This is a genomic window from Ammoniphilus sp. YIM 78166 (genome assembly GCF_004522215.1).
In the GTDB taxonomy this organism is placed as follows: Bacteria; Bacillota; Bacilli; order Aneurinibacillales; family RAOX-1; genus YIM-78166.
Genome location: NZ_SDLR01000009.1, coordinates 279 through 115,621, shown reverse-complemented (window position 1 = coordinate 115,621; position 115,343 = coordinate 279). Strand labels below are relative to the sequence as shown.

Genomic DNA, 115,343 nt, shown 5'->3' with positions numbered 1-115,343 from the left:
AACCGGGGGAAGTCTCTGTTCTATCTCTCTCCGAGATGGCGCCAAATAAACCGGGTCTATCCTTACACCATTTGCACTTTCTATATCTATTACATACGTTAGACCTTCAAAAGAAGGGGGTATTAGTCGGGATCGAGCCATTTAACATAGATTTTTATTTCGGATTAAGTGAAGCTATGAAACTCAGGTTCGAATGTTTGTTACATGAAGTTCGCCTCATTGTATCTAATCAAGTGAAGAAATACTTTGAAACGCCATTTATTTAGGGATTTACATCAGACCTTTGAACTTAAAGGTCTTTTTCTATTCGAGATTGAATAACTCAAAGCTAACTGTTCCTAATTCAGCAGAACGGTTTTTACGACTGGCAACTTATCTAATTGGGATCTATAGTTTTTATTACCCAAGTATTAGGCGGTTATCAACCATAACTTGTATTTTTAATAACGGATAAAAATTCAGCACTTACTTCAATGAGTTTAAAACCTATTCGACTTTTATAGTAATTTACATCATTTGGTTAATTGAATAAAAATTTTGTTTTAGTCTTTAGTCCAAACTAAAAATGGAGGTGATATTATTTATGACTACGCAAGCAGCCATCAAAGCTAACAAAACTTTGGACGCTAAAGGTCTTGCCTGTCCTATGCCAATTGTAAAAACCAAAAAGGCGATAGAAGAAATTGAAGCGGGGCATGTTATTGAAATACTGGCGACAGATAAAGGTTCTACAGCCGATATTTCGAGCTGGGCTAAGAATACAGGGCACCAATATTTGGGAACAGTGGAGGAAGGCGACACACTCAAGCATTATCTCCGTAAAGCCGATCCCAATGAAATAAAAGAAGAAACCAAGTACCCTCACACGATCACGAATGAGGAACTACAAAAGAAATTGGAAGCCAATGAAACAATTACGGTATTAGATGTTCGTGAACCAGCCGAACACGCTTTTAGCAGGATTCCTGGAGCTAAATCGATTCCATTGGGACAGCTGGAAGAGCGATTAAATGAATTAAATCCGGATGATGAGATTCATGTCGTATGCCGTACAGGGAATCGCAGCGATATGGCTTCCCAGATGCTTGCCGAAAAAGGATTTACGAAGGTGAAAAATGTGCTACCAGGGATGTCCGGATGGACCGGTGCTGTTGAAAAGGATTAATTAGAGTGGAGGGGTTAGAATGGCAACAAAATTGGCGATTATCGCCAGCAATGGCGGTTTATTTGATGCTTATAAGGTCTTTAATATTGCTACAGCAGCGGCAGCTACCGATGCGGAAGTAGCCATTTTTTTTACGTTTGAAGGCTTGAATTTAATTCATAAACAAGCTTATCAACAATTGCCCATGCCTGCTGGTAAAGAACATTATGCGGAAGGATTTAAGGCAGCCAATGTTCCTGCCATTCCTGAATTAGTTGGAATGGCACAAGAAATGAATGTCAAAATTATTGCCTGTCAAATGACCATGGATGTCATGAACTTAAAGAAAGAGGATTTCATCGAGGGTATAGATGTTGGTGGAGCGGTTACCTTTTTGGACTTCGCCAAAGATGCGAATGCTACTTTAACCTTTTAAAGGGGGGATAGAAATGGAAAGTGTAAGAGTTGTAGACGCCTCTGGACTTGCTTGTCCTATGCCTATTGTAAAGACCAAAAAAGCTATCGAAGAATTACAGACTGGTGATGTACTTGAAGTGCATGCAACCGATAAAGGGGCAAAAAATGACCTAACAGCTTGGGCGAAATCAACCGGTCATGAATTAGTCAAGGATACAGAAGAAAATGGGACATTTAAGTTTTGGATCAAGAAGCAATAAAAAAGTCCCACAGGACAACAACCCTTTGCCAGCAAGATGACTATTCCGACGTAGTTGGCAAAGAACGGAAGAAGGGGGATTTAAATGGCAACAGCTGTAGCAACCCAGTTAAAACCCATGACGGCAGCTGAAGTAACCAAGATGGTGCTCAATAAAGAAGAACTTTTTATTCTGGATGTTCGTGAACAAACTCAGTTCAGTGATTGGCGGATTGAGGGAGAGAGCATTGATATCATCAACATTCCGTACTTTGATCTACTGGATGGGGTTGACCCAGCGCTTGATAAAATTCCAAACGGAAAGAAAATCTTGGTGGTTTGTGCCAAAGAAGGTTCTTCGGTGTTTATCGGGGAGCAAATCGTGGAATCAGGTCGAGACAACATTCATTACCTTGTTGGTGGAATGAAGGCATGGAGTGAATATCTGGAACCCGTGAAAGTGGAGGGTTTAAAATCAGGCGGATCTCTATATCAATTTGTCCGCATTGGAAAAGGATGTCTTTCCTATATGGTTGTTTCCAACGGGGAAGCCGCTGTGATTGACACCCTCAGAATGACGGATCAATATGAGAATTTTGCCAAGGAAAATAATTTGCAAATCAAACACACTTTGGATACCCATCTTCATGCAGACCATATTTCTGGCGGAAGACAATTAGCAGAAAAAGTGGGTGCAACCTATTGGTTACCTCCAAAAGATGCGGGTGAGGTGACATTTGAATATCAAGCTCTTGAAGAAGGGAATAATATTGCGGTTGGAAACATTACCATTAAACCGATTTATTCTCCCGGGCACACCATTGGAAGTACATCGTTTATTGTTGATGATCAATTTTTGCTTTCCGGTGATATCTTATTTGTGGAATCCATCGGTCGTCCGGATTTAGCCGGAAAAGCAGAAGATTGGGTCGGTGATTTGAGAGAAACCCTGTATCAATGTTATAAGGGGCTATCTGAAGACTTGATCGTTTTGCCTGCCCATTTCGGTAAAATGACTGAATTGGGAGCCGGTGGATTAGTCTCTGGAAGATTAGGTGACCTTTATCAAAACAATCCAGGGTTAAACATTCATGATGAAAATGAATTCAGGAAGACCGTTTCTGAGAATTTACCACCGCAACCTAATGCGTATCAGGAAATCCGCCAAACCAATATGGGGAAAATACAACCCGATGAAGAAGAACAACGAGAAATGGAGATTGGTCCTAACCGTTGTGCTGTTCATGATAAATAAAAAATCAACGAACTCCTTTTTATTGGAGTTCGCTGATTTTTACATATCATATTTATCATAAACGATGGAAACCCCAAGACTACAGTAGGTTTCTTCTTTGTAGTGACCATGTGGACACATCTTTGTACAGCATACACCATTTTCATCACAAGTTAACGGGGCTTCACATTCAGGACAGACATTGCTAAATAGCTTTTTAAACCAGGACATGGTGCATTTCCTCCATTTATCCGATGTTTTTACTTGGTTTTATTATAACGTATGATTCACATTTAGTATAGCGGTATTCTTTGTTATTTATGTGGGAAAATCGTTGATGTTTTAGGGTTTTCCTTAGGGGGCTCTTGAATGGACATTTTGCTTTATACCGTGATGCTGATTTTAGGGTTAATTGGTTCTTTTTTCTCTGGTCTTTTGGGGATTGGTGGTGCCATTATAAATTATCCTCTTTTATTGTATGTGCCCGATTGGCTTGGAGTTGCTGAATTTAATGCCCAAGAAGTATCTTCTATCAGTATGTTTCAAGTCTTATTTGCGTCCTTAACCGGGGTATTGGCATTCCGAAAACAAAATGATGCCAATGTGATCCATAAAAGTCTTGTGTTGTACATGGGAATTAGTATATTAATCGGGAGTTTACTTGGCGGTCTTGCGTCCAGATATTTACCAAGTTCCACGATCAATTTGGTTTATGGGATTTTGGCTGTGATTGCGGTTATTTTAATGTTAATTCCCTCAAAAGGAAAAACGGAGCGTGAAAGCCAGACGGATATTCCGTTCAATAAAATGATAGCTGTTGCTTCTTCCTTTTTAGTCGGGGTCGTTTCAGGAATCGTCGGAGCAGGCGGAGCCTTTATTTTAATTCCCATTATGTTGACGGTATTAAAAATCCCTACGCGGGTCACCATTGCTTCATCCTTAGCCATTGTCTTTATCTCCGCGATTGGGGGCACGATTGGGAAGATTGTAGCTGGACATACTCCTTTCTTGCCTACATTCTTCACGGTTATTGGGAGTATATTAGGTGCACCCATTGGATCGAGAATCAGTAAAGGGATGAATGTGAAGGTCTTACGTTATGGATTAGTCGTTCTTATCTCCATTACAGCAGTTAAAATCTGGAGTTCAATTTTATAAACCAGTATAACAAACAATAAACCCTCAATTGAGAAATATGTTGAGGGCTTCTTTTTGCTTCGCTCTTCACACTCCTCTACAACAAATGCTCTGCCCGTGGGCATGACTATCCTAGGAATAATCCTTCATTGGTCTATCCTATTGACGTATATCAAAATATCGTATAATATACATGTACAGGTATAAGTAATAACTAGATAAAGGAGGGGGATGAATGATCCACTTTTCAAATGATGTCAGAATATCTTTACTGAAGGAGTTAAATCATTCCCATAAAAAATATGTGCGCCTATCCTATAGTGACACCTGAGTTGGGGGGCAATACCACTTAACCCTGGAAGGGTTTAAGGATGAACAAGATGTAATGAATGTCGTTGATGAGATTCCTTTTATATTTAAAAGATGGGAAGAGCCCTATATGAGGAATCTGTCTATAGTAAAATGGCAGACTTCAACAGGAGACTATTATGAAATCAAGTAATAAGCAGGGGTTGACAGACAGAACTATAACGTTTATTATACCCCTATAGGTATTATTAGAAACTGAAAAACAGCGCGTAAGTAAATTATTTTTTTACCTAATTAGATACCCATACAGGTATATGTAAATAAAAAGAAAAGAGGGATTTATGATGAATGTTTTGGTCAATAAGATGATTGATGCTAAAGGTCTTGCGTGTCCTATGCCGATTGTAAAAACCAAAAAGGGGATCGAGGAAATACAACCGGGTCAAGTGCTTGAAGTTCAAGCTACTGACAAAGGGTCTGTTGCGGACATTCAAGGATGGGCAAAAAATACGGGTCATCAATACCTTGGAACAGTGGAAGAGAACGGTGTTTTTAGACACTATCTTCGTAAAGCGGATCCTCATGAGGTAAAAGAGGAAACCAAGTATCCGCATACCATTACAAATGCAGAATTGCAAACAAGAATAGAGAATGGGAACGATCTCGTCATCTTGGATGTGCGTGAACCAGCAGAGTATGCGTTTGGTCACATTCCTAGTGCCATCTCAATTTCTATGGGAGAATTAGACTCTCGATTGAGCGAACTAAAACCTACTGATGAGATTTATGTCATATGTCGTACAGGAAATCGCAGCGATTTAGCCTGCCAGCTACTCAATGAGAAAGGGTTTAAAAACGTAAAAAATGTTTTGCCGGGAATGACGCAATGGATGGGTTCTATTGAAAAAATCCAATAAACAAGGAGGAAGTGAACATGAAAACCAAAGTAGCAATTATTGCAAGTAATGGTGGTTTATTTGATGCTTATAAAGTCTTTAATATCGCAACAGCAGCGGCTGCAACAGATGCGGAGGTCGCCATCTTCTTTACCTTTGAAGGTCTCAACCTAATTCATAAACAAGCGTTTCAACAGTTGCCAATGCCAGCTGGAAAAGAACATTATGCGGAAGGATTTCGGTCAGCCAATGTTCCAGCGATTCCCGAACTTGCCGAAATGGCACAAGAAATGGGAGTGAAAATGATTGCCTGCCAAATGACCATGGATGTCATGCATATTCCTAAGGAACAACTGATAGATGGAATAGATGTTGGTGGTGCCGTCACATTCTTGGACTTTTCCAAAGATGCAAATACAACACTTACTTTTTAGGAGGAGAAAATGATGTCAACCAATTTTCAAGCACAACTCATGAAAGCAAAAGAAGTAGCAAAAATCATCGTGATTAAAGAAGATCTGTTTATCTTGGATGTCCGTAACGAATCAGATTTTAATGACTGGAAAATAGAGGGCACGAGTATTGAGATCATAAACATTCCGTATTTCGATCTTCTAGATGGAGTAGATCCTGCTCTTGAAAGAATCCCAGATGGGAAAGATGTGCTTGTGGTTTGCGCAAAAGAAGGATCTTCACAATTTATTGCTGAGCAACTTGCCGAATCAGGTAGAAGCAACGTCTTTTATCTGGAGGGTGGAATGAAGTCATGGAGTGAGTACCTGGAGCCTGTAAAGGTAGCTGATCTTTCCCATGGTGGGGAGCTGTACCAATTTGTTAGATTGGGGAAAGGATGTCTATCCTATATGGTGCTCTCAAACGGAGAAGCCGCTATTATCGATACCAATCGCATGATAGATCAGTACGAAAGCTTCATGAAAGAAAAAGGGGTAAAGCTTGCCCACACGATTGATACGCATCTTCACGCGGACCACATCTCAGGAGGGAGAGCTCTTGCGGAGAAATACGGAGCAATGTATCACTTGCCACCGAAAGATGCGACCGAAGTAACGTTTGAGTACCAAAAACTCGAAGAAGGCAATGATATTTTAGTAGGGAATGAAACCATTCTAGTTCAGCCCATTTATTCACCTGGACACACCATTGGATCTACTTCCTTTATCATAGATAATCAATACCTTCTTTCAGGTGATATTTTATTTGTAGAATCCATTGGTCGCCCAGATTTAGCGGGTCTTGCGGAAGATTGGGTAGGTGATTTGCGTGAAACCCTATATAGCCGTTACAAGGATTTATCTGATGAGCTTGTGGTACTTCCGGCACACTTTGGAAAAATTTCCGAGCTAGGAACAGGAGGGCTGGTTTCTGGACGACTGGGTGAACTCTATAAAGAAAACCCAGGATTGAACATTCAGGATGAGGAGGAATTCCGTCGCACGGTAACTGAAAATCTACCACCTCAGCCCAATGCATACCAAGAGATACGTCAAACCAATATGGGAAAAATCAAGCCAAATGATGAAGAGCAACGTGAGATGGAAATTGGTCCAAATCGCTGCGCTGTTCACGATAATTAGGGGGGAGGAATGAATCATGAAAAGTGTAAAAATTGTTGATGCGAAAGGACTTGCTTGCCCTATGCCAATCGTACGGACTAAAAAAGGGATGGGTGAACTCCGATCTGGAGAAGTATTAGAAGTACATGCCACCGACAAAGGTGCAAAAAACGATTTAGTCGCTTGGGCTAATTCAACCGGTCATCAACTGTTAGCCGATGAAGAAGTAGATGGTGTATTTAAATTCTGGATTAAAAAAGGGTAAAAAAATAAGGATCTAAAATAAGGAGGAATGAATCATGAAAAGTGTAAAAATTGTTGATGCAAAAGGACTTGCTTGCCCAATGCCCATTGTACGGACAAAAAAAGGAATGGATGATATTCAATCCGGAGAAGTATTAGAAGTGCATGCCACCGACAAAGGTGCAAAAAATGATTTGGTTGCTTGGGCAAATTCAACCGGTCACCAATTGTTAGCGGATGAAGAAGTAAATGGTGTGTTTAAGTTTTGGATTCAAAAAGGGTAGTTGCAGGGATACTCATAGGGGTAACTAAAGTGTGTTACCCCTTCATACCCTAATAATTCCTCGGAAGGAGGAGAAGAAATGGATATAGCCTATCTTGTTGTCCTATTTGCCATCGGTTTTTTCGGATCGGTTATTTCGGGTATGGTTGGGATTGGTGGTTCCATCATCAAGTATCCCATGCTTTTATATATCCCACCAGCTTTAGGGTTTATTGCCTTTAGTGCACAAGAAGTTTCAGCAATCAGTGCCGTGCAAGTGTTTTTTGCTACGCTAGCTGGAATGTTTGCTTTTCGAAAAGGCGGATATATAAACAAGCCATTGGTGTTTACGATGGGGCTTGCCATCATCATAGGAAGCTTTATCGGTGGTTACGGTTCTCAATTCTTATCCAACTCTATTATTAATTTGGTATATGCCATTTTAGCTCTGATTGCTGCCATTATGATGTTCTTACCTAAAAAAGCAAATGAAGACATGGATTATACACAACTTACCTTTAATAAACCGCTTGCGTCTGTTTTAGCTGCCATCATTGGCGTATTATCCGGAATTGTCGGAGCAGCAGGTGCCTTTATCACAGTTCCTGTCATGCTGGTGATTCTAAAAATTCCGACTCGTGTAGCGATTGCTTCATCTCTTGCTATTACGTTTATTTCATCCATTGGATCAACGGTTGGGAAATTTATGGGCGGTCATATGCTCCTTGTGCCCTCTTTAGTTATGGTGGTAGCCAGTACATTAGCTTCACCACTTGGGGCAAAAATAAGCAAGAGAATGAACACCAAGGTACTACAATGGATTTTGGCTGCACTTATCGTGGTGACTGTTGTTAAAATTTGGTTTGAAATCTTAACATCTTAGTTAAAGCCCCACAGGGACAACAATTCCTTGCCAGCGGGATGCTCATTCGGCGTAGCTGGCAAGAAGTAGAGGATGGTGGTAGATATCATGGAAAAAGTAGCTTTTAAAGAGCATAGTACAGAGGAAGTGTTGCAACGTTTGAAAAACAAGGATGACATTGAAATCGTAGATGTACGCGAACCGGAGGAATGGGAGGCAGGGCGAATCCCTGGGGTTAAGCATATCCCGTTAGGAGAAATTCCAATTCGATTGAATGAAATTGACCCCAAAAAAGAAACCATATTGGTTTGCAGAAGCGGAAATAGAAGCGGGAAAGCTGCGGAATTTTTAACGCAAAAAGGGTATAACGTGGTCAATATGCGAGGCGGTATGCTGGATTGGACAGGAGATGTAGAAAGAGATTGATCGGTACTATTACGACCATATCAATGGTCGTTTTTTATGGAGAGAACGATGAATGAAATAATTAACATTGACGTAGGGGAACTTGGTCCTTTAATATACTAATAGGGGTATATCTATATAAAACATTAAAGGGAGAGATTAAAAATGGAAAACAAAAAAGAAAAAACAACGATTGTTCTCTTTAGCGGAGATTTAGATAAAGCAATTGCTGCGTTTATTATTGCCAATGGAGCAGCCGCATACGATCATGAAGTCACCATCTTTACGACGTTCTGGGGATTGAATGTACTGAGAAAGGATCAACAGGTTCCTGTGAAAAAAGGGTTATTAGAAAAAGCGTTTGGTTGGATGATGCCTCGAGGACCGGAAAAGCTGTCTCTTTCCAACATGAATATGATGGGGATGGGACCTAAAATGATCAAGCATGTGATGAAGAAGCATAATGCCTTGTCCTTGCCTCAATTGATTGAAATGGCACAAGATCAAGGAGTAAAGCTAGTTGCATGTACTATGACCATGGATCTTCTTGGAATCCAACAAGAAGAGCTCATTGATGGTGCCCAATTAGCAGGGGTTGCCGCTTACCTGGGGGACGCAGCGGATGCAAAGGTGAATTTGTTTATCTAGTCAGCAGAGGCTTCTATTTTGATAGGAGTTATTTATTTGGTTTATAATATACCTATAGGTGTATAGGGAGGAGGTTTAAATATGAAATACTCAGATGAGACCAAGAAACGTTTAAGACGCTTAGAGGGACAAGTAAGAGGGGTCCTTCGCATGATGGAGGAAGAACAGCATTGTAAGGATGTGGTTAGTCAGTTATCCGCAGTGAGAAATGCAGCGGATAAGGCAATTGCTTTTATTGTTGCCTCCAATTTAGAGCAATGTATTTTGGAAGAGCAAGAGAGTGGAGGAGATACCTCCAAATTGGTCAAACAAGCCGTTGAACTTTTGGTGAAAAGTCGATAAAGAGATTGAGGGGGAGGGGATAGAACATGGATACATCAATGGTCATAAATGTACTGATGTACGCCCTGCTTGGCTGGTTTATTTACACTCGTTTTGCTCCCATCAAGGGGTTGCGAAATTTAAAGGGTACCGAGTTCGCTGCCGGATTGAATCAAGGGACTACGAAGTTAATCGATGTTCGTGAGCCTCATGAATTTAAATCCGGATATATTCCAGGTGCCGTCAATATCCCTTTATCTCAATTAAAGAACAGGCTAGGGGAAATCCCAAAAGATCGGTCCATTTTCTTATATTGCCGAAGCGGGGTGCGAAGTAAACAAGCGGCGAAAATTCTATCGAAAAACGGGTTTGCCAATCTGGCTCACTTACAAGGTGGAATCACGGCGTGGACCGGTAAAACCAAGAAATGATGCTGGGAGATTACGATGAAAAAAATCTTAGGAATCCTATTCTTGTTTGTTTTTCTTATTGGATGTCAAAACCCGGAAGTCTACAAGAACGTTTCGGTTGAGGAAGCACAGCAAATCATACTAGATCAAAACGTAACGGTCCTAGATGTTCGAACACTCGAGGAAGTAAAGGAGGGGCATATTCCAAACGCCACGTTTATTCCCCTTCAGGAACTTTCCCAGAGAGTGAACGAGCTAGACCCCCAAAAAGCTTATATGGTGGTTTGTCGTAGCGGGAAACGATCTGCCAAGGCAAGTGAATGGTTAGCACAAAATGGCTTTACCCAAATCTACAACATGAACGGCGGAATGATGAGCTGGGATGGAGATATTACAAAATAAAGGGGAAATGAGAATGATCACCATAACACCTGCCGCTATAGAAGAAATTAACCGGGCTCTAGCTAAATACGATAACGAAAAGTATGTTCGTTTGAACATGGGAGTCGGCTGAGGCGGTCCAAGATTAGAACTGACTCTGGAGGAGTCAGCTGCAACCGAGGATAGCCTTTATGAGTTAGAGGGCATTAAATTCCTTATTCATGATAAGAAAAAGCCTTATTTTGATCAAACCAAATTGGATTATGTAAAAGGCTGGTTTGGCGGAGAATTTAAATTATTACGCGTTTAAAAGGATGGAAATTGATATTCCATCCTTTTGTACATAATAAAGGATATCAAAGCTAACCGAGGATCCTTATGAAAAAGCAGATCTATGTGGTTTTGTTTATGAATACGGTTTTTTCGAGTGTTGTATCCTTTTCTAACATCTTCATTAATATCTTCCTGTGGAACCAGGGAAAAAGTCTAAGGACTATTGGAATATATAATCTGACCGTATTTACCTTCTTGTTTATCGGGTATCTGTTCGGTTCCTATGTTATGAAATGGACAAATAGTCGCATGGCATTGTTTTTGTCCGCTTTGGTACTAGCCACTGTTTTCGTGTTTCTGTTATTACAACAAGAGAATATTGTCCAATATGTGGTGCCGTTAGGTGCTTTATATGGTCTTGCAACGGGAATGTACTTTTCTGGTTTCAATCTTTTTTCTGTCTTGTTGACGAACGCGGAAAACAGACAGTTTTTCGTCGGAATGGAGCAACTGACGGAGCGATTGAGCGCCTTGGTTACTCCGATCCTGTTTTCTTATCTCATCATGTGGTTCAGTTATACCGACACGTTTCGCATGATATTAGTCTTGTTGGTCATACAAACTCTGGTTAGTTTATTTACCCCTTTATATCATAGTGATTTTCGTCTGCGTTCATTTAACTACAGGGAAACCTGGCGGCAATATAAGCTCATTCTGATTTCCATCCTAGCTTTCGGGTTCCTGCAGAGCGTCATTCAGTTAGCAGGGAGTGTTTTATTGTTTAGTTTCATTCAGCAGGAAACAGTTATAGGTTGGCTCAATACCTTATTTGCTTTAGTAGGAATAATGACTGTTATATTCTTAAGCCGTACGTTCCCCGTGAAAAGGAAATTACGGATTGCTTATATTGGGGCTATAACCACCACCTTGACCGTACCTCTTCTATTGATAGAGGATAAATGGTTTCTCATTGTCTTTAATCTGCTGGTGTCCATAGCGCTTCCTTTGTTATGGGTTCCTGTTAGTGTAACGCATTTTGGGAAAATCAAACAGATAGCTTGTCAATCGGATGTGGTCTGCGAACCGAGTTCAACGATCCATTATTTAATGATTAGAGAAGGTATGCTGAGTATCGGGCGCGCTTCATTTTACCTTTTGCTTATCCTTGGATTTGATTTTAAGCATGGGTTACACCTTATTCCGATCATATTGGTATCCATGATGATTCCAGTGTTTATCTTTATTTTCAATCGTAGAATGTTCCTCGAACAGGGATGATTAAACTCGTTTGTTAATTTTTTTGACGTCGTGAAATAATAAATATTGGATAAACCTAATAATCGAAAAAGGTATTGAAAACATAAGTAAAACCATATATTATACATATAGGGGTATATGCATAATTAATAATTTATAGGGGGAATTAATCAGATGGAATTTCATTACACGGTAACGACGGATAAGACCATTGATGAAGCCGTTTCTGCAGTAGAAGCTAACCTGAAAGAGCATAAATTTGGCGTGCTCTGGCAGTTAGATCTGCCGGCTAAGCTTCAAGAGAAGGGTGTAAATAGCTATACTACCCCTTATCGTATTTTGGAGGTCTGTAATCCAGTAGAAGCAGCTAGAGTGTTAAACCAAAATGAACTCGTTGGGTACTTCTTGCCATGTAAAATTACAGTGTATGAAAGTGAAGGAAAAACGAAGATCGGATTGCCAAAACCAACAGCCATGATTGGATTATTAGATGACAATCAATTAAAGAGTATTGCTAAAGATATTGAAGATGTATTAGTTGATGTCTTGGAGCAGAGCAAATAAAGCCTACAGAGACAAAAATCCCTGGCGGGCAAGGAGAAGGAGGAATCATCAAAATGTCAGAACGCCGATTTGATCCTGCAAAGATGGCAAAGTTAGATAATCCGGAACGGCGTAAAGCCTTACCTCCAGAACAGTTATTGTCAATGCTAAACATTAAAGAAACGGATGATATTTTGGATCTAGGTGCAGGAACCGGTTACTTCACCATCCCGGCTGCTCGGATGACCCAAGGGCAGGTTTATGCTTTGGATGTGGAACCTAAAATGCTTGATGTTCTAAAGGAAAAAGTGAATGACCAGGCGCTAGGGAATGTTGAGTACGTAGAAGGGGTTATCGAGGATATTCCCTTGAAGGATTCGATTGCCGATCATGTCATCGCATCTTTTGTACTACATGAAGTTGAGCCGTTATCCAAAGGATTGCAAGAAATTTATCGATCCTTGAAAGGGAATGGGACATGTTTTTGTCTGGAGTGGGAAAAAAAGGAGTCTGATCAAGGACCACCTCTGCACCACCGCATCCATTCAACAGACATGGAAGAAGCCATGATAAAAGAAGGGTTTCAAATAATAAACAAGTTTTTTCCGACGGATCAGCACTACATTTTAATCGCACAGAAGTAGCCACTGTGTTTCCAACCCTTCCTTTTTTGGAAGGGTACATTTATATCGTAGAGGAGAGAAAAGGATGAAAAAAAACGTCGTATTGGGAACTGGACCAGCTGGTTTAACGGCTGCCATTTACTTAGCCCGCGCCAATATGAACCCATTCGTAATAGAAGGTCCGGAACCTGGAGGACAATTAACAACGACTACTGATGTTGAAAATTTCCCTGGGTTTCCGGATGGTATTATGGGACCTGAACTCATGGACAATATGAGAAAACAAGCCGAACGTTTTGGTACAGAATTTAAGCGAGGGTGGGTAACGGGTGTGGACCTATCTAAACGTCCATTTAAAATAAAGATGGAGGGAATGGAAGACATAGAAACAGAGTCGCTCATCATTTCAACGGGAGCATCTGCCAAACTCCTTCAAATTCCAGGAGAAAAAGAAAATATTGGTCGGGGTGTAAGTACCTGTGCTACTTGTGATGGTTTCTTCTTTAGAGGGAAAAAGATTATTGTCGTGGGGGGTGGTGATTCCGCGATGGAGGAAGCTCACTTTCTAACGAAATTTGCAGCAGAAGTGAGAGTGGTTCATCGAAGAAATGAATTACGTGCTTCAAAGATTATGCAGGATCGTGCGCAAAATAATCCGAAGATTACCTGGAGCCTTAATCATACACCAGTGGAAGTGGTTGCAGGTGATAAAGGTGTTACAGGATTAAAAGTGAGAAATAATCAAACCGGGCAAGAGGAGATTTTTGAAACAGATGGTATTTTTGTAGCCATTGGTCATACACCTAATACAAGCTTTTTGAACGGTCAAATTAATACCGATGATTTGGGATACGTTAAAGTGACCCCAGGGTCCACAGTAACCAATATTCCGGGAGTTTTCGCTTGCGGAGACGTTCAGGATCACAAATACAGACAAGCGATTACGGCAGCAGGAAGCGGATGCATGGCTGCTCTAGACTGTGAACGTTTTTTGGAAGGTGAAGCGGTACATGACTGGAGTGAGTCACTGTAGTAATTGAATAATTTTAAAAGCACCCTTGCATACTCTTAAGTGGGAGGTGACTGCTATGTCCAATGTACTTCAAGCTTTGTTTCACACCATTAAATCTTTTATGGATGATGAAGAAAAAACACCCTTACATATTGGAGAAGCCATGAGTTGCTGGACTTATCTTGCCGGATTAAAGGAAGCAGTTGGATATGAGGAAGCTGCGATTAACGTCACTACAGATCTGGAGTTGAGGGATGCACTTGAAGACGGATTGAAAATATGTCGTTCGCAGATCAAGAGAGTACAAGAGTTTATGATAGCAGAAGGGATTCCAATCCCTTCTGCTCCTGACCCTAAACCTCTTTCGGACCCTCAAGCAGTCCCGATGGGTGCAAGAATGAGCGAGAAGGAACTTGCCAATGGAGTCTCTGTTAAAGTGATTGCTTCCATTCTAGCTTGTGCTACGGGCATGTCCCAGTCCATTCGAAATGATTTAGGATTGATGTGGATTGAATTACAATCTGAACAACTGACATTTGGTGCTACTCTAAAAGCTTTAATGAAAAAGCGGGTTGGTTGGAAGTTCCTCCGACTTATGTTCCACCGGGGTTGCCTAAACAATAAGCCCAAAATGAAAAAACACCATCATACGTTTAGATGGTGTTTTTATTTTGGATGGTCCCTCGAATTAGATTTAATACTTCTTGGGCATCTTTTGATTCTGTAAAATCCCCTCTTAACATTCTTAGGGCAATGATCTCATCATCAATTTCTCTTGCCGTTCTAACGCCAAGCCTTCGATTGAATTTGATACATGTTTCAGGACCTCCAGGTTGTATAAGATTTTGTCTAAAGTTAGTATTTCCCAGAGTGGACAACTGAAGTACTTATAGAAATTCATCTTGATTCTTAATCGAATCTTAACAGTGGAATTATATGATTTGTGAAAGAAGCAAGCAGGAGGAGAGTAAATGCTAGAAGTCATAAGATTGGGTCCGCTTTTAGTAAGGGTTGATTTGATTATTTTAATTTTATCCGGAGCATGCAGTTTACTATGGATGAAGTTCCAGATAAAAAAAGAATTAAAAAATGGTGAAGGGATGTTAAACGCGATCGGAAACGCCGTGTTTATTGTTTTTGCCGTCTGGAAATGTAGCTATCTACTTTTTGAACCGTTTACTGTATTAGATAATCCTTTTGTTTTGATTTATTTTTCAGGAGGTTACCGAGGATGGATCTTGGGACTATTCACTGCATTTCTTTATTTGTCATGGGAATCTAAAAAACAACACATTCCTTTAGCAAGTTATTTTAGATGGCTAGGATTAGGTTTTTTAATTGCAAATGGAATTTACCACTTCATTTTTCTAATGAAGGAACCCAGCACCCTTCTTCATGCAGCTGATTTTTTATTATCCGCGATCCTATTTTTGTGGATCTATATGGAGAAATCCAATGATCGTGCTTTTCAGGGCTGGATATGGTTTGGTATTCTACAAATTTTTATACTTTTCTTTCATGGGCAATATCCTATCTTGCTAGGTTTGTCGAGGGAGCAATGGATTTATATTTCAGTTTCTATACTAGGGTTTCTAGGTCAATTCAAATTCATCAACTTTAAAGAATCTTAACAAATCGTGTTTAAACTAAAACAGGAGGTGTAGCAATTGGAGAGCGTATCTATATTTTTTGCCTTTACAGCAGGAATTTTATCCTTCCTATCACCCTGTATATTTCCACTTCTTCCAGCCTATATTGCCAATTTAACGGGGGCACATGTTCAGGGCAATAAGGTTGAGGTTTCAAAACAGATCCTTATATTGAGATCGCTCTACTTCATTCTAGGGTTCAGTCTGATCTTTATGGTGATGGGGGCCTCTGCGAGTGTACTGGGTCAGCTACTCTCTGAATATCGTGATGTTCTTGAAAAAGTGAGCGGCTTCTTGATTATTGTCTTTGGATTGCAAATGGCAAGAATTTTGAACCTTGACTTTCTGTCATTTGACAAACGATGGCAGGTAAAACATCCGGAGAATAAAAGCAATTGGAGCTCATTTGTACTTGGCTTAGCTTTTGGGACAGGATGGACGCCATGTGTGGGTTTGGCATTATCATCCATTCTTTTATTAGCGGGTTCGACAGAAACCATGTACAGCGGTATTTTTCTTTTAATGATTTATTCCGTTGGGTTAGGTGTCCCTTTTCTCATCCTTTCATGGGCAATCACTTATTCATTAAATGTGATGAAGAAAATGAACAGACTTCTTCCGCGCTTGTCGCTGATTAATGGATGGATTTTGGTAGGAATGGGACTATTGCTATTTACTGGACAGCTTCAGAAAATGAGCGCTTGGTTGGCAACGTTTACGCCATTTATTTATTAGGGAGGATATGAAAAGATGATAAAAAACATGATTGCCATTGCAGCTCTTATTGGATTGGTTATTTGGGGAGTATATGATACAGGAAAAAAGGATCTAGGGCTTGAGTCTGGACAATCGGATGCACAGGGGGAAATAAAACAGGAAAAAGTGAATGCACCCGTTGGAATTCAAAAAGGAAATCTCGCCCCGGACTTTGAGTTGAAAGCGCTAGATGGAGAAAGTATAAAGCTTTCCGATTATAGAGGAAAACGAATCGTTTTAAATATGTGGGCAACGTGGTGTCCGCCATGCCGTGCAGAAATGCCGGATATGCAAGATTTTTATGAAGCGAACCAGGACAAGGGGTTTATCATTTTAGGAGTTAACTTAACATCTTCCGAAAAACAGCCCGAAAATATTGCTAAATTTATCGACGAATTTGGGCTAACGTTTCCTGTGGTTCTTGATGAAGAGAATTCTGTGGCGGACCGATACCAGGTTGTCTCCATTCCGACGAGCTATATGATCGATTCACGAGGAGTCATTCAACAAAAAATCATTGGTCCCATGAATAAGGAAATGATGGAGGAGCTTGTATTCGGTATGGAATAAAATAGGGGGACTTTTAGCATGAATACAAAGGGAAAATCCATTCTTATTGTAGAAGATGATTATAAAATTCGCCAACTCGTAAAGCTCTATCTAGAAAAAGAAGGTTATGAGGTATTCGAAGCTGGGGATGGTGAAGAGGCACTAACTTCATTTAATTCATTCGATCCATGCTTTGTTATCTTAGATCTCATGCTTCCCAAGATGAGCGGGGAGGACGTTTGTCAAATACTCCGGGCGGATTTAAAGGCAGAGGTTCCTCTGATTATGTTGACTGCAAAAGTGGATGAGGAGGAGAGGATTAAAGGGCTGAAAATGGGCGCTGATGATTATGTTACAAAACCTTTTAGTCCAGCTGAACTGGTGGCGCGGGTAGAATCCGTGCTGAGAAGAACAGGGCATCGATGCAGTAAAATTACGTTCAGAGGACTTACTGTCAAACCGCTGCGGGGAGAAGTTCATTATCGAGGGGAAACGATTCAACTCACTAAGCATGAATTTAAGCTTCTTTATTTCTTCATGAGACATCCCAATCAAATTTTGTCACGAGAACAAATTATTGAAGAGCTTTATCCCAATCACGAAAAAATGGTAACGGAAAGAACCATAGATGTACATGTGGGAAAGCTGAGGGAAAAATTAAAATTCGATGGAACACAAGAATTGATTGAAACGGTTAGAGGAATGGGGTATCGATTTGCTGCCTTTGAAAGTTAAACCCTGGTTAAGACTTTGGAAACAAAGTGTATTGTGGAAGCTGATTTTTATCAATGGATTGGTCATTGGGATTGCGATCTGGCTCGCGGGCGTTTCAGTGAAAGAATATGCATGCTTACTGGTTCAGCAGTACCCGTTTGTTGGAAGTGAGGAAAGCAAACTGTTCAATGAGACCATGCAGTCTTTTCTTATCAAAGCAAGTTTTTTAGCCGTATTGGTAGCAGGTTTCCTCCATTACTTTTTTGCGAAAAGATTATTGTCCCCGTTAAAGAAGTTAAGTCTTGCTGCAAGGGAAATGGCAAGAGGAAAATATCCAGCGCCACTCCCCATTTCCACAGTAGATGAAATAGGGCGGCTGACAGCTGATTTTAATAATTTAAGTCAAAAGTTGCAGCAAACCGAGGAATTGAGGAAAAAGATGGTTGGTGACATTGCTCATGAATTACGAACTCCTCTAACCAATATTAACGGTTACTTGGAGGCATTAAAAAGTGGAATGATGGAAGGGAATCCGGAACTCTTCGAATCTTTGCATGAAGAATCTCTTCGAATCACAAGATTAGTAGAACAGATACATCAGTTAAATGTTTGGGAATCCAGGAAATTGTCCGATAAAACGATGAGCAAGGTAGCGATGGTGCAGGTCATTGAATCGACATTAGAAAGCTTTGATCTAGAATTGAAGAATAAAGGAATACTGTTGGATTGCTATATTCAAGTTGGAAAAGTGATGGGGCATGAGGATGGATTAAAACAGGTATTGATGAACCTCTTGAAGAATGTGCTTCAATATGATCAGGGAGGATGGGTACGACTGGAGGGCGAAATCGTTGATGGTTACTATCAGGTAAAGGTAACGAACGAAGGGCAGCCGATACCGCAAGAAAAATCCGAACAAATTTTTGACCGTTTTTATCGGTTAGATCCCTCAAGAAATCGTGAAACAGGAGGATCTGGACTAGGACTAGCATTGGTGAAAGAAATTGTGGAGCAGCATAACGGAGAGGTAGGAGTCATTTCAAGTAACAATCGACATTCCTTTTGGTTTAAAGTACCAATTATTTGAGGAGAAGGGACTGGGAGAGTCATGCCAATTAATAAAATCTTACTTTTCACTGTATCTGCTTGCCCACTGGGGAGATCGATGAGGACAGTATTAGTGGAACTCAAAGAGCATTGTCCAGACATCATGTTTCAAACTTTTTATGTGGATGTTGACATTGCGCAAACCAATCATTATAGAATTAAGAAGAATCCTACAACCCTCTTGGTAGGGGAGGATGATCAGGAGCTATTCCGCCTAGAAGGATTTAAGGAGACAGAAGAAATCTTGAACATCATAGATGGAATTGGTAATCAAGTAAGGAATCCTATTGTTCCGCTAGAAGAAAACAAAGAAACGAATGAAAAATATATGATTTACTTACTTGACAAGGATTCACTCGCACCTGTTCAAACGAATTATAAAAATATGACTTCGGTGAAGACTCCTCGAATTACTTTAATTAACCTTTTGCTAAAGGCAAATGTTGAAGGATTAGAAAATCCATTTCCGTCAAACACGATATTAGAGCTTGTTCAATTCGAAGGGAGTAAGGGGCATATCGAATTTAGATTCCCTAGAAAAATAAAAGAAGCAGAAATAATAAAAATGAAACTTGCACTTGAAAAATCACTTTTAGCATATGGAATTACTGAAGTTGAAATTATTGAATCTTATTAATTTTTTTTCGTCTACATTACAACAAGAAAATTGCATTTAACATTTTAACACTAATCTTTTCACCACTTCCTAAGCACCTGCCGTTCATATCAATATGAGTTCATGGATATCAACGGGGAAGTCGCCGTCGAGCGTTCTTGGAATTCGTTTTACACAAATATTGAATGGTTAAAATGATGGTTGGTGCTCTCCTAAAAAGCGTAAAAAAAATTTCATAGCAACATCCAAAGCAAGGCTTCTTCACTAACATTTTCGTTGGGAAGAGCCTTTTTTCTTTATTGATGGGAATCAATGATTGGGAGCAAACCAAAGTTAATCCTACCTAAATAGGAATGAAATAACCGCCTTAGGAATATAGTAAACGTATTTCGGACTGTTTGTATTTATTATGGGTAATTTTCTTATTCAACTAAAGGGCAGCATTCCTGTAATAAAAGTATCCTTTTTATGGAAATGCTAATGTAAGGAAGCTGTTGTTGTTTGACTAAAATAGTCGATGAAAAATAAAAATAATACTCGTTATACTAAAGCAGTCTTATCTCCAATCAACATTAGCTTGATAGCGGTTCGAAATCCATAATTGGTTGTTACAACGATATATTTCGCCAATATACTCCCTGCTGTCCATTTCACTCTTCTAGGGCAATTTGACGAAGCAACCGTCCTCAACCCACAGTGATTATTGGGGGGAACGGGATCAGTACATACCCCTGCTTTAGTTCCGTCCGCTTGTAGGATACTTGAATATGACCTATCAAGGTATGAGCTTACATACAGTGGATGTATTATTAGGGAGAGGAGTTTGATGAAAAAGGGATATTGGGAATGTCAATTTGTTGAACTTTATCAACCACCAGTTAAATGGTGTTATTTGTATTTACGAGGATTCATCAGATGGAATTTCATTATACGGTAACTACGGATAAGAGCATTGATGAAACGGTTACTGCAGTAGAAGCCAACCTGAAAGAGCACAAATTTGGGGTGCTTTGGCAGTTAGATCTACCGGCTAAGCTTCAAGAGAAGGGTGTAGATAGTTATACTACACCATACCGTATCTTGGAGGTTTGTAATCCAGTGGAAGCGGCAAGAGTGTTAAATCAAAATGAATTGGTGGGATACTTCTTACCATGCAAGATTACGGTTTATGAAAGTGAAGGAACAACCAAAATAGGTTTGCCAAAACCAACAGCAATGATTGGATTATTAGATGACGAACAGTTAAAGGCTATTGCTAAAGATATTGAGGGCGTATTAATTGATGTCTTGGAAAAGAGCAAATAAAGCATTCAAGGGCAAAAATTTGCCCTTTTTGCAAGTTGATATCCATTCATGTAATTTGATTAACCGGGGGTCGTTCAAGTTGACTAGACACGTTCTATTTCTTCTCAGTATTCTTCTTCTAATCTCGGGTTGTAACGGCGATAATACACCTTCCGAGCCAGCCTCTTCTTCAGCCTACTCCACCCCAACGAATCCGTCTGTTCCAAAAAAATCAGACTCCATCATTGGGGATATATTGAGAGATCAATCGTTCCAAGTCCATTTCGAGAATTTCGGGGAGTCTGAGTTTATAACTTCCGAAGAAAAAATAAATGGTAAGAATCGGCCGCATTTTTACTATAAGAGCGGAGATACGGTGACGGAGCTAAAATATGAACCTGAATCACCTGATTCTGTCTATACTGTCTCTGCCGTCTCTTTCCGGGATGTAAGTGGTGACGGAAAGAAGGACATTATCGTCATCGCCAACTATACAACAGGTTTTGGGTATATGGGTACCATCCCTATTTCACAATTATTAATCTTCAAGCAGATAGATTCGGGGTTTATAGAGGATCACTCCATTGAAGATAGGGCACGATCCGGGGTTCCATACCGAATCCTTACTGTCCAAGATGTAATGGTCGGCCTGAAAACGGACCCGAAAGACAGCATTTCTAACGCATGGCAACGCTTGCGTCTTGGAACATATAAATTGAATGGCTCTAATGAGCTCGCTAGTTCTACGATAACGATTAAAAAAGCCTCTGGTGATGGCCTATTATTTAGTCTCGATGCCTTTTATGCAGCGAATAAAGAAGCAATGATGAATGGGGGAGTCAATATCGGCACCATTGATTCAGGAAAAGCTACTCCCTCATCTGCGGAAATGATTTTCAAGGATGGAAAGTATGAATTATCCTTATCCATGATATCCAGTACGGATCTTTATGTCCGGGACAATGGAGAGCCATATTTCGGACATCACGTGTATGTAAATGGAATCTACAGTCCGTAGGTAGAAGAAAGGGTAAAAGCTTTGGAACGATATAACGGAACTAGTTTGTTAAGGATCAGTGGAAGATGATCGTTCGTTAAAAGAACATTTGCGTGAAAGCTGTTTTTCATTTCTCAACAAACGGGGAGATTAATTTAACAAGTAAAAGTCTTTAATGGTAAATTTATGTTGTAGTTATCTATTGAAGGAGGAAAAAACAATGGCTAACAAACAACAAACAAGAAAAATAATTTTAGATTTAGCAGTTACCTTAGATGGTTTTATTGAAGGACCGAAAGGGGAAGTAGACTGGTGCATTATGGACCCTGATATGGACTTCAATAATTTCTTAAATCGTATAGACACTATTTTATATGGAAGAAAAAGTTATGATTTATGGGGTCAGTATAAACCTGATATTAAGGTATCTGATACTGAAAAAGAGATTTGGGAATTGGTTCATAGTAAAGAGAAATATGTGTTCTCAAAAACACAAAATAAGTCCGAAAATAACGTTACATTTATAAATGAAAATATTGAGGAAGAAATATTCAAATTAAAGAATAAGCCGGGTAAAGACATTTGGCTTTATGGTGGGGCAAGTCTAATTACCACCTTTATAAACTTAGGTCTTGTAGATGAATACAGATTATCTGTTCACCCTGTTGTATTGGGTGAAGGGAAACCCCTGTTTACTGATATAAAGCAGAGGGTGAATCTAAAACTGGTTGAAACCAATAGGTTTTCATCGGGTGTTGTACAATTATGTTATCACCTTCATGAAAAGTGACCAAATTATTTTAGCTACGACGGGATTCGATTGTTCGATAAGTTGGGCTGCATCTGGCAGTCCTTTTTGCTCCGTTAAAGGGGAGTAATCCTAAGTGGTATAAATTCCTTTGTTTTGAAAATATTAACTATTAAATTATAGAAAGGGGCATTAGTTTAATGGAACGATTAACCATATGGTCTCTTTTTCTCATTCCTTGGTTTTCATTGTACTTTTTAGACCGTTCAGCTATTCGTAAATATATGCCTGTTGCCTTATTTGCAACTGTAATAAATACATTATTAGGTCAAATAGCTTGGACATACAATTGGTGGAAATTCAAAGAAACACTTTTTGCGTGGGATAAAGTGATACCGCTATTTACTGTATATGGAGTGTTCCTAGTTGGGACGATATGGATATTCGTTTTTACCTTCCGTAAATTTTGGATATATATGCTTGTTAATTTAGTGACGGACCTTTTTTATGGTTTTGGTTTAGCCACTTGGTTAAACCAACTAGGTATTAGGTCTGGTGGTGGAAATATTTCACCTATCCAAAACCTTTTTTTAATGCTATTCATAGCTATTATTCTTTATGTTTATCAATTGTGGCAGGAAGGAATAATTGGTGGGGGAAACGAAAACAAGGAAAAGCTAGCAGAAAAAGAACCAGTAAAAACATTTAAAATTAGATCACGAGTGAAGGCGAAATAAAATAACCGATAGGAAGGATTAAGTTTTTGTTCAAATATCGGAGATCTATAGTGAAGTAAGAAAAGTAAAAAAGCTTTTTGATATATGTATGGTGGATCTGAACGGGATCGAACCGATGACCTCTTGCTTGCAAGGCAGGCGCTCTCCCAACTGAGCTATAGCCCCATACAAATGGTGCACCCTTCGGGTACAACAATTGAGATCCAGCAATGTTCTTCTCCACCCATAAACATTGAAAAAGCACCTACTATCTAGGTGCTTTTTATACACTATACTGTTTTATCCAGAATAGCTATGCAACGTTTCCTTCTCTCTGTTCAGCAACCTTAGAAGCTCAAGAAAATCATCATCTCGTTTGCGGATTTTTTCTGCAGCTTGATTATCTGCATACGTGTAGAATCCTTTTCCAGTTCGGATCCCTAGCTGATTATTCTCTACCATTTCAGTCAAGAAGGCAGGGGGTTCTTTAACATCGGAAAGTTCAGGCAGGAGATTTTCAACCATATATTTCGTAGTTTGCAGGCCGGCTAAATCTTGACTTTCCATGGGACCGCAGAAGGCCCACTTGAAGCCCATGCTGCCTTTCATCACGATATCGATATCTTCTGCCGTAGCCACTCCCATTTCCATGAGGTGAAACGCTTCTCTAAGCATGGCGACTTGGATGCGGTTTACGATAAAGCCAGGCACTTCTTTTTGTAGAATGACGGGGGATCTCCCGATTTCTTTCATTAAATGATAGGTTGCTTGGATGACTTTTTCTTCTGTGACAGCGACTTTCACGATTTCCACGAGCGGCACGAGTTGTGGCGGGTTAAAAAAGTGAGTGATAATAAATCGTTCCGGATGTTTAGCTCTTTGCGTTAAATCTTTTAACGGAAAAGTAGACGTATTCGATGAGATGATCGTTTTCTCTGAGACGACGCTTTCCACGATTTCATAGGTGTCCAATTTTAATTCTAGTACTTCAGGAATGGATTCAAGAACAAAATCCGCATCTTGTAGGGCTTCATATAAATTGGTGGTATAGGTGATGCGAGCCTGGGTCGCTTTCATCTCGCTTGTTGTCAACATGTCTTTTTCTACCATAATCTTCAGGCTGTTCGTAATGAGTTCTCGTGCTTGATCCAGGGACTCCTGGCGTCTGGCTTGAATGCGTACATTCTTTCCTGCTTGGGCAAATAATTGAGCCACACCATGCCCCATAATACCGGCTCCAAGTACGGTCATATTCTTCATGTTAAATTCCTCATTTCTTTTCCATGTTTATTTTGCGATAGCGTTCGTTTCTGGATAAATTTCGTCCATCTGTTTTGCTTGATTGCTTGTCTTGCTAATCTGCACGAACGAAATGGCGAATGCTGCGATCAGGCCAGGAATGGCAAACGCAAGGAAGTTTTGTTGCAACGGTAAATTCAGAGTAAGGAGAAAGCCACCTAAGATGGGACCCGCGACGGCACCGAATCGGCCGATTCCAGAGGCCCAGCCAATGCCAGTCGAGCGCATTTGCAAAGGATAATACTGGGAGGCAAAGGAATAAGCAATAATTTGCGTTCCAATCGTAGTGGCTCCAGCCAGAGCCACAAGAAAATACAAGATCAAGACATGGGCTTTAAAGCCGAGTAGAGTCAAGGACAGAGCAGCTACGATAAAGAAGGACATCAAGACTTTTTTTCCATTCCAGCGGTCAGACGCCCAGCCGCCGAATATCGCGCCAAAAATCGCACCGAAGTTCAGAATCAGAAGGAACATCAAGCTAGAGCCTAACTCATAGCCTGCCCCGGCCATCAGTTTGGGCAACCAAGTATTTAATCCATAGACCATAAGAAGACACATGAAAAAGGTAATCCATAGCATCAGCGTACTTCGGGCCCGACCTTGGGTAAATAATTGGGCGATGGGGATGCCGCCTTTTTCAGGAAGGACCATTTCATATTGGTCGCCTTTCTTAGGCGTATACGAAGGATCGATCTGGGATAAAATTTGGCCTACTTCGTCGTACTTCTTTTTAGCTAATAAGAATCCAATCGAATCAGGGAGATACTTATACATCCAAGGAAGGGCAAGGATGGGCAGGGCCCCTACTAAGAAGAGAGATTCCCAGCCAAGCAGGGGAATGAGGACGATGCCCAATCCCGCAGATAGAACTCCACCTATGGAATATCCGCTAAACATCAGCGCAACTAAGGTGTTCTTCATCGATTTCGGGGAATACTCCGTCATTAAGGCTACTGTGTTCGGCATGACGCCGCCTAATCCCAAGCCAGCAATGAAACGGTAGATTCCGAATTCTGTTGGGGTCGTAGCAAAGGCAATCAAGGCGGTGAACACGCTGAACAAGGCGACGCAGATTAAGATGACATTTTTGCGTCCCATCTTGTCCGCTAACGGTCCGAAGATCAGGGCCCCAAACATCATGCCAAAGAGTGCATAACTGCCGAGCGTTCCTGCTTCGACGGGGGTGAGCTGCCACTCGTTCATGAGGACGGGCACAACGGAGCCGTAGATCACCAGATCAAAGCCGTCAAAGATGATGATAAACGCACACCAGAAAAGGACCAAACCATGAAAGCGATTAAACTTTGCCTCATTAAGGATCTGATTAACATCGATAGAGCGCATATGTACCTCCTCAAATTATTTGATTCTATGAAAACTATAGTGCATATGGTGAAAATGGTAAAATCAGAATTATTTTTAGATATACACGATTCTAATAAATAGTTTTTTGGGGAGGGTAGAATAAAAAACTGAAAAAAACTCCAGGTATTCTCGTAGAGCCGAGATTTACCTGGAGTTTTTACGCCTACAAAGGCTTACAAAATATAGGCTTCCGAATGTTTAGTGATCTGATTAGAAAAGGTAGACACAAAGGCTTTGATCCATTCTGTACGTGAGGAACCGTTTACATAGACCGCCATGATATCCTTTGGCATATGGTTGAGCAAATCATAATCCAATAGTTTCAATTCCCCTTTTTCCACTTCTTCAATTAGCCCAAATCGAGGGAGGATGCTGAACCCTATCCCTTCCTTTACAAACCGCTTCAGCATTTCGAGGTTATGAACTTCGAGGCATTTGAGATCTTTGACTCCCACTAACGATTCTTCAATCCTTCTCCACATCTCGATATTTCGGCAGTAATGAATCATGGTTTGACCGTTCAGGTCTTTCTTCGTCACAGAAGTCTTGGACGCGAGCGGGTGGCTAGGGGATACAAACACCACCATTTTATCTTTATAAAGATAGTCTAGGGTGAGGGTTGGGTCGTATACAGGAATACGAATAAAGGCTAGATCGATCTTTTGATTCTTCACTTGGTCCCCTAGGCTGATCGAATCATGTCCTTCGATAATCTGGATATAAACGTTATGTTTGTTCGTAAATTCCTGGACCGCTTTGCAAATGACCTCATAGGGAAAGCTTGGCCCAAAGCCAATAATGAGTTGTTCTTGGTTAATGGATTGAATCGCTTCTTTGGCTTCTTCCGAGTAAAAGATGATTCTCTCTGCATAGTCTAGCAGCAATTTTCCTTCTTTCGTCAGAGAAAGTTGTTTGCCTTGCTTATCAAATAACTGACAGGAAAGTTCTGTCTCCAGATTGCGGATTCGAGCCGTAATAGCTGGTTGTGTCAGGTTGAGAATTTCACTAGCTTTCGTAAAATTCATGACCTTAGAAACATAATAAAAGGCATGCAACTGATCGTAATTCATTCCAAATCCTCCTCTGCTTACATCGATTGAGAGAGCGTATTGAATAAAAGTTTTCTTCGAAAATATTCAAATTACAAAAAATATTGTGATTAGACCTTACAGCTCTTAGGGTGATACGATAATCACCAGAAACGGAACGAAAACAAGGAGGTGTAAGCGTTTAATTATGAGAATCAAAATTAATTTTAGTAAATTATGAATAAGAGGTCAACCAAGTGAAAAGATCTTTATGGTAACCGGTGATTTCCAGTAAAAACATTGATTGGACATGTTCACAAATTCAAGCAAAAATAAAATTATTCAATTCTACTAAAAATTGGGGAGGTACATATTCATGGTTGATGTGAAGCAATTGGTTATTGATAACCAACAAGAAAACAAGTTTAAAGTTCATCGAAGCACCTTTGTGGATCCGGAAATCTTCAAAATGGAAAAAGAAAATATTTTCTCAAAATGCTGGATCTATGTGGGTCATGAATCCGAAATTCCGAACGCTGGAGATTTTGTCACACGCAAGGTAGCAGGTCGCGCCCTTATTTTTTCTCGGGATGCCAAAGGTCAATATCATGTTCTTTTAAATACATGTACGCACCGCGGCGCGTTGGTTTGCCGAGAAGAAAAAGGGAACGCTAAAACCTTTGTCTGCTGTTACCATGCCTGGTCCTTCAAGAATGATGGCGAGCTGATCGGCGTACCGCATCGGGATGCGTATGGGGAAAATTTCGACCGTTCGGAATTCAACTTGCACGAGCCGAAAACGGAAAGCTATAAAGGTTTTGTGTTTGTAAACTTTAACCCCCAAGCTGAATCACTAGAGGAGTATCTCGGGGCTGCTAAGGAATATTTGGATCTAGTGGCTGACCAATCGCCTAGTGGCATGGAAGTCATTGGAGGAACTCATAAATATAGTATAAGAGCGAACTGGAAGCTGTTAGGCGAAAACAGCATTGATGGCTATCACGCGGCCCACAACCATAAAACCTACTTCACGTTTTTAAAAGATTTGGACCTGGATGTTTCTGCCGGTTTAACCGATGGAGTCGGTAAATCGTTGGGGAATGGACATACCTTGATGCAATACAATGCCCCTTGGGGACGGCCGGTAGCGAAGTGGACGCCGATCTGGGGAGAGGAAGCCAAATCCGAGATTGAAGAAATCAGAAAAGAGCTAGAAGAACGCTGTGGTCCGGAAAAAGCGAAGAAGATGGCGGAGAGCAATCGGAATTTATGGATCTTCCCGAACTTAGTTATCAACGACATCATGTCCTTAACCATTCGAACGTTTGACCCGATCGCCCCTGATTACATGGAAGTAACGGCCTGGGCTATGGGACCTAAAGGGGAAGCGGAAAACTTGAGAGCAAGAAGATTGGATTACTTCTTAACCTTCTTAGGTCCTGCTGGCTTTGCGACACCGGATGATGTGGAATCCTTAGAGGTTTGCCAATTAGGCTTCAGCACAATGAAGGAAGTGCAATGGCAGGATATATCCCGAGGAATGCACCGAGAACAGCCGCTTTCCACCGATGAATTGCAAATGAGAGGATTCTGGAGACAATGGGTGAAGGTCATGGCTGGACAGGAAGAAGATGCTAGAGTGCTTATTAATCAATAAGGAGATGAAGAAGATGAACTTTTCCCGTGAACAAATTGAAGATTTCTTGTATCTGGAAGCTGAATTGTTAGATCAAGCTCGGTTTGATGAATGGCTAGACCTGTTGACGGAGGATGCGACCTATAGCATCCCTTCTACGGATGTTCCTGACGCTTCCCCTCGGCACACCTTATTTTTAGTATCGGATGATCGCATACGTATTGACTCCCGTGTGAAGCGATTAAAAAGCGATGATGCCCATGTGGAGTATCCCAGATCAAGAACGAACCGTAATATCAACAACGTACGGGTGGTTGAGCGTTCGGAAGATTCGTTGCTGGTTCGTTCAAACTTTATCGTTTATCGCATGAGATACGGGAACATGGATGCGTATGTAGGGAAGTATGAGCATCGTTTGGTAGAACGCGATGGCCAGCTTAAGATTGCGGACCGCAAGTGCATCCTTGATCTGGAAGCGCTTAGACCACATGGCAAAGTCAGTATTATTTTATAGTCTGAAGGGAGATGAGGAGACATGTTACGATATAAAAAACTCGGGTATGTAGCCCTGAATGTAACGGATCTTAAGCGTTCGAAGGATTTTTATCGAGACCTCGTAGGGATTCAACCAGTGGACGAAAGTCGTGAAGATATCGCTTATTACCGCACAAGCAGTGATCACCATAACGTCATTCTATGTCAAGATAAGGAGCCGGGTTTACGTCGGATTGCTTTGGAAATGGAAGATGCGGATATGTTGGAGACCGCCTTCGAACAATTTACGAAAGCAGGCCTGAATCCAACCGAAGTGTCGAATGAAGAAGCGAAGCAGCTGAACCAAGGGAAAACGTTCCGTATTCAGGATCCTTTCGGTATCACGTTTGAATTTTACTCGGATATTGTGTACTTGCCTACGGAATTCCAGCCTACTCACACGAATATCCTTCGCTTGGGACATGTGGTCTTAAAGTCGAAGACGATTCATGAATCGGTAAAGTTCTATAATCAAGTCATGAATTTTAAAATCTCGGATGTGGTGGATGATGGCATCGGCGCGTTTATGCGATGCTTCCCGATTTCGTATCATCACTCCTTCGCGGTCTTCAGGGGAGAAGAGCATGGCCTGCATCATGTGAATTTTATGGTCAATGATATCGATGACATCGGAAAAGCGAGAAACCGCTTTATCCGACATGATGTTCCGATCGTCTTTGGACCTGGTCGACACACGCCGTCCGGCGCGATCTTCCTCTACTATTTGGATCCAGATGGCATGACGGTCGAGTACAGCTTCGGCATGGAGGAATTCCCTGAAGTAGGAGCCAGAAAGCCTCGTTTGCTAGAAGCTAGCCTAGAAACGATTGATATGTGGGGTGGGGTCGCAGATCCTCGATTGGCTTCGATGGGCAGTGTCGGAGGGAAGTAACGGGAGAACGGAATAGCAAAGAGAGGAGGAGACCATTGAGCGGTCTCTCTCTCTATTCAAGGAGAAAAAATGCCTATCTTAAAGGAAAGAGAGCTCGACCAAGGGAATATCAAGTTGGATTTACGACAGTACTTTACGATCCCGAACGTATCCAATGGATTCGTGGCATGGCTTTTCGGTGCGACAGGCCCGTTGTTAATTGTCTTGCAAGCGGCGGAAAAAGGCGGACTGAGCGCTGATCAAATCTCGTCGTGGATTTTCTCAATCTACGGCATGGCCGGGATTCTATCGGTGATCCTATCCATCTATTATCGGCAACCGATTGCCATGGCTTTTTCCATTCCAGGCGCCGTTTTGGTTGGTACCGCTCTTGCCCAGCACTCCTTCGAAGAGGTGATTGGGGCCTATATGGTGACAGGGATGTTGATCCTTGTTTTAGGGATGTCGGGAATTATTCATCGCATGATGATGTTTTTGCCTGTACCGATCATGATGGGCATGGTTTCCGGCGTTTTGCTGCCGTTTGGTATCGATATTTTCCGATCAGTTTCCGAGAATGTTTGGCTGAATGGGATCGTCTTGGCGGTCTTTCTACTCATTCTTAGCATGAAAAGCTTGGCCACCAAGTTTCCACCTATTTTGGGTGCGATCGTGGCGGCCGTGATTCTTCTTCCCATGCAGGGTTCCGTTGATAGGCAAGAGTTGTCTGTCTCGCTGGTTAAGCCGCTCTGGTTTACCCCTGAGTTTAGCTTGGCAGCGATAGGGGAGCTCGTGATTCCCTTAGCTTTGACCGTGATTGCCATTCAAAATGCCCAAGGATTTGGATTGATGAAAGAGTTGGGGTATCAGCCTCCTGTGAATGCGTTGACCAATTGGACGGGGATTACTTCCATTATTAACGGCTTTTTTGGCGGGCATTCGGCCTGTATTGCCGGACCGATGACGGCAATTATTGCATCCGAGGAGGGAGGACCCAAAGAAGGGCGTTTTGCGGCAGGAGTGATGCTCGGCTTCTTTATGATTCTATTTGGTCTTTTTGCCCCTATGGCCGCAGTCATTACGCAATGGATTCCTTCCTCCCTCATCAAGCTCTTAGGTGGTTTGGCGATGCTGGCCGTCCTTATGAATAGCCTGCAAGTCTCGTTTTCGGGACGATTTAAGCTGGGCGCCATCACGTCGTTTTTGATTACCATTTCAGGATTTCAGTTGCTCCATATTGGGGCGCCATTTTGGGGGTTGGTCGGGGGGCTGCTGGCTTCCTGGATGGTAGAGCGAGAGGAGTTTCGCAAGGGAACTTATAGATAAAGAGAAGAAAAAAAGAAGAGGTTAGGAGAAAACCACGATGCCAAAAACGATCAAACGAATTGATTTTCATACACATATTCTTCCACCCGAGCTTCCGGACCTGGGTAAACGCTATGGAGGAGAACGCTGGCCCAGTATCGTGAGAGTGAACGAACAAACCGCTCATATTATGGTTCAAGGAAACGTCTTTCGAAAAATAGGTAGCGACACCTGGGATCCGGCCAAAAAAATAGAAAGAATGCAGCTAGACGGGGTGGACATGCAGGTCCTGTCACCGATTCCAATTGGCCTTTGTTATTGGGCACCTGTTGAAGGGGCAAGAGAAATGGCCCGTTTGCAAAATGAGTATAACGCAGATCTGGTGAGGCAACATCCTACTCGCTTTATTGGATTGGGAACGGTCCCGCTACAGAATGCCGAAGCGGCCATTGAAGAAATGGACTACTGTATGCACAAGCTGGGTCTCAAAGGAATCGAGATCGGCTCGAATGTGAATGGTCTGGGATTAGAAGACCCAGCACTCTCTCCTTTCTTTGAGATGGCTGAGCGCTGGAATGTTCCGCTCTTTATCCATCCGTACGACATGGTAGCCAAAGAAAGAACTGCCAAGGCGGGTCTGACCTATACCGTAGCCATGCCATTGGAATTAGGCTTGTCGGCGGCTAATTTTATCATGAGCGGAATGTTTGAGAAGTTTCCAAAGCTGAAAGTCTGTTTGGCCCATGGAGGAGGGGCGCTTCCTTTTATCCTGCCTCGGATGGAACAAGGCTGGCATGTATTCCCTGACACCAGAAAGACCCCTTATCCGCCTAGCCATTATGCCAAGCATTTCTATTACGATGTTCTGGTCTATGACTCGATGAACGTAGACTACTTGAATCGACTTGTAGGCCATGAACGCTTGCTGATGGGTACCGATTATCCTTTTGCCATCCAAGAAACGCCACCGGGTAAATCGGTTTTGGAAACGGAGAGTTTAACGGAGGAACAAAAAACGGCCATCATGGGCGGAAATGCGATGGAGTTCCTGCAAATCTCTTAAATCGATGGAAAGGGGATGAGGACCATATTAAAGGTTTGTAAAAATCACGTGACTGAAGGAATAAAAGTACTTTCGGCACCTCATGTTGCCTTCTTGCCCCAGCATACGACTAAAACATGCTTTTATTGCAATCAGCCAGCGACGATCAAGTTATTTCTTCCGTTTAAAAAGACTGCGAAAACAGTGTAAGTGTTTCAATTGCCGCTATCTCTTGCTTCCCTGTTCTAGCAGGTAGGCGAGAGTATGGGGGAATTGATTCTCCACAAAGAAATGAACCCCACAACTCCATCCCTATCAGGGAAGAATGAACAGTCTTCCCGTTTTTTTTTGCTATACGATATCTACAACTTAATGACTTGGAAGAAAAATGGTAAAATATGTGTAAGAAAGAGGGGCACTTATGCGTATCCCAGATGATTCAAAAAAGTTAGACCGACGATCCAGCAGGATAAAAACCAAGTCCACTATGAGGTGCACATCTTTGACTTTGATGAAATGATCTGTGGAGAAAGCCTTGATGTAGAGGTTTGCTTTTTTGTAAGAGAGGAAATGTCCTTTTCTGGTTTGGAAGGGTTGGTATCGCAGATTAACAAGTGGATGTATTCGAAAAAGAACCCCTTCCCTTGGATCATCCCTTTTTTAACCATAAAAAACGTTGTTACCTTACCGCATGTAGGGTCTGCAACGTTAGAAACTCGCTATAAGATGGATGATCTTGCAGGCAAGAATTTGATCGCTGCGGTTAATCAGTCAGCAGCCAATGGATAGGGATTAGAGAAATTCATGGATTGGGCATCTATCGGGACCAGAACCGCGGTGCAGTGTGGGATTAAGCATTAATTTAGATGGACACGGTGAGTCATTGAGGCTCATCGTTTTTTTGGGAATGGGTAGAACGATTTGTCGACAGATGGATTCGATAGTTGTTGTTTATGGAATAAAATTACAGTATATGGTATAATGGCTTCAACTTATTACTAAGGAGATGTCCCTCTTTGCAAAAGTTGAGTTTGGATGATCTCAATCAATGGATAGGTAAACGTCAGAAAGAAGTAGAGCGAACCCTAATAAGAAACCGTGGTACGGAAAGACCCATTCGTACAAGGGAAAGAGATAGCGATGAAGTGAAAATTCTTGACCATCTTTGTAAACAAAAATGGGAAAAGGCAGAAAAAGAAGGAAAGATAAAATATATAACCGAGCGAGTGTGGTTCTATGATTTCGATTGAGGAAGCCAAGCTTAGTCTTTCTCACTTAAAGGGGAAAAGTAAGTTTGAAAAAATGGTCCAAGTAAGTGCCATTCTGACGAAGCTCCTTGAACCACATAACATTAATCCGGTTATCGTGGGTGGACTGGCTGTTGAAATTTACACTCGCAGCGAATACACCACAGCCGATATCGACATGGTATTAAGTCGCCGTGATCTAGCTAATGATATTTTACTTCAGCTTGGATTTAAACGTGAGGGTCGTCATTGGTACCACGATGATCTTCTCGTTAGTATTGAAATTCCCGGCGATATGCTGGATGATGCTGATCTGAGTAAAGTAGTTGAATTACAGCTGAAAGATAATTTAAAGGTGTATGTCATTGGAATTGAAGACATCATCTTAGATCGCTTAAGAGCTTGTATCCATTGGAAATCGACTTCCGATTGTGAATGGGGAAAACGACTTTTGCTTCTTCATTATCAAAGAATCGATTTGAAATACCTAATGGAGACCTCGAGAAAGGACTCCACCCAAGAGCGGCTGCAGTCGTGGCTAGATCAGATATGAGAAGTGTGTGTTTACTTAAAGTATAGTTAAATTCTTTTTTATTAAAATTAATCTAACAATCGTAATTGAATGCTTGTGTGCGGATTCAAAGTGAAGAAGGAAAAGGAACTCTTGTTGAAATACCGAGCCTATGCGTATGTTGGCTTGGTTTTTTTGCTGTGTAGATGACCGAAAGAAGGAAAACCATCGCTATAAGCGATAGCTCTGTCTTACAGTTTAAGGGCGAAGATGTACTTTTGTTTAGCTTGATCTTCGTTTGAAGTGATCCAAAATTCGGTGGTGTAATTGTTGTAACCGCTACCATGTCTACTTTCCCATACGTAAAAGGCGAGTGGCTAAAAGAAGGGGGCCTTCCATTCGGAAATTTCATTTTGGGATACGGATCCGCAAGAGCTAGTCTATTACGATAAGGTGGTTGTCGACGATTTCGAACATGTAAGTCATCACGGAGTTGATGTCAGTTATCGAGCAGTTCGGAAAGGAAGATGTCCATGAATTGGGGAAAATTATCGTTGGCAAACTGGCAGGCAGAGAATCCAACCAACAACGGATTTTATTTAACCCTATCGGAATGTCCATCCATGATGTTTCGGAAGCCTATCGTGTGTATCTTAACGTTGTGAAATTAGTACGTCAAGACCTTGCCCTATGGGAACACCCACATTGGATATAAAAGAATAGAAAAGAAGCGGGGGATAAAAAATGACTCATTCTATCACGGCAATCTCCTTGTTTTGGCTATTTGTTCCTATGGTTCTATTGATGATTCTATTAATCCTATCCCTATAATTGCATCTGTTACATCGATGCTAAAAGTGAACTATGGGAGTGTTCACCACGTCATTTGGATGGATCGAGTTCGTCTTCTAGTCTATAAGGATTAGAAGACAATCCCTTTTGTTATTTGGAACTATTAATTATAATAATCAGACTATATCCTCCTTTTCAAATAATAAAATATTGACACAACTTAATTAATGGTTTAAATTTAAGATACTAACTTGCATGGTACATGCAACATGGTACTGAAGGACAAGAAATAAGCATTGAGGCCCAATAACCACTTTGTATTTTTAGGAGGGGATATGATTTAACCAGCTTATAAGGCGATGAACTCTAGTTTCAATACCAAGTAATAAAATAAGGGAGGAAATATCAAAATGAGAGAGAAATGGGAAACCGTGAGTAAGAAGATTGACTGGCCTGTTTTTAATATCAGCGGCGGATTGTTGTTGCTTTTTGTCATTCTTTCAATCGTCAATGTGGAAGCGGTTTCTAAATTTGTGAGCACAGGTTTTGATCTTTCCATCCGATATTTTGGAGCTTACTGGCAATTGCTATTATTGGCGACGTTCGCGGTAGGGTTAGGTTTATCTTGCTCGAGGTATGGAAGAGTCAAGCTGGGGAACTTGGCTAAGCCAGAGATGAGCAGGTTTAAATGGGTTTCTATTATTGTGGTTTCAGGGTTGGGAGCTGGCGGTGTGTTTTGGGCGGCAGCGGAACCAATGTATTATTTCATGGATGTTCCTCCGATGCACCAGGGGATTGAATCGGGTACCCAACAAGCCATCGCACCGGCATTGGCTCAGACGTTTATGGATTGGGGCTTCACGGCCTGGGCAGTATACGGAGCGATCAGTGCGGTAATTTTCATGTACGCTCATTATCATAAGGGGATGCCTTTAAAACCAAGAACTTTACTATATCCTATATTGGGAGATAAGATTCTTACGAGTAAATGGGGTACAGTTGCGGATTCAGTTTGCATCATTGGAGCGGCAGCCGGAACCATCGGACCGATTGGATTTCTTGGATTGCAAGTCAGCTATGGTCTCAATTCCTTATTTGGAATTCCGGATAATGGGATCACTCAAGCCCTAATCATTATTGGCTTAATTAGTGTCACTGTCTTCTCCACCGTAACAGGGATTGATAAAGGAATCCAGTGGTTCAGTAAATTAAACGTCATTATGGCCGTCATTATCGCCTTTTTCATCTTACTATTTGGACCCGGTGGTTTTATTATTGACTCGTTTGTATCTTCATTTGGGTTTTATGTAAGCGAGTTCATTAACATCAGTACGTATCGCCAAGATCAAGGCTGGCTGGGCTGGTGGATGCTGTTTTTCTTTGGCTGGTTTATCGGCTTCGGTCCGATGGTGGCCATGCTGGTTGCGAGAATCTCCAGAGGGCGCACCGTAAGAGAAATTTTCCTGGCTGTTGCCGTGATTTCATCCTTAACAACAAACTTTTGGTTTACCGTAGTAGGGGGTTCCGGAATCTTCTATGAAATGAACAAGGCGGGATCCGTCAGCGGACCTTTAAATGAGAATGGGCTCCCGGCTGCGATCATTGCCATTGCCCAGCAGATGCCGCTTTCCGCGATCATGCCGATCATTTTCCTCATCTTAACCATTCTCTTTGTAGTTACCACGGCGGATTCCATGTCGTACACCCTAGCGATGGGGGTAACGGGAGAAGGGGACCCACCAGCATTTACGCGTGTCTTTTGGGCCGTGCTGATGGGCTTTATCGCCATCATTCTAATCAACATTGGGTCAGGGGGTATTAATGCGCTTCAATCCTTTGTGGTTATAGCAGCTGTGCCGGTATCCATATTACTGCTTCCTTCCTTGTGGCATGCCCCGCAGCTGGCGAGGAAATTGGCCATCGAACAGGGAATCGTCGAAGCAGAACATTTAGATGTAAAAGATAAGGAAATCGTATTATAAATTCAACTTTAAGGAGTGGGGAGAATGACTTCCAAAAGATTTGAAGAAGGTTTAGAAGTCCGCCGTGCGGTTTTGGGCTCGGAGTATGTGGATCAATCATTGAAAAATGCAACCGATTTCAATCGGCCGATGCAGGAACTGGTTACCGAATATTGTTGGGGGGAGGTCTGGACCCGACCAGATCTTTCGAGAAAAACCCGCAGCATGATTAATTTGGCTATGCTAACCGCCCTCAACCGACCGCATGAGATTAAGCTGCATGTTCGTGGAGCCCTCAATAATGGTGTGACAAAGGAAGAGATCCGAGAGGTCTTTTTACAAACGGCTATTTACTGCGGTGTTCCTGCGGCGCTAGATAGCTTCAGAGTGGCCCAAGAAGTCTTTTTGGCCATGGAAAAAGAAAAGGAGGAATAACGATTGACTCCAGGTTGGAATGAAAATATCATGAATAATATAACTTTATTTTGGTATGGTACATGGTGTATGGCAGAGAAGGCAGAGAGGCAGGTGGTATCATGAATCTTTCCGTTTCCACCGAAAGTATTCATACGCAAGTAACAAACGTACTCCGCAATGCAATCGTATCCGGAGAGTTTGAATTGGGAGAAAAGCTTTCTGAAACTGCTCTGGCGCAGAGGCTAGGGGTAAGCAGAACTCCGGTCCGAGAGGCTCTCAAACAGCTTCAGCAAGAGGGGTTAGTGGAGATTATTCCACGTGTTGGAACGTGCGTGACGAAGCCAACGGAAAAGGAAATTGTGGAATTGTTTAAGTTGAAGGAGTCGTTGGAAGGTCTTGCGGCCGGTTTGATGGCGGAAAGAGGCGACATTCCGGAGAGGACGGAGCTTATCCGTGCGTTCAAAAGCATGGAAGAAGCGGTAGGTAAGGGGAATATTGATGGTTATGTAGAAGCCAATGACCGCTTTCATGAAGCGATACTCAAAGGATCGGGAAACAGCAAGCTCCTTTACCATTTTAATTTACTGATTAATCAGCTTCCGTATAAGCGATTTGTTTATCTAACATTAGGGCAGCCCGAACGCTTGCAAAAATCGGTCGAAGAACACCGAAAAATTGTGGAGGTGATCCAAAATCAGGATATCCAAGGGGCGGAACAGTTGATGAGAGAGCATGTGAAGGCAAGCGGGGTTAAACTCATCCAAATCATGAAGGCAGAGCTGTATAACAAGTAAGGTGCCTATAAATAAGGCTCTTGGCAGGGGAATCGACAGTCAGCACTCTGCCAAGGGAAGTATTTTCAATTAAAGTTTTTTGATAATAACAAAGATATTGACAGATGGAATTGAGACCGTTATCATAGACCTATAAACGTTCCTTGTATGGTACATGGTACATGCAACGTGCAAGGGATACGGTAGGGATTAAATTCAGAAAAGGGGTATAAAGATGAAATTTGGAATATTTGCAAACTTGGCGGGTCCTGGCAGACATGAAGAATTCGCTCAGGTGCTAGATGAAGCGAGAGAGCAAGCGGTGTATTGCGATCAGGCCGGTTTTGATTCGATATGGTATACGGAGCATCATTTCGGCCATGAGGGTTACGAGCTGGTGCCGAATCCGATCATGATGGGTGCCGATATCGCGGCCCGTACGAAGAATATCCGCATTGGCCAGGCGGCCAACATCATTACCTTCTGGCACCCGCTGCGTTTGGCGGAAGATATCGCCTTTCTTGACCAAATGAGCAAAGGGCGCGTAGAGGTAGGGATCGGACGTGGACTGTATGGCCGCGAAGCGATGAATCTTAATCAGCACGCGGATCCTCGAGATCAGGAAAAAAACCGCGCCTTATTTGAAGAAACGTATGAAATCTTAAAGAAGGCTTTATCGGAGCGGTTCTTTTCCCACCAAGGAGAATTCTATCAGTTTCCAGCTGCCGGATTGAAATGGAATCACCCCTTAAGCCCTCAAACTCCGGACTACATGGATATGGAGAATGGCGTGATTCAAAAGATGTCGATCATGCCTCCGCCTTACCAGAAGTCTCATCCTCCACTCTGGCAGGTAATCGATACGCCAAGGTCGATTCAATGGGCTGCGGAGCATCAAGTAAACGGCATGTTCTGGATGCCAACGGTGAAGGAATTGAAGCCTCGTTTTGAACTCTACCGCGAGACGCTTTCGAAGGCGAGAGGCTCGCAAGCTGAGCTGGGTGAAGGGCTTGCCTTAGTCCGCGATTGCTATGTAGCCGAAACGATGGAAGAAGCCCGCCGAGATGCAGAGGAGGCGGTTATGCATACCTACCGCTGGATTTGCCACTGGAGAGGGTTAGGTAATTTGCTCGACCCGGGTGAAGAGTTAAAGCCAGGAACGGAATTAAGCTACGATTTCTTGCACCCTCGGAATCTATTGTTCGGTACACCGGATTATGTTGCCGAAAAGATTCAGGAACTGAAGGAAGAGTTAAACATCAAGAATCTATTGCTTTGGACTAATCATGGAAGTTTGTCCCATGAAAAGATCATGCGCAGCACCAAATTGTTTGCCGAAGAGGTTATGCCAAGATTTAAGTCCTAAGAAAACATCACACATATATGAGAGGAGACAGGAATATGTTGAACATTCGCAAGGTGTATACGTTTGTAGAGGAAACTTGGTCTGAGGGAGGAAGAGAACTAGAGGTCCCGATTCGCAATATCGCCACTGTTGCGGTCTTACAAAATCCTTGGCACGGACGAGGCTTCGTGGAAGACCTGAAGCCGGAAATTCTAGCTTGCGCTCCGGATTTAGGCGATGTGCTAGTCAAGAAGCTTTTTGAGGTCATCGATTCTCCGGACGAGGTGGAGGCATTTGGAAAGGCGGCTGTCGTTGGGGTGGATGGAGAGATCGAGCACGCTTCCGCTCTGATCCATACCTTCCGATTTGGAAATAAGTTCCGCGATTCTGTACAAGGAACAAGCATTCTTACCTTTACGAATAAGCGAGGAGGCCCTGGTACTTATGTAACGCTTCCGCTGGTTCACAAAAATGATGAATCCAAGCGTTCTCATTATATTACCTTCGATGTGAATATCCCAGATGCCCCGCGTGCAGACGAAATCGTCGTCGCGATTGGTGCCTCTACAGGAGCGAGACCTTTCCCACGCATCGGCGATCGCCATCAGGATATGGCAGAAATGGGTCTGAAATAATATGGAGAAAACCACTCACTATCTTGAAGCAGGGAAAGGCGAACCCCTTATCCTGATCCATGGTGTCGGGTTAGACTCCACCATTTGGGCTCAGCAGATGGAAGCATTGTCCAAGGAATACCGGGTAATCTCTTATGACATGATGGGGCATGGCCTGTCGGCCAGCCCTCCCGGTCCCTATCACATCCATCAATTTGTGAAGCAATTGGATCATCTGCTAGCGGATTTAGCCATTGAGAAAGCCCATATCGTAGGCTTTTCCATGGGAGGGTTGGTAGCTCAAGCCTTTGCGGCACAGGTTCCGGAAAAGGTAATCTCGCTCGTGATTGTCAGTTCCGTGACCAATCGAACGGGCGAACAGCGCCAGGCGGTTCTCTCTCGAGTGCAAGAAGTAGAACAAAAAGGTCACCTCACCACCATTGATGCCGCCATTCAACGATGGTTTACTACCGACTTTATGGATGAATATCCAGAAGTGATTCAAAGGATTCGCCACCGCTTGCAGTCTAATCAGCCTGATGCTTACTTGGCGGCCTATCGCGTGTTCGCAACAGCGGATGAGGAGCTTTATCCGCAGCTTCCCCAGATTTTATGTCCCACTTTAGTCGTTACAGGGGAGTTGGATGGAGGATCCACCCCTGAGATGGCAAGGATCATGGCGGAGAAAATTCCCCATGCCCAGGTCAAGGTATTGGAAGGCATACGGCACATGCTTCCGATTGAGGCGGTTTCGCAGCTGAATCAGATCTTGCTTGATCATTTACAAACATGTAAAGGAAGAAGGGAGTCAACATGGCTGAGCTGAAAAAGTATCGAATGTATATCAATGGGGAATGGGTCGAATCGAGTAGTGGAGAATATTTTGAAAGCTATAATCCCGCAACCGCAGAGCCCTGGTGTCTTGTAGCCAAGGGAACGGAAGCGGATGTGGATCGGGCAGTCCAAGCCGCACAAGATGCTTTCGAGCATGCTTCCTGGCGTTCCCTCACCTACACCCAGCGAGGAAAATTATTAAGGCGATTGGGCGATCTGATTGCCGCCCGAGTAGAGGATTTGGCCGTATATGAAACGCTGGACAATGGGAAATTGATCCGGGAAATGCGCGGACAGCTGCAGTATCTGCCGGAATTCTTCTATTATTACGCGGGATTGGCGGACAAGATCCATGGGGAAACGCTCCCCATCGATAAACCCGATATGTTTGCCTTTACGACGCGGGAACCATTAGGCGTTGTAGCCGCGATTACCCCTTGGAATTCCCCGCTATATCTCACAACCTTAAAGCTGGCACCTGCCTTAGCGGCTGGAAATACGATGGTCATTAAGCCTTCTGAGGTCACCTCGGCTTCGCTCCTGGAATTGGTTCCGCTGATTGAAGAAGCCGGATTTCCGCCTGGGGTCGTAAATGTGGTGACGGGATTCGGTGATCCCGTGGGAAGCGCGCTGACCAGTCATCCTCTGGTTCGACGAATCGCGTTTACGGGGGGAACCGAGTCGGCGCGGCACGTGGTCCGCAATTCCGCTCAGAACTTTGCCCGTGTGACGTTAGAGCTTGGGGGAAAGTCTCCGAATATCGTATTCGATGATGCCGATGCGGATAGTGCGGCCATGGGGATTATCGCAGGGATTTTCGGTGCCGCAGGACAGAGTTGCGTCGCGGGCTCCAGGGCTTTTCTCCAGAAAGGCATATATGACCGGGTTTTGGAAAAAGTTGTGGATCGCGCCTCCAAGATTGTCATTGGCGATCCCCTAGCTCCTGAAACGGAAGTGGGACCTCTGGCCACCGAGGGTCAGGTGAAGCGGATGGAATATTATGTGCAAGCTGGCCATGAACATGGGGCGCGCTTGGTTTACGGAGGGAAGAGGCCTGAGGCGCTGAACAAAGGCTGGTATTTCCAGCCCACGATCTTTGAGCATACCGATACGAAGATTCGCATTGCCCAGGAAGAAATATTTGGCCCCGTCCTGACCGTGATTCCTTTTGAGACCGAAGAAGAAGTGGTTCGGATGGCTAACAGCACCAACTATGGTTTAGCCGCTGGAATTTGGACCAATCACTTAGCGAAAGCTCACCGCGTAGCGAAAGGTGTTCGGGCAGGAATCGTCTGGGTGAATACGTATCGCAGCATTTCTCCTATTGCCCCGATCGGAGGCTCTCACTGGAGCGGCTATGGAAGGGAAAGCGGTTACGATGCTATTTATGAATACACGGAAGATAAAGTGGTTTGGATCAACACGTCGTCGGAACCGATGCCAGATCCGTTCATTATGAGATAAAGAAGGGGAGGAAGGAATATGAAAGTATTGGGGATTTCCGGTACGATCACCGGCTCGAAAACACGGGTGGTAGTTCAAAACTTATTAGAAGAAATCAAGAAGGACAACGCGGATATCGAGGTGCAATTTCTTGATCTGAAGGAGTATGACGTCCAGTTTTGCGATGGGCGGGATCCAGCTACCTATACGGGGGATACAAAGAAAGTGATAGATTTGGTATCTTCTGCTGATTTCTATGTGATCGGGACCCCGATTTTCCAAGGATCGATGACGGGAGCATTGAAGAATCTGTTTGATTTAATCCCGCCGCAGGTGTTTCGCAACAAGGTCATGGGGTTCGTGGCGACGGGGGGAACCTATCAGCATTATCTGGTCATTGAGAACCAGCTAAAGCCGATTGCCGGATATTTCCGCGCTTTTGTGGCACCCGGTTATGTTTATGCTCATAATGACCATTTTAACAAGCAAAATGAATTGACAGACCCGGATGTGGTAGAACGTGTCAAGCAACTTGCGCAGGAAGTCGTGCATATGCAGCGAGCCTTAAAATAAGTCGAAGAGGAAGGGGGAAGGAGTAGCATGATCACCAAAACAGCGGGACGGGCACTTCACGTCATGAAGGAGGGAGAATTGGTCCTTCTCATTGACGACGTAAATACAGGGGAGGGTAAATTGGTGGGAGCTGCCAGCCAGGTCACTCCCCAGCAGGTCAATCTCATGACGAAAATCGGAAAAGGATTGGTTTCGGTCTGCCTGACGGAAGACAAGGCCAGGAAACTAGAGCTTCCTCTGATGGTTGTTCCTTCAGGAACGAATGCCTATGCGAAGCCTTTTACCCTTTCTATCGACTATAAGACCAACACAACAGGGATTTCCGCATTTGAACGGGCGGATACCATTTCGGCTCTTACACAGGAGGAAGCCCTAGCAGAGGACTTTCGCAGACCCGGACATCTTTTTCCCTTGTTAGGGAAAAATAACGGATTATTAGAAAGAGTCGGCGTGGTGGAAGCGGTGATTGATCTGGCAAGAATGGCTTCTTCTTTGCCTATCGGCTACTGTTGTGAGGTCTTGAATGCAAAGGGTGAAATGGCGTCTGTTGCCGAGCTCCAAAAGTTATCGGCGGAATGCGGCATTCCTATTCTACATGTAAGCGAAGTGGTGGAGATGAGAAAGCAGGATACATTTGGTACATTGAAAGGTCAGGTCATCTATGGAAATCAATTGGGGCGGAGGATCGGCTTTCCTACGGCAAATTTGGATATCCAATCCGAACAACTCCCTCTGTCAAACGGTGTCTACGGTGTAAAAGTGACTTACGGTGAGCGGTCATTTGCCGGGATCATGAACGTCGGGGTGCGTCCGACCATCCAACAAGATGGAACGCAGGTTCATTATGAAGTACACATATTTGACTTTAATGAAATGATATACGGCGAATGGCTTGTTGTAGAGGTGTGTTGCTATGTCCGAGAGGAGATGTCCTTTGCCGGTTTGGAAAACTTGATCTCGCAGATCCAGAGAGATGTGGAATACGTAAAAGGCTCTCTATTAATCGGAGCAGCGGTATGAATATAGAGATAGATGTTCAAATGCCGGACCTCTCGTTCATCCGCTTATGTGAGTCCCGGTATGGTGTTAATCGAGGGGTGTATAACGCCATCGATCAGTGGTTTTATGAGCAGGGATGGATCGACATCGTAAATCGTCGCAAGACGATTCTTTCTTTTTTGGCTCGACAGGCTCGTCAGCCCTTTGGACATGGTGGTTTATCTAGCAAACTGCAGGAATACTGTAATTTAAAAGGGGAATGTTCATGAAGAAACACCTATTCATCAATGGCGAGTGGCGGGAAACCGAATCCTATAGCTCTTTGCGCTCACCTTATTCCGGGGAAGTGATTGCAGAAGTCGCGGTGGCCACGGAGAAAGAAACCCAAGAGGCGATCGAATCCGCCTACCAGGCACGAAACGAGATGGCGAAGCTGCCGGCACATCGTCGCGCTCAGATTCTCGAAACCCTATCCCGTTTGCTCGAGGAGCGAGCGGAGGAAGCCGCACAGCTGATTGCTCTAGAGGCAGCTAAACCGATTACCACCGCAAAAGCAGAGGTATCACGTACCATTGAAACCTATAAATTTGCCGCCGCGGAAGCGAAGCGCATTCATGGAGAAACCATTCCATTGGATGCTGCACGGGGAGGAGAAGGGCGAGTAGGCTATACAATCAGGGAGCCAATCGGCGTGATAGGCGCTATCACACCTTTCAATTTCCCTATGAATCTCGTTGCCCATAAAGTAGGACCTGCGATTGCTGCTGGGAATACCCTCGTATTGAAGCCTGCTTCTCAAACTCCGTTATCTTCCTTCTTTATTGCAGAACTGCTGCAGCAATCTGGCTTGCCTAAGGGGGCGTTGAACGTAATCACGGGGAGCGGTCGAGTGGTTGGTGATCAGATTGTAGTGGATGATCGGGTCAATATGATCACTTTTACCGGCAGTCCGGCGGTAGGCATAGGAATTCGGAACAAAGCGGGATTAAAGCGGGTAACCCTAGAGCTTGGTTCCAATGCCGCTGTGATCGTGGACAAGGGAGTAAACATCGATAGAATTATTTCCTGCTGTGTTACGGGGGCGTTTTCCAATCAAGGCCAGGTTTGCATTTCCTTGCAGCGCGTTTATGCTCATCGGGAGGTTTACGAGGAATTTGTAGAGAAGTTTATCGCAGCTACGAATCAGCTTAAATTGGGCAATCCGCTCGATCCGGAAACAGATGTATCGGCGCTGATCTCTCCAGGCGAAGTGGACAGAACGCTTCAATGGATTGAGGAAGCGAAGCAGGGCAGTGCCATCGTGGCAACTGGAGGAAAGGCAGAAGGCAATATCCTTTATCCAACGGTCATTTTGAACGCTGATCCATCGCTGAAGGTATCTTGCCAAGAAGTGTTTGCTCCGATTGTTCTCGTGAACAAGGTCGAAACCGTCGAAGAGGCGATGGATTTGGTTAACGATTCTCGCTATGGATTACAAGCCGGCATTTATACTGATAACGTGCATGTGGCTTTGGATGCAGCAGAAAAGCTACATGTAGGCGGCGTCATGATCAACGATATCCCGACGTTCCGTGTCGATCACATGCCATACGGAGGGGTAAAGGAAAGCGGATTTGGCCGAGAAGGGTTGAAATATGCCGTGGAGGAAATGACGGAAATGAAGCTTGTAGTCTGGAATCGTAACTAGTCTGATTCGAAGGAGGAACCCCCAATACCTTATTATACAGCCATGTTGCATATGCTTGATGCAGAAAAAAATAAGGAAGTTTTGCCGCGCCACATTGCTTATCTTGATCAATTGGATCAGCAAGGAAAAATCTTTGGCCGAGGGCCCTTCGCGGATGGCTCCGGTGGCCTAGTCATCTACATCGCCGACACACGGGAAGAAGCGCAGGAGATGGCTGAAAATGACCCGCATGTGCTCGAGGGAGTTCGCAGGTTAGAGCTGAAAGAATGGAACGTGCTAAGACCGCGATAAGTTTGACAAAAAGTAAAAACGACAAAACAGAGCATCCCTATGGAGGGGTGCTTTTGCTTTTTGGGGGATTCACCGAGCTACGGTAACATCTCCGTTGATGGCTTTCAAAATAGCAATCCATTATACTAATAGATAGGAGCAAATGATTCTGCAAGAAAGAAGGACAATACATGCTATTTTATGTAATTGCAATCCTCGTTATTGTGATGGACCAGCTTTCTAAATATCTTATTCGAGCTTACATTGATATCAATGAAACTTTTACATTATGGGGAATACAGTTCACACATATCGAAAATAGCGGGATGGCAGGAGGATTATTTCCAGGCTATGCACGACTCTTCGGAGTTGTGGCTGTGTTTTTCGTGATCGGTGTTTTATATTTCCGCAGAACCGGAGAAATGAAGGGCGTTCTCATCGATTGTAGCTTTGGATTCCTAGTCGGAGGAGCCATTGGAAATGGCATTGATAGATTCCTATTTGGGCAGGTGACAGACTTTATCATTCGCTCTGGTGGAATTCTTAACTTGGCCGACCACGCTATCGAGGTGGGGGTATTACTTCTTATTATTTATGGGGTCGTTAGTTGGGTGAAAAGTAAGGTTAGATTCTCCTGCAGAAGTACGTAGCAAAATGTTCTATTCCTCATAACCCGGGGGAGATCGTTAGCTTCGTTTAGTAGTGTGCCAACATTGGGTAGGATGACTCAGGTAGATTGGTTGGACTTTGTTTTTCGTATGAAGGAGGAAACGAATACCCTACTCTCTATTAATGTGATTCTTTGGGAGGAAGCATCGGAAGCTTTGCGTAAACGGGTGGAAGAAGAAGGGAGGGTACTCTATGAACGAAGCCAAGATTCAGCAAAGCCTAGCGAATTTGGGAAGGGCTCTTGAACGGTTGAAGGAAGCTTTAGACGAGACGCCCACAAATAGTCTGTATATTGATGGTACCATTCATCGATTTGAATTTTGCATTGAGCTATTTTGGAAAACCATAAAACGACTCCTTTCATCCGAGGGAATCGAGGCTACTACACCGAAAGAGTGTCTGAAAAAAGCTTTTGAGGTTCGCTGGATTGATAATGAGGCTGCATGGCTGCAAATGCTTCGTGATCGGAATGAAACCTCGCATGGTTATGATGAGGAGATAGCCAAACGGATCTATCATCACATTCAGGCAAATTACCCCGAGATGGAAAAAACGTATCTTTTTTTATTAGAACGCTTTAGACATGAATCAGAATGATAAAAGAAAAGGCTCTATCTGAACCTAACGTGGTTGAGATGGAGCCTTGTTTTTAAAAAATGAGATGCTTGAAGAAATAAACTAAGACTGAGGGAAGTAATATGGGCTACAGTAAGTAAGATAAAGACTAGACGACTCGTAGAGCTAGTTACACATAATCGCTAACAGTAAAGTACTCCGCACTTTACTTTGTGACGAGGGCCAGTCCCCTACCTGAGGGGGTATCCCCGAAGTGAACAAAAGTGAAAGATGGGATGCGCCCGCTTGGAAACTGGGAGTTTAGCAGGAAGCATTTTGAAATTAATAGATGCGGTCAAAAACGTCGTCGAGTGGGGAATTGCCACCCCAGAGGAAGCGATTTATATGTCAAGTACAGCACCCGCCAAATTACGGATATCTATATGATTTTAAAGATTGATTATTGAAAATATGGAAACTAATCAGTATCATAAAAGAGAATACGTTTCTTGGAAGGATTTAACAAGGTGTTTGAAGAGGAATAAGAATGAATATATATAATGACAGCTAGACCATTTCCTGTCTCATCTTTTATATACAATAAAGGGTATAGTGAACGATTTCATAGGTTGCTTGACCATGCGCTCAATCTATGGATCTCACTCAAAGAACAAGATTTAGAAGAGATGAGCCGGAAATGGAAAACTTGAGGTATAATCTTATTCCTTATCGAAACAGAGTGCAATTTATACTTAACAAGAATGTAAAAGTGATGAACTACAAAAAATGCTCGATAGAAAGTAGGGAAAGAAGATTATGGATTATGTAAAATTAGGGCATACAGGATTGGATGTTTCTCGCCTTTGTTTAGGAGGCATGAGTTTTGGTGTACCAGAGCGGGGAACGCATGGCTGGGTATTAAATGAGGAAATGAGCCGCCCCATTATCAGACAAGCCATTGAATATGGCATTAACTTCTTTGATACAGCAAATGTATACTCAGATGGGACCGGTGAGGAAATATTAGGCCGGATTCTTAAAGAGTATGTTAGACGCGATGAAATCGTTATCGCTACAAAGGTTTATGGTATGATGCACCATGGACCAAACGGAAAGGGACTCTCTCGAAAGGCGATCATGACCGAAATAGATAACAGTCTTCGGAGATTAGGAACTGATTATGTTGATCTTTACCAAATCCACCGATGGGATGATAACACACCGATAGAAGAAACGATGGAAGCACTGCATGATGTAGTAAAATCTGGGAAGGCAAGATATATTGGAGCTTCCTCAATGTATGCTTGGCAGTTTCTTAAAGCTCTTCATGTAGCTGAAAGAAACGGGTGGACCCGATTTGTATCCATGCAAAATCATCTGAACCTCCTATATCGCGAAGAGGAACGTGAAATGCTGCCCCTATGCCAATCTGAAAAAATAGGCGTCATACCATGGAGTCCGCTTGCCAGAGGCCGTCTAACCCGTGACTGGGAAGAAACGAGCTATCGCTCAAAAACAGATGAATTCGGCAAACATTTATATGCGGCTACGATGGAAGCGGACCGCAAAGTAGTAGAGCGGTTAGCGGAAATTGCAGAAAAGCGTGGCGTTCCGCGTGCTCAGGTGGCACTCGCCTGGGTGTTGCAGAAGACACCTGTTACCGCCCCAATCATAGGCGCAATGAAAATGCATCATCTAGACGATGCAGTGAAGGCTCTTTCTTTGCAGTTGACTGCTGAGGAAATTTCCGGTCTGGAAGAACCTTACGTGCCACACCCCGTCCTTGGTCATTAATGAGAGTGGGTACTCCGGTGGTAAAACATAAGCCCAGGCAGCAGCCCAATGTCATTAAGTTAAGGTGCAAGATCAAAAATCAAGTAAAGAGCAGGTTATCGAAAAGATAGCCCGCTCTTTTTTTTGCACGAAATAAGAAAAAAGAACTTGACAAACAGGTGAAAGTGTGTGGCGAAGCCCCTTGAAAAACGAGGAGGTTACGCCAATGAATGAGTACGCAAACTCGCTAAAGAAAACGCTGACATCCCTCATACGAGAAATGGCAGCGGCACCAACACCTTATGTCAAAAACCCTGAAAAAGATTTTACCCGGAAGAAAAAGCTGTCCTTTGAAATGGTTATGAAACTCCTGATCTCAATGGGAGGTAATAGCATATATAAGGAACTCTTGGAGTCGCAGGGCTATGACGTAAACACCGCAACCACTTCTGCCTTTGTCCAACAGAGGAATAAAATCCTGCCGTCTGCTGTGGAATTCTTGTTTCACGAATTTACGCAATCGTATACGGATATCAAGGACTACAGAGGGTATCGATTACTTGCCGTTGACGGTTCGGATTTGCATATTACAACTGATCCTGCGGACACCGACACCTATTTTCAAAGTCAATCAAACACGAAGGGCTATAACCTTTTGCATTTGAACGCAGCCTATGATTTGTGCAACAGACTTTACGTTGATGCCATTGTTCAGCCACGAAGGTTGTGCAATGAGGGAAGGGCATTGGCAGATATGGTTGACCGTTCCCCCATCAAAGGCAAAACCATTATTACTGCCGATAGAGGTTATGAAAGTTACAACAATTTCGCGCATATTGAACAGAAAGGGTGGAACTATGTCATACGGGTAAAGGATACGAATTCCAATGGTATTCTTTCGGGCTTGCGTTTGCCCTCTAGCGGAGAGTTTGATATGGACGTTCATCTGACACTCACCAAAAAACAAACCAAAGAGGTCAAGGCACATCCCGAGATTTACAAGTTCGTCCCTTCCACATCTACATTTGATTTTTTGGATTTGCATGAGAACTTATTTTACCCGATTACCTTTCGGGTTGTTCGTTTCGTCTTGCCTAATTACACATATGAAACCGTCATTACCAATCTTTCTGCCGTTGATTTCTCACCGGATGAAATCAAGTCTATTTATAACATGCGATGGGGCATTGAGACCTCTTTCAGGGCATTAAAATACACTGTCGGTCTGACCCATTTTCACGCAAAGAGACAAGAGTCCATCATCCAAGAGATTTTTGCAAGAATGATCATGCAATTTTGCAAGAATGATTACCTCGCACGTAGTCATTTCCCAAATGAATAAACGGCACCAATACCAAGTCAACTTCACGGTTGCCGTTCACGTTTGTAGACATTTCCTGCGCTCACGGGACGATGAACCCCCGCCAGATGTTGAAGCACTGATTCGCAAAAACATTTTGCCGATTCGACCTCTTCGCCAAGAGCAAACGAATACGCGCAAAATCCGTAGCAAATCAGCTGTTAGCTTCGTCTACAGAGTAGCATAATTCGTTACACATGAACATTTTTAAAGCGGATATTCCTTCCGCTTTGTTTGCTGTACGCATTTTTCCTTGCTTAAACAAAAAAAGAAACGGCATGGGACTTTTTCCTATGCCGTTTTGGATTTCATTTTTGTCTTTGAGCTTAACTTAATGACATTGGGCAGCAGACTGGGCTTGTTTTTCGGTGGTTATTCATCTCTATATGGATCATTCTCTTGGTTCCTTTTGAAAGGAGAGATTTCAGCTCCTCTTTTGACTGTCGCTTCATTTTGAGAAAACGATGTAGGAGATCTTGAAAACAAAGTCATCACTTCTTTTTTCGATGCTCAAGATATAAACCACCCGCAGGACTTCGACCACTTCATTCGTAATTCGAAAGACAATTCGGACCCCGGCGTCACGAAGCTTGATTTCATTACACCCGGCGAGTTTTGAGCTAGCGCTCGTACCCTGATCTATGCAAGGGTTGGACAAGGGAGGATATTCCCCTCCTTTGTCGAATATGTAAAATGCATTGTAAGCATGTCCATGTCGTTAGCGGATGCGATGAAACGAGCTGGTCATAAAGGAGGCAACTATGAAAACGACATTACTTTATGGAAAAGAAGGTCTATCCATTGAACTGCCTGAAAATTCCGTTATCATCGAGCCCAAAAATCTGCCGGGATTAGAAGAGGAAGAGGGGGCTGTACTCGAGGCTTTAAGAAACCCTATTGAAAGTGCGCCTCTTCGCGGTAGAGTGAAGGAAACCGACAAGGTAGCCATCGTTATTAGTGACATTACCCGGCCGACTCCCAATCATAAGTTAGTTCCTTGGCTGCTAAAGGAGCTTTCCCACGTTCCGCTTGAAAATTTTGTGATCATTAACGGGACAGGAACACACCGGGATCAAACGCGGGAAGAATTCATTCAGATGCTTGGGGAATGGGTTGTCGATAACATAAGAGTCATCAACCATCACTGCCATAACAGAGACGAACTGGTGAAAGTAGGAGAGAGTCGCTTTGGCTGTGACGCCTACTTAAACAAGGAGTACGTGGAAGCTGATTTTAAAATTGCTACGGGCTTTATTGAACCGCACTTTTTTGCTGGCTTCTCGGGCGGACCGAAAGGGATTATGCCTGGGATTGCCGGAATTGAAACAATCATGACCTTTCATAATGCCAGAATGATCGGGGATCCCTTATCTACTTGGGGAAATATGGTCGATAATCCGGTACAAGACATGGCTCGAGAAGTGAATCGGATGTGTCCCCCTGACTTCCTGTTGAATGTCACGCTTAATCGAGAAAAGGAAATTACCGCAGTTTTTGCTGGAGCGTTGTTCGAGGCGCATGACCGTGGTTGCGCCTTTGCCAAAGAGCATGCTATGATTCGCTGTGACCATCGTTTTGATGTTGTAATTACCTCGAATTCAGGGTATCCGTTAGATCAAAATCTTTATCAAGCAGTAAAGGGGATGAGTGCTGCCCACAAGATTGTAAAGGAAGGCGGAACGATTATCTGTGCAGCAGAATGCATAGACGGCTTGCCAAATCACGGGAATTATGCGGAGATTTTGCGAATGCAGAAGACCCCCCATGAAATTCTACAGATGATTAATGACCCTTCCTTTAAAGTCTTTGATCAATGGCAGGTGCAAAAGCAAGCGGTAATTCAGGTTTGGGCTGATGTCCATGTGTATTCTTCCTTGCCTTCAGAGACAGTGAAACAAGCTATGTTTGAGCCCTCCAGCGATATAGAGCAAACATTAGAAGAATTAAAAAAGAAGTATGGGGAAGACATGACAGTAGCCGTTCTGCCGCTGGGTCCCTTAACGATTCCCTATGTAGAGGAATAGGGGGGAGCCCTAAAAGATAAGTTGAGGGAGTGCGGAGCATAAAGGTCGAAATGCGGTCATCCCGGTATATTGCCAGTATGTATTTTTTAAAGGACTTAGATCGATTATTATTAATCGGCAACAGTAAAGTACTCCGTACTTTACTTTGTGATGAGGGACAGTCCCCTACCTGAGGGGGTATCCCTGAAGTGAATAAACAGAGCATCCCTATGGAGGGGTGCTTTTAAGTGTTTTTTGATAATTAACTTCAGGCATGATAGAATGATAGATTATATGATCAACCTATACTATATATAATTCATCACAATGGGGAGTTTGGGGAGAATGAAAAGGCAATCCTTTGATAAAACCTTGTTTGTTCGTTATTTCATGTTCTTTTTAGGATTAGTAGTTATTGCTTTCGGTAGCGTTCTTACCATTCGGTCGAATCTTGGAGTAGCTCCTTGGGAATCGTTTCATATAGGTCTGTATTATACGTTTGGGTTAACGATTGGCATATGGACACAAATTGTTGGGGCTATAGTCATCATTCTTTCTTTCCTCATAGCTAAAATCAAGCCCAACCTAGGAACGGTATTAAACATCGTTTTCTTCGGTGCATTTATTGACCTGTTTCTTTGGTTAGATATCGTTCCTGAATGGAAGACGATAGGGAAGCAATGTCTTTTCTTCTTACTAGGGCTGTTAATTATAGGCATTGGCTTTGGAATGTACATCTCGCCTAGGCTTGGAGCGGGACCGCGTGATAGTTTGATGTTAGCCATCAACGAAAAATGGGGATGGAGCATTCAGCGATCTCGGATTACCATTGAAGTAGCTGTACTGCTTGCTGGATGGTTAATGGGTGGACCGGTTAGCATAGGTACTTTCCTTATCGCTATTCTCTTAGGACCACTCATCCAATGGTCTATTCCATTTTGGGAAAAACGAATGGCAAAGTCGTTTGGGCGGGTTCCAAAAGAGCCGATTGTAGTTAATGGATCGTAAAAAAAAGAACAGGCTACGCCACGCGTATGCCTGTTCTTTTTTTAGTGTTACATTAGCGATGCTTCACTGTGTAAAAGGGTGTAGATAATAGCTATTATTTTTCGCTAAACGCCATCTTTAACCCTATAAGTGTGAACAAAGACCCTTGAATATAATTAATTTTTGTAGATAATGTCGGATTTTTGCGTAGGAAATAACCTACTTTGCCAGCAAACATGCTTATTAAGGTGAAAATGACAAAAGCCTGGATTAGAAATAGAATTCCATAGACAAGCATTTGAAAGGAAACATTACCATTTTCATAACTAATAAACTGAGGGAAAAATGCCAAGAAAAATAAAGACACTTTTGGATTTAGCAGATTCATGATTATGCCTTTTTTATATAGAGACGCATAATTTAAAGTGTCCTCAATTCCTAGGTTTAAACTGGAACTTTTTTCTGTAAATGATTTAAAGGCTAAGAATAGCAAGTATGCTGCTCCTGCATATTTCACTAGGGTGAATGCTATAGCTGAATGATAAATGACGGCTGATATGCCGATGGTCGCAGTCGTAATATGAACTAGTAACCCTGTACAAAGCCCAAGGGTAGTATAAATTCCTGCTTTTTTTCCTTTTGTTATGCTCTGGGCCAAGGTGAATAAGTTATCTGGTCCAGGCATAAGGGTAAGAACTATAGCTGCACCCAAAAAGGATACGATAGATAGAAAGTCCACAATTATCCCCCTCCCAATTTAATTTAGTATTCAGTTTAACATATCTCTCTAACCCTGAAAAAGTTGAATAAGTTCCGTAATTAATTGTAATATAGGTCTATCTATCGGCGTAGAGGAAAAAAGCGGGTCATGAGGTGAAGAGAATGGGGCTTATGTATTATACCTTTAAAAACAACAAAAGAGATATTGACGTAAAACAGTATGTATACTATATACGTTCCTATCATTACAACTGGCATGATGCCCTGGAGCTGATTATGGTTCTAAAGGGAGAAATTGAAGTCAGCCTGAATGGTGAAAACTATATTTTAGAAGAAGATGACATGATGCTGATCAATTCCAATGTCGGACATGCCACCCTTGCCAGGAAGCCCAATTCCATAGCGATGGTGATCCATCTTAATCCGATTTACTTTCGAAGCTATTATCGTGATTACCATTTACTTGAGTTCAATTGTATATCGAGCAGGAAGACAAGAAATGATCCCTCCTTTAGAGAAATTAGAAGGTTCTCCATCGACATGCTTCAACATATTGAAGGGAACACACCGGCAGAAAAGATCTATGTTGAAGGTTTACTGCATCAGCTCATGGCCACGCTGGTCAAACATTTCCCGCCCAAAGAGATTTCATCCATGGAAATGGCGAGCAATAAGAAGAAAACGGATGCAGTGAATAAAATTATTCACTATATTGATCGTCACTATAAAAATAAAATCAGCCTTGAAGAGCTCTCCAAGGTATCCGGATATCATAAGAGTTATATTTCCCAGATTGTAAAGCAGCAGCTCGGGATCAACTACTATGAATACCTGACAAGAGTCAGACTGAGAGAAGCAACCTATGCCCTTACGGATCTCGAAGAGAAAATTTCCGATATTGCCTTGTCCTATGGATTTTCCGAGGTGAAAGCCTTTAATACCGCATTTAAAAGCAGCTTTGGCAAAACTCCTTCCGAATACAGAAAACAGCTGTCTATGGAGGAATCTTCTCCCAGTGTGTTAAGAGAAAAAAGATATCTGGAAGAGGAAGAATTCGAGACCATCATGGCGAGTAAAGAGACAATGGAGCCATCGGAATTCGCACAACAAGGAAATAACGAGCAAGAAGAGAAAAAAAGCCTGAATGAAGAAGATTATCAAAGTCTGAGAGAAATTAGGAAGGCTCTTGATGATTGTCTGACCAAGATCGCAAAAATGGAAGAGAAAAAATAATGATTTCTAAAATATCTACTAGGGTGATTTTTTAGATCTAGGATTTTAACTCACCGTTCATCTAGCTTAAATATGCAGGATAAGCCCCTTGAAAGCCGTTTCAGCTTTCAAGGTTTTTTTATATATTGGCAAAGTAATGAAGGGGCTAAAAAGGAAGAAAACAAGAATAGAACAGGAAAATCACTAAAAGAATCGGATAGCGTAAGCGTTTTCGGCAACCTATTATTATAGACAAGAAGACGTCTTCAAAAAGAAATAAAAGGGAGGGTTGTTTGATGAGTCCGGGGGTTATTACGTTATGTTTCTTAGTCTTTGCGATTATCATGTTTGCGTGGGAGAAAATACCGTTGCCCATTACCGCTATGATGGTGGCCGTTGGTCTCACCTTAACAGGAATACTGAAACCGGCCGAAGCTTTTGCTGGTTTTGTGGACAGCAATGTTCTTCTCTTTATGGCTATGTTTATCGTGGGTGCTGCTTTTTTTGATACGGGAATGGCTCAAAAGGTAGGGGGGATCGTAACCAAATTTGCTAAAACAGAAAGACAGTTAATCATTGCGGTTATGGTGATTACGGGTTTAATGTCTGGGTTTCTTTCAAACACAGGGACTGCAGCGGTCTTTATACCCGTCATTATCGGTATAGCGGCGAAGTCCGGTTTTTCAAGATCCAGACTGCTATTGCCTCTCGTGTTGGCCGCAGCTATGGGGGGAAACCTGAGTCTCATCGGTGCACCAGGGAATATGATTGCGCAGTCAGCGCTTCAAGATATGGGGATGGAGTTTGGATTTTTTGAATATGCAAAAGTAGGATTACCTATGCTTATAATCGGCATCCTCTATTTTAGCTTGATTGGTTATAAGTTTCTTCCCGATCGTAAGGACGATCCGCTAGACACGGACTCGGTTTACAGTAAGCAAGCGGATTATTCAAACGTACCCAAATGGAAACAGAATACGGCTCTTATCGTCCTTGTATTAACCATTGTTGCGATGATCTTCGAGAAACAAATTGGAGTAAAATTATATATTTCCGCATGGGTAGGGGCATTGGTTTTAGTTGCTACACGAGTGATTTCTGAAAAGAATGCCATGAAATCCATCGATATGAATACAATTCTGTTATTTGTAGGTTCACTCGCGTTAGCCAAGGCCATTGATGTATCAGGTTCAGGGGCGTTAATCGCCAATACGTTAATCGGAGCTTTGGGCAGTAGCCCTTCCCCCTACATTCTCTTATTTGTGATCTTAGTCCTCTCGGCGGTGATGACCAATTTCATGTCCAATACCGCAACGACCGCTCTGCTGGTTCCGATAGGACTTTCTATTGCTAGTGCGATAGGCGCTGATCCCAAAGCTGTTTTAATGGCAACCGTCATTGGTGGTTCTCTTGCCTTTGCAACACCTATCGGAATGCCAGCCAATACCATGGTTTATGGTTTAGGGGGATATCGATTTACGGATTACGTTAAAGTTGGGGTGCCATTAATTATCGTATCCATCGTCGTAGGGATGATCTTGTTACCGATCTTCTTCCCTTTCTATTAAAAAAATTATTCTAAAATATCTACTAAGGCAATTTTTTATACATTGAGTGTCACTACAACGATCACTTAGCTTAGATAGGCGTAATGAACCCTTTCGAAGCGGTTTCACCAATCCCGTGTTTTTTTATATCGGTCGTGTTACAAAGGGATTATCGAAGAGTCGAAACATGGAAGACTCGTAAAAAGTACTGAAAGAATCGGATAGCGAAAGCGATTATGGCCATCTATTATATGGGTAATAAGACGTCTTTTACACTCAAAAAAAGGAGCGTTACTATGAACAACAAAGTACAGCAAGTAGAAAATATGACTGCCCTCATGTCCAAGTTTATCTCCCTTGTCAGCTACAAGCTTCCTGACGATGTAGAAAATAAACTGAAAGAGTTGAGTGAAGGAGAAGATAACCCTCTGGCAAAAATCATCTACCAAACCATGTTTGAAAACCAGAAGCTGGCTTATGAGTTAAAAAGACCTTCTTGTCAGGATACAGGCGTTCTGCAGTTCTTTGTCAAATGCGGGCAGAACTTCCCCTTGATTGGCCAATTGGATAACATTCTAAAAAATAGTGTCTATAAATCCACCCAGGAAACCCCGTTGCGCCATAATTCGGTAGAGACTTTCGATGAATACAATACCGGGAAAAATATCGGGAACGGTTCGCCTAGTATCTTCTGGGAAATTGAAGAAGACAGCGACAAAGTGGAAATCTATACGTATATGGCCGGCGGCGGCTGTACGCTTCCGGGGACGGCGACCGTTCTGATGCCAGGTGAAGGCTACGAAGGGGTAGTAAAGTTTGTTCTTGACCGTATGACAAGTTACGGACTTAATGCTTGTCCTCCCCTTCTGGTCGGTGTAGGTATCGGTACTTCGGTGGAAACGGCAGCGTTAAACTCCAAGCTTGCTTTGATGAGACCGGTTGGAAGCCAGAATGAAAATGAAAATGCGGCCAAGATGGAACGACTACTCGAGGATGGCATTAACGCGATTGGCCTTGGACCACAGGGTCTTAAAGGATCGAAATCCGTCATGGGTGTCAATGTGGTCAATACAGCCCGACATCCTTCTACGATTGGGGTGGCGATAAACACCGGCTGCTGGTCCCATAGAAGAGGAAAGATTACGTTTGATCGAAATCTAAATTATGAAATCAATACTCATGAGGGGGTAACACTATGAGCAAAAAAGTATTAACCACACCGATTAGAGATGAAGATTTGAAGGATATACGAGTCGGAGACATCATTTACCTTACAGGTACACTGGTGACGTGCCGAGATGTGGCTCACCGTAGACTCATTGAAGAAAAAATGCCTTTACCCGTAGATCTTCAGGGAAAAGCCATTTTCCATGCGGGTCCTATCGTAAGAGACCTGGGAAATGAAAATTACGAGATTGTTTCAGTTGGACCCACTACCAGTATGAGAATGGAAAAGTTTGAAAAGGAATTCATTGAAGAAACGGGAGTCAAAGTCATTGTTGGAAAAGGTGGAATGGGGAAAAACACCGAAGAAGGCTGCAAAACCCACAAAGCGCTGCATGTCGTCTTCCCCGCTGGAAATGCGGTGTATGCGGCAGTGAAGGTGGAACGAATCAAAGAAGTACACTGGAAGGACCTTGGCATGCCTGAATCTCTTTGGGTGTGTGAAGTAAATGAATTCGGTCCTCTCATTGTATCGATCGATGCCGAGGGAAATAACATCTTTGAGCAAAATAAGATAGAATTCAATAAAAAGAAGGAAGAGCAATACGAGCTCATCAGCCAGCAGGTCAGATTTATTAGGTAAGGAGCTCTACAAAAGAAAGGTTCGGGATGCTGAACCTTTCTTGCTTTTAATAAAGGCTGAAAGAGGAGAGGATAGCATGCAGGTTCTGCCAAAAACAAGAACTCAAAAAATCGTTCGCTATCAGAACCAACAGGGGAGGATCTATTACGGGATCGTGGAGGATGACCTCATTTTACAGTTGTCGAGCGATTTTTCCGACCTCGTTAACGAAGAGATAAAGTACGACGGGGTGAAGGTAAAATGGAGTGAAGTGAAAATATTGGAGCCTGTGAAACCTTCTAAAGTGGTCAACTTTGGCTGGACCTATGCGGAACATGCAAAAGAAACGGGAGGCCAGGCCGATCTGAAAGAACCTTTTTTGTTCTTGAAACCTACCTCTTCTCTCATTCCGGATCAAGGAAAAGTTTTGCTTCCCCCAAGTGACTTAACCCATCAAGTGGAAATGGAGGGTGAAGTGGCCCTTGTGATAGGGAAACGCGGAAGAAATATAAAAGAAGAGGATGCACTGGATTATGTTTTTGGCTGCACGATCTTTAATGATGTGACGGCAAGAGACCTTACCAGAACGGATCCTCAGTTTACACGCGGGAAAGGCTTTGATACGTTTGGACCATTAGGGCCGTGCATTGTGACCGGTATCGATCCAACGAATCTACGAATCGTGACCATGTTAAACGGGAAAGTCGTACAAGATGGGAATACGAATCAGATGTCCCTTTCTATCCCTTTCCTTATCAGTTGGATTTCCCAGGTTATGACCCTAGAACCCGGGGATGTGTTGGCTACAGGTTCACCTTCCGGAAGTTGCCCGATGAAATCGGGAGATCTGGTAGAGGTTGAAGTGGAGCAGATCGGTAAGCTTTGTAACTTTGTAGAATAAAAGAAGACTAGAGTTGAGCATAAAAAAGCCATCAATGTAAGGGATCAACTCTTGCATACGATGGTTTTTTTTAATGCCCATTAGGAAAGCGAAAATAATTCAAAAATGAATGTGGGTATGCGTTGGTGAATGGATCGGATAGAGTTTGAGGCTTAAAATATGAGAAAAGATACGATATGGCCGTGAATGTTGCTCCTGCTCTAGTTGGCACGGTACTTGCACTAGTAATAGCTTAAGAGAAATGAAATGTAAAATGTCAAAGGGGGAAAAAGGAATGATCGAGGTATTAGATAGTTGTATTGGATGTAATGTGGAGTTAGCGCCATGGGAACGAAATCGTTCAGAGTGTCTGGACTGTCGGGAAAGGGTACTGGAAACTTACGGAGACGATGACGTAGAGGAGGAAGCATAAAATGAGCTCACTCACGATATCGAAAGAAAACAAGGAAGCCAAACAAGCCCCTTCCTTGTTCCAATCCACTCAGCATATTATTCAACAAGCCCTTGAGAAGCTGAACTATAATGAAGCAACGTATGAATTGCTAAAAGAGCCTCTTCGTGTATTAACGGTTCGCATTCCTGTTCGGATGGACGATGGATCGGTTCGTGTCTTTACAGGGTATCGAGCCCAGCACAATGATTCGGTCGGCCCGACAAAAGGGGGGATTCGATTTCATCCGGATGTCACGGAAGAGGAAGTGAAATCCTTATCCATTTGGATGAGTTTAAAGTGTGGGATTACAGGTTTGCCTTATGGGGGTGGAAAAGGAGGGATCCAGTGTGATCCCCGCACGATGTCCTTTGCTGAATTAGAACGTTTGAGTCGCGGGTATGTACGTGCGATTAGTCAAATTGTAGGACCGACTAAGGATATTCCGGCACCTGATGTATTCACCAACTCCCAAATTATGGCGTGGATGATGGATGAATACAGTCATATACGGGAATTTGACTCCCCCGGCTTCATTACGGGCAAACCGTTAGTTCTGGGAGGGTCTGTTGGCCGGGAGTCCTCGACGGCCAAAGGAGTCACTATTGTCATGCGAGAAGCAGCCAAGGTCGTGGGAATTGCCGTTGAAGGAGCCAAGGTCATTGTGCAAGGATTCGGCAATGCCGGCAGTTTTCTGGCTAAGTTCCTTCATGATGCCGGGGCAAAGGTAGTGGGGATATCCGATGCTTACGGGGCCTTGTATGATCCGGAAGGGTTGGACATCGATAGCTTGTTAGATAAGCGGGACTCTTTTGGCACGGTGACGACCCTCTTTCCGAACCGCATCACCAATCAGGAACTATTGGTTCAACCTTGTGATATTTTAGTGCCGGCAGCCATTGAAAATCAGATTACCGAGGAGAATGCACCTCAAATCCAAGCTAAAATTGTAGTGGAGGCCGCCAACGGGCCTACCACGATGAAAGCAACAGAAATCCTGACGCAAAGAGGAATTCTCATTGTCCCCGATGTATTGGCAAGCGCCGGGGGAGTCGTGGTGTCTTATTTTGAATGGGTACAAAACAATCAGGGATATTACTGGGCGGAAGATGAAGTAAATGAGAAACTTGAAAGGATATTGGTTCAATCGTTTCACCAGATCTATCAGACGTCTCTCCAACGGGGCGTAGATATGAGGTTATCGGCCTATATGGTAGGACTCAGACGGATGGCTGAGGCCGTTCGATGGAGAGGGTGGGTATAGAGAAAAGGGTTCATTTTATCCAATCATGTATTGGAAAAATGGACCTTTTTTTTGACCTTCTAGCCGCTAAGAATTTCAAGAATGAATTGAAATTTCAAAAATGAAATTTCTTTTTTAGAATTTATACGTGAAAACGGCAGAAAGCCCATGTTTTTAAGTTGGCACAGTTATTGCAAATATAGAAAGTACAATAATAAAATTTCAAAATATTATTTATTGGAGATTCTATTATTCTTTTCAAACTTTTTTAAAATCAAAGGAGGAATTCATATGTTTGAATCTACTAATCTAGATCTATTCCCGTATCCTTTTCATAACATTAAAGAAGGTTCCAACTATCGGTATTCAAATGATTTAAGAAAGCTGGATAAAGACCGAATGAATTGTGTTCGAGTCACACCAGAATATGCAAAACAAATAAAAAGAAAAAGAGAACTGTTGATTGAACAACCTAACGTAAGATTTCAATCCTATCCCCATACCATGGAAATGCAATGGGAAGTAGCAGAAATGCTGATGACGATGGCGGTTGAAGCCCATCCCGAGCACTTCAAGTTAGAAAAAAACGGGAATCATTGGACTTTTCATAACTTCATCTTAAATGAACAGGAATCCTTCATCTTTGGTGATGCATCAAGCATCGAACTCGAGCCGCTTGATTTAATTGGCCGTCATTTCGCTACCGACTTTGTATTAATGGTTAATCGAGATGACAATCTCTATTTGGAAGTCGCACAAGAATCTTATGCCGCTTTATTCTCACCCCATTGGAATAAAGGGATGACCTTTGACGAGATTCACGGACCTGTTCCCTTTGTATCACGCACAGGTGTACCTCTAGCAGAAAGAGTTCGTCAATTCTTATTAACGAATGTTTTACCAGGGGAGCCTTGGACGAGGATTAACTGGAACTTGATGGCAAACCGTTGGGATGTGAACTACGAGACACATGATACGTGGGGACCGACCCGCCATTTAGTTCATGCTGAAAATGCGGGTGAACTCGTAAGGCTACGTGTAGAGGAACAATTTTTCTATCGTATGCCAAGAAGTAATGCCATTTTATTCGTCTTAAATACGCAATTTCTGGCCATGAAAGATTTGGCCCAAAGACCGGAATGGTTGAACCAAACCTATTCGATTCTAAGTGATATTCCTAAGCCCATGGCGGATTATAAAGGTTTCACCCCCTTTATTGAGCCTACAGTAGAATACTTGAAAAACTTAGTTGAAAAAGTAAGCTTACAAGCGAAATAGGGTCGTCAGATTGGAGGGATAGAAAATGGTATACAACAGCCCGGTATTATTCGATAAATCGGCCAGCATGGTAGAGAAATTCACAGTAAAACAGGAACGAAGAAAATTATTAATCGTGTCCACTTTACCCAAAGAAGCAGACCTCATTCAACAACTACTAAAAGAAATAAAGGGTCAACAAGAATACGAACTCATCGAAATCCATGATGAATTCCCCTTAAAGAATATAGGCGAGGTCTTAGATCGTCAAAAGATGGGAACCCAGCTCTATATTTTAGCTCCATGGGATGAGGCTGTCACGATTTTCACAGAGGCCATTGAGGCTGGGTTTTCAGAAGATGAAATGCAAACCCTCATTTCTGGCGAGAAGAAACGTTATGTTTATTGCATGAAATGCTATCATCTACAAGAAGTAGAGGCAGAAGAAACAGATACCATCTGTTATCATTGCCAAATCAGCTTAGAAATTGGTCCCTTCTTCTCGAGGGAGCGAAAAGGATACATTGGCTATCCTTACAATCCAGCTTTTGTCCCATCAAACTAACGAATACGGCAAAATGATAGGAGTGATTTTATGAGATCATTCGGAAAAATTAAAGTATATGTAGGGAAAATCGTACAGAAAACAAAATTTGTCAAGCAGTTCTACTTGTATCCGGTTGATCTTGAGTTACTGCCTGCGTTTACGGGTGGTTCGCATATCGCCACTTATGTGAAAAAGGGCGACGAGATGATCGAACGAAATTATTCCCTGGTGAGTCACCCTACGGACCGGACTCACTATGCGATTGCCATACGAAAAGATGACCACTCCAGAGGAGGATCGGTTTATTGGCATGAGGAGATCAAAGTGGGGGATCGTTTAGAAATCAGTTGGCCTAAAAACCACTTCCCTCTAGCTTTCAAAGCCGCTAAGCATCATGTGTTTTATGCAGCTGGAATCGGAATCACTCCCTTTATGACCATGATGGAAGATTTAACAGATCAAGGAAGATCCTTTGAATTGCACTATGCGGCAAGAACGAAAGAAGAATGTGCTTTTTATGATGAATTGAATGCAAAATATCCTGGAAAATGTCATTTCTATTTTTCCAGAGCAGAAACGCCTAAGAAAATGACTCCAGTAACCATGGAGGAACATCGGATTGGCTCCCATGTCTATTTCTGTGGACCGGTTTCCATGGTGAAAGAGTTTAGGGAAGCAGCGGAAGCCTACGGTTATCCAAGCCATTCCATTCATTTTGAATTATTTGCTGTGGCTGATGAAGGTCCAAAAGATCCTTTTGTTGTAAAATTAGCGAACAGCGGTAAAACGGTTGCGGTTTCTGAACAAGAAACGCTATTGGAAGCGCTATTAAAAGAAGGAATAGAAGCTCCCTATTCTTGTAAAGTAGGCGGATGCGGAAGCTGCGAAGTACAGGTCGTGGAAGGAGAAGTAGATCACCGGGATCACTTCTATAGAGAGGAAGAAAGACAGACGAAGAACGTGATTTTAACTTGTTGCTCCAGGGCAAAAGAATCTAGAAAAGAGCTGGTTTTAAATCTTTAATAACATTAGGGAGGAAATGTAGATGACAACAACAACGAAGGTATTAGAATTAAAAATGTATATTAATGGGGAATGGAGATTTTCTAGTAATCCAGATAGCTATCAGGTGTTGAATCCGGCCAACGGTGATATCATTGCTACGTCTCCGAGAGCCACAGTTGAAGAAACGGAAGAAGCCATAAAAGCAGCCAAAGTAGCTTTTGAAAGTGGGGTTTGGTCTGGACTAAGTGCTCAAGAGCGCGCGGGCTATCTATTGAAAATTGCGGATAAGATTGATGAAAAACACGAGGAGCTCGTCGAACTTGAAGTCAAAGATAATGGGAAAATTCGAGCGGAGGCTGATATTGATATCCACGATGCGGCATCTTGTTTCCGCTATTACGCCGGCCTGATTCGAACTCCTGATGGACAAACCTATCATGTGGCCGATCCCATGCAAGCGATGGTCGTTCGGGAACCGGTCGGAGTGTGCGGGCTCATTGTTCCTTGGAATTTCCCTTTCCTAATGAGTGTGTGGAAATTTGCTCCTGCCTTAGCAGCCGGAAACACCATTGTCTATAAGCCAGCTGAAGTCACTCCAGTAACCGCAACCAAATTGGTTGAGATTATCGAAGAAGTAGGTGTTCCCAAAGGGGTCGTGAATTTGGTATTAGGGAAAGGTTCGGTGATTGGTGAGGTCATCGCCCAGAGCCATGACGTCGATATGGTTTCCTTTACAGGCAGCACGGAAGTAGGAAAAAGTATTATGCGTAACGCAGCAGGCAATTTGAAAAAAATCTCCCTTGAACTTGGTGGAAAGTCACCCCATATTATTTTTGCTGATGCGGATTTTGAGGCGGCGGTTGATAACGCATTAGTGGGTATTTTCTTTGGCTCTGGTCAAGTATGCTCTGCTGGAAGCCGAATTATTGTAGAAGAAAGTATTTATGATCAATTCGTTGAAGAGTTTGTAAGAAGAGCCCAAACTATTAAAGTAGGACCCGGTTTAGAAGAAGGCTCCGAAATGGGTGCCATCGTAAGCGAAGCACAGCTGAATACCATTCTAGAATATATTCAAATTGGTAAAAGCGAGGGCGCAACCTTAGCATGCGGAGGAAATCGCCTAACGGAAAATGGATTAGATAAAGGATTCTTCGTGGAACCGACCGTATTCATTGATGTCACTCCAGACATGCGTATTGTAAAAGAAGAGATCTTCGGCCCTGTAGCCGTTATTCAGAAGTTCAAGGACGAAGAAGAAGCTATAAAACTAGCAAATGACACGATCTATGGGCTTGCCGGCGGCGTATTCACATCAGATGGGGCCAAGGCGATGCGTGTGATTAGGAAAGTCCGCGCGGGTATTACGTGGATTAACACCTATGGACCGACATACAACGAAGCTCCATGGCACGGGTTTAAACAAAGTGGGATAGGATCAAGCCTTGGGACCTTTGGATTAGATGAATTCCAAGAAGTGAAACAAATTAATATCAATCTAGCTGTAGGACCAACAGGCTGGTTTTCAAATAATAAATAATCATGCAATAGAGAGGTTGATGAAAGGATTTTGATAGATTCCCGGGGTCAACCTCCTATTAGAAAGAGGGGTTTTATGCAAAAAAATGACTTTATCCAAGAACAGATGCAATCCTCCGATCCCTTTGTCAGCGAGCTCTTTCACGAATTAAACGATCGAGTTCAAGAGTTTACAAATCAACATCATGTGGTTAAAAAAATTGCCTGGTCGGACACGATCGTACCCTTAATCATCATGGTGCTCATTACGTTGAACCTTATAATGATGATCGTTTAAAAATGGTTTTCCTAATTAAAGGGGGGATTTAAGGTGAGCAAAGAGAATTCAGCGATTGCCAAAGAGGTTTCTTTTGGTTTCTTGCCGGTAAAGAAAAGTGAAAGAGCGTTTGGTTTTTTTGACCTTCTCTTTATTCAGGTTGGAATTGGGATCAGCTGTTTCGGTTTCCTGATTGGCGGTTATACGGGTATGATCCTGGGCGCTAAGGAGTCGATTGCTGCGATCCTATTTGGGAACGCCTTTCCTGTTTTGCTAATCATGCCGATTGCCGTTTTCTTTGCCCGATACGGGGTCGACACGTTTATCGGCTTTCGAAGTTCGTTGGGTTATCGTGGTTCTAATTTATTGTTTGGATTGTTTGCCGTCCTGAATCTGGGATTTATCACGATCGCTTGCTTTATGAGCGGGGAGGCCGCCGCTAAGCTGGCAGGGGTGTTAGGAGCAGGAGAATTCCTAGGCTCGAGAAGTTCGGGAGGACCGATATTTGCTGTAGTAGGATTTCTGTTGGCTATCTATGTAGCGTATAAGGGACCTGTCGCGATTAAGTGGTTGAATTGGATCGGAGTTCCTGCTTTTTTACTCGTTATGCTTGGACTGATCTCTCTCTTATTATTCGGAAAAGGTTTGGACAGCGTGTTTGCCTTACAACCTGCGACCCCTTACGAAACCGATGCGCGTTCTTTTGCAACAGCCTTGGAACTGAATATCGGTCTAGGTTTTTCTTGGTTGGTTTATATTGGGCAATATAGCCGTCTTGCCAAAACAGAAAAAATCGCCTTCACTGGCGGTTTCTGGAGCTATGGGGTTCTGGTGAATGTCGCCGCGATTCTTGGAGCGTTATGTGCCTTGACTGTAGGTTCCTTGGATGCCTCGGAATGGATGATGAGTATAGGGGGCGCGGTTTGGGGGTTACTCGGGCTGATTCTGTTAATCGTTGGAAATATTACCGGAGCTGTGTTTCTTGTCTACTCGCAAGCGGTTAGCTTCAAGACCGTTTTTCCAAACAAAAAGTGGTTAATCGCCATCGCCACCACCATCCCTGCGATTATTCTAATGATTAGCCCTTCCTTCTACGATGCCTATGGGACGTTTATTTCGGTCGTCTCCTATACGATGGCGGTGATGGGAGCCATCATCATCACTGACTTTTTCTTTGTCAAAAAGCAAAGAATCACCGTAAAAGACCTTTACAATCAATATGGGGCTTATCGATATTGGAAGGGTGTTAATCCATCCGCTGTGATCAGCTTCGTAATGGGAACCATCGTCTATTGGTTCTTGTATAATCCCGTTGCGGATAGTGCCAGTGGTCTTTTTAATTATTTAACGGCCGGTTTACCTACTTATTTTATCTCTGCGATCACCTATTATATTTCCGCAAAGTATATTTTTTCCTATCAGGCAGATGTGGCCCCGACTACCCCTGCGGAAGGAGTAGAAGCTGCTAGACTTGATGAAAAAATCGGATAGAGGTTGATTAAATCCATTCTGTCGGGAGGGAGCAGCATGCACATCTTAGTGATCGGTCTAAACTATCAAACGGCTTCGGTAATCATCCGGGAGCGCCTTTCGTTTACGAAAGATTCAACTGAAACTGCCATACAGACCCTGCGGAAGAAAAAGAGCATCCAGGAATGTGTGATCGTAGGAACCTGTAACCGAACCGAGATCTATTGTGTGGTGGATCAAGTAAACTTAGGCACAACGGATGTGACAGACTTCCTCCGGGAGTGGTTTGGGATAAATGAAGAGGAATTCGAGCCTTTCCTCTATGTCAAAGAAGATGATGAAGCTATTAAGCATTTATTTCGCGTAGTTTGTGGACTTGATTCTATGGTTTTGGGAGAGACGCAGATCCTCGGGCAAGTGAAGGAAAGTTTTAACCGAAGTCAAGGCTTAAAATCAACGGGTACGTTATTCAATAGGCTTTTTAGGCAAGCTATCGCCTTGGCAAAACGGGTGCATACCGAAACGGATATCAGTATGAATGCGGTGTCCGTCAGCTACGCGGCGATAGAGCTAGGCAAAAAGATTTTTAGCCATATACAACATAAAACGGTCGTGATCCTCGGGGCTGGCGAGATGGGAGAATTGACGGGAAAACATCTTGTATCCCAGGGAGTGAACCAGATTCTTGTCGTGAATCGCACGTATGACCGGGCTGAAAGACTGGCTGAGATATTGAAGGGGACGGCCCTTGAGATGGGCCGGCTTTCTTCGGCTTTGGTTCAAGCCGATATTGTCATCAGTTCAACAGGGGCCAAAGACTATGTGATACGGAAACAAGAGATTCAAACTCTACTCCAAAAAAGAGATAAAAGACCTTTATATATGATCGATATGGGGGTTCCAAGGGATATCGAACCTTCCGTTAACCAATTAAATCATGTCTATTTATACAATATGGATGATTTGCAGGGGATTGTCGATGAAAACCTGAGTGCTCGAAAAAAAGAGGCTCGAAAGATAGAAGGGATGATCGAGGAGGAAAGGGTGGCTTTCCAATCTTGGCTAGGCACATTAGGCGTGATTCCGCTGATTGCGGCCTTGAGGGAAAAAACGCAGACCATGCAAGAAGAGGCGGTTCGTCATATTGAGAACAAGCTGCCTCACTTAACGGATCATGAAATCCAGATCATTCGAAAGTCCTTTAAAGTGATGGTCAACCAAATTCTGCACGATCCATTCATTCAAATGAAGGAGCTTGCCGGAAGCTCGAATCAAAAAGAGTTCATCAGCCAACTATCCTCCTTATTCGGACTAGAAGAAAATACGCAAACCTCGATCCCTTTCCCTTTCCGTGAACGGAGTGGATCTAGCCAAGCGGGTACTCGAATGCTTGTTGATTCCATTCAATAGTTAAAAGTAAAGCGATAAGGGAGGTGAGAGAATTGGTGGTATTGTTTGATCAGTCCAAAACTTTAGTAGAAGAGTTTACTCTGATTCCGAATACACAGAAGTGTTTACTCTTCTCCGACCCAAGCGGTCTGAAGAAAATCCAGCCGTTTATCGAATCTTTGGATGCCCAAGGTGTTTCCTATGAATTCTACTATCTGACAAAAGAAGTGCAAAAGATCGCGGAGATCGAGCTGCTAGAGTCCCTGCCAAAAGGGACAAGGGTTCTATACGAGTTTTCGGATGAGTGTATCCTCCGCATTGCAGGGAAGCAGAAGCTGGGAACGCAACTGTACCTGGCGGGGAGTTGGAAAGCACTTGAAAGCCTTTATCCATTAGCTGTCCATTCTGGGTTTGGTCAGGAAGATGTGCAGGTTTATTGGGAGAAGAGAGAGAGGGTTGAGAGTGGAGTTTAAGTGAGTCTCTAGGGCAAGAAGAAAATTTAAAAAAGAGCTCCATTCTGTTTAGTAGCAGAGAGGGGCTCTTTGGCTTAGGATGGGTATTTTAAATAATGTTGATTTGTAGGGATCAGATTTTTAGGGGAAAACTGTTTTTGGCGAAGCTATGTTTAGGCTATCCGCCATCCGTGAATTGCTTGGATTGTGTCCGCAATCGAGGAGGTCATGCTGATTGCAATCAGTTTCTCGCTAAGATGTAAAGTGGCATAGCAGACAAGTTTAAAATTGGATCAGGTCTATCATAACCATTCCATTTATAATGGCTATGCATATGAAGTGATTTCGAACGGGGGAGTCTAAATGTCTCACAATCATCATAACCATGGGATGGGCACAAGCGGAATTTGGGAGATGTGGAGTCCCTACCAGTTTGTAGTGATACTAGTACTCGGTTTTTTCTATTATCAAATCTTGAAGAAGAGTGGACAGGCTGTTCCATTTTATCATCCAGGCTTGTTTTTATTGGGACTGTCCTTATATTTCCTATGCCTGGGCAGTCCGCTTAATTATTATGGTCACCATTATTTATTGAGCGCCCATATGCTTCAACAGGCGGTACTGTATTATATCGTTCCACCGCTTCTAATACTCGGAATACCAAAAGAGATCTGGGAATCGTTGGTTCAAACGAAATGGATCAGCAAGCTGATGGAAACCCACATGCTGTTGACTCTGATTGCTTTTGACATTTTGTTTTCTTTGTACCACCTTCCCTTGGTTTTTAACACCGTCATGACAAATTATCCGGTAATGGTGTTCACTCACTCTATCCTTTTTATCTTTGCGATTCAGATGTGGTGGCCCATCATTGGACCTTTGCCGGAACTGAACCAAACATCGGAATTAAAAAAGATGGCTTATATTCTGCTGGGTGCCATTTTAATCACTCCTTCCTGCGCATTAATTATTTTTGCCGACAAACCTATATATGAAGCTTATTTTGGTGCGCCGCAGATCTTTGAATGGTTGCCGTCGATGGATGATCAACAGCTGGGAGGCGTGCTCATGAAATTTGTGCAGGAACTATCCTATGGTTCGGCTATAGCTTTTATTTTTTTTCGCTGGTACAAGCGGGAGAAGATGCTGGATGCTGACTTAAATGGACCTCAAGAGAGATAGGAGATATAGATAAAAAGAGATGGGACGGGATCAAAAACTATCTGTAACACTACAGGTAGGTCCAAATTTCACTTTTTCAACCCATCCACTTTATCTCGTAAAACAAAGAGGGTCTTCCCAGTGTGCGGGAGACCCTACGTGACGTGCTATTCATTTTTAAAGTTTAAGTAGTGCTTGTTTTAATCTTGCAATTCCTTCAGGAATTGATTCAGTCTCTGCTCGACCATAGGTTAGGCGAATATGCCCGGTTTGGGAGCCCAGCAAGCTTCCCGGAACAAAGATGACGCCATTTTTCAAAGATTCTTCAAGCAACCGGTATTCATTGATCTTGCTTGCCAGACGACACCACAAATGGATCCCTCCGTCAGGTATCTGAAACGTGAGATGATCCGATAGTTCCTCTTGCAAGGCGGAGATCAAAACATTCCTTTTTTCAAGAAGCCTATGCTTCACATGTTGAAGATGGGTTTCAAAGGATTCCGATCTTAAAAATTCATTGGCCAACCATTGCGGAAGGATACTATGCCCAAAATCAATTTGCTGCTTGGCATCGGCAAGGCGGTGAATGACATTATGCGGTCCAACGATCCATCCAATTCTAAGTCCTGATGCGGCCAACTTGGAGAGAGAACTAATATAAAGCACGGTTCCGTTCTTGTCCATGGATTTGAGAGTAGCCGGGGTGGTCTGTTCTGAAAAAGAAATGAGACTATACGGATCATCCTCAATCACGGGTATACCTAATTCCGCTGTTATTTCTAAGACTCTTTTTCTCCTCTCCACCGATAGGACAGTTCCTGTAGGATTCTGAAAAATGGGGTTGAGAAAAACCATTTTAATCTTGTGCCTTTTATGAAGATGGACGATTTCTTCTGGATTGATCCCATGCTCACTTACGGGTAACTTATAGGTCTTCAAACCCGCTGATCTAAAGGTAGGGAGGGAGTGAGCATAAGAAGGATCCTCGTAGGCTACAGCATCACCTGGATTCAGTAAGCACTGAATTAAGAGATGAAGAGCTTGTTGGGCTCCAGAGGTCACTAGGATAGACTGGCTTGTACATTCAATGTTTTTATGTTGTTTTAAATGTTTAGCAATCGTGTGGCGAAGATCCAGATTACCTTGAGGATGTTCGTAACCTAAGGATTGTCGAAATTCATGTTCGCGAAGAATTTCTCGGAAATTTTCATAAGGCATCAAGTCATGCGCTAGCTCTCCACTTGCGAAGTTAATCAAATTTCTTTCGTGTATTTCCTCATGAATATGCTGATATATAGGAAGGTTAGGCAGAAACGATCCTCGTTCAACGTAAAGATCCCAATTAGGAATACGGGTACGGGTAAGTCCCCAGACATCTGTGCTGACTTTCGTTCCGCTGCCCTTAATTCGCTCAACCATACCGTTTGAATAGAGCTCGTCATAGGCAGCAATAATGGTTCCCCGATTTACATCAAAGCTCTTTGCTAAAGATCTTTCGGAAGGCAAACTGCTGCCTGGCGGATATTCTCCATAGGCAATTCTCTTCTGGATATAGTCAGCTATCTGTTTATAAATAGGAATATCGCTCTGTTTATCTGGTTTCCATTCCATCGTGTTCACCGTCATTTATCTCTAATTAGGATGCCTTTTTTGTTTTTGGATGGGCCCATCTTCATTTAAAAGGTTTATCTTATACCTTGTCAAGTGATACAAAATTCGTCTCATCCTACAAGAATGGTTTTAAAAAATTATGCCCTAAACCTAATGATCGATACGGTTGAAGAAATATGCATCTCTGAAATTGGAGGAGGAACCAATTTTAAAATTGGATCATCCCATGCCAATGGCTCATCGTTTAATCTTTTCTTATTATGGGTTAGCTCTTAGGGAAGAGGAGGATTAACAATGGCAATGGCAGAACCAAGAAATTGGAAATGGGTAAATGATCCAACCCTCAATAAAGTAGAGTACGATAAATTGGAAAAAGACGGGCTGGATGTCATTGACACAATCATGGAGAAATACTCGAAAGAAGGGTATAGTTCCATTGAACCATCGGATTTTAATCGGTTTAAATGGGCTGGAGTATACCAGCAGCGTCCTAATAATGGACATTTTATGATGCGCATACGGATTCCAGGTGGGGTTCTCACAAGTGATCAAGCACGCGTATTAGCGGATATAGCAAAGGATTATGGACAAGATCTTGTGGATGTTACTACACGTCAGGCTGTACAGTTTCATTGGCTTACAGTTGAAAACATTCCCGATATTTATGATCGTTTGGACTCCGTTGGTCTTTCCTCCATTGAAGCCTGTGGGGATTGCCCACGCACGATCATGGGGAATCCTTTAGCCGGTATTGACCCCCACGAAACAATGGATACTAGGCCCATTGTCGCGGAAGTAGAGAAATTCTTCGTACGTAATCGAGACTTCTCGAATCTTCCACGCAAATATAAGATGTCCATCTCCGCTAATGTATGGAATACAGCACACGCCCAGATCAACGATTTGGCGTTTACGCCTGCAAAAAAAGTGATTCAAGGGGAAGCAGTGTTTGGGTTCCATGTGTGGGTTGGTGGAGGATTATCGGCGAAGCCGTATTTGGCTCAAATGCTGGATGTATTCGTCCGTCCCGATGAAGTCTTAAAAGCAGCGATTGGTGTGACAACGGTTTTTCGTGATTTTGGCTATCGCCAAAAACGCAACCATGCCCGCATGAAGTTTCTGGTGGCGGATTGGGGAGTTGAGAAGTTTCGGGAAGAATTGGTCAAGATTACAGGCGAGTTTGAGACCAAAGGCGAAGAATTAATTCAAGGATGGAATGCGGGTTATTTTTATGGAATCCATGAGCAAAAGCAAAAGGGCTTTTACTATGCGGGGCTTTCTGTACCGATTGGCCGCATGAATGCTGAAGAACTGGCAGAACTGGCTCGATTAGCAGATGAATTTGGGGACGGTACCTTAGGCACATGTAACTCACAGAATGTCTTGATTCGTTATATTCCTGCAGACAAAGTGGAGGACTTCAAACAAGAGCCGATTGTTCAAAAACGCTTTAAGCTACAGCCTAACACTTTTGTTGGATATGCGGTCTCCTGCACGGGGAATGAATATTGTAACCTGGCAATCGTAGAGACCAAAGAGCGGATGAGATCACTGGCGGAGTATCTGGACCAAACCGTGGAACTAGACACTGCTTTGCGTATCCACATGGTGGGCTGCCCGAATTCATGCGGACAGCGCCAGATTGCAGACATCGGTTTACAAGGAGCGCTTGTCAAAACGGAAAATGGCATGGTAGATGCCTTTGATGTTTTTGTCGGGGGAACCTTGGATATACAATCACGCTTTAATAAAAAGCTAAAAGCCCGTATAACGGTTGACAAGCTGGGCCCCTTCCTGGCCCAATTAATCGGCTTTTATAAAGAGGAACGAAATGAACAAGAAAGTTATTGGGAGTATGTCGAACGTGTAGGTCTTGAGCACATCCAAGCACAGGTAGACAGTCTTTTAGTTTTGTCCTGATAAAGGTTGTTATTCAGGGGGAGTTAAAGACTCCTCCTTTCCTGGTTATATCACGCGCATAAAAAGCATGGAATAAAGGGAGGAATCTAGGATGGAAACGATGATACGAGTTGCTTTGGTACAAGCAGCTCCGGTATTGATGGACCGAGAAAACACTACAAGCAAGGCTATAAATTTAATCAGAGAAGCTGCTGAACGTGGAGCCCAATTGATCGTTTTTCCGGAGGCATTTATTCCTGCCTATCCCCGCGGCCTTACTTTCGGGACAAAAGTGGGAAGCCGCAGTATGGAAGGAAGGGAAGATTGGTTTCGTTATTGGGAAAATTCCGTTCCTGTCCCTGGTGAAACCACAAAACGGATCGGTGACGCTGCCCGTGATGCCCAAGCGTTTGTCGTCATGGGAGTGATCGAGCGGGATCAGGAAAGCAGTAAGGGAACCGTTTATTGTACTACCCTTTATTTTGGACCTATGGGTGAATTGTTAGGAAAACACCGCAAATTAAAACCGACGGCCTCTGAACGTCTAATATGGGGAGAAGGAGACGGCAGTACGCTTCCGGTCATTGAAACGCCCTTCGGCAAGATGGGAGGACTGATTTGTTGGGAAAATTATATGCCTCTCGCGAGAACCGCTATGTACGCTCAGGGGGTTGAGCTATATATCGCACCAACTGCCGATGCCAGAGAAGTGTGGCAGTCCACCATACGACATATTGCGCTTGAAGGCAGATGTTTTGTTCTATCTTGCAATCAATATGTAACGAAAGATATGTATCCCAACGATTTAGCTTGTTTGAAAGAACTCGAAAATGAACCAGAAGTGATGTGCAGCGGGGGGAGTGCGATTGTCGGTCCGTTAGGGGAATATATAGTAGAGCCAGTGTACGGGAGAGAAGATATCTTAACAGCCGATTTAGACTTGCGATTGATTCCCCAGAGCCGTTTTGATTTTGATGTCGTAGGACACTATGCTAGACCGGACATATTTCAGTTAATGATAAATGATGAAAAGCAACAAAGTGTGAAGTGGCTGAAGAAATAAGTGAAAATTGGTCGGGTAGTTTTCTTATGAATTGGATCGGTTCGAGTGCTTACAGGAGTATTATAATCAGTCTGTACACTATTTAAGGAGGATTAAACAATGATCTATACCATTGTTATTATTATAGGTTGCCTATTAGCGCTGATTGGGACGCTGCAGGTAGCAAAAAATCCAGCAGATAAAAATTACGGAACGGCTGGTCGAAGGGTGAAGAACTTAAGTATCATCTATTTGATTGTGACGTTAATCATGTTGGCTGGTTTTGTGATTTATATTTTTGGATAATTCCATTAGGAACTTAGAAAGGAAGTTCTCCTATGCTCATGGAGTGGAAACCAAATCGATCCGTTGATATTATCCAATTCTTACTTAAGGGAACACATTAGCCTTCTTGTTTAGTTACAAGGAGGTTTTAGTTATATTTGATAACAGATGTTTTGTATTCGATTTATGCCGGGATGCTAAGTCCAACATTATACCGGAAACTTAAGGCATATTGAAAATGGATAGGTATCGAGATTACTCTTGGGTAGAGTACCGCTGAATTCAAGGACTTTCGGATTTTTTTCGAGAGTCTTTTTGTATTAGAGGGGGTTTAGTACGATAACGAAATAAAAAACAAGGAGCTAATACTTGGTTTAATATTAATATCCACATAACCCCTTTTTATACTGAATCATTAGTGAACCATTATTTACATCCCTTTTCGCTCAATTTGGCGTTTAGCTCGGATAAAAGCGATAAATTGGTGAAGTTCATCCTGTGACATAGGCTCCCCATCTACGGCCAATTGAACGGAAATAAATGAATTTTCATCTGTTAGCTCAAGAGGATTGCTCATTTTGACTTCTTCTACTTTGGGATTGAAAGTTGGGTCATCCATTCTCTCTAATAGATAGTCCACTGATGTTTCCAAAAGATCCGCAAGCTTTCTGATAGATTCTAGTGAGGGTTCGCGATACCCCGACTCGTACCCTGCATATGTACTTTTAGCAATACCAATCCGATCGGCAATATATTGTAATGACCATTTTCTATTTTTTCTCAAAACCGCTAACCGCTTTAACATTGCGCTTATCCCTCCTGTTTATCTTTCCCCATTATAACATCAGTTATTGAAAAATATAGAAAATGAATAACAAAAAAGTCGCGTAACGAATAAAAATATCTTGTATTTTTCCTTAATCGCCCATAAAATAAACATAGAGTTCTCGATTCGCGAACATTTATGAGATTCCAGTTGAAATCGTTTTAAATGATAATTTAGTTATTATACTTGGCTTTCTCAGTAACTGAATAGCTGTATCTCAAGTGAATAGGCCGTATTATAACCTATAATTCAGTAAAATCTACCTTATATAAAGGGGGAGTCGATATGAAAAAAATACTTCTTTTAGCTACAGGGGGAACCATTGCTTCGATTCAAGGTGAACAAGGATTAACACCTGGAATGTCAGCAGAGGAAATAGCCAAATATTTACCTGAACAAAACCAAACCTATAAGGTTGAAAGCAGAATTTTGATGAATATTGACAGTACGAATATGCAACCTGAATTCTGGGTTCAAATAGCGGAAACCATTTATAAGGATTATGAGAATTATGATGGGTTTGTCCTTACACATGGGACGGATACGATGGCTTATACTTCTGCAGCCCTGTCCTATATGCTGCAAAACCTTGCCAAGCCGGTCGTCATTACAGGGTCGCAAATACCCATTAATTACAAGAGAACCGATGCCAAGAAAAATATTGTGGATGCCGTTCGGTTTTGTTGCGAGGACATAGGTGGTGTTTACATAGTTTTTGATGGAAGGGCGATTATAGGAACAAGAGTAGTCAAGTTAAGGACCAAAAGCTACGATGCCTTTGAAAGTATTAATTTTCCATATATAGCCCGTGTAAATGATTCAGGAGTTTTGTTTCACAAATCCATTCCACCTAGAAAAGAGAAGGAAATAAAATTTGATGCGTCTCTGTGCCCGGATGTTTTTGTATTAAAACTTCACCCTGGAACAAAGCCGGAACTATTTGATGCCATTAAGGGACTTTATAAAGGTATCATAATTGAGAGTTTTGGGACAGGTGGAATCCCTTTCCAAGAGAGAAATCTTGTCCCAAAGATTCAGGAGCTTATAGAAGCGGGGATTGCTGTGGTTATCACAACTCAAGTGCTTGAAGAAGGGGAAGATCTGGGTTTGTACGAAGTTGGTCGAAAAGTAGCTGAAAATAAGATCATCCGTTCAAGGGACATGAATACAGAGGCCATTGTTCCGAAATTAATGTGGGCTTTAGGCAAGACTGATGATCTTGCAAAAGTGAAGGAGATCATGGAAACCCCTATCGCCTATGACATAACCCACGCTAGATCCAGGAGTATGTCCTAATACATGCAAATCTCCTTTCCTGTATTCCGCGTGCACTTGATTTTATCGAAATACAGGGAAGGGAATCTATCATTTATAAATTTTGGAAGGGGGTGACTTCATCTAAGGATTGTTGTGGAAGCGCATACAAGGGTGTGGGTCTAAAAATACGGGTGAGAGGTGAATAGAGTGATTGGTTTTTTGGAAGAGTTGGTTTCGGTGGGGAATGATGTCTTATGGACCTATGTAATTATTGCTTTACTAGTTATTGCTGGTTTTTATTTCACTATTAAAACCAAGTTTGTACAACTTCGACTTATAGGTGAAATGGTGCGCTTGCTAGGGGATGGCATGGTAGATTCGAGTAAAGGCGACAAGGGGGTTTCGGCTTTTGGAGCCTTTGCCTTAAGTACAGCCTCACGTGTTGGAACAGGCAATTTAGCAGGTGTATCGTTGGCCATTTCCATTGGTGGTCCAGGGGCTGTTTTTTGGATGTGGCTGATTGCTATCATCGGCTCGGCTTCCGCGTTCGTAGAAGCTACGCTGGCACAAGTTTATAAGATTAGAGATCAAGACGGCTTCCGCGGTGGACCAGCTTATTATATGGAAAAAGGGTTGGGAAAACGATGGATGGGAATTATATTTGCCATTCTGATTACAGCTTGTTTTGGGCTGGTTTTTAATGCAGTACAAGCGAATACGATTAGTCTTGCAGTCGAAAATGCTTATGGAATCTCGCGACCGGTTACCGGTATTTTTCTTGCTGCCGTGACTGCCTATATTATTTTCGGGGGATTAAAAAGAATCGTTTCCATTTCGGAGTGGTTAGTACCCATTATGGCCGGTGGGTATATTTTGATTGCAGGATATGTTATGATCATTAATTTTTCTCAAATTCCATCGGCATTCATGCTTATTTTACAAAGCGCATTTGGCCTAGAGCAAGCTTTTGGAGGCGGAATCGGTGCTGCCATATTGATGGGGATTAAAAGAGGTCTTTTCTCGAACGAAGCGGGGATGGGAAGTGCGCCGAATGCAGCAGCGACTGCTAATGTGAGTCATCCTGTTAAGCAAGGGCTGGTTCAGGCACTTGGCGTTTTTGTAGATACTCTTTTAATTTGTAGTGCAACAGCCTTTATTGTTTTGTTGTCGGGATCCTATCAAACAGAAGGTTTGGAAGGCATTCAACTTCTTCAAGCGGCTTTAAGTTCACAAGTTGGTTCATGGGCCATGAGCTTTATTGCTATTGCTGTCCTGCTTTTTGCTTTTACTTCCGTGGTGGGGAATTACTATTATGGACAAACGAATATTGAATTTATAAATTCGAATAAAAAATGGGTATTCCTTTACCGTTTGAGTGTTGTAGGTATGATTTTATTTGGATCCATGGCTAAGGTTTCTATAGTATGGGATTTAGCAGACTTATTTATGGCGCTAATGGCGATCACAAACCTTATTGCCATCCTTTTACTTGGAAAAATTGCATATGCAGCATTAGAAGACTACCTTCAGCAAAAGAAGCAGGGGATAGATCCGGTATTTCAAGCTAGCCATATACAAGGTCTAAAGAATGCTGAGTGTTGGGTAGAAGAGGGGGAAGTAAAGAAGAAAGAAAGGTTAACACAAGAGCATCAAGTTTCTGTAAATGGGTAAAGAAGTACCATTCGGCCTTAAAATCATTTTGATTTTAAGGTCTTTTTCTTCTATAAAAGATAGGTCGCGAAGTGAATAAAAACCTTGTATTTTACAAGAAAATAAATATAATTAACTTTAAAAGTACGCATAACGCGTACCAATTAAGATCGATTTGGAAAAAATTCAGAAGGGTGTTAACGATGAAAAAAATACTTTTACTAGCCACGGGAGGAACCATTGCCTCTATACAATCCGAAGAAGGCCTTACTCCTGGGCTAACTGATCATGATCTTATTCGTTATTTGCCGGAACATCATGAAAAAGTTAGGATTTATGGGATCAATGTTATGAGTATAGATAGTACAAATATGCAGCCAGAATTTTGGGTTAACATCGCTCAAACCGTATATGAGAATTACGATTCGTACGATGGTTTTGTAATTACCCATGGGACGGATACCTTAGGATATACCGCTGCGGCCCTTTCCTATATGCTCCAAAATCTCTCCAAGCCGATTGTCATTACAGGTTCAATGGTTCCCCTCGAGGCTGAAGAAACTGATGCGAAGAAGAATATGATAGACGCTGTTCGATTTGCATGTGAGAATATCGGTGGGGTTTTTGTTGTTTTTGATGGAAAGGTGATTAATGGAACGCGAGCAGTAAAAGTAAGATCCAAAAGCCATAACGCCTTTATGAGTATAAATTATCCTTATATTGCGCGTTTCGATGGATCCTTCGTTCATTATTTAAAAAATGTTTCGACAAGCAAGATAGGTCCGGTAAAATTGGATACTTCCTTATGTACTAACGTATTTTTATTGAAGCTATACCCAGGTATAACACCTGAAATTTTCGATTATATCAAAAAGTCTTATCGAGGGGTTATTATAGAAAGCTATGGAAATGGTGGAATTCCATTTGAAAAACGAAATCTTCTTTCAAAGATTGATGAACTGATAGAGGCTGGGGTTGCTGTTGTAATCACTACTCAATGTCTAGAGGAGGGAACTGATTTACAACGATATGAAGTGGGGCGAAAGGTATCCAAAAAACTCATTATTTCCTCTCGGGATATGAACACCGAAGCCATTGTCACGAAGCTGATGTGGGTATTGGGCAAGACTGAGAAACTGGATCAAGTTAAACAAATGATGGATACACCTATTGCTAATGAGGTTCGAACCTAGATAGGGAAAATCAAATCCACAGGATAGAGAATCGCACTTATGAAAGGTTAAAAGACGTCCGGTAGTAGTCACGATATTCGAAAGTTAAACCAACCATTTTGCTCCCAAACCGGTAATGATTCCATGACCTCGTAAAGTTTTTTCTAGGTTTGGAGTGATTTTGGTCTACTTTTTCTAAGAGCAAGCTAAACTTTGGGTTAGAGCCTACAATTTTAAGCTGCTTTTTAAGTAATTCAGCTTTTTTTTATGATCCTTGTCCGTTCCCGGACCCCATTACTGGCGTCCGGGTCCGTTTGGTCACGAAAATTTGGTTTTGCTCACGGAAAGGTGGTCGATGCTCACGTAAGGATGCCGTTTGCTCACATACCTGATACAATTCCAAATATCCAGTCCACTTTGATCACGAAACCGAGCATTTTGCTCCCAAACCGGTAATAGGTACAAGCTGTTCTCATTCGATATCGCAAGGAGATTGTAGAGAAGCTCGAACAAATAAAGAATCAACCGCATAGCTGTTCATTTCACTTTACCCCATTATTTCTCAACCATAAGTATTTATTATGGTTATCATTTTAAATCCTCATTTTTCATCTCTTAAAAACGATGATATACTCCTTGTAATTAATAGAAAACAATTCCAATCGAGTAAGTAAGGATTAATAGGAAGGCGAGGAGTGAAGATGAATCTTAAATCCCTTGAACAGGCATTTACCCAGATGGTTAAGTATTTCGAATGGTTACTCGCGGGCATCATTATCGTTGCTGTGGTTGCGGAAGGCACCATGCTAATTCATGATCTTTTCAACTATATAACGGAAGGAAAGATCACGGAGAAGTTTCAGGACTTTTTGGCGCAGGCCCTGTTATATATTATTGGATTGGAAGTCGCTCTCATGCTCATCAAGCATGATATGACTCTAGTCATGGATATTATCATTTTTGCGATTGCCCGTAAGATGATCATCTTAAATGTGCATATGTGGGAGATTCTCGTTGGCATCTTAGCCATCCTGATCCTTTACTATCTTAAGTGCTATGGATTGAGCTGCAGATTTTTCCCGAGTCGGACTTGATTTTCAAACTAGGTACTATAAATGATTACGTAGAACTTCCAGAGGATTAATCCTCCTATACCTTCATACCTTTTTGATATGATAAACAAACAATATAGATATTTTTTATATTCTTTTTGGGATGTTATCATACAAGGTATCAATGCTGAAGGGGGTTCAAGCAAAGTGACTATACAGACTATATCCGTATTGGTAAAAAACCAACCTGGTGTTCTAGCACGGATTGCTGAATTATTTAGTCTACGAGGATGTAATATTGACAAATTAACCGTCAGTAAAACAGGGGAAACCCATATTTCTCGAATGAAGATTTTAACATGCCTTGACGATATGAACCTCCGAAATGTGATTAATCAGCTTGAAAGTTCTATGGATGTAATCCAAGTCAAGGCGGTAAGTCATCCTGTGCCACAGCATGCTTTGTGGAATAAAGTCAGGAAACTAGTAAGTAGTCAGACCACATCTTTTTGGTTGGTTGCCTATAGTTTATTTATTACCTTACTAGGAACGAACCTTCCTGCGCCTCTTTATGCTATTTACCGAACGCAATGGAACCTGTCATCAAGCATGATCACGCTTGTTTTTGCGGCTTATGCCCTTATCGTAATCCCGACGATTGTCATTTCTGGACAACTCTCTAATCGTATAGGAAAAAAGAAAGTGCTAATATCCGGTATCTTATTTTCTATCATGGGATCCATATGTTTTGCTTTGTCCAACGGCATCGGTATGATTTTATTGTCTCGATTGTTTCAAGGGTTATCCGTTGGAATGCTGAATGGAGTGGCTGTTGCCGCTATGACGGAGTTAGAACCAAAGCAGGACAAATTAAAATCAGCTTTCGTTGCAGCCATTGCGGTGACCATGGGTAATGCTCTAGGTCCGGTTTTATCAGGGGTTATGGGCGATTATGCTCCTTATCCAACTCAACTTTCCTATATGATGCATTTTTTGTTGGCGATTCCTGGTGTGATAGGATTATTTTATATTCATGATAGAATTCAGCCTTCCCTGACCCCTTTTCGATTACGCAAACCAAGTGTTCCAAAGGATATTCGAAAACCTTTTTACTTATCCTCGACAACGTCCTTTTTGGCATGGGGGATCATGAGTTTAATGTTGTCTATCATTCCTTCGTATTTAGGAACTATAGTTGGAAAAACCAATTTAAGTATTTCGGGAGGTATCATTGCTCTTGTACTCGGATTATCTACGCTGCATCAAATGATGCTTAAAAAGCAGTCTATTCGAACGTTGATTTCGATTGGATATACGTTTTTAATTCTTGGATTAATCGGGATGATACTGACCATTATCACCCAATCCCTTGGGTTTCTGATGTTTACCACAGTCCTCATTGGCTTAGGTCATGGTCCTGCGTACGCAGGAAGTTTAGCATTAGTGAATGAAGTTTCTCCCAATACTTACCGTGCAGATATCGTGTCTAGCTTTTTTGTTGTTACCTATTTGGGAGTGAGCATCCCTATCCTTATGTTAGGTGTCAGTTCACAATGGATGGGGTTAAACCATGCGATCGTATGGTTTTCTATCATCATGGGATGTATGATTGTTATTAGTTGGATGTTTTGGCGGCGTGGGGTAGAGGGGTAGGAATGATCATGCAGGTAGAAGAATTTCTCAATGCTTTCCCACTAAAATAAAAGCTTGGTATGAAACTTGCTTTAATTAATAGATACAAAATAAACCTCCCTATAGGGTAAGGTGGAATCTATTAAAGGGGAATTAATTCAAATGCTGCATCTTCAGATGGTGAAAATGAAAATGGAAGTGGAAGAGATGAGAAACCATTTAACGTATTTAGTAGCGAGACATGGATTTTCGAGTGCTGAAGTGCTGACAGCGAGTGAAAAACTGGATGAAAAGATTGTAAGATTACAAAAGATGTTGTTGGCCTATCCGGAGTATGTCGATGTGCTCACCAGAAATAGTGAAGCCTATAGCTATACGGCCTCTAATCTGGCCTAGCCGAGGATGACTAGATATAGAAAAGGTATAGAGAAACGTGTTCTCTATACCTATTTTTTTGGGATCTTCCTGATGCCCACTAGTTATTCCACTTTAAATTTTTGCATATGAAGGTTCAGTTCATCAGCTAAGGTCGCGAGTGAAGAAGAAGCATTGCTGGTTTCTTCTATGGAAACATACTGCTCTTCAGTGGCCGCAGAAATACTTTGGCTACCTAGAACGACCTCTTCTGCTAGTGCCGAAACCGTTTGGATGGATTCTCGAACCTTTTGCGTATGGGCAGACAGTTCCTCTATATTCATCAGAGTGAGGCGGGTTTCATTACCTACGTGGGTGATACACTCGCGTATCGCTAAAAAAGCATTTCCTGCCTGGTTCATGCTCTGATTTCCTTTGAAAACCTCGTTAAGCGTGATATCCATTTCTTGCACTGATTTGTCTGTAATCTGTTTGATCACTTTGACAATTTCCGTAATTTGACTAGCCGATTCAGAGGAGTGTTTCGCTAATTTGTGAATCTCGTTTGCGACGACGGAGAATCCTCGTCCGTGCTGGCCGGCACGAGCGGCTTCAATGGAGGCATTCAAGGATAGTAAATTGGTTTGGCTTGCTATTTCCGTAATCACTTGGGTGATATGGCCTATTTCCTTCGAACGTGCGCTTAACTCCCGAATAGCCAAAGACAAACGGTCCACAGTCTGTTGTATTGTATTGAAACTATCCATACTTTCATTTACGATAAGGGTACCTGTAGCCGCACATTCTTCTGCTTGGGAAGATGAATGACTGACTTGATCGGCAGAGGACTGGACGATCTTCATGCTAGTTAACATATTCTGGATCACTTCTTCCGTCTCTATTATCACTTGGAAGTGCTTCTCCGTACCACAAGCAAGCTGTTGGATGGTTGAGGTGATATTTTCACTGGAAGCACTTGCTTGGTGAGTGCTTATCGATAATTCCTGGGCAGACATACTCAGATGAGCAGAGGTCTTTTTTAATTGTTCCATGATATCTGTCATGTTGGTTACCATGGCAAGAAACGAAGTGGAAAGTTGACTAATTTCCTTTAAGTCATTCGATTTTAATGAATGGACAAGCTCACGCGCCTGCATAAAGTTTCCTGTCGCCATCTCATGGGCAGTAGCACTTAGAATCGTGATAGGCTTAAGTTTATTGCGAATGTAAAAGTAAAGGAGTGCCATAAGAAGTGGAAGGGCAATCAAATAGATTCCTAGAGCAAAGGGGGCATTTTCCTTTATCACTTTCAGACCGATCTCATGAAGAAGCTGCGCGTCCGTGTCAACGGTTAGCATACCGATGACGTCACCGTTGCGATTTTTAATAGGAGCAAAAGCGGATACGAACGCTCCATATGTAGGGTGATAGATAATGTCTGTGCTTGTGGTTATGCCTGCTTGTAGCGAAGCCAAGTTTTGTTCAGGTAGTTGTTCTACTTCTTCTCCTATAGGCGAAGCCACGCTTGAGTCTCTAGGCTGTCCGTCTATGAGAATTCTAAGTTTACCGTCTTCTGCGAATTCTATGGTGTATACATAGAGAGAGCCAGAAGTTTCTCTAAAACGATTCAGATCCTCTCTTAATTTCCAATAGACGGAGTTAGCAGATTTGTCCTTAAGAAAGCTCTCATAGGCTTCAATATCTACGTTTTTCGCCATGCTCTGTGCGGTTTCCATGCTAAACTTAGAAATAGAATTGACAACGCTTTCTTTTGTTACTTGATAGGTAATGAACAAATTTACAGAGGAAAGAAAAAGGATGATGGCTAGAGTCACTACAATCAATCTTCCGCTTAAGGTTTGGGTCTTGGTCGGCATAGGGTATCTCCTTTTTGGTTTACTGACTTTCATTGCAAAATCTATGCCATGGAAGGAAGGGTGTTTATCCTTAAAGATTTATGCACTATTGAATAGATATTCACCACTGCATAGCAAACGAGGAAGTGAACGCCTATATAGAGGCTGATATCTTTGAATGTTTTGATAGTTTTTATTTTGGTATGATTCTTGCTTTTGAATATAGTTGTGGCAAAAAAAGGGGGGTGTAAAGAAGCCATAATTAAAATCAGATGGAAAGGGGATCATACATGGAAAATGGCAGAGTGTTAAATCGCTCATTATCTTTATGGCATGTGGTTATTCTAGGGCTAGCCTATATGACACCGATGGTGGTATTTGATACTTTCGGGCTCGTATCGGAGATGACGGATGGTCATGTTCCCATGGCTTATCTTATTGCACTCGTTGCTATGCTGTTTACGGCGAGCAGCTACGGAAAAATGGTAAGGGCTTTCCCGACCGCGGGTTCAGCCTATACCTATACTCAAAAAACGATGAATAAGCATCTAGGTTTTATGGTAGGTTGGTCTGCCCTGCTCGATTATTTATTTTTGCCTATGGTTAATGCCTTGCTCGCTGGGATTTACTGTTCGGCTCTTTTTCCTGATGTGCCGCATTGGGTGTGGATTATCGGCACGGTGCTGATCATGACGACGGTTAATGCCATGGGGGTAACCATCTCTGCGAATTTCAATTCTTTATTGGTTACTTTCCAATTCCTGGTCATGATCTGTTTTGTAATCCTGATCGTAAGAGGCCTTCAACTAGGAGAAGGAACCGGGGAGGTATTCACTCTTCAGCCTTTCTTTAATCCGGCAACCGATCTGAGCGCTATCGTAGCGGGAGCCACTGTTCTTTGTTTTTCATTCTTAGGCTTTGATGCTGTGACGACGTTAACGGAAGAGACCAAGGAACCCAGGAAGACGATTCCTAGAGGGATCTTTTTAGTTGCACTAATCGGCGGGTTTTTGTTCATCTCCGTTTCCTATTTTACACAGTCCTTCTTTCCGGATAATACACGCTTTCTGGATCCGGAAGCTGCAGGTCCGGAAATTGCCCTTTATGTTGGGGGACAATTTTTTCAGTCTGTTTTTATGGCCGGAATTTTTACGGGAATCCTTGCCTCGGGAACATCCTCCCATGCAAGCGTATCCAGACTCCTGTTCGTAATGGGACGTGATAATGTCTTACCGTCGAGGTGGTTTGGTTACATTGAACCGCGTCGTGCCACCCCTCTTTTTAATATTTTGCTCGTTGGAGTCGTTGCTTTAAGTGCGATCTTTCTGGATCTAGTTACAGCGATATCGTTCATTAACTTCGGCGCCCTTATCGCCTTCAGTTTTGTCAATCTATCGGTTATTGCGCATTACGCCTATCGAGAGAAAAAACATAAGACAGTAAAAGGATTTTGGAGCTACGTCCTTTCTCCCTTTGTGGGGATTTTATGTATAGGAGTATTGTGGATCAATCTGGAGATGAGTTCGTTGGTTCTTGGGTTAAGCTGGGCTGCCATCGGCTTCTGTTATCTGTTATATCTGACGAATTTCTTTAGTCAACAACCACCGGAATTCCAGCTCGAGGAAGTGCGAGAGGGGTAAAACAAAATCCATAAACAAAGGTCCTGATGCCATTGTCAGGACTTTTTCTCATGTTGGCTGGTTTCCTTCTTCAAGCCTTTTCGTGTAAACTAGAAAATAAAACTTATGGTGATAAGATATGACAAAAGAAAAAATTAAAGCCGTTGCAATGATCCATTTTGCCCGTTTTGGCTATGAAGGCGCATCGATTCATCAAATTGCCAAAGAAGTGGGGATTAAGACCCCTTCCATATATAATCATTTTCAGAGCAAGGAAGAGATGTTTGTATCTATTTATGAAGAGGTAAACTGGAAGATTATTGAGCAAACCAAAGAGATCATAGGAAAGATAGAGTCGGATTCTACTTATGATAAGCTGTATAACCTCTTATATGGCATGTTGGAATTCTATATACAGAATGAAACGTTGACCTTATTCTTGAAAAGAAATATGCTGCTTCCTCCGGATATGTTAAAAGAAAAATTAAACATGAAATTCCTTGAAGCGGAAGCGTTAATGTCTAGTGTGTTAACCGCTATTTTCACGGAAGGGATGGAGAAGGGGATAATTCGACCGGTAAGTGTAGAGACTTTATTAGCTACTTATTACTGCATTTTGGACGGCATGTTTATGCAAATCCATTATTATGGAGCGGATGAGACTAAAATAAGGCTCAGGCATGTCTGGGAAACGATGTCACAGAGTATTTTTGTAGGATATGCATAATATTTACGAATCAAGGATTAAACACAGCCTTCGGAAGCGATTCCGGGGGCTATTTTTCTTTGGATCCTGAACCTCTATTATTCATTTACTCATAACCAATGCAACCATGCATAAAAACGGCTTGAAAAAGGTGATGTTTTGAAGGCTGAGTAGTTGGTATGGTATTTGCGTGATGAAAATTCAAAGGGCAGGAACGGCAGTAGACCTTGATTAGAGGGCAACGATGTGGCCTATCCAGAGTTCAATGATAGGTAAATTAATAATATGGAAATTTAAAAATCATTTGACTTTACTCAAAAGATGCTTTTATAATTCGAATATAAACTAATAGTTGTTAGTTTGGTGATATACAAAAGGGGGATTATGATAACAATGAAGTATCCGCTTTCACCGGATGTTAAGCCGGAATTCTGTACGACAGGTTCGTTTATGCGATTACCTGCTACTCACCCTAAGGCAAAGCTCGCCATAGTCGGGATGCCTTTCGACACAGCTGCTTCGTTTCGTGTAGGAGCCCGTTTTGCACCGCAGGCCATTCGCCAGTCTTCTATGACACTCTTTCCTTATCATCCCACTCACAGCGTGTATCCCTTTACTGATACAAACGCCATCGATGTTGGGGATGTTCCTGTCATCCCACATAATATTCATCGAAGCTATGACTTAATGGAAGGGTCCGTACTCAGCCTCATGAATCAAGGAATTGTTCCTATCGGTTTAGGGGGGGATCATTCTATTACCCTTGCAAGTTTACGAGCGGCGGCCAAGGTTTACGGTCCTGTAGCGATGATCCATTTTGATTCCCATACGGATACGTGGGATACGTATTATGATGAGAAATACTGGCATGGCTCGCCTTTCATCCGCGCACACGAAGAAGGACTGCTCATACCGGAGAAAGTGTTCCAGCTTGGCATACGAGGAACGCTGAATCATCCTGGGGATCTTGAAGCTAGCTATGACTTGGGCTATAACGTGGTCACTACACCAGAAATTCGGCAGCGTGGGTTTAACCGTATCCTTCAGCACATGAGAGAAGTCATTGGAGATACCCCTTGCTTCTTAACGTTTGACATTGATTTTGTCGATCCTTCTTGTGCTCCTGGCACGGGTACGCTGGAAGTGGGTGGTTTTAGCAGTCTTGAAACACTGGAGATGGTCCGCTCCCTAACCGGCTTTAACTATATTGGGTTTGACCTGGTCGAAGTTCTGCCTCCCTATGATCCCACCCAGATTACATCGCTACTGGCCGCAACACTTGTCCATGATTTTGCAAGTCTGGTGGCATTAAATTTGAAAGACAAATAAAAAGGAGGTCTGACTTGGAATGGATCGATCGCCCACGCTTAAACGTACGCTAACATTAAAGCACGTGGTTTTGTTCGGGATTTCCTTTATGGCTCCAGTCACCGTGTTCGCCACCTATGGGATTGCCATTGAGATGACCCAGGGCATGATTCCAACCGCATACGCCATCGCGTTGGTTGTCATGCTGTTTACGGCTTATAGTTATGGACAGCTAGTCAAGGAATTCCCAACATCGGGTTCAGCCTATACCTTTACACAGAAAGCCATGGGTTCCCATATGGGATTTTTGGTCGGTTGGGCGATATTAGTGGATTATCTCTTTAGTCCTATGATTAGCGCTTTGCTCGTGGGGATATTCGTTTCCCCTTATCTCCCTGGGGTGCCGATGTTTATATGGATTATGCTATTCGTTACCGTCATTACCGTAGTCAATATTTTAGGCATTCGATTTGCGGCGAATTTCACCACTTTTTTAGTTGTTTTCCAACTTTTATTTCTCGTGCTGTTCTGTTTCTTATCTGTGAAAGGATTGCTTGATGGTAAAGGGGCGGGGAGTTTTTCCATGCTGCCATTCTTCAATCCAGATATCAAGATCTCAGCGATACTCGGCGTAGTCCCTCTTTTATGCTTCGCTTTTCTAGGGTTTGATGCCGTGACGACCTTATCTGAAGAGACAAAAGATCCAAAGCAGACCATGCCAAAGGCCATTCTCCTTGTTCCTGTCATCGGAGGAGTATTGTTCATTGCTACCACTTACTTGGCTCAGCTCATTTATCCCAATTTTCTCTCTTTTCAAGATCCGGAGTCGGCTGCCCTCGAGATCCTGTCTTTTCTAGGAGGGAATCTCTTAACGAGCCTGTTTCTTGCCGTGGTGTTAACCGCAGCTTTTGCTTCCGCCGTTGCTTCAGGGGGTAGCGCAGCCCGTATCTTATATGCGATGGGGAGAGAAAACATCTTGCCTAAAAGAATCTTTGGGTATGTATCTCCCAAATTCCATACCCCCGTCAACAACGTGCTAATTATCGGTACTCTAGCTTTGACTTCGGTGTTCTTTACGATTGATACCGCTACTTCCTTAATCAATTTCGGTGCCTTATTTGCCTTTACTTTCGTAAATCTTTCCGTAATTGCCCACTTCTTTATGAAGAATAAAAAAAGGTCCATGAGCGAAGCGATCTTGTATCTTGTCATTCCATTGCTGGGTGTAGCCGTGACGTCCTTATTTTTAACTCAACTGAATAAGTACTCCCTCCTATTAGGTGGGACATGGTTAGCTATAGGAGTCATTTATCTATTATATCTTACAAAAATGTTTACACAGAAACCTCCTGAATTACACGTAGATGACGTAGAAGAGGTAATCAATGGATAAAGGGGAACGTAGTATGCAAACTCACAGAAAAGCAGATCTCATCTTATCAGGCAATGCCGTCTTTACAGGTTTAACGGACACGCCGCACCCTGCAGCGATTGCTATTGTCGAAAACAAAATTGCAGCGATAGGTTCCAAGCGCGATATGGAGCCGTTTATAGGGGAGCAAACCAAGGTTTATGAGTTTGGTGAGGAGTTAATCATGCCGGGATTTCATGACTTTCACCTTCATATTATGTTTGGCGCCTTGAGTATAGGAAGCGTTAATTTATTCGAGGCTAGATCGGCACAAGAAGTAGCAGAGATGGTTGAAACCTTCGCAACAAACCACCCTGATGAGGAATGGATCATCGGCATGCAATGGGACGCAGGGTATTGGGAGAACGACGAAAAACCTCATTATAAAATCTTAGATTCTCGGATTTCCGATCGTCCGGTGATACTCTTTCACGCAGAAGGCCATTATACCTGGGTCAACAGGAAAGCATTAGAACTAGCGGGGATTACGGAAGAGATCCAGGATCCTGAATTTGGGCGTTTTGAACGAGATGAAAAGGGGGCATTAACAGGCCTTTTATACGAACTCGCTCAACAACCCGTGTTAGAGAAAGCATTGCAATTATCGCAGACGAAAAAAGAATCCATTCTAAGAACATTTCTCCAGCTGACCGCTCAATATGGAGTTACTTCCGTGAATGAACTGTATGCCCCGCTAGATAATTTTATTCAGGATTTTGAGCTATACAAAAAGTTTGAGGATGAAGGAAAACTAACAACAAGAATCCATATTACGCCTGAATTAGATGGCGATCTGGAGAAAGCTCAATCCTTACGTCTTCAATATCAATCGAAGAGTCTCCAATTTTCAGGTCTCAAACAGTTTATTGATGGAACGGTGACCGGTCACACGGCCTACTTTTTATCTCCATACACCGATGAGCCGGATCATGGTGGACATGCAGCCATAGAGCGTAATGTATTCATTGATCGTGTAGTCCAAGCGGACAAGCTAGGATTCAGGGTCCGTATTCATGCGATTGGAGATGCAGGCGTCCGATTGACATTGGATGCTTTTGAAGAAGCTGCGCGACAAAACGGGAAGAGAGATTCCAGACATACAGTAGAGCATATCGAAGTCATACACCCCAGCGACATTAATCGTTTTGCTGCCCTAGGCGTCAGCGTTTCCATGCAGCCGGATCACATGGCGGCGTCCTCGAGGGATGTGTATACATCGATCATTGGACCAGACAGAGAAAAAAATGTCTTCTTAACCAAGTCTCTGTTGGATTCAGGAGCTCACCTGGCTCTGGGAACGGATTTCCCGATTGCCATCTCCATGAATCCCATGCGTCAACTTTATACGGCCATTACGCGGGTGGATAATAGCGGTAATCCGGAAAGTACCTGGCTTCCTGAACAAAAAATTACCTTGGCTGAGGCGCTTCGAGCCTATACGATAGGTTCAGCGTATGGAAGTTTTAGGGAGGATGAATTAGGTACCATAGAAGAAGGTAAATTAGCAGATGTGATCGTCTTGGATCGTAATCTATTTACCGTTCCTCCGGAGGAATGGCTAGAAGTGAAAGTAAAGCTGACGATGGGAGATGGAAAAATTATCTTTGAAGACGAAACCTATAAATACTAGGCTAGAGGTCCTGACAAACGGCTAACGGGTTCCGTTTAGTGGTGCAAGCAAGGGGATTCACATCACATCATAATTCGTTGTTAAAATCACAAAAGCAGGACTTCTCTCAAACTGTTATGTTGGAAGGAGTTCTGCTTTAATTTTATCTATGTTATTTAACTATCAATAAATAATCGACAACACATGATTTCAATAAAACTGAAATTTTGCTTACGGAGAATGAACATCCTTTTTCTTTTCCAATATATATGTTTTTTGTGCATACTTTAAAGTAAAGGGGGCGTGAATGTTGCAAAACGCGAAAGGTACACTTTTTGTATTCGATACATTCGAATTAGTCACAGAGGAAGAAATACATGAAATATTTAATTACTCGGAGAAACGGGGCTTTTCCCAAGTTGTTTTTTATCCACAGCATGAAGAAACATTAAGACGAATGAATATCTCTGTATCGAGACCGTATTTTAAAAGAGTGGACTTTTTATTCGAACTTCTTCAAGAAAGTACGCATGAAATGCCAGCAACTATTGACCAGTGGGAAGGAAAGAGAAAAAAGTACACGCCGATTGAGACGTCTCTTTCGTTCTTAACCGAAAAATATCCGTCACCCCATTTCGTTTTGATGAATGCAATCTATGCCGATAAAGTCTCAGGATATAAAGGCTTTGAGGAACAAATGCGGAAAATTCGCCTTATCATTAAGACGGGCGACCATTTTAGACCGAATGGGATCTTACAGAAATATACGCACAGATGGGAAGAATGGAAAAGTAAAGAGGCTGACTAAACCAATAGACAGCTTATGGAATTGCCGTAGCTTTAAAAAGCCACTCCTACGCTATCGATCCCCGTTCGCTCAATAACTTGATTCTAAGCGACGGATGTGCAATTGACAAGAACCCTTCTTTCGAAAGAAGGGTTCTTGTTTTGTGAAAGTCAGATTATCCGCATATAAAATTAGTTGTTGTTGAAGATCGTATTAGACTCTTTTTGCAAGAGATCCTCGGTTGAAACTACATTGGCATATATTCCATTAAGTGCACTAATGAAGGCGTAATGCACCTGTTCAGCCGCGACGACCCTATCTTGATAAACTAAGTCCTTTGTCGCACATGCATTTTCAATCAATGTACATTCAAAACCTAGCTCCACTGCGGCTCTGACTGTGGCATCAATGCACATATGCGTCATCATACCGCAAATCACTAGCTTGGTCACTCCGTTTTCTTTTAATTTGCTTTCTAATTCCGTCTTGAAAAAGCTGTTAGGCGCATGTTTTATGATAACACTTTCGTGTTCTAATGGTAAAACAGACTCATTGATTTCTGCTCCCTCCGTGTTTGGAAGAAAGAAGCCTAACCCTGCTTCACTTGCGATATGCTGGACATGAAAAATATTATCTTTGTTATTCTGTCTAAACCATTCAAGAACTTTAGCAGCATTAGCTGCTGCTGTAACAGGATTGCTTAATTCCATCTTACCATTCGGAAAATAGTCATTTTGAATATCAACTAAGATCAAAGCTACACTCATTTTTTTCACCTCATCAAAATTAAATTATAATAAAATAATAAATAATATCTTGATTTTGATCGATGGTTTGATGAAACACTTTTATATAAAATAATTTCATGGCGAAAGGAATTTATATGCAACTTGATAAAATTGATTTTCAGATCCTCCGACTACTAACCGAAAATTCACGCATCCAATGGAAAGACTTGGGGGAACAAATACATATGACTGGACAAGCAGTAGGAAATCGTATTAAAAAACTTGAGGAAAGTGGAGTAATTAAAGCCTACTCCTTAATAATCGATGAAATGAAATTAGGATTTTCTTATACAGCCTTTGTCATTGTTCATATGAAAACAGCAAATCATGATTCGTTTATTCGTTTTATTAATGATCGAAATGAGGTAGTTGAAGCTCACCGGATATCTGGGGAAGGCTGTTACCATTTAAAAATAAAAGTTAAATCCCAAGATCAATTGAATCTCTTTCTTAATCACCTTCTCGATCATGGGAACTACAGTTTGAATCTATCAATACAAAAGATCAAACAGTTTAACCCGTTGACTGACACATTAAAATAACTACAAAAACCGCTTGTTTTTCTACGAGGCTAATTTATTTCATCAAAGTCGAGGTAGAGTTTAAATCCGTGCTTAATCGCATACCATTCGCAAAGAAAATGCTTACTATCAAAGGGATTAACATTATTTCACTAGCAGGAATTTTAGGAGAATCAGGCGATTTAAGCGGCTTTGCTCATGGGGAATTCTATATTGCGTCACGCAGGACTCAATTTTACGGAAGCCAAGTTCAGGTAAATGGAAAGGACAAATTGCATTAAGTAAAACGAAAGACCGACCTCCACCCTTTAGATAGATGTAACGAAGGAATGAAAGGGCTTTGACCCGTTGAGACATGGGAGCGAAAATCACTAAGGGCTGTGTGGAGAATACGTGTACTACATTGGGATAATTTGGTGGATATTGCTTCGCCTTTTTTTCCGCATGCCCTTCTAACAGCCAAGTCCATCACCCAGAAACAGCGATGACATACTGCCTGACCTAATGGTTAGGCTTTTTATCGTTTTGTTCCACCATTCTACCCTTTCGCAGCAAAAAGCAGGGGAAGGATGCCGCGATCTCGTTCCCCGCTATCGATCTCCGTTCGTATTATGAAGTCAGCCAGTTTTTTCTGGTTGACCTTTTTTATTTAAGAGGGTTTATTAATACGGTAGCCGGGGCAGAACGACCGATCCCGTGGGGCAAAGACCCCGTTAGCTAAACCGTTCGCCCCCTACTTGTAGAAACATGATTCAGGCTGGTTGGGAGTGGGATCCCGCATAACAAGCGAACCTATGACACTACAAGAAGGAATTAGGGGTTACCGGCAATCACTTTTATGGGAGGAGATAAAATATGAATCCAGTCGTTGGTCTGGATATTGCCAAAGGGGAAAGTCAGGTTCAAGCTTTTTTAGATAAGGGGAAACCTTATAAACATAGCTTTAAAATTATTCATGACCTAGAAGGATTGGATCACTTCCTTCAGTTTCTAGTAGAGATTGAGAAACTTACTAGAGTAAAACCTTCGATTGTCTTAGAGTCTACGGGTCACTATCAAACACCGATTGTTCAGTTTTTGGATGAGCATCAGTATGTATATATTGTCGTTAATCCTTTAATTGCTTACAGAGCCAAAAGTTCAAGTTTACGTAAGGTCAAAACAGATGCCATAGACGCTTACCACCTCTGTGAGCTTTACTACAAGGAAGAGTTGGAACCCTATAAGAAACGTGGAATCCAATTACTCAACCTACGCCATTTAACTCGCCAACACGAAAGTTTATCAGGGATTAGTTCTCAAACAAAGCTACAATTCCATGCTATTCTCGATCAGGTGTTTCCGGAGTACCGTGGAATATTCGGGGACTTATACTCTAAAGTTTCTCTTCTTACTCTGTTGGAGTTTCCGACTTCAGAAGCTGTTATTCATGCTGGAGAAGCTCAAGTAGCAGATAAAATCGCATCGTTATGTATCAGTCGTTCAGAGAAGTGGGCTAGAGAAAAAGCCAGTGCTCTAATGGCAGCAGCTTCTCGTAATCCATTTCAAAGGAACTTATATCAAAGTCTTATCTTTACACTGCAAATGTCTGTTGAGATGATTCTTCAATACCAAAAGCACCTATCGAAATTAGAAAAACAGATAGATGCTCTTGCTAAAGAGATTGAAGAATATGGGATTATCCAAACGATCCCCGGTATTGGAGAAAAGATCGCGGCAACGATTATCTCTGAGATCGGGGAAATCGATCGGTTTAATCACCCTAAAAAACTAGTAGCATTCGCTGGTGTAGATCCAGAAGTATTTGAATCGGGTAAATTCAAAGCGACGATCACAAAGATTACAAAACGAGGATCTAGTCAATTACGGCACGCGCTGTATATGGCTGTTCGTTGTGCCATTCGGGACTCTCGTAAGAAGAAACAAGGTGACGAGATTATCCCCCGTAACAAGAGATTAAGGGAGTATTACGACAAGAAACGAAACGAAGGTAAACCTTTTAGAGTAGCCGTGATCGCTTGTGTAAATAAGCTGCTCCATTGGATATATGCTATTCTAAAAAACAGAACCGCTTTCCAAGATTTAACCTAATTAAATGAAAAAACCATATACAACAAAACCTTCCATAGAGGTGTTGGAAGGTTATTTGGTATGTGCATTTTTAGTATAGCACGACTGAAATTTATATTTTAATGAAAAATGTTGACAAACTATTAGCTGGTTTAGCGAAATAACTACTTGTTATTTAAGAGTCCGTTTTTCGTTGCTAACAAATACTTTCCGTCCCTTTCGACTGCAATTGCATCTTCTGAGTCTTTTCCTGAGATTTCGTATAATTTACTGCCAACGGAGGTGTCATTAGCTTCGTTATTCTCTTTAGGCATCGGATGAGAGTTTTTCATGACTTCGCCAATTTGCTTTCCAATTTGTTGACTTGGAACTTCCTCAACTGATAAACCATATTGCGTGTTATTCCAGATAACAACACTAGGATAAGATGCTGTTCCATTTTGTTGGGAGCATCCAGATAAAACAGAAATCGCTAATAGGACACCTAGTAACAATCTAAACATAGAATTTATCACCTCGAATATTTGTTCTAAACATAAAGACGATACTTTTACTTCGAAGGTTTCAAACTATTACAATGCAATTATTCTAAGGTGTGACAACGAAGCAGGGGATGGATGCCGATTCCGTTCCCCTGCTATCGAATCCCGCTAGCACAATAGAATCATTAACTTTATCTCTGTATTACATGTTTTCGATCAGCAGAAATTGGAGGTTTTCAACCACCCGTTACAATAAATGTTATTTGTATTAGTGGGGCAGTACCACCCCCTTCGGGTGGTTGTCCACGATACTCTACATCGGAACATAGAGAGGTGCTCAGCTTACCTTTACTTTTTACCGGGGTAAGACTAAAATAAAAGTAAGAAATATAATATGGGTAAGGGTGAACTATGATGGTTACTTCCGCAAGTAAGATATCGAGCAAAGGTCAAGTCGTCATCCCGTTGGAAATTCGTAAGACGTTAGGAATTGAGGAAGGGGATAACATACGTTTTATTATTGATGAAAACGGGGAAACCAAATTCGAGGTCGTGAAAAAGAAAGCAATCCTTGATCTGTTCGGTGTAGCAAAACCTAAACAAGATACCTCAGATTTTATAAAGGTACGCAATAATTCTCTCGAAGAAAGATCGGAACAGAGGATGAAGGAGAAGGATGTTCTGTGAAACTGATTTTAGATACCAATGTCATTATCCGTTTTCTAGCAAACGATCACCTCGAACATTCTCCAAAAGCTCGAAACTTATTTGAGCGAATGACGAACCATGAAGTGACCTTAATACTCGATCCGATCGTAGTCGCTGAATGTGTGTATGTTTTAAGTGGAAAATACTACGAATATTCGAGGGAAGAAATTGCTGAATGGTTAACCAAACTGATTGAGTTTTGCGAGGTCGATCATAAAGAAATTCTGCTCACTGCTATGTCTAACTTTGCTTACCATAAGGTGGATTTTGCTGATGCCTATTTATCTTCAAAAGCGGAACATTTAGGTGAACAAGTAGCCACTTTTAATACGAAGGATTTTGAGAGAATGGGGATAAATAGCTTTACTCCTAAATGAGGATGGCAGTTAAATAATAAAGAAGGACTTTCTATATTGGCTATATTAGAAGAAGTCCTTCTTTTAATTTTGTTTGCGGAATTCAACTATCGACACCCGTTAGAATAAATCACACTCCAATTCACATGTCACGCTGTTCAATAGCTTATGGACATCTTTAAAATATCCTGTGAATTACCCTGTTATTTCTATTGTGATTTAGTGATAAAGCCATGTACAACAAGACAAAGAAAAGGTGATTCCATTTGCGAATCGACGCTCGAAAAAACATGTGAATATCAATTTTGCACCTTGTAACGGAACTCGCCAACAATCGGTCAGGGCTTTTTATTAATAAAAAAAGACCCTCCTAAATGATAGGATGGGTCTATGAGCTGTAGTTTTTAACTTTGGTCTGATTCCGTAATCGTAGCCAGGATCATTCCGGCTAGGACAAACTCCCCCTGGTTGACTTCGATGTTCAACGCGAGTCCGGTCACAGGAGCTTGAATCGGATGGGCAAGATTGTTGGCCTTCAGCATAAACAGCGGCTCACCTTCTTCGACGGTTTCTCCTGCTTGACGAAAGACCGCTTCAATCACGCCCTCGAAAGGAGCAATAACATCAAATTGGAAGACCAATCGACTCACCTCGTTCTAATTTTTCCTGTATTTCTTGGTATTTTCTGCTAATCGTGGATTGGCTGACTCCGAGCACCTTGGCAGACATGGAAGTGGTTTTATACTCATCCATGGCCATTTTGATTAGCTGTTCCTCGAGCGCTTTCGTCGCTTCCTTTAACGGCATGATTTTATGAATCCTTCGGGTGCGATCGCCCTTCACTTTTTTCAGAAGGGGAGAAATCTCGTCAGACTCTATCAGTTCCTGATCCGAGGTGACGACAATCCGCTCAATGATATTTTGCAATTGACGGACATTGCCAGGCCAGGCATAGGACTCCAGTATATCGAGTGCATCTTGGGATAATTGGTGATTGCGCTCATACTTTTCATTAAACTTCTGCAAAAAATGCAAGCTTAACAGGGGTATATCTTCTGGTCTTTCTCTGAGGGGAGGAATGTGTATCGGAATCACATTCAAGCGATAGAAGAGGTCTTCTCGGAAAAGGCCTTCTTCCACCATGTTTTCCAGATTTTTATTCGTTGCTGTAACGATTTGGACATCGACTTCTTCGACTTGAGTACCGCCGACCCGAATCACCTCACGCTCCTGGAGGACACGAAGCAGTTTCACTTGAAGATTCAAAGGCATTTCGCCTACCTCGTCCAAAAACAGAATCCCGCGATTGGCCATTTGAAAGTAGCCCGGTTTGCCGCTTGCGTTGGCGCCTGTGAACGCTCCTTTTTCATAGCCAAACAGCTCGCTCTCCAGCAGGGCTTCCGGAATGGCGCCACAATTCACTTTAATAAAAGGCTTCGTGCTTCGGGGTCCCATTTCGTGAATGGTTCGGGCAAACACTTCTTTCCCGACTCCTGATTCTCCTGTTAACAGGACGGTGGAGGAGACGTTGGCCACCTTCTGAATATACTTCATGACTTTCTCTATGCTTTCACTTGCATAAATGACTTGGCGGTTCCGGCTATAGCTTTTTTGGTCCCTCAATTGTTCCAGTTCTTTTTTATATCGCTCGGTCATTTTCTTGACCTGAATCAATTCTTCTTTTAACATGACGGTTTCTGTTATGTCGCGAAGAGCGATGACAATTCTTCCTAACTTTCCTTCTTCATTGAAGATCGGGTTGCCTACCGCTAACACATTTTTTCCCGATCGGCTTTCTTGAGTAACAGATATCTTTTTCCTACGTTCAAGGACCATTTTCACAATGGCGGAAAAGAAGGTTCCTTCGTTTTCCAGTTCCATGAGGTTAATTCCAATGAGCTGCTCTTTGTCTGTCTCCCAAAAGTCCTGAATCAGATTGCCGCTATAACGCAGTAATACCCCATTATGATCCACGACAAGGATCTCATCGTAAATTGAAGAGAGAATGGCTTGTAAGTCCGTATTTAAGTTCTTGACGTACTCTAGCTCCATCGCCAGATTTTCAATATAGGGGAGGTCTTGCAAAATAATGAGGCTCCCTGTAATCTGGCCATGTTGGTCTCGAATGGGAGCGATATCGGTTAATACGCCAATTCGTTCGTTTACAATAATATAATTCATCACGGTTTCACCGTGCTTGATCACGCTGTCAAATTTCTCTTGATCGAGAATTTCTCCGATTCTTTTTTTGCGCAATTCTTCCGGGGTGGTTCTGATCATGCGAAGGGCCTCGGAGCTTGAATTCTCGATATTCCCCTCCGTATCCGTAATGACGATCCCCATCGGTATTGAGTTGAGCAGGGAACGAATCCAATCGGTTCCCGTCGACTGATTCGTCAACAGAAAATACAAAATGTCTTCCCGCTTCAGGTATCCTTCCGCCTCGCCCTGAAGATTGGTAAGGATGACGACTTCTTCGCCGAAAACCTTAAAAAAATCGATCATATCCGCTTCTTTTTGGATAAAGGTGACTTTGGTATGCAAGGGGAGTTCACGTACTTTGACATTCTTCCCCTGTATGTTATGGTCTAGGGAAGCCATCATATCCGTGTTTCGGATGTAGGCTATAATTTTCGAGCTGGAGGCGGGGTCTGTAATAAAGACGTAGGGCTCGTGCTGCTGAGACATGATCTCCCATACATCATGGCCCGTACCATCCAGCGATAAGACAGGCGCTCTTCTTACAAACGAACTTGGAACCATAGGCTTCCTCCGGTGATCTAAGGATTTGGTCTGACTAATCCCATTATACTTTAAAACTGGGACCTATGGAAAAACAAGAGGCTGATGAAACAGCCTCTTGTTTGATATTCGGGTTAGATCTTTACTTGGCCGAGGACCTTACGGAAAGCAGAAATGACTTGATCAGCCTCTTGATAGCTAATGGTGAGTGGCGGCTCAATCCGAATCGTTTTGGCATTGATCAGGGTACCTGCTACGAGAACGCCATGATCGAATAATCCCTTCGACACTTCGTAGCCAATTTCATCATTATGGAATTCGACACCGATGAGCAACCCTTTGCCTCGAACTTCCATGACCTTATCTGTGTAGGCTGCGGCGGCTTCGCGAAGGCCTTTCATCATATAGTCTCCTAGCTCAGTTGCCCGTGCTGGAAGGTTCTCTTCGATGAGTACATTAAATGTCGCAATAGCTGCTGCACAAGCCAGCGGGTTTCCACCGAAGGTTGTCGTTTGAATGAAGGGGTTAGGGAAAAAGCTCTTAAAGACTTCTTCCGTTGCCACTACGGCACCAGCCGGGATCACACCGCCCCCGAAGGCTTTAGCTAGACAAAGGATATCGGGAACCACATCATAGTGTTCCGCACAAAACATCTTTCCGGTTCTTCCCATTCCTGTCTGGACTTCATCAAAAATCAGAAGGGCCCCGAATTGGTTACATAAGTCTCGGACTTGCTTTAAATACCCTTCTGGAGGCAAGTTCACGCCGCCTTCTCCTTGAATCGGTTCCAAAATAATAGCGGCTACGTCTTCCCCGACCATTGCGCAGGATTCCATCGTTTTCCTCATCATATCAATGTCACCGAAAGGAACATGACGGAATCCAGGAATCATAGGGAGGAAGGGCTTACGGAATACGCCTTTCGCTGTAGCGGAAAGGGCCCCAAGACTTTTACCATGGAAAGCGCGTGTCGTGGCAATAAAGGTCGTGCGTCCGGTGTGCATTTTGGCAAGCTTCATGGCCGCTTCGACGGTCTCTGTTCCACTGTTGGCGAAATAAGAGTATTTTAGATCTCCTGGCGTAATGTCTGCTAGGATCTTGGCTAACATGGCACGAAGGGGATCTAACAGATCTTGACTGTGCAATGGTTGGCGATTCATCTGACTCGTGACCGCTTGGATGACCTTCGGATGGCGATGGCCTACATTATAAATTCCAAAACCGCCTAGACAATCAATATATTCTTTTCCGTTGACATCCATAAACGAGTTCGGACCCGCGTCTCTCCATTCGACAGCCGCAAATTGCCCATCCTTAGTTACGGACTTACGGTAATTAAGGAACCCTGGATTGACGTGATCGCGGAAATTATCGACCGTTTGTCTGGTAATCCATGCCGCTTCTTCTTTTGTAATCTCTTCTTTATCGATCAGGTTAAGCACCTGATTCGTATAAGCATATACCTCTGCATATTTCGTTTTTAAATCTTCTTTTACTTTAGGTTGACTAACCATCATAACCCTCCTGTTGTTTGTTTTCTAGTCGTTTTATTTTTCAAACCAGCCAATTGGCTCGACTTGCAGATTAATGTTGATTTGCTTGACCTCTGTGAACTCATCAAAGCCGAATGTTCCCAGTCCACGTCCAATACCGCTCTGTTTGTAGCCCCCCCAAGGAGCCTCATTGTACGTAGGATGATAGCAATTTACCCACGTAATTCCAGCCCGCAGCTTTTTAATCACCCGCATTGCTTTGGCGCCGTCCGATGTAAAAACTCCTCCAGCCAATCCGTAAACGGTATGATTGGCGAGGCGAATCGCATCCGCTTCATCCTTGAATTTTTGTACGGCGAGGAAGGGGCCGAAGATTTCTTCTTGCACGATTCGCATGTCAGGCGTGGTATCCGCAAAGATCGTCGGCTCCATGAAAAAGCCTTGATCCAGCCCTCCATCCTGCAGGCGATTGCCACCACAAACCAATCGTGCACCTTCTTGCTTACCAATCTCCACATAAGAGAGAACCTTTTCCATATGAGCCTGACTGATTAACGGCCCCATCTCGGTTTGTGGATCGGTTCCCGGACCCACACGAATGTGCTGGGCTCGTTCGGCTAGGCGCTCTAAGAAACGATCATGTATGCTTTCTTCAAGCAGCAGTCGAGAGCCTGCTGCGCATACTTGGCCTTGGTTGGCATAGATCGCGAAGAGGGCATAGTCCACAGCGGTCTCAAAGTCAGCATCGGCAAACACGATATTGGGGGACTTGCCTCCTAGCTCCAAGGAAATCTTCTTGATGTTGCTTGTTGCGGCTTTCATAATGCTGCGCCCGGTAGCGGTTCCACCGGTAAACGAGATTTTATCCACGTTCACATTTTCTGCCAGTTCATTTCCCACCGTTGCTCCTGGTCCCATCACCAAGTTCGCAACTCCTTTTGGGATCCCTACTTCTTGAAGAATTTCAAACAGCTTAATCGAGGTAACAGGGGTTACTTCGGATGGTTTAAAAACGATCGTATTGCCGGCCGCTAAGGCTGGAGCAATTTTCCATACTCCCATAAGTAAAGGATAGTTCCAAGGAACAATGAGCCCGCAGACACCGACCGGTTCCCGGACCACCATCGCTTGCATGGGATCCGCCACATGATAGGTCTGGCCATCCGGCTTCGTGACCAGCCCCGCATAATAACGGAAGCAAGCGGCTGCATCGGCTACATCAAAGCGGGTTTCCCGTAAGGGCTTCCCATTGTCAAGCGTCTCTAAGTGAGCGATTTCTTCGGCTCTTTCTTCTAATTTGTCAGCCACTTTAAATAAGAAGGAGGCTCGAGCAGCAGGGGAGAGGTCCGACCATACGCCGCTGTCAAAAGCCTGTCTCGCGACCTCGATGGCATTTTGGGCATCTACAACATCCCCCTCGGCCGCTACAGCAATGATTTGGCCGTTCGCAGGATTCATAATTTCTCTTGTCTTTCCGCTTTGTGCCTGAACCCATTCTCCATTAATAAACATGTTCAGTTGGATCAATGCTTAACAACTCCTTTAATTTTTCTGATTACCCCGCTCGCCTAAGTTAATATGCAAGATCGATGCCAAGATTAGAGATGCAAGAGTTCGGGGGTTGAGTAGTGAAAAAGAACACAGGACTATGCACGGCTACATAACTATGCATTTTTGCATAACTCTAAGAGCATTCACTCCATGGCATAGTCCTTGCAAAGGTATGAAGTTAGATTGATAACCAAAGGAGGATGTAGAAATGGAACTACTAGATTTGTGTATAAGCTGCGGGCAGGAGTTAGCGCCTTGGGAAAGGAATCGCCCAGAATGCCTTTCTTGCCGGGATCGGGTCACGGAATCCTATGGGGATGAAACGCAAGACGAAGAGGAGTACTATATAATAGAAGAAAGTCGAGAGGCCGTTGTAAAATGCTCAAGCTGTCATGGATAGCATCCTCATTACAGTTGGTTCTTAATGTATCCCTTGCTTTTCTTGCCGCTATATTAGTCCTTTTTCTCTCCAGGGAATTATACCTATTCAGTGCGATCTTGATGGCTGGTCATGAAAGTACGTATCACTCCCTTGAGAATATCCTGCTCTTTTTTTTATATTTTGAGTTTATCTCGATGATCGTCAAATATTTTAAGGAACAGTATCACTTTCCTATTCGCTATTTTATGTATATAGGAATTACGGCGATGGTTCGTTTCATCATCGTCGATCATGAGAGTCCGACCAACACGTTAATCTATGCTTTTGTCATCCTCTTACTCATCATGGGTTACTTCATCATTAACTACACACCGAAAGAGAGGCCATAAGGGGAAAATTCCAAAAAAGCTGATTTCACGAGCGTGAGATCAGCTTTTTTTGTCCTCCAGATTATTCAAAAATTCATTAGCTATGCATTTTTGGCAAAATGCCCTATAACTCATAGCTTGGCATAGTTCTTGCTTGAATAAGGGTAGGGCTTTGCTCTATTGCTGTGGAAGGAACCCTGGCATCTCGTCGGGTGTGACCACACCTTTACGTCCACTGCGTGGACTCTATCCTCTCATTTGAAGGAGGGTTAACCTCCTTCCTTTTTTACCAGATAAGAATTTAGAAGATATCTAGAATTCTATATCTGCATAAGGGCGCCAGCCAAGTTTTCTTTATGTTTTGGCATAAGAATTGCATTAATACTTTATCGAGAGCATTCATCCCTCAGAACGAAGGAAATTTGCTTGCGCCTAATTGCTCATTTGAAAAGGAGAGTCATCATTTTGGCTACTATTGTGGATCATGAGAAAAAGAAAGCCTCTTTATTTGAATCGACACAAAACATTATTAAGGAAGCATTGGGTTATTTAGGAGGGGATACGGCCACGTATGAGCTGATGAAGGAGCCGCTTCGGTTGTTGACTGTGCGCATTCCTGTCCGGATGGATGACGGGACGGTGCAGGTATTTACCGGCTATCGCGCTCAGCATAATGATGCGGTGGGACCGACAAAAGGTGGCATTCGTTTTCATCCGGATGTGACAGAAGAAGAAGTGAAAGCCCTTTCTATTTGGATGAGCATTAAAAGCGGCATTACCGGGCTTCCTTATGGTGGAGGAAAAGGCGGGATTCAATGTGACCCGAGAGCCCTGTCGATGCGTGAATTAGAACGTTTAAGCCGCGGGTACGTGCGGGCCATCAGCCAACTTGTCGGACCAACCAAGGATATCCCGGCTCCTGATGTTTTCACGAATTCACAGATCATGGCTTGGATGATGGATGAATACAGTGAGATTCGTGAATTTGAATCGCCCGGCTTTATCACAGGAAAGCCACTCGTGCTTGGTGGGTCGGCCGGAAGAGAATCATCGACCGCAAAAGGTGTAACGATCGTATTGCGGGAAGCTGCCAAAAGGGCAGGAATTTCAGTAGAGGGGGCAAGGGTGATTGTTCAAGGCTTCGGCAATGCCGGAAGTTTCCTCTCGAAGTTCCTTTATGAGGCGGGGGCTAAGGTGGTTGGAATCTCAGATGCGTACGGGGCACTCTACGACCCGCAAGGATTAGATATCCCTTACTTGCTCGATAGGCGAGACTCATTCGGTACCGTGACGAATCTGTTTAAGAACAGCATCTCCAATCAAGAGCTGCTCGTTCAAGAGTGCGACATCCTGGTGCCGGCTGCGATTGAAAATCAGATTACGGAACAAAACGCACCAGATATTAAAGCGAAGATTCTAGTAGAGGCTGCTAATGGTCCAACAACGGCGAAGGCGACAGAAATTCTAACGGAACGTGGAGTGCTCATCGTTCCTGATGTGCTAGCCAGTGCAGGGGGAGTGGTGGTTTCTTACTTTGAATGGGTGCAAAACAACCAAGGATACTACTGGTCTGAAGAGGAGGTCAATGAAAAATTAGAGAAAATCCTCACTCAATCATTCCAACAGGTCTACCAGACCTCGATCGATAAAAAAGTCAACATGCGATTATCTGCTTATATTGTAGGGCTAAAGCGAATGGTAGAAGCGGTTAAAATTCGAGGATGGGTATAACAAAACAAAACAAACCAACAGGGGGCACAACAAGATGATAAATGAAGGTACAATTCGCGTAAAACGAGGAATGGCAGAAATGCAAAAAGGCGGCGTCATTATGGATGTTGTCAATGCGGAGCAAGCAAGAATTGCGGAAGCGGCAGGAGCCGTTGCCGTTATGGCTTTGGAAAGAGTGCCTGCTGACATTCGTGCGGCAGGCGGAGTGGCGAGAATGGCAGATCCCACGATTGTGGAGGAAGTCATGAGTGCCGTTTCGATTCCTGTTATGGCCAAAGCACGAATAGGCCATCTGGTCGAAGCCAGAGTGCTGGAAGCGTTGGGTGTCGATTATATCGATGAGAGTGAAGTGTTAACGCCTGCCGATGAAGTATTCCATATTAATAAAAAAGAATTTACGGTTCCTTTTGTATGCGGTTCGCGCGATTTAGGCGAAGCCCTTCGACGCATTGGGGAAGGTGCTTCCATGATCAGGACAAAAGGAGAGCCGGGAACGGGAAACATTGTGGAGGCCGTTCGACACCAACGTACGATGCAGAGTCAAATTCGGAAGGTTCAAAGTATGGCCTTCGATGAATTAATGGCGGAAGCGAAAAATCTAGGAGCGCCTTATGAGTTACTAGAGTATGTCCATAAAAATGGGAAACTGCCTGTGGTCAATTTTGCTGCGGGCGGAGTCGCTACGCCTGCTGATGCGGCCTTGATGATGCATTTGGGTTCAGATGGAGTGTTTGTGGGTTCGGGTATTTTTAAATCGGATCATCCGGAAAAATTCGCTCGAGCGATTGTGGAAGCGACGACCCATTATGAAGATTATGCCTTAATTGGGCAGTTATCCAAAAATTTAGGAAATGCGATGAAGGGCATCGAGATCAGCACCTTACTCCAAAATGAGCGTATGGCCGACCGTGGATGGTAAGGAAGTGAATACAGAAGGTAAACAAAAAGCAGATCCGTTTCTGCTTTTTGTTTTTATCTGCGTAAACTATGGAACCCCACTTCGAAGAAGAATGAAGTGGGGGAATGGTTTATTTCTTTAATTTTAAAGCTACCAGACTGGCAAAATCATGAACTAGGGTAGCTGCCAAAAGGGACGTGATTTGAGTTGGGTCGTAAGGAGGCAGAACCTCAACCAAGTCAAATCCAATATAGTTGAAACCAGAAAGCGAACGAACCATTTCTAGCGTTTCTAGACTGCTGAATCCTCCGACCTCGAGGGTGCCGGTTCCAGGTGCACAAGAAGGATCGACAAAATCGATGTCAAACGTCAAGAAACAAGGGGTATCGCCGATCGCTTCTTTCATTTGCTGCAGGATATTGTTAAACCCACGTTGACGGATTTCTGGTGTAGTGACCACGTTATAGCCCAAGTCATAGCTAGCTTCAAGATCCCCAGGATGATTCAGTGTTCCTCGTATACCCAACTGGAACACCTTTTCCGGTACAAGCAGTCCTTCTTCATGTGCACGGATAAAAGGTGAGCCATGCCAGTATTTCTCATCATAATACGTGTCCCACGTATCCGTATGGGAATCAAAATGAATCATGGCTACAGGACCGTAAACCTTGGCTGCCGCTCTTAAACTCGCAAGAGTAACCGAGTGATCCCCGCCCAAACCTATAGGAATAATTCCTTGATTCATAAGGCTGAGTACGGATTCTTCCATTAAATCATAGCTACGGTGAATGTTATGCGGGATAACAGGCACATCGCCGATATCCATAGCGTTCGTATCTTCAAAAGGATAAACCTTACTGATTGGGTGATAAGGAAACAAAGTCATGGAAGCTTGACGGATGGCCTGTGGGGCAAACCGTGCTCCTACTCTAAAGGATGCAGCTGTATCGAAAGGCATTCCTAATATAGCAACCTTCGCATTTTCGCGATGGGAAGGCAGTCTCATAAATGTACCGGTGGTACAAAATTCAGGTTTAACGTCAGGTGATAATGGGTATTTCATAGTATGATCCTCCAGTGTATTTATAGGTTTATGAAACTTCTTCTAAAACTATAAACACACCTTAAATTAAGATCATGGAAAGTAGAACAGCAACTAAGAAAAGTTTGGGTTGCATAAAAATCATCTCCTCAAGCTCGAAGTACAGTACTTCTTATTGTCGTTCTAATAATGTATCAAGCAAGATCTATGCCAATTGAAATAGCGGTGCAGAAGCGGATTTTGCTTAATTTTTATATGTAACATTGAATAATTATGCAATAATGCATAATTTGGAAGGAAGGCTGAGCCACTTCTACACACCTTGCTGCTTTGGCGTGAAAATTGCAACAGTATTAGTTCGTAACTAGATTGCTATAGAGGGTGGGGTAACATGCTAACGGGAGAAAAAGTTATTAGTCCATTCCAAGGGGAAGTATTGAAAATTTTATGTGAACCATCTGCCTGGATTGATCAATGGGAGACCTTGTTACTCATTAAGACCGAATCAGGAATTGAGGAAGTAATCATGGAGCACTATGGGAGAGTTGAGCAAATATGGGTCAGTGAGGGAGATTATATTCTTCCTGGAATGGTCTTGGCGCAGATCCGGTGTAAGAAAGAGGAAGAAATTGAATAACGAAAAGTACCACTAAGTTTAGTTTAGTGGTACTTTTCTTTTTATTTTTATTTTAGTTAAAATCCTCTTGCTTCAGAAGCGGCCCATAGGTTTCCGGGCGTCGGTCGCGGAGGAACTGCAATAAGTTACGTGCAAAGTCGATTTGGGATCGATTAATTTCTTGAATCAATACTCCTTCCTCATCATCTAGTGACTGGATAATATCCCCAAATGGGTCACTAACAAAACTACCCCCATAGAAAGACATTTCTCGTTCTTGCCCCACTCGATTGACAGCGGCGATAAAAACACCATTGGAAATGCCATGGGCCGAGATTGCTTTTTCCCATATCCGGCGGGTAGAAAGTTCTGGATGGTCCGGCTCAGAACCAATAGCAGAAGGGTAAAACAGAATTTCAGCGCCCTGGAGGGCAAGGATCCTGGCTACTTCAGGAAACCATTCGTCCCAGCAGATGCCAATCCCAATTTTCCCATAGCGAGTATTATAGACGGGGTATCCTGTATTACCCGGTACAAAATAATACTTTTCATGGTACTGTGGGCCTTCAGGAATATGGTTTTTCCGAGTGGTTCCCAAGTTAGTCCCATCTGCATCAAAAACAACAGCGCTATTAAAATACACGCCTCTGGCCGCTTTTTCGTAAAAAGGAACGATGAGTACAATTTCCAGACTTCTAGCCAATTCGCCCAGGGTTTGAAGAGTTGGGCTATCAACTGGTTCTGCCAGGTCGTAGTTTTGAACAGCTACGGATTGGCAAAAATATTGGGAGTTAAATAATTCCTGTAAACAAACGATTTGAGCGCCTTTTGCAGCAGCTTCTTTTATTTTACTAATGGTATGTTGAACATTTTGATCGATATTCTCTCCGCACTTTAACTGAATAAGTCCTATTGTTACTTTTTCGCTCATGATGTTTCCTCCTACATATTTATTTATTTATTTATTTATTTATTTATTGGTCCTCTTATATCTTCCAATAAGGTGAAAAGGTTTGTTTGCATTGTGTGATGGCATCTACTAATTCACCTACAATGGGGCGGGGTGGGATCACATGGGGATCGTGAAAATCAACTTCGCAATTCATTAATCCCTCCATGACTCCTAAAGTTGCAATAGGTAGGTAGGGTAGGCTATACCCACCTTCCTGGAATAACACCAATCGTCCGTCACAAATCCTATTAGCTAGTTCTCTAAATGCTTTAGCCATGTATCGAAATCCTGGACGCATCATCATCATTCGGGAGAGCGGGTCCAGACCATTCGAATCCTGTCCTGCGGAAACTAGGAGCAATTGAGGCCTGTATTGTTCCAGGATAGGGAGAACCAGCTCTTCGATGGCCATTCGGTAGCCTTCTTCTCCTGTTGCAGGTGGAAGAGGAATATTGATATTGTAGCCTTCGCCTGAATCTCTCCCTAGCTCTGTCATATGACCAGCATTTAATGGATAGTAGCTTGCTTCATGCATTGAAATAAACAGGACATGGGGATCGCCATAGAAGATTTCCTGGGTTCCATTCCCGTGATGAACATCCCAATCTACGATGGCCACTCGTTCGATGCCAAATACCTCCCTCGCATAGCGGGCTGCGATCGCTACATTGTTATAGAGGCAAAAACCCATGGCTTGTTCGATACCAGCATGATGCCCAGGAGGACGAATAAGGGCATAAGCTTGTTTAATGGGACCTTCTCGAAGGACTTGTTCTACACCCAACATGGCACCGCCGGCAGCCAGACGGGCAATGGATTCGGATGAAGGACATCCAAATGCATCATGGCCAAGAACTCGGTTTCCTCTCTGGCATAAATCTCTCAATCTATCTATGTGGGTTTGAGAGTGTACCCGCAGAAGGTCTATATCCTTTGCAGGAGTTGGTAGAAACTCAGACATATGGTGAAGCAGCCCTGTTTTCTCCAGCATTTCTCTTATATAGCGAATTCTGAATGCGTTTTCAAATTCAAACCCCACATGCATACGGCTGTCTTCACGAAATGAGTAGATCTGATTGCCTGTATCATGCTTTTCGTAATCCTCATGATAGATCAACGCGGTTGAAATCATGGTTGTAAGCTCCTTTGCTCAGGGTTAGTAGAAACTTGGAAATCCTCCTTTAAATCCTCCTCAAAATGAAATTCTGGGGGTCTTTTGGAGAAAAAACGAGTCAAGTAAAGCAAGTAGCCAAATCCTACACTTACCCAGAACAGACCAAGAAGGATTGATTTGCTATCTAGATTGCTCCAGAGCCATAGGGTAAAGCCTGCCCCTGTCGCAGGCATCAAAAGATTCAAAAGAAAATCCTTCCCGCTCCGCTCCTTGTTTCTTACGTAGTAATGAGAAATAACGGAAAGATTGACGAATGTAAAGGCAACAAGTGCGCCGAAATTAATAAATGAAGCCGCAGTCGCTAAATCAAACACCAAAGCAGATAAGGAAAACAAGCCAATCAGTAGGATGTTTCGAGATGGCGTTTTATACCTAGGGTGCACATAGCCAAAGAGCTTGGACGGCAATACGGATTCGCGACCCATCGCAAAGAGCAAACGAGATGCACTGGCATGAGAGGACATCCCCGATGCGATGGTTGAAGTAATCATCCCTGCCAAAAAGATGGAAGCAAACACGGGACCTCCAATGAATTCGGCAATCTCAAAGGCGGCGGAATCGATGACCCGAAAGGAGTTGAAATCAGGATAAACCAATTGAGCGATATAAGAAACAAAGATAAATTGAAAACCGCCAATCAAGGCCACAAGAAAGATCGCTCTCGGTACCGTTTTCTTTGGAGTAACCGTTTCTTCAGACAACGTAGTAACAGCATCAAAACCTAGGAATGATAAGCACAGGATGGAAGCCCCAGCCATGATAAAGCTAAAAGAGACCTCAGGATTATAAAAAGGAAGGGCCGAGATAAAGGTACCCATCCCCATCCCTTTTGCAATTCCTTTCATGGCAAGAATAACAAAAAGGATAGTCACAAGAAATTGAAACGCTACAAGCACTCCATTCACCATGGATGTCATTCGAATACCAACGATATTAATCCCAGTCATCATGGCAACAAACGAAACCATCCAGATCCAAGCAGGAATAGATGGGAAAGCAGCAGACAAAAAAATACCACAAAGCAATACATTAATCATAGGTAAGAATAGATAATCCATTAACACAGCCCAACCTACAAGGAAACCTAAACGGGAGCTCATGGTCTTCTGGGTATAGGTATACGCTGATCCTGAAAAAGGAAAAACTTTCACCATCCTTCCATAGCTATATGCCGTAAATAGCATGGCAACAAGGGCGACCAAGTAAGCAGACGGAATCAATCCATGGGATACTTGCGTTACAACCCCATAGGTAGAGAAAACCGTCATGGGGGCCATGTAAGCGAGGCCGAGTATTACAAGTGGCAATAGCGTCAAAGATCGTTGAAAATGGTGTGCTTGTTGATCAGGCATGCATATTCCCCCGTTCACTAGTTTTCAAATAAAACCCCCTCCTTCTCCTGTTTAATACGTACATATTTTTCTAAAGCAAGTAACGTGCCAAGATAAAAAGCTTTGAAAAGAAGGAATTATTAGATAAAATACAAGGAAATAATGAAAAATATCATTATCGTTTTTGGACGCTAAACCTAATGGTTTATGAGATGAAAGGTATTGAACAGAAATAATGCCAAAAAACATTATAATGCCAAATATCATTGTGGGGTGACAAGATGATCATTAGTCAATTAAAAGTGAATCAAGATTGGGTGGTTCACTCAGCGGAAAAAAGAGCCTTTCTATTTAACGAAAAGCAATTATCAATTATCCGTTCCTTCCATAATGAAGAATCTGTGACGCTCATCCATAGTTTATTAGAAAACCATATGAATGAGATCGTTGAAGAAGAGAAAATGATCAAATTCTGCCTTCCTCCAGTAGAAATCATCCTTATAAAAAGGGGCTGGGAAACGACTATCGCTTTAAGAGCAGATCATGAGGATGTACATGTCGCCAAGGCTGAGCATGAATTGTTCTTAGCGGATACATCGTTCGTTTCTCATTCTTCTAAAATGCGAGAGGTAATGGATATCGTGAGAAAGATCTCCTACGTGGACTCGATCATTTTGTTATTAGGAAAATCGGGTACCGGTAAAAGTATGATTGCTAAATTGATTCATAAATCTAGCCATCGCGCGGACAAAAGCTTCCTTTCCGTTAACTGCGGAGCTATACCGGAGCCCTTAATGGAAGCTGAACTTTTCGGTTATACCCATGGCAGCTTTACAGGTGGTCAAAAAGGAGGAAAGAAAGGAATATTTGAAATGGCAAATGGGGGGACTCTTTTTTTAGATGAAGTTGGTGAGATCCCCTTAAATCTGCAGGTGAAGCTACTAGAAGTGCTCCAAGAAAATAGTATCCGTCCTATAGGAGGAACGGATCAAATTCCGATTGATGTCAGAATCATTGCTGCTACCAATCAAAATTTACATGAGCTTGTCCAAAAAAAGAGGTTCCGGGAAGATTTATATTATCGTCTTAATGTCGTGCCGATTGAGATTCCACCGCTGAACGAACGGGTAGAGGATATTGAATTTTTATCGCGTAAGTTTTTGGAAAGGTTGATTAACAAATATGGCATGTTCAAGAAAATTCATCCCGATGTTCTTGAAGTATTTGGTAAATACGATTGGCCTGGCAATGTAAGAGAATTAGAGAATGTGATTGAACGGCTTTTTATTACAACAGAACAGAATGAAATCCAGCTTCAGCATTTGCCTCCTTACTTTTTTAAAGGGAATGAAAGAATGCTGAAAGGCGATTTAGAATTTCCAATCATGCCGCTTAAAGAGGCAAAAAGAATGATTGAAAAGCAATTAATCACGAAAGCTTACGAAAAACATAAAAGCACCTACAAGGTGGCGGAATTGCTTCAGACGAACCAATCCACGATTGCAAAGAAATTAATAGAATACCGCAAGGAAGGAAGTGAAAGACGGTGATTTTAACTATTGCGCTGGCCCAACTAAAGGGAACACTCTTTGAGAAAAGCACTAATTTAAACAGAATTCTATCTACGATAGAGGAGTGTCGTCATAAAAACGTGGATTATATTCTGTTTCCTGAATTATTTCTTACCGGGCATTTTATCCAGGAAAGATTAAAAGAACTGGCAGAGCCGTGGGATGGGGAAAGCATACAGCGAATTCAAGAAAAGGCCAAGGAAACCGGTGTGGGTGTTATTGTGGGCTTCCCTGAGATTAAAAAAAATCGATATTATAACTCCGCAGCGATGATCGGTAAGGATGGAAGTATAAAAGGGATTTATCGTAAGGTTCACCTGTTTGATTATGAGCAATCTTATTTTACTCCTGGCCAAGAAATTCCCATCTTCGAAACAGAAGCTGGCGATGTGGCCATTCTGATGACCTTCGACCTAGAATTTCCTGAAATGGCTAGAATCTATGCCCTGAAGGGAGCCAAGCTGATTATGGTGCTGAATGCGCATAATGTCCCTTATGAACCCCACCAAGAGATTTTTCTAAAGTCGAGAGCCCTAGAAAATCAACTCTACATCGCGGCAACCAATAAAGTAGGACTTGAAAAAAGCGCATTATTCTTCGGAAAAAGTGCTGTGATCTCACCTGAGGGGCATATCCTGGCTCAATGTGGAAATAACGAGGAATTAATTATCGTTTCTCTCGAGCTATCCAAGGTAAACCAAATTCGGACGGAGCAGCCGATGAAGTACCTAGAAATGAGAAAGGGAAGATTATATAAGACCAACGGATTGGTGTGAGCCTAATGGCTATACACACAAAAAAAGGAGGATCTGTTATGTTGCATTTTCTTGAAAAGTATGCCGAGCTAGCTATCAAAGTGGGGGTTAATATCCAACCCAATCAGACCTTATGGGTGAATGCTCCTATCCATGCTGTTGACTTTATCCGACTTGTGGTGAAAAAGGGGTATGAAGCTGGGGCCAAGCACGTCCATGTAGAGTGGCAAGACGAGGGATGCACTCGTCTTAAATACGATCTAGCTCCTAATGAAGCGTTCCATGAATACCCCGTATGGAGAGCAAAAGCGCTTGAAGAGATAGCCCAGGGTGGCGGCGCTTACCTATTCGTACAATCGGAGGATCCTGAACTATTAAAAGGGGTAGACGCAGAGCGAATTACGGCATACTCCAAGGCGGCCGGTGTGGCTTTAAAAACCTGGAGAGAATACATCACCACCCATCGCATGAGTTGGTCCATTGTGGCGGCCCCCTCCATACCTTGGGCGAAAAAGGTATTTCCTCATTTAGGAGAACAAGAAGCTGTAGAAGCTTTATGGAATGCTATCTTTACAGCCACTCGTGCAGATCAAGATGATCCGGTCGCTAACTGGGAGAAACATAATGCGACTCTTCGGGAGAAGGTTCAATACCTAAACCACAAGCAATATAAGAAACTTCACTATAAAGCACCAGGAACCGAACTCACAGTGGAACTCCCAAAAGGACATCTGTGGCACGGAGGAGCTACGAAAAACGAAATAGGAATTCTCTTTAACGCCAACATGCCTACGGAGGAGGTATACACTTCCCCTGTGAAATATGGCACCAAAGGTGTGGTTCACAGTACAAAACCATTAAGCTACCAGGGAAATCTGATCGAGAACTTTTGGATCAAATTTGAAAATGGCAGAATCGTGGAATATCAGGCAGAGAAGGGACATGAAACGTTAAAGGCGATGATCGAAATCGATGAAGGAGCTCACTACCTAGGAGAAATCGCCCTAGTTCCTCATCATTCCCCTATCTCTAGCTCCAATTTGATTTACTATAATACCCTTTTTGATGAGAATGCATCCAGTCACTTAGCCATAGGTAATTCTTTTGCTTCTTGTTTGGAAGGAGGATCCACAATGTCCAAGGAACAACTAGCTAAGGTCGGGCTCAATGATAGCATCACTCATGTAGACTTTATGATTGGATCTGCAGAAATGGATATTGATGGGGAGACCGAGGACGGCAAACGAGAAGCCGTATTTAGAAGGGGGAATTGGGCGTTTTAGGTTGATAGAGCATAGATAAATGATTTCGAGTCCAGGTCTAATTTGAGGGTGTAAACCCCTTGATGTCAAGATACACCAATCGAATCTAGCGCAAGTCATTTTGATGCCCTCGGGGCTAGGGGAGGCGGGGATCAGGGAATCAAAGGTTCCGATTGATGCCCTCAAATCCAGCCGAGGTCCGGATCAGGGAATCAAAGGTTCCGCTTGATGCCCTCAAATCCAGCCGAGGTCCGGATCAGGGAATCAAAGCTGCCGTTTGATGCCCTCCAAGCATGCCGAGGCCCGGATCAGGGAATCAAAGGTTCCGCTTGATGCCCTCAAAT

At 42.7% G+C, this 115,343-nt stretch carries 124 protein-coding genes and 1 pseudogene (1 of these 125 only partly in view); 107 read left to right on the top strand and 18 right to left on the bottom strand.

The genetic code is table 11. The annotated features are described in order from the left end of the window. The 32 genes from EIZ58_RS28725 to EIZ58_RS34225 form a co-directional block, all read left to right on the top strand. Nucleotides 1–266 carry the 3' portion of a hydrogenase maturation protease gene (locus EIZ58_RS28725; RefSeq protein WP_134704422.1) on the top strand. The gene continues 208 nt to the left of window position 1, outside the view, so only the last 266 of its 474 coding nucleotides appear in the window; the start codon falls outside the window, past its left edge; it ends in the stop codon at nt 264–266. 317 nt (nt 267–583) lie between these two features. After that, the gene (locus tag EIZ58_RS28720; protein WP_134704421.1) at nt 584–1,165 is read left to right on the top strand and encodes a sulfurtransferase TusA family protein; all 582 of its coding nucleotides are present in this window, start codon (nt 584–586) and stop codon (nt 1,163–1,165) included. Nucleotides 1,166–1,184: 19 nt separating this feature from the next. Then, nucleotides 1,185–1,580, top strand: coding sequence for a DsrE/DsrF/DrsH-like family protein (locus tag EIZ58_RS28715; RefSeq protein ID WP_134704420.1), 396 nt, complete (start codon nt 1,185–1,187; stop codon nt 1,578–1,580). 13 nt (nt 1,581–1,593) lie between these two features. Then, nucleotides 1,594–1,821, top strand: coding sequence for a sulfurtransferase TusA family protein (locus tag EIZ58_RS28710; protein ID WP_134704419.1), 228 nt, complete (start codon nt 1,594–1,596; stop codon nt 1,819–1,821). An 84-nt stretch (nt 1,822–1,905) separates the two neighbouring features. After that, nucleotides 1,906–3,054, top strand: coding sequence for an MBL fold metallo-hydrolase (locus tag EIZ58_RS28705; RefSeq protein ID WP_134704418.1), 1,149 nt, complete (start codon nt 1,906–1,908; stop codon nt 3,052–3,054). Between the two features lie 348 nt (nt 3,055–3,402). After that, nucleotides 3,403–4,191 carry a sulfite exporter TauE/SafE family protein gene (locus tag EIZ58_RS28700; protein ID WP_134704417.1) on the top strand — a complete coding sequence of 263 codons (789 nt, stop codon included), beginning with the start codon at nt 3,403–3,405 and terminating at the stop codon, nt 4,189–4,191. 632 nt (nt 4,192–4,823) lie between these two features. Next, nucleotides 4,824–5,396, top strand: a complete 573-nt coding sequence (locus EIZ58_RS28695) for a sulfurtransferase TusA family protein (RefSeq protein WP_134704440.1) — start codon at nt 4,824–4,826, stop codon at nt 5,394–5,396. A gap of 17 nt (nt 5,397–5,413) precedes the next feature. Beyond that, nucleotides 5,414–5,809 carry a DsrE/DsrF/DrsH-like family protein gene (locus tag EIZ58_RS28690; RefSeq protein ID WP_134704416.1) on the top strand — a complete coding sequence of 132 codons (396 nt, stop codon included), beginning with the start codon at nt 5,414–5,416 and terminating at the stop codon, nt 5,807–5,809. Nucleotides 5,810–5,818: 9 nt separating this feature from the next. After that, a complete protein-coding gene (locus tag EIZ58_RS28685; RefSeq protein WP_134704415.1) occupies nt 5,819–6,970 on the top strand; it encodes an MBL fold metallo-hydrolase in 1,152 nt (383 codons plus the stop codon). 16 nt (nt 6,971–6,986) lie between these two features. Next, the gene (locus EIZ58_RS28680; RefSeq protein WP_134704414.1) at nt 6,987–7,214 is read left to right on the top strand and encodes a sulfurtransferase TusA family protein; all 228 of its coding nucleotides are present in this window, start codon (nt 6,987–6,989) and stop codon (nt 7,212–7,214) included. A gap of 34 nt (nt 7,215–7,248) precedes the next feature. Next, nucleotides 7,249–7,476: a sulfurtransferase TusA family protein gene (locus EIZ58_RS28675; RefSeq protein ID WP_134704413.1), complete on the top strand. Its 228-nt coding sequence runs from the start codon at nt 7,249–7,251 to the stop codon at nt 7,474–7,476. A 78-nt stretch (nt 7,477–7,554) separates the two neighbouring features. Beyond that, nucleotides 7,555–8,337, top strand: a complete 783-nt coding sequence (locus tag EIZ58_RS28670; protein ID WP_134704412.1) for a sulfite exporter TauE/SafE family protein — start codon at nt 7,555–7,557, stop codon at nt 8,335–8,337. Between the two features lie 87 nt (nt 8,338–8,424). Beyond that, nucleotides 8,425–8,742 carry a rhodanese-like domain-containing protein gene (locus EIZ58_RS28665; protein ID WP_134704411.1) on the top strand — a complete coding sequence of 106 codons (318 nt, stop codon included), beginning with the start codon at nt 8,425–8,427 and terminating at the stop codon, nt 8,740–8,742. 144 nt (nt 8,743–8,886) lie between these two features. Beyond that, nucleotides 8,887–9,369, top strand: coding sequence for a DsrE/DsrF/DrsH-like family protein (locus tag EIZ58_RS28660; protein WP_134704410.1), 483 nt, complete (start codon nt 8,887–8,889; stop codon nt 9,367–9,369). A gap of 81 nt (nt 9,370–9,450) precedes the next feature. After that, nucleotides 9,451–9,711, top strand: coding sequence for a metal-sensitive transcriptional regulator (locus EIZ58_RS28655; RefSeq protein ID WP_134704409.1), 261 nt, complete (start codon nt 9,451–9,453; stop codon nt 9,709–9,711). A 26-nt stretch (nt 9,712–9,737) separates the two neighbouring features. Continuing rightward, nucleotides 9,738–10,121 (top strand): rhodanese-like domain-containing protein, encoded by a 384-nt coding sequence (locus EIZ58_RS28650; RefSeq protein ID WP_134704408.1) that lies wholly within the window; start codon nt 9,738–9,740, stop codon nt 10,119–10,121. A gap of 15 nt (nt 10,122–10,136) precedes the next feature. Then, nucleotides 10,137–10,502 (top strand): rhodanese-like domain-containing protein, encoded by a 366-nt coding sequence (locus EIZ58_RS28645; RefSeq protein ID WP_134704407.1) that lies wholly within the window; start codon nt 10,137–10,139, stop codon nt 10,500–10,502. Nucleotides 10,503–10,859: 357 nt separating this feature from the next. Next, nucleotides 10,860–12,032: an MFS transporter gene (locus EIZ58_RS28640; RefSeq protein WP_134704406.1), complete on the top strand. Its 1,173-nt coding sequence runs from the start codon at nt 10,860–10,862 to the stop codon at nt 12,030–12,032. 153 nt (nt 12,033–12,185) lie between these two features. Next, nucleotides 12,186–12,575: a DUF302 domain-containing protein gene (locus EIZ58_RS28635; protein WP_134704405.1), complete on the top strand. Its 390-nt coding sequence runs from the start codon at nt 12,186–12,188 to the stop codon at nt 12,573–12,575. 53 nt (nt 12,576–12,628) lie between these two features. Beyond that, the gene (locus EIZ58_RS28630; protein ID WP_134704404.1) at nt 12,629–13,198 is read left to right on the top strand and encodes a class I SAM-dependent methyltransferase; all 570 of its coding nucleotides are present in this window, start codon (nt 12,629–12,631) and stop codon (nt 13,196–13,198) included. 64 nt (nt 13,199–13,262) lie between these two features. Beyond that, a complete protein-coding gene (gene trxB / locus EIZ58_RS28625) occupies nt 13,263–14,210 on the top strand; it encodes a thioredoxin-disulfide reductase (protein ID WP_134704403.1) in 948 nt (315 codons plus the stop codon). A gap of 55 nt (nt 14,211–14,265) precedes the next feature. Then, the gene (locus tag EIZ58_RS28620; protein WP_134704402.1) at nt 14,266–14,916 is read left to right on the top strand and encodes a DUF3231 family protein; all 651 of its coding nucleotides are present in this window, start codon (nt 14,266–14,268) and stop codon (nt 14,914–14,916) included. 244 nt (nt 14,917–15,160) lie between these two features. After that, nucleotides 15,161–15,820, top strand: coding sequence for a hypothetical protein (locus tag EIZ58_RS28615; protein WP_134704401.1), 660 nt, complete (start codon nt 15,161–15,163; stop codon nt 15,818–15,820). A gap of 36 nt (nt 15,821–15,856) precedes the next feature. Further along, on the top strand, nt 15,857–16,573 hold the full coding sequence (locus tag EIZ58_RS28610) for a cytochrome c biogenesis CcdA family protein (protein WP_134704400.1): 717 nt from the start codon (nt 15,857–15,859) through the stop codon (nt 16,571–16,573). Between the two features lie 15 nt (nt 16,574–16,588). Further along, entirely contained in the window at nt 16,589–17,164 is a 576-nt protein-coding gene (locus tag EIZ58_RS28605) for a peroxiredoxin family protein (RefSeq protein WP_134704399.1), read from the top strand. A gap of 18 nt (nt 17,165–17,182) precedes the next feature. Beyond that, nucleotides 17,183–17,878: a response regulator transcription factor gene (locus EIZ58_RS28600; RefSeq protein ID WP_134704398.1), complete on the top strand. Its 696-nt coding sequence runs from the start codon at nt 17,183–17,185 to the stop codon at nt 17,876–17,878. After that, nucleotides 17,829–18,944 carry a sensor histidine kinase gene (locus tag EIZ58_RS28595; protein WP_134704397.1) on the top strand — a complete coding sequence of 372 codons (1,116 nt, stop codon included), beginning with the start codon at nt 17,829–17,831 and terminating at the stop codon, nt 18,942–18,944. Before EIZ58_RS28600 ends, EIZ58_RS28595 begins: the two co-directional genes overlap by 50 nt. A 93-nt stretch (nt 18,945–19,037) precedes the next feature. Next, nucleotides 19,038–19,601, top strand: a complete 564-nt coding sequence (locus EIZ58_RS28590; protein ID WP_134704396.1) for a thioredoxin domain-containing protein — start codon at nt 19,038–19,040, stop codon at nt 19,599–19,601. 894 nt (nt 19,602–20,495) lie between these two features. Beyond that, nucleotides 20,496–20,885, top strand: coding sequence for a DUF302 domain-containing protein (locus EIZ58_RS28585; RefSeq protein WP_134704395.1), 390 nt, complete (start codon nt 20,496–20,498; stop codon nt 20,883–20,885). Between the two features lie 79 nt (nt 20,886–20,964). After that, nucleotides 20,965–21,882, top strand: a complete 918-nt coding sequence (locus EIZ58_RS28580; protein WP_134704394.1) for a hypothetical protein — start codon at nt 20,965–20,967, stop codon at nt 21,880–21,882. Between the two features lie 199 nt (nt 21,883–22,081). After that, entirely contained in the window at nt 22,082–22,651 is a 570-nt protein-coding gene (locus tag EIZ58_RS28575; RefSeq protein ID WP_134704393.1) for a dihydrofolate reductase family protein, read from the top strand. Between the two features lie 158 nt (nt 22,652–22,809). Continuing rightward, a complete protein-coding gene (locus EIZ58_RS34225) occupies nt 22,810–23,346 on the top strand; it encodes a hypothetical protein (RefSeq protein ID WP_205672389.1) in 537 nt (178 codons plus the stop codon). Nucleotides 23,347–23,625: 279 nt separating this feature from the next. Here EIZ58_RS34225 and EIZ58_RS28560 read toward each other — a convergent pair whose 3' ends face one another. From EIZ58_RS28560 to EIZ58_RS28550, 3 genes are all read right to left on the bottom strand, one after another. Further along, nucleotides 23,626–24,585: a 3-hydroxyacyl-CoA dehydrogenase family protein gene (locus EIZ58_RS28560; protein ID WP_134704392.1), complete on the bottom strand. Its 960-nt coding sequence runs from the start codon at nt 24,583–24,585 to the stop codon at nt 23,626–23,628. A gap of 27 nt (nt 24,586–24,612) precedes the next feature. Next, nucleotides 24,613–25,968, bottom strand: coding sequence for an MFS transporter (locus EIZ58_RS28555; RefSeq protein ID WP_134704391.1), 1,356 nt, complete (start codon nt 25,966–25,968; stop codon nt 24,613–24,615). Between the two features lie 194 nt (nt 25,969–26,162). Further along, nucleotides 26,163–27,059 (bottom strand): LysR family transcriptional regulator, encoded by an 897-nt coding sequence (locus EIZ58_RS28550; protein ID WP_134704390.1) that lies wholly within the window; start codon nt 27,057–27,059, stop codon nt 26,163–26,165. 334 nt (nt 27,060–27,393) lie between these two features. Between EIZ58_RS28550 and EIZ58_RS28545 the strand changes: the two genes are divergently transcribed. From EIZ58_RS28545 to EIZ58_RS34220, 28 genes are all read left to right on the top strand, one after another. Further along, a complete protein-coding gene (locus EIZ58_RS28545) occupies nt 27,394–28,674 on the top strand; it encodes an aromatic ring-hydroxylating oxygenase subunit alpha (RefSeq protein WP_134704389.1) in 1,281 nt (426 codons plus the stop codon). Between the two features lie 4 nt (nt 28,675–28,678). Next, a complete protein-coding gene (locus EIZ58_RS28540) occupies nt 28,679–29,167 on the top strand; it encodes an aromatic-ring-hydroxylating dioxygenase subunit beta (protein WP_205672387.1) in 489 nt (162 codons plus the stop codon). Nucleotides 29,168–29,188: 21 nt separating this feature from the next. Next, complete coding sequence (locus EIZ58_RS28535; protein ID WP_134704387.1) at nt 29,189–30,079, top strand: VOC family protein; 891 nt, start codon at nt 29,189–29,191, stop codon at nt 30,077–30,079. Nucleotides 30,080–30,148: 69 nt separating this feature from the next. Beyond that, nucleotides 30,149–31,384: a benzoate/H(+) symporter BenE family transporter gene (locus EIZ58_RS28530; RefSeq protein ID WP_134704386.1), complete on the top strand. Its 1,236-nt coding sequence runs from the start codon at nt 30,149–30,151 to the stop codon at nt 31,382–31,384. 37 nt (nt 31,385–31,421) lie between these two features. Then, a complete protein-coding gene (locus tag EIZ58_RS28525) occupies nt 31,422–32,426 on the top strand; it encodes an amidohydrolase family protein (protein WP_134704385.1) in 1,005 nt (334 codons plus the stop codon). Nucleotides 32,427–32,897: 471 nt separating this feature from the next. After that, nucleotides 32,898–33,194 (top strand): riboflavin kinase, encoded by a 297-nt coding sequence (locus EIZ58_RS34620; RefSeq protein ID WP_240689448.1) that lies wholly within the window; start codon nt 32,898–32,900, stop codon nt 33,192–33,194. A gap of 227 nt (nt 33,195–33,421) precedes the next feature. Next, complete coding sequence (locus EIZ58_RS28515) at nt 33,422–33,655, top strand: hypothetical protein (protein ID WP_134704383.1); 234 nt, start codon at nt 33,422–33,424, stop codon at nt 33,653–33,655. Then, nucleotides 33,642–34,205 (top strand): nucleotidyltransferase family protein, encoded by a 564-nt coding sequence (locus EIZ58_RS28510; RefSeq protein ID WP_134704382.1) that lies wholly within the window; start codon nt 33,642–33,644, stop codon nt 34,203–34,205. Before EIZ58_RS28515 ends, EIZ58_RS28510 begins: the two co-directional genes overlap by 14 nt. Nucleotides 34,206–34,659: 454 nt before the next feature. Beyond that, nucleotides 34,660–34,878 carry a hypothetical protein gene (locus EIZ58_RS28505; protein WP_134704381.1) on the top strand — a complete coding sequence of 73 codons (219 nt, stop codon included), beginning with the start codon at nt 34,660–34,662 and terminating at the stop codon, nt 34,876–34,878. A gap of 487 nt (nt 34,879–35,365) precedes the next feature. Then, complete coding sequence (locus EIZ58_RS28500; RefSeq protein WP_134704380.1) at nt 35,366–36,937, top strand: BCCT family transporter; 1,572 nt, start codon at nt 35,366–35,368, stop codon at nt 36,935–36,937. A gap of 24 nt (nt 36,938–36,961) precedes the next feature. Beyond that, nucleotides 36,962–37,351, top strand: a complete 390-nt coding sequence (pcaC, locus tag EIZ58_RS28495; RefSeq protein ID WP_134704379.1) for a 4-carboxymuconolactone decarboxylase — start codon at nt 36,962–36,964, stop codon at nt 37,349–37,351. 50 nt (nt 37,352–37,401) lie between these two features. Then, nucleotides 37,402–38,127 (top strand): GntR family transcriptional regulator, encoded by a 726-nt coding sequence (locus EIZ58_RS28490; RefSeq protein ID WP_240689447.1) that lies wholly within the window; start codon nt 37,402–37,404, stop codon nt 38,125–38,127. 214 nt (nt 38,128–38,341) lie between these two features. Then, a complete protein-coding gene (locus EIZ58_RS28485) occupies nt 38,342–39,472 on the top strand; it encodes an LLM class flavin-dependent oxidoreductase (protein WP_134704377.1) in 1,131 nt (376 codons plus the stop codon). A gap of 35 nt (nt 39,473–39,507) precedes the next feature. Continuing rightward, complete coding sequence (locus tag EIZ58_RS28480) at nt 39,508–40,086, top strand: amino acid synthesis family protein (RefSeq protein ID WP_134704376.1); 579 nt, start codon at nt 39,508–39,510, stop codon at nt 40,084–40,086. 1 nt (nt 40,087) lies between these two features. Then, nucleotides 40,088–40,891: an alpha/beta fold hydrolase gene (locus tag EIZ58_RS28475; protein WP_134704375.1), complete on the top strand. Its 804-nt coding sequence runs from the start codon at nt 40,088–40,090 to the stop codon at nt 40,889–40,891. Continuing rightward, the gene (locus EIZ58_RS28470; RefSeq protein WP_134704374.1) at nt 40,879–42,363 is read left to right on the top strand and encodes an aldehyde dehydrogenase; all 1,485 of its coding nucleotides are present in this window, start codon (nt 40,879–40,881) and stop codon (nt 42,361–42,363) included. The genes EIZ58_RS28475 and EIZ58_RS28470 overlap by 13 nt, the downstream gene beginning before the upstream one ends. 18 nt (nt 42,364–42,381) lie before the next feature. Further along, nucleotides 42,382–42,915, top strand: coding sequence for an NADPH-dependent FMN reductase (locus tag EIZ58_RS28465; RefSeq protein WP_134704373.1), 534 nt, complete (start codon nt 42,382–42,384; stop codon nt 42,913–42,915). Between the two features lie 27 nt (nt 42,916–42,942). Next, nucleotides 42,943–43,935, top strand: coding sequence for a 3,4-dihydroxy-2-butanone-4-phosphate synthase (locus EIZ58_RS28460; RefSeq protein ID WP_134704372.1), 993 nt, complete (start codon nt 42,943–42,945; stop codon nt 43,933–43,935). Further along, nucleotides 43,932–44,183 carry a hypothetical protein gene (locus tag EIZ58_RS28455; RefSeq protein WP_134704371.1) on the top strand — a complete coding sequence of 84 codons (252 nt, stop codon included), beginning with the start codon at nt 43,932–43,934 and terminating at the stop codon, nt 44,181–44,183. Before EIZ58_RS28460 ends, EIZ58_RS28455 begins: the two co-directional genes overlap by 4 nt. Continuing rightward, the gene (locus tag EIZ58_RS28450; RefSeq protein WP_134704370.1) at nt 44,174–45,601 is read left to right on the top strand and encodes an aldehyde dehydrogenase family protein; all 1,428 of its coding nucleotides are present in this window, start codon (nt 44,174–44,176) and stop codon (nt 45,599–45,601) included. The genes EIZ58_RS28455 and EIZ58_RS28450 overlap by 10 nt, the downstream gene beginning before the upstream one ends. 24 nt (nt 45,602–45,625) lie before the next feature. Continuing rightward, nucleotides 45,626–45,892: a YciI family protein gene (locus EIZ58_RS28445; protein WP_134704369.1), complete on the top strand. Its 267-nt coding sequence runs from the start codon at nt 45,626–45,628 to the stop codon at nt 45,890–45,892. A gap of 170 nt (nt 45,893–46,062) precedes the next feature. Further along, nucleotides 46,063–46,521 (top strand): signal peptidase II, encoded by a 459-nt coding sequence (lspA, locus tag EIZ58_RS28440; RefSeq protein WP_134704368.1) that lies wholly within the window; start codon nt 46,063–46,065, stop codon nt 46,519–46,521. 54 nt (nt 46,522–46,575) lie between these two features. Further along, nucleotides 46,576–46,785 carry a hypothetical protein gene (locus tag EIZ58_RS33910; protein WP_167578026.1) on the top strand — a complete coding sequence of 70 codons (210 nt, stop codon included), beginning with the start codon at nt 46,576–46,578 and terminating at the stop codon, nt 46,783–46,785. Next, nucleotides 46,733–47,137: an HI0074 family nucleotidyltransferase substrate-binding subunit gene (locus EIZ58_RS28435; RefSeq protein ID WP_134704367.1), complete on the top strand. Its 405-nt coding sequence runs from the start codon at nt 46,733–46,735 to the stop codon at nt 47,135–47,137. The genes EIZ58_RS33910 and EIZ58_RS28435 overlap by 53 nt, the downstream gene beginning before the upstream one ends. Nucleotides 47,138–47,379: 242 nt before the next feature. After that, entirely contained in the window at nt 47,380–47,562 is a 183-nt protein-coding gene (locus EIZ58_RS28430; protein ID WP_205672385.1) for a hypothetical protein, read from the top strand. Between the two features lie 349 nt (nt 47,563–47,911). Further along, the gene (locus EIZ58_RS28425) at nt 47,912–48,889 is read left to right on the top strand and encodes an aldo/keto reductase (RefSeq protein ID WP_134704366.1); all 978 of its coding nucleotides are present in this window, start codon (nt 47,912–47,914) and stop codon (nt 48,887–48,889) included. A 205-nt stretch (nt 48,890–49,094) separates the two neighbouring features. Beyond that, nucleotides 49,095–50,210, top strand: coding sequence for an IS4 family transposase (locus tag EIZ58_RS28420; protein WP_205672383.1), 1,116 nt, complete (start codon nt 49,095–49,097; stop codon nt 50,208–50,210). Further along, nucleotides 50,203–50,415: a hypothetical protein gene (locus tag EIZ58_RS34220; RefSeq protein WP_205672381.1), complete on the top strand. Its 213-nt coding sequence runs from the start codon at nt 50,203–50,205 to the stop codon at nt 50,413–50,415. Before EIZ58_RS28420 ends, EIZ58_RS34220 begins: the two co-directional genes overlap by 8 nt. Before the next feature lie 261 nt (nt 50,416–50,676). Here the strand turns inward: EIZ58_RS34220 and EIZ58_RS28415 are convergent, their stop codons facing one another. Continuing rightward, the gene (locus EIZ58_RS28415; protein WP_134704365.1) at nt 50,677–50,886 is read right to left on the bottom strand and encodes a hypothetical protein; all 210 of its coding nucleotides are present in this window, start codon (nt 50,884–50,886) and stop codon (nt 50,677–50,679) included. A 103-nt stretch (nt 50,887–50,989) separates the two neighbouring features. On the opposite strand from EIZ58_RS28415, the gene larA reads away from it, so the two are divergent. Both larA and EIZ58_RS28405 read left to right on the top strand, forming a co-directional pair. Continuing rightward, complete coding sequence (gene larA / locus EIZ58_RS28410; RefSeq protein ID WP_134704364.1) at nt 50,990–52,252, top strand: nickel-dependent lactate racemase; 1,263 nt, start codon at nt 50,990–50,992, stop codon at nt 52,250–52,252. Nucleotides 52,253–52,576: 324 nt separating this feature from the next. Then, nucleotides 52,577–53,239 (top strand): YczE/YyaS/YitT family protein, encoded by a 663-nt coding sequence (locus EIZ58_RS28405; protein WP_134704363.1) that lies wholly within the window; start codon nt 52,577–52,579, stop codon nt 53,237–53,239. A 94-nt stretch (nt 53,240–53,333) separates the two neighbouring features. Here EIZ58_RS28405 and EIZ58_RS28400 read toward each other — a convergent pair whose 3' ends face one another. Then, a complete protein-coding gene (locus EIZ58_RS28400; protein WP_134704362.1) occupies nt 53,334–53,957 on the bottom strand; it encodes a LysE family translocator in 624 nt (207 codons plus the stop codon). 143 nt (nt 53,958–54,100) lie between these two features. Here EIZ58_RS28400 and EIZ58_RS28395 point away from each other — a divergent pair, with 143 nt between their 5' ends. The 16 genes from EIZ58_RS28395 (at nt 54,101) to EIZ58_RS28325 (ending at nt 70,151) form a co-directional block, all read left to right on the top strand. Beyond that, nucleotides 54,101–55,171, top strand: coding sequence for a helix-turn-helix domain-containing protein (locus EIZ58_RS28395; RefSeq protein WP_134704361.1), 1,071 nt, complete (start codon nt 54,101–54,103; stop codon nt 55,169–55,171). A 275-nt stretch (nt 55,172–55,446) separates the two neighbouring features. Further along, nucleotides 55,447–56,718, top strand: a complete 1,272-nt coding sequence (locus EIZ58_RS28390; protein WP_134704360.1) for an SLC13 family permease — start codon at nt 55,447–55,449, stop codon at nt 56,716–56,718. 275 nt (nt 56,719–56,993) lie between these two features. Next, nucleotides 56,994–57,896 (top strand): L(+)-tartrate dehydratase subunit alpha, encoded by a 903-nt coding sequence (gene ttdA / locus EIZ58_RS28385; protein ID WP_134704359.1) that lies wholly within the window; start codon nt 56,994–56,996, stop codon nt 57,894–57,896. Continuing rightward, entirely contained in the window at nt 57,893–58,504 is a 612-nt protein-coding gene (gene ttdB, locus EIZ58_RS28380) for a L(+)-tartrate dehydratase subunit beta (protein ID WP_134704358.1), read from the top strand. The genes ttdA and ttdB overlap by 4 nt, the downstream gene beginning before the upstream one ends. A 76-nt stretch (nt 58,505–58,580) precedes the next feature. Next, nucleotides 58,581–59,384 carry a fumarylacetoacetate hydrolase family protein gene (locus tag EIZ58_RS28375; RefSeq protein WP_134704357.1) on the top strand — a complete coding sequence of 268 codons (804 nt, stop codon included), beginning with the start codon at nt 58,581–58,583 and terminating at the stop codon, nt 59,382–59,384. 274 nt (nt 59,385–59,658) lie between these two features. Further along, nucleotides 59,659–59,796: a hypothetical protein gene (locus tag EIZ58_RS33905; protein ID WP_167578025.1), complete on the top strand. Its 138-nt coding sequence runs from the start codon at nt 59,659–59,661 to the stop codon at nt 59,794–59,796. Between the two features lies 1 nt (nt 59,797). Further along, complete coding sequence (locus tag EIZ58_RS28370; RefSeq protein WP_134704356.1) at nt 59,798–61,078, top strand: Glu/Leu/Phe/Val family dehydrogenase; 1,281 nt, start codon at nt 59,798–59,800, stop codon at nt 61,076–61,078. A gap of 270 nt (nt 61,079–61,348) precedes the next feature. After that, nucleotides 61,349–62,335 carry a heme-dependent oxidative N-demethylase family protein gene (locus EIZ58_RS28365; protein WP_167578024.1) on the top strand — a complete coding sequence of 329 codons (987 nt, stop codon included), beginning with the start codon at nt 61,349–61,351 and terminating at the stop codon, nt 62,333–62,335. 25 nt (nt 62,336–62,360) lie between these two features. Continuing rightward, nucleotides 62,361–62,879, top strand: a complete 519-nt coding sequence (locus tag EIZ58_RS28360; protein ID WP_134704354.1) for a dimethylamine monooxygenase subunit DmmA family protein — start codon at nt 62,361–62,363, stop codon at nt 62,877–62,879. A 30-nt stretch (nt 62,880–62,909) separates the two neighbouring features. Then, nucleotides 62,910–63,884: a PDR/VanB family oxidoreductase gene (locus EIZ58_RS28355; RefSeq protein WP_134704353.1), complete on the top strand. Its 975-nt coding sequence runs from the start codon at nt 62,910–62,912 to the stop codon at nt 63,882–63,884. A gap of 22 nt (nt 63,885–63,906) precedes the next feature. Next, on the top strand, nt 63,907–65,403 hold the full coding sequence (locus EIZ58_RS28350; RefSeq protein WP_240689446.1) for an aldehyde dehydrogenase family protein: 1,497 nt from the start codon (nt 63,907–63,909) through the stop codon (nt 65,401–65,403). Nucleotides 65,404–65,478: 75 nt separating this feature from the next. Next, the gene (locus tag EIZ58_RS28345; protein ID WP_134704352.1) at nt 65,479–65,679 is read left to right on the top strand and encodes a hypothetical protein; all 201 of its coding nucleotides are present in this window, start codon (nt 65,479–65,481) and stop codon (nt 65,677–65,679) included. Between the two features lie 33 nt (nt 65,680–65,712). Continuing rightward, on the top strand, nt 65,713–67,149 hold the full coding sequence (locus EIZ58_RS28340; protein WP_134704351.1) for a purine-cytosine permease family protein: 1,437 nt from the start codon (nt 65,713–65,715) through the stop codon (nt 67,147–67,149). 36 nt (nt 67,150–67,185) lie between these two features. Further along, nucleotides 67,186–68,538 carry a glutamyl-tRNA reductase gene (hemA, locus tag EIZ58_RS28335; protein WP_134704350.1) on the top strand — a complete coding sequence of 451 codons (1,353 nt, stop codon included), beginning with the start codon at nt 67,186–67,188 and terminating at the stop codon, nt 68,536–68,538. 32 nt (nt 68,539–68,570) lie between these two features. Next, nucleotides 68,571–68,990 (top strand): hypothetical protein, encoded by a 420-nt coding sequence (locus EIZ58_RS28330; protein ID WP_134704349.1) that lies wholly within the window; start codon nt 68,571–68,573, stop codon nt 68,988–68,990. A gap of 342 nt (nt 68,991–69,332) precedes the next feature. Beyond that, nucleotides 69,333–70,151 carry a cytochrome c oxidase assembly protein gene (locus EIZ58_RS28325; protein ID WP_134704348.1) on the top strand — a complete coding sequence of 273 codons (819 nt, stop codon included), beginning with the start codon at nt 69,333–69,335 and terminating at the stop codon, nt 70,149–70,151. 156 nt (nt 70,152–70,307) lie between these two features. Here EIZ58_RS28325 and pdxR read toward each other — a convergent pair whose 3' ends face one another. After that, complete coding sequence (gene pdxR / locus EIZ58_RS28320) at nt 70,308–71,741, bottom strand: MocR-like pyridoxine biosynthesis transcription factor PdxR (protein WP_134704347.1); 1,434 nt, start codon at nt 71,739–71,741, stop codon at nt 70,308–70,310. Between the two features lie 300 nt (nt 71,742–72,041). On the opposite strand from pdxR, the gene EIZ58_RS28315 reads away from it, so the two are divergent. From EIZ58_RS28315 to EIZ58_RS28305, 3 genes are all read left to right on the top strand, one after another. Continuing rightward, a complete protein-coding gene (locus EIZ58_RS28315) occupies nt 72,042–73,661 on the top strand; it encodes a nitrite/sulfite reductase (RefSeq protein WP_134704438.1) in 1,620 nt (539 codons plus the stop codon). Between the two features lie 91 nt (nt 73,662–73,752). Then, nucleotides 73,753–74,703 (top strand): carbon-nitrogen hydrolase family protein, encoded by a 951-nt coding sequence (locus EIZ58_RS28310; protein ID WP_134704346.1) that lies wholly within the window; start codon nt 73,753–73,755, stop codon nt 74,701–74,703. Nucleotides 74,704–74,802: 99 nt separating this feature from the next. Beyond that, complete coding sequence (locus tag EIZ58_RS28305) at nt 74,803–74,988, top strand: hypothetical protein (protein ID WP_134704345.1); 186 nt, start codon at nt 74,803–74,805, stop codon at nt 74,986–74,988. A 409-nt stretch (nt 74,989–75,397) separates the two neighbouring features. On the opposite strand, the gene EIZ58_RS28300 is transcribed toward EIZ58_RS28305, so the two are convergent. After that, on the bottom strand, nt 75,398–75,772 hold the full coding sequence (locus EIZ58_RS28300) for a helix-turn-helix domain-containing protein (RefSeq protein ID WP_134704344.1): 375 nt from the start codon (nt 75,770–75,772) through the stop codon (nt 75,398–75,400). 306 nt (nt 75,773–76,078) lie between these two features. Between EIZ58_RS28300 and EIZ58_RS28295 the strand changes: the two genes are divergently transcribed. The 6 genes from EIZ58_RS28295 (at nt 76,079) to EIZ58_RS28270 (ending at nt 82,952) form a co-directional block, all read left to right on the top strand. Beyond that, a complete protein-coding gene (locus tag EIZ58_RS28295) occupies nt 76,079–77,089 on the top strand; it encodes an asparaginase (protein ID WP_134704343.1) in 1,011 nt (336 codons plus the stop codon). Between the two features lie 171 nt (nt 77,090–77,260). Further along, nucleotides 77,261–78,721 carry an alanine/glycine:cation symporter family protein gene (locus EIZ58_RS28290; RefSeq protein ID WP_134704437.1) on the top strand — a complete coding sequence of 487 codons (1,461 nt, stop codon included), beginning with the start codon at nt 77,261–77,263 and terminating at the stop codon, nt 78,719–78,721. A gap of 182 nt (nt 78,722–78,903) precedes the next feature. Next, nucleotides 78,904–79,893: an asparaginase gene (locus EIZ58_RS28285; protein WP_134704342.1), complete on the top strand. Its 990-nt coding sequence runs from the start codon at nt 78,904–78,906 to the stop codon at nt 79,891–79,893. Nucleotides 79,894–80,573: 680 nt separating this feature from the next. After that, nucleotides 80,574–80,966 carry a phosphate-starvation-inducible PsiE family protein gene (locus EIZ58_RS28280; protein ID WP_134704341.1) on the top strand — a complete coding sequence of 131 codons (393 nt, stop codon included), beginning with the start codon at nt 80,574–80,576 and terminating at the stop codon, nt 80,964–80,966. 165 nt (nt 80,967–81,131) lie between these two features. Next, on the top strand, nt 81,132–82,577 hold the full coding sequence (gene ilvN / locus EIZ58_RS28275; RefSeq protein WP_167578023.1) for an acetolactate synthase small subunit: 1,446 nt from the start codon (nt 81,132–81,134) through the stop codon (nt 82,575–82,577). 111 nt (nt 82,578–82,688) lie between these two features. Continuing rightward, nucleotides 82,689–82,952 carry an aspartyl-phosphate phosphatase Spo0E family protein gene (locus EIZ58_RS28270; protein WP_167578022.1) on the top strand — a complete coding sequence of 88 codons (264 nt, stop codon included), beginning with the start codon at nt 82,689–82,691 and terminating at the stop codon, nt 82,950–82,952. A gap of 83 nt (nt 82,953–83,035) precedes the next feature. Here the strand turns inward: EIZ58_RS28270 and EIZ58_RS28265 are convergent, their stop codons facing one another. After that, nucleotides 83,036–84,787: a methyl-accepting chemotaxis protein gene (locus EIZ58_RS28265; protein WP_167578021.1), complete on the bottom strand. Its 1,752-nt coding sequence runs from the start codon at nt 84,785–84,787 to the stop codon at nt 83,036–83,038. A 269-nt stretch (nt 84,788–85,056) separates the two neighbouring features. Here EIZ58_RS28265 and EIZ58_RS28260 point away from each other — a divergent pair, with 269 nt between their 5' ends. The 6 genes from EIZ58_RS28260 (at nt 85,057) to EIZ58_RS28235 (ending at nt 92,227) form a co-directional block, all read left to right on the top strand. Continuing rightward, nucleotides 85,057–86,406, top strand: coding sequence for an APC family permease (locus tag EIZ58_RS28260; RefSeq protein WP_134704337.1), 1,350 nt, complete (start codon nt 85,057–85,059; stop codon nt 86,404–86,406). A 118-nt stretch (nt 86,407–86,524) separates the two neighbouring features. Continuing rightward, on the top strand, nt 86,525–87,112 hold the full coding sequence (locus EIZ58_RS28255; RefSeq protein WP_134704336.1) for a TetR/AcrR family transcriptional regulator: 588 nt from the start codon (nt 86,525–86,527) through the stop codon (nt 87,110–87,112). A 372-nt stretch (nt 87,113–87,484) separates the two neighbouring features. Then, nucleotides 87,485–88,420, top strand: a complete 936-nt coding sequence (gene speB / locus EIZ58_RS28250; protein ID WP_134704335.1) for an agmatinase — start codon at nt 87,485–87,487, stop codon at nt 88,418–88,420. Nucleotides 88,421–88,439: 19 nt separating this feature from the next. Next, on the top strand, nt 88,440–89,792 hold the full coding sequence (locus EIZ58_RS28245) for an APC family permease (protein ID WP_134704334.1): 1,353 nt from the start codon (nt 88,440–88,442) through the stop codon (nt 89,790–89,792). Between the two features lie 13 nt (nt 89,793–89,805). Next, nucleotides 89,806–91,440 carry an amidohydrolase gene (locus tag EIZ58_RS28240; RefSeq protein ID WP_134704333.1) on the top strand — a complete coding sequence of 545 codons (1,635 nt, stop codon included), beginning with the start codon at nt 89,806–89,808 and terminating at the stop codon, nt 91,438–91,440. 289 nt (nt 91,441–91,729) lie between these two features. After that, a complete protein-coding gene (locus tag EIZ58_RS28235) occupies nt 91,730–92,227 on the top strand; it encodes a hypothetical protein (RefSeq protein WP_167578020.1) in 498 nt (165 codons plus the stop codon). A gap of 170 nt (nt 92,228–92,397) precedes the next feature. Here EIZ58_RS28235 and EIZ58_RS28230 read toward each other — a convergent pair whose 3' ends face one another. Beyond that, on the bottom strand, nt 92,398–92,973 hold the full coding sequence (locus tag EIZ58_RS28230; protein WP_134704331.1) for a cysteine hydrolase family protein: 576 nt from the start codon (nt 92,971–92,973) through the stop codon (nt 92,398–92,400). 116 nt (nt 92,974–93,089) lie between these two features. Between EIZ58_RS28230 and EIZ58_RS28225 the strand changes: the two genes are divergently transcribed. The 3 genes and pseudogenes from EIZ58_RS28225 to EIZ58_RS28215 all read left to right on the top strand — a co-directional run bounded on the left by EIZ58_RS28225 (nt 93,090) and on the right by EIZ58_RS28215 (nt 95,606). Continuing rightward, nucleotides 93,090–93,536 (top strand): Lrp/AsnC family transcriptional regulator, encoded by a 447-nt coding sequence (locus EIZ58_RS28225; RefSeq protein WP_134704330.1) that lies wholly within the window; start codon nt 93,090–93,092, stop codon nt 93,534–93,536. 47 nt (nt 93,537–93,583) lie between these two features. Then, nucleotides 93,584–93,801, top strand: a pseudogene (locus EIZ58_RS34615) (transposase); the annotation flags it as partial. A 569-nt stretch (nt 93,802–94,370) separates the two neighbouring features. Next, entirely contained in the window at nt 94,371–95,606 is a 1,236-nt protein-coding gene (locus tag EIZ58_RS28215; RefSeq protein WP_134704329.1) for an IS110 family RNA-guided transposase, read from the top strand. Nucleotides 95,607–95,749: 143 nt separating this feature from the next. Here EIZ58_RS28215 and EIZ58_RS28210 read toward each other — a convergent pair whose 3' ends face one another. Then, nucleotides 95,750–96,088 (bottom strand): hypothetical protein, encoded by a 339-nt coding sequence (locus EIZ58_RS28210; RefSeq protein WP_134704328.1) that lies wholly within the window; start codon nt 96,086–96,088, stop codon nt 95,750–95,752. Between the two features lie 393 nt (nt 96,089–96,481). On the opposite strand from EIZ58_RS28210, the gene EIZ58_RS28205 reads away from it, so the two are divergent. Together EIZ58_RS28205 and EIZ58_RS28200 are read left to right on the top strand one after the other, a co-directional pair. Further along, nucleotides 96,482–96,754: an AbrB/MazE/SpoVT family DNA-binding domain-containing protein gene (locus EIZ58_RS28205; protein WP_240689445.1), complete on the top strand. Its 273-nt coding sequence runs from the start codon at nt 96,482–96,484 to the stop codon at nt 96,752–96,754. After that, nucleotides 96,751–97,152, top strand: coding sequence for a type II toxin-antitoxin system VapC family toxin (locus tag EIZ58_RS28200; RefSeq protein WP_167578019.1), 402 nt, complete (start codon nt 96,751–96,753; stop codon nt 97,150–97,152). The genes EIZ58_RS28205 and EIZ58_RS28200 overlap by 4 nt, the downstream gene beginning before the upstream one ends. A 383-nt stretch (nt 97,153–97,535) precedes the next feature. On the opposite strand, the gene EIZ58_RS28195 is transcribed toward EIZ58_RS28200, so the two are convergent. From EIZ58_RS28195 to EIZ58_RS28180, 4 genes are all read right to left on the bottom strand, one after another. Then, nucleotides 97,536–97,781 carry a biotin/lipoyl-containing protein gene (locus EIZ58_RS28195; protein WP_240689444.1) on the bottom strand — a complete coding sequence of 82 codons (246 nt, stop codon included), beginning with the start codon at nt 97,779–97,781 and terminating at the stop codon, nt 97,536–97,538. Beyond that, on the bottom strand, nt 97,756–99,894 hold the full coding sequence (locus EIZ58_RS28190) for a sigma 54-interacting transcriptional regulator (RefSeq protein WP_134704324.1): 2,139 nt from the start codon (nt 99,892–99,894) through the stop codon (nt 97,756–97,758). The genes EIZ58_RS28195 and EIZ58_RS28190 overlap by 26 nt, the downstream gene beginning before the upstream one ends. Before the next feature lie 113 nt (nt 99,895–100,007). Next, nucleotides 100,008–101,387: a putrescine aminotransferase gene (locus EIZ58_RS28185; protein ID WP_205672379.1), complete on the bottom strand. Its 1,380-nt coding sequence runs from the start codon at nt 101,385–101,387 to the stop codon at nt 100,008–100,010. A gap of 33 nt (nt 101,388–101,420) precedes the next feature. Beyond that, complete coding sequence (locus EIZ58_RS28180) at nt 101,421–102,878, bottom strand: aldehyde dehydrogenase family protein (RefSeq protein WP_370297827.1); 1,458 nt, start codon at nt 102,876–102,878, stop codon at nt 101,421–101,423. Nucleotides 102,879–103,125: 247 nt separating this feature from the next. Here EIZ58_RS28180 and EIZ58_RS28175 point away from each other — a divergent pair, with 247 nt between their 5' ends. From EIZ58_RS28175 to EIZ58_RS33900, 5 genes are all read left to right on the top strand, one after another. Beyond that, on the top strand, nt 103,126–103,317 hold the full coding sequence (locus EIZ58_RS28175) for a hypothetical protein (protein WP_134704321.1): 192 nt from the start codon (nt 103,126–103,128) through the stop codon (nt 103,315–103,317). Next, nucleotides 103,296–103,688, top strand: a complete 393-nt coding sequence (locus EIZ58_RS28170) for a phosphate-starvation-inducible protein PsiE (RefSeq protein ID WP_134704320.1) — start codon at nt 103,296–103,298, stop codon at nt 103,686–103,688. Before EIZ58_RS28175 ends, EIZ58_RS28170 begins: the two co-directional genes overlap by 22 nt. Nucleotides 103,689–104,132: 444 nt before the next feature. Continuing rightward, nucleotides 104,133–105,398 carry a Glu/Leu/Phe/Val family dehydrogenase gene (locus tag EIZ58_RS28165; protein ID WP_240689443.1) on the top strand — a complete coding sequence of 422 codons (1,266 nt, stop codon included), beginning with the start codon at nt 104,133–104,135 and terminating at the stop codon, nt 105,396–105,398. Nucleotides 105,399–105,432: 34 nt separating this feature from the next. Beyond that, entirely contained in the window at nt 105,433–106,317 is an 885-nt protein-coding gene (gene pdxS / locus EIZ58_RS28160; RefSeq protein ID WP_134704319.1) for a pyridoxal 5'-phosphate synthase lyase subunit PdxS, read from the top strand. Next, the gene (locus EIZ58_RS33900) at nt 106,289–106,438 is read left to right on the top strand and encodes a hypothetical protein (RefSeq protein ID WP_167578018.1); all 150 of its coding nucleotides are present in this window, start codon (nt 106,289–106,291) and stop codon (nt 106,436–106,438) included. The genes pdxS and EIZ58_RS33900 overlap by 29 nt, the downstream gene beginning before the upstream one ends. Here EIZ58_RS33900 and speB (EIZ58_RS28155) read toward each other — a convergent pair. Further along, nucleotides 106,427–107,359, bottom strand: a complete 933-nt coding sequence (gene speB, locus EIZ58_RS28155) for an agmatinase (protein ID WP_134704318.1) — start codon at nt 107,357–107,359, stop codon at nt 106,427–106,429. The genes EIZ58_RS33900 and speB (EIZ58_RS28155) overlap by 12 nt on opposite strands. Before the next feature lie 370 nt (nt 107,360–107,729). On the opposite strand from speB (EIZ58_RS28155), the gene EIZ58_RS28150 reads away from it, so the two are divergent. After that, complete coding sequence (locus EIZ58_RS28150; protein WP_134704317.1) at nt 107,730–107,975, top strand: biotin/lipoyl attachment domain-containing protein; 246 nt, start codon at nt 107,730–107,732, stop codon at nt 107,973–107,975. A 52-nt stretch (nt 107,976–108,027) separates the two neighbouring features. Here the strand turns inward: EIZ58_RS28150 and EIZ58_RS28145 are convergent, their stop codons facing one another. From EIZ58_RS28145 to EIZ58_RS28135, 3 genes are read right to left on the bottom strand one after another with little or no spacing between them, the layout of a single operon-like run. Next, on the bottom strand, nt 108,028–108,885 hold the full coding sequence (locus EIZ58_RS28145; protein ID WP_134704316.1) for a carbon-nitrogen hydrolase: 858 nt from the start codon (nt 108,883–108,885) through the stop codon (nt 108,028–108,030). 55 nt (nt 108,886–108,940) lie between these two features. Then, entirely contained in the window at nt 108,941–110,038 is a 1,098-nt protein-coding gene (locus tag EIZ58_RS28140; RefSeq protein ID WP_134704315.1) for a class II histone deacetylase, read from the bottom strand. Further along, nucleotides 110,035–111,432: an APC family permease gene (locus EIZ58_RS28135; protein WP_134704314.1), complete on the bottom strand. Its 1,398-nt coding sequence runs from the start codon at nt 111,430–111,432 to the stop codon at nt 110,035–110,037. The genes EIZ58_RS28140 and EIZ58_RS28135 overlap by 4 nt, the downstream gene beginning before the upstream one ends. 260 nt (nt 111,433–111,692) lie before the next feature. Between EIZ58_RS28135 and EIZ58_RS28130 the strand changes: the two genes are divergently transcribed. Genes EIZ58_RS28130 through EIZ58_RS28120 form a run of 3 tightly spaced genes read left to right on the top strand, consistent with a single transcriptional unit; the run spans nt 111,693 to nt 115,020 of the window. Further along, nucleotides 111,693–112,961, top strand: a complete 1,269-nt coding sequence (locus EIZ58_RS28130; RefSeq protein ID WP_240689442.1) for a sigma-54 interaction domain-containing protein — start codon at nt 111,693–111,695, stop codon at nt 112,959–112,961. Next, entirely contained in the window at nt 112,958–113,758 is an 801-nt protein-coding gene (locus EIZ58_RS28125; RefSeq protein ID WP_134704313.1) for a carbon-nitrogen hydrolase family protein, read from the top strand. Before EIZ58_RS28130 ends, EIZ58_RS28125 begins: the two co-directional genes overlap by 4 nt. A gap of 38 nt (nt 113,759–113,796) precedes the next feature. Further along, a complete protein-coding gene (locus EIZ58_RS28120) occupies nt 113,797–115,020 on the top strand; it encodes an aminopeptidase (RefSeq protein WP_134704312.1) in 1,224 nt (407 codons plus the stop codon). Nucleotides 115,021–115,343 lie beyond the last annotated feature (323 nt).

Excerpts from the sequence above, each read along its gene's own strand:
- EIZ58_RS28265 (WP_167578021.1), bottom strand. The coding sequence starts at position 84,787 with ATGCCGACCAAGACCCAAACCTTAAGCGGAAGATTGATTGTAGTGACT.
- EIZ58_RS28355 (WP_134704353.1), top strand. The coding sequence starts at position 62,910 with ATGAGATCATTCGGAAAAATTAAAGTATATGTAGGGAAAATCGTACAG.
- EIZ58_RS34225 (WP_205672389.1), top strand. The coding sequence starts at position 22,810 with ATGGAACGATTAACCATATGGTCTCTTTTTCTCATTCCTTGGTTTTCA.
- EIZ58_RS28305 (WP_134704345.1), top strand. The coding sequence starts at position 74,803 with ATGATCTATACCATTGTTATTATTATAGGTTGCCTATTAGCGCTGATT.
- hemA (WP_134704350.1), top strand. The coding sequence starts at position 67,186 with ATGCACATCTTAGTGATCGGTCTAAACTATCAAACGGCTTCGGTAATC.
- EIZ58_RS28485 (WP_134704377.1), top strand. The coding sequence starts at position 38,342 with ATGAAATTTGGAATATTTGCAAACTTGGCGGGTCCTGGCAGACATGAA.
- EIZ58_RS28150 (WP_134704317.1), top strand. The coding sequence starts at position 107,730 with ATGCTAACGGGAGAAAAAGTTATTAGTCCATTCCAAGGGGAAGTATTG.
- EIZ58_RS28715 (WP_134704420.1), top strand. The coding sequence starts at position 1,185 with ATGGCAACAAAATTGGCGATTATCGCCAGCAATGGCGGTTTATTTGAT.
- EIZ58_RS28135 (WP_134704314.1), bottom strand. The coding sequence starts at position 111,432 with ATGCCTGATCAACAAGCACACCATTTTCAACGATCTTTGACGCTATTG.
- EIZ58_RS28435 (WP_134704367.1), top strand. The coding sequence starts at position 46,733 with ATGAACGAAGCCAAGATTCAGCAAAGCCTAGCGAATTTGGGAAGGGCT.
- EIZ58_RS34220 (WP_205672381.1), top strand. The coding sequence starts at position 50,203 with ATGAATAAACGGCACCAATACCAAGTCAACTTCACGGTTGCCGTTCAC.
- pdxR (WP_134704347.1), bottom strand. The coding sequence starts at position 71,741 with ATGGAATGGAAACCAGATAAACAGAGCGATATTCCTATTTATAAACAG.
- EIZ58_RS28670 (WP_134704412.1), top strand. The coding sequence starts at position 7,555 with ATGGATATAGCCTATCTTGTTGTCCTATTTGCCATCGGTTTTTTCGGA.
- EIZ58_RS28710 (WP_134704419.1), top strand. The coding sequence starts at position 1,594 with ATGGAAAGTGTAAGAGTTGTAGACGCCTCTGGACTTGCTTGTCCTATG.
- EIZ58_RS28660 (WP_134704410.1), top strand. The coding sequence starts at position 8,887 with ATGGAAAACAAAAAAGAAAAAACAACGATTGTTCTCTTTAGCGGAGAT.
- EIZ58_RS28425 (WP_134704366.1), top strand. The coding sequence starts at position 47,912 with ATGGATTATGTAAAATTAGGGCATACAGGATTGGATGTTTCTCGCCTT.
- EIZ58_RS28620 (WP_134704402.1), top strand. The coding sequence starts at position 14,266 with ATGTCCAATGTACTTCAAGCTTTGTTTCACACCATTAAATCTTTTATG.
- EIZ58_RS28465 (WP_134704373.1), top strand. The coding sequence starts at position 42,382 with ATGAAAGTATTGGGGATTTCCGGTACGATCACCGGCTCGAAAACACGG.
- EIZ58_RS28325 (WP_134704348.1), top strand. The coding sequence starts at position 69,333 with ATGTCTCACAATCATCATAACCATGGGATGGGCACAAGCGGAATTTGG.
- EIZ58_RS28705 (WP_134704418.1), top strand. The coding sequence starts at position 1,906 with ATGGCAACAGCTGTAGCAACCCAGTTAAAACCCATGACGGCAGCTGAA.
- EIZ58_RS28665 (WP_134704411.1), top strand. The coding sequence starts at position 8,425 with ATGGAAAAAGTAGCTTTTAAAGAGCATAGTACAGAGGAAGTGTTGCAA.
- EIZ58_RS28260 (WP_134704337.1), top strand. The coding sequence starts at position 85,057 with ATGGAAAATGGCAGAGTGTTAAATCGCTCATTATCTTTATGGCATGTG.
- EIZ58_RS28190 (WP_134704324.1), bottom strand. The coding sequence starts at position 99,894 with ATGGTTCCAAGTTCGTTTGTAAGAAGAGCGCCTGTCTTATCGCTGGAT.
- EIZ58_RS28140 (WP_134704315.1), bottom strand. The coding sequence starts at position 110,038 with ATGATTTCAACCGCGTTGATCTATCATGAGGATTACGAAAAGCATGAT.
- EIZ58_RS28530 (WP_134704386.1), top strand. The coding sequence starts at position 30,149 with ATGCCTATCTTAAAGGAAAGAGAGCTCGACCAAGGGAATATCAAGTTG.
- EIZ58_RS28230 (WP_134704331.1), bottom strand. The coding sequence starts at position 92,973 with ATGAGTGTAGCTTTGATCTTAGTTGATATTCAAAATGACTATTTTCCG.
- EIZ58_RS28205 (WP_240689445.1), top strand. The coding sequence starts at position 96,482 with ATGGTTACTTCCGCAAGTAAGATATCGAGCAAAGGTCAAGTCGTCATC.
- EIZ58_RS28130 (WP_240689442.1), top strand. The coding sequence starts at position 111,693 with ATGATCATTAGTCAATTAAAAGTGAATCAAGATTGGGTGGTTCACTCA.
- larA (WP_134704364.1), top strand. The coding sequence starts at position 50,990 with ATGAAAACGACATTACTTTATGGAAAAGAAGGTCTATCCATTGAACTG.
- EIZ58_RS28630 (WP_134704404.1), top strand. The coding sequence starts at position 12,629 with ATGTCAGAACGCCGATTTGATCCTGCAAAGATGGCAAAGTTAGATAAT.
- EIZ58_RS28700 (WP_134704417.1), top strand. The coding sequence starts at position 3,403 with ATGGACATTTTGCTTTATACCGTGATGCTGATTTTAGGGTTAATTGGT.
- EIZ58_RS28680 (WP_134704414.1), top strand. The coding sequence starts at position 6,987 with ATGAAAAGTGTAAAAATTGTTGATGCGAAAGGACTTGCTTGCCCTATG.
- EIZ58_RS28690 (WP_134704416.1), top strand. The coding sequence starts at position 5,414 with ATGAAAACCAAAGTAGCAATTATTGCAAGTAATGGTGGTTTATTTGAT.
- EIZ58_RS28540 (WP_205672387.1), top strand. The coding sequence starts at position 28,679 with ATGAAGAAGATGAACTTTTCCCGTGAACAAATTGAAGATTTCTTGTAT.
- EIZ58_RS28365 (WP_167578024.1), top strand. The coding sequence starts at position 61,349 with ATGTTTGAATCTACTAATCTAGATCTATTCCCGTATCCTTTTCATAAC.
- EIZ58_RS28480 (WP_134704376.1), top strand. The coding sequence starts at position 39,508 with ATGTTGAACATTCGCAAGGTGTATACGTTTGTAGAGGAAACTTGGTCT.
- EIZ58_RS28470 (WP_134704374.1), top strand. The coding sequence starts at position 40,879 with ATGGCTGAGCTGAAAAAGTATCGAATGTATATCAATGGGGAATGGGTC.
- EIZ58_RS28145 (WP_134704316.1), bottom strand. The coding sequence starts at position 108,885 with ATGAGCGAAAAAGTAACAATAGGACTTATTCAGTTAAAGTGCGGAGAG.
- EIZ58_RS28405 (WP_134704363.1), top strand. The coding sequence starts at position 52,577 with ATGAAAAGGCAATCCTTTGATAAAACCTTGTTTGTTCGTTATTTCATG.
- EIZ58_RS28535 (WP_134704387.1), top strand. The coding sequence starts at position 29,189 with ATGTTACGATATAAAAAACTCGGGTATGTAGCCCTGAATGTAACGGAT.
- EIZ58_RS28225 (WP_134704330.1), top strand. The coding sequence starts at position 93,090 with ATGCAACTTGATAAAATTGATTTTCAGATCCTCCGACTACTAACCGAA.
- EIZ58_RS28420 (WP_205672383.1), top strand. The coding sequence starts at position 49,095 with ATGAATGAGTACGCAAACTCGCTAAAGAAAACGCTGACATCCCTCATA.
- EIZ58_RS28120 (WP_134704312.1), top strand. The coding sequence starts at position 113,797 with ATGTTGCATTTTCTTGAAAAGTATGCCGAGCTAGCTATCAAAGTGGGG.
- ttdA (WP_134704359.1), top strand. The coding sequence starts at position 56,994 with ATGAACAACAAAGTACAGCAAGTAGAAAATATGACTGCCCTCATGTCC.
- EIZ58_RS28545 (WP_134704389.1), top strand. The coding sequence starts at position 27,394 with ATGGTTGATGTGAAGCAATTGGTTATTGATAACCAACAAGAAAACAAG.
- EIZ58_RS28500 (WP_134704380.1), top strand. The coding sequence starts at position 35,366 with ATGAGAGAGAAATGGGAAACCGTGAGTAAGAAGATTGACTGGCCTGTT.
- EIZ58_RS33900 (WP_167578018.1), top strand. The coding sequence starts at position 106,289 with ATGAGCGTATGGCCGACCGTGGATGGTAAGGAAGTGAATACAGAAGGT.
- pdxS (WP_134704319.1), top strand. The coding sequence starts at position 105,433 with ATGATAAATGAAGGTACAATTCGCGTAAAACGAGGAATGGCAGAAATG.
- EIZ58_RS28170 (WP_134704320.1), top strand. The coding sequence starts at position 103,296 with ATGCTCAAGCTGTCATGGATAGCATCCTCATTACAGTTGGTTCTTAAT.
- EIZ58_RS28350 (WP_240689446.1), top strand. The coding sequence starts at position 63,907 with ATGACAACAACAACGAAGGTATTAGAATTAAAAATGTATATTAATGGG.
- EIZ58_RS28645 (WP_134704407.1), top strand. The coding sequence starts at position 10,137 with ATGAAAAAAATCTTAGGAATCCTATTCTTGTTTGTTTTTCTTATTGGA.
- EIZ58_RS28175 (WP_134704321.1), top strand. The coding sequence starts at position 103,126 with ATGGAACTACTAGATTTGTGTATAAGCTGCGGGCAGGAGTTAGCGCCT.
- pcaC (WP_134704379.1), top strand. The coding sequence starts at position 36,962 with ATGACTTCCAAAAGATTTGAAGAAGGTTTAGAAGTCCGCCGTGCGGTT.
- EIZ58_RS28300 (WP_134704344.1), bottom strand. The coding sequence starts at position 75,772 with ATGTTAAAGCGGTTAGCGGTTTTGAGAAAAAATAGAAAATGGTCATTA.
- EIZ58_RS28185 (WP_205672379.1), bottom strand. The coding sequence starts at position 101,387 with ATGGTTAGTCAACCTAAAGTAAAAGAAGATTTAAAAACGAAATATGCA.
- EIZ58_RS28635 (WP_134704405.1), top strand. The coding sequence starts at position 12,186 with ATGGAATTTCATTACACGGTAACGACGGATAAGACCATTGATGAAGCC.
- EIZ58_RS28180 (WP_370297827.1), bottom strand. The coding sequence starts at position 102,878 with ATGTTTATTAATGGAGAATGGGTTCAGGCACAAAGCGGAAAGACAAGA.
- EIZ58_RS28360 (WP_134704354.1), top strand. The coding sequence starts at position 62,361 with ATGGTATACAACAGCCCGGTATTATTCGATAAATCGGCCAGCATGGTA.
- EIZ58_RS28575 (WP_134704393.1), top strand. The coding sequence starts at position 22,082 with ATGGCTAACAAACAACAAACAAGAAAAATAATTTTAGATTTAGCAGTT.
- EIZ58_RS28555 (WP_134704391.1), bottom strand. The coding sequence starts at position 25,968 with ATGCGCTCTATCGATGTTAATCAGATCCTTAATGAGGCAAAGTTTAAT.
- EIZ58_RS28460 (WP_134704372.1), top strand. The coding sequence starts at position 42,943 with ATGATCACCAAAACAGCGGGACGGGCACTTCACGTCATGAAGGAGGGA.
- EIZ58_RS28215 (WP_134704329.1), top strand. The coding sequence starts at position 94,371 with ATGAATCCAGTCGTTGGTCTGGATATTGCCAAAGGGGAAAGTCAGGTT.
- EIZ58_RS28210 (WP_134704328.1), bottom strand. The coding sequence starts at position 96,088 with ATGTTTAGATTGTTACTAGGTGTCCTATTAGCGATTTCTGTTTTATCT.
- EIZ58_RS28450 (WP_134704370.1), top strand. The coding sequence starts at position 44,174 with ATGTTCATGAAGAAACACCTATTCATCAATGGCGAGTGGCGGGAAACC.
- EIZ58_RS28315 (WP_134704438.1), top strand. The coding sequence starts at position 72,042 with ATGGCAGAACCAAGAAATTGGAAATGGGTAAATGATCCAACCCTCAAT.
- EIZ58_RS28585 (WP_134704395.1), top strand. The coding sequence starts at position 20,496 with ATGGAATTTCATTATACGGTAACTACGGATAAGAGCATTGATGAAACG.
- ttdB (WP_134704358.1), top strand. The coding sequence starts at position 57,893 with ATGAGCAAAAAAGTATTAACCACACCGATTAGAGATGAAGATTTGAAG.
- EIZ58_RS28720 (WP_134704421.1), top strand. The coding sequence starts at position 584 with ATGACTACGCAAGCAGCCATCAAAGCTAACAAAACTTTGGACGCTAAA.
- lspA (WP_134704368.1), top strand. The coding sequence starts at position 46,063 with ATGCTATTTTATGTAATTGCAATCCTCGTTATTGTGATGGACCAGCTT.
- EIZ58_RS28695 (WP_134704440.1), top strand. The coding sequence starts at position 4,824 with ATGAATGTTTTGGTCAATAAGATGATTGATGCTAAAGGTCTTGCGTGT.
- EIZ58_RS28390 (WP_134704360.1), top strand. The coding sequence starts at position 55,447 with ATGAGTCCGGGGGTTATTACGTTATGTTTCTTAGTCTTTGCGATTATC.
- speB (WP_134704318.1), bottom strand. The coding sequence starts at position 107,359 with ATGAAATACCCATTATCACCTGACGTTAAACCTGAATTTTGTACCACC.
- EIZ58_RS28295 (WP_134704343.1), top strand. The coding sequence starts at position 76,079 with ATGAAAAAAATACTTCTTTTAGCTACAGGGGGAACCATTGCTTCGATT.
- EIZ58_RS28525 (WP_134704385.1), top strand. The coding sequence starts at position 31,422 with ATGCCAAAAACGATCAAACGAATTGATTTTCATACACATATTCTTCCA.
- EIZ58_RS28370 (WP_134704356.1), top strand. The coding sequence starts at position 59,798 with ATGAGCTCACTCACGATATCGAAAGAAAACAAGGAAGCCAAACAAGCC.
- EIZ58_RS28605 (WP_134704399.1), top strand. The coding sequence starts at position 16,589 with ATGATAAAAAACATGATTGCCATTGCAGCTCTTATTGGATTGGTTATT.
- EIZ58_RS28650 (WP_134704408.1), top strand. The coding sequence starts at position 9,738 with ATGGATACATCAATGGTCATAAATGTACTGATGTACGCCCTGCTTGGC.
- EIZ58_RS28280 (WP_134704341.1), top strand. The coding sequence starts at position 80,574 with ATGAATCTTAAATCCCTTGAACAGGCATTTACCCAGATGGTTAAGTAT.
- EIZ58_RS28615 (WP_134704401.1), top strand. The coding sequence starts at position 15,161 with ATGCTAGAAGTCATAAGATTGGGTCCGCTTTTAGTAAGGGTTGATTTG.
- EIZ58_RS28640 (WP_134704406.1), top strand. The coding sequence starts at position 10,860 with ATGAAAAAGCAGATCTATGTGGTTTTGTTTATGAATACGGTTTTTTCG.
- EIZ58_RS28255 (WP_134704336.1), top strand. The coding sequence starts at position 86,525 with ATGACAAAAGAAAAAATTAAAGCCGTTGCAATGATCCATTTTGCCCGT.
- EIZ58_RS28600 (WP_134704398.1), top strand. The coding sequence starts at position 17,183 with ATGAATACAAAGGGAAAATCCATTCTTATTGTAGAAGATGATTATAAA.
- EIZ58_RS28550 (WP_134704390.1), bottom strand. The coding sequence starts at position 27,059 with ATGAATTACGATCAGTTGCATGCCTTTTATTATGTTTCTAAGGTCATG.
- EIZ58_RS28685 (WP_134704415.1), top strand. The coding sequence starts at position 5,819 with ATGATGTCAACCAATTTTCAAGCACAACTCATGAAAGCAAAAGAAGTA.
- EIZ58_RS28455 (WP_134704371.1), top strand. The coding sequence starts at position 43,932 with ATGAATATAGAGATAGATGTTCAAATGCCGGACCTCTCGTTCATCCGC.
- EIZ58_RS28560 (WP_134704392.1), bottom strand. The coding sequence starts at position 24,585 with ATGAAGAATATGACCGTACTTGGAGCCGGTATTATGGGGCATGGTGTG.
- trxB (WP_134704403.1), top strand. The coding sequence starts at position 13,263 with ATGAAAAAAAACGTCGTATTGGGAACTGGACCAGCTGGTTTAACGGCT.
- EIZ58_RS28475 (WP_134704375.1), top strand. The coding sequence starts at position 40,088 with ATGGAGAAAACCACTCACTATCTTGAAGCAGGGAAAGGCGAACCCCTT.
- EIZ58_RS28505 (WP_134704381.1), top strand. The coding sequence starts at position 34,660 with ATGTCAGTTATCGAGCAGTTCGGAAAGGAAGATGTCCATGAATTGGGG.
- EIZ58_RS28345 (WP_134704352.1), top strand. The coding sequence starts at position 65,479 with ATGCAAAAAAATGACTTTATCCAAGAACAGATGCAATCCTCCGATCCC.
- EIZ58_RS28310 (WP_134704346.1), top strand. The coding sequence starts at position 73,753 with ATGGAAACGATGATACGAGTTGCTTTGGTACAAGCAGCTCCGGTATTG.
- EIZ58_RS28285 (WP_134704342.1), top strand. The coding sequence starts at position 78,904 with ATGAAAAAAATACTTTTACTAGCCACGGGAGGAACCATTGCCTCTATA.
- EIZ58_RS28655 (WP_134704409.1), top strand. The coding sequence starts at position 9,451 with ATGAAATACTCAGATGAGACCAAGAAACGTTTAAGACGCTTAGAGGGA.
- EIZ58_RS28240 (WP_134704333.1), top strand. The coding sequence starts at position 89,806 with ATGCAAACTCACAGAAAAGCAGATCTCATCTTATCAGGCAATGCCGTC.
- EIZ58_RS28245 (WP_134704334.1), top strand. The coding sequence starts at position 88,440 with ATGGATCGATCGCCCACGCTTAAACGTACGCTAACATTAAAGCACGTG.
- EIZ58_RS28675 (WP_134704413.1), top strand. The coding sequence starts at position 7,249 with ATGAAAAGTGTAAAAATTGTTGATGCAAAAGGACTTGCTTGCCCAATG.
- EIZ58_RS28375 (WP_134704357.1), top strand. The coding sequence starts at position 58,581 with ATGCAGGTTCTGCCAAAAACAAGAACTCAAAAAATCGTTCGCTATCAG.
- EIZ58_RS33905 (WP_167578025.1), top strand. The coding sequence starts at position 59,659 with ATGATCGAGGTATTAGATAGTTGTATTGGATGTAATGTGGAGTTAGCG.
- EIZ58_RS28395 (WP_134704361.1), top strand. The coding sequence starts at position 54,101 with ATGGGGCTTATGTATTATACCTTTAAAAACAACAAAAGAGATATTGAC.
- speB (WP_134704335.1), top strand. The coding sequence starts at position 87,485 with ATGAAGTATCCGCTTTCACCGGATGTTAAGCCGGAATTCTGTACGACA.
- EIZ58_RS28510 (WP_134704382.1), top strand. The coding sequence starts at position 33,642 with ATGATTTCGATTGAGGAAGCCAAGCTTAGTCTTTCTCACTTAAAGGGG.